We start from the raw sequence: 113,892 nt of genomic DNA on the forward strand, positions 1-113,892 counted from the left end.
GCAGCTCTCCTCCGAGCTCTACACCACCAACGGCGAGGCGGACGGCCACGCGGCCAACGTCAACGGCATGGCGATGTTCACCCCCGAGATGTCGACCTGCCAGACCGCGTCCGACGCCGACCCGGACGACGAGTGGAACGCCCGCGACTGCCGGTCGGGCTTCAACTTCCCCGACGACGAGAAGCTGATCCAGCAGGAGTTCGCCAAGAACATCCCGTTCGCGCTCTCCGTCGCCGAGTCCGCGGCCCACCCCGACCGGCCGTCCTCCTCGGTCGGCCTGGAGGCCGCCGACTTCACCCCGGACGGGTTCACCACGTCCTACGCGCGCGGCGGCCAGGAGGTCTCCGTCGTCGCCCGCAAGGCCGTGCGCGACAAGGAGCTCAAGTACCGCGTCAACGGCGGCCGCACGCACGGCGTGGACCTCAGGCGCTGGCGGGGCGGCGAGCGGTACGGCGGCGAGGACAACCTCCACTTCGACGAGTACCGGGCCACGGTGAGACACGGCAGGCCGGGCGACAAGGTCGAGGTGTGGTTCACCGGAGAGGCCCGCAGGGGCCGGAACGTCTCCAGCGAGCACTTCACCTACACCGTGGCCGAGCGGCCCCGCGCGGACGTCCTCGTCGTCTCCGAGGAGGGCGCGAAGGCCACGCAGACCCGGACGTACGTCGACGCGCTCAAGGCCAACGGCCGCCGCGCGGCGGTCTGGGACGTGGCCGAACAGGGCGCCCCGGACGCGCTCGGCGTGCTGAGCCACTTCCGCACCGTCGTGCACCACACCGGCGCCGCGACGCCGGGCATCGCCACCCAGCTCCAGCTGCGGGCCTTCCTCAACGAGGGCGGCCGGCTGATCGAGGCGGGCGAGCGGGCGGGCGGCAGCGTCGACCTCGGCGGAGGCACACCGTCCGACGACTTCAGCCAGTACTACCTGGGCGCCTACAGCCGCACCTCCGCCTCCGGAGCCACCGCGTTCGCCGGATCCGGCCGGCTGGACGGCTTCAGCGGCCCGCTCGGCGACGCGCCCGGCAACCCGCTGGACGGGGCCGGCACCTACGGCATCACCTCCGACGAACTGCCCGCGGCCGAGTACCCGCAGTTCGCGAGCGCCGGCGCCGGGCAGTTCCCCGGGACGTCCAACCCGTACGGGCCGTACGCCGGCTCCTCCATGGCGGCCGCCGTGCACACCGACGACGGCTACAAGCGCCTCACCCGCACCGTGGACCTCACCGGTGTCACCGCCGCCGAGCGGCCCACCCTGCGCGCCCAGCTGCTGTGGGACACCGAGCCGGGCTACGACAACGTCCTCGTCGAGGCGCACACCGCCGGCGCCGACGACTGGACGACCCTGCCCGAGGCCGGCGGGGCGACCCGCACCACCGTGCCGACCGAGTGCGCGGCCGGGTTCTACATGGCCGGGCACCCCTGGCTGGAGCACTACCTCACGCTCACCGACGACGGCTGCACCGCGACCGGGACCACCGGCGCCTGGAACAGCCTCACCGGGTCCTCCGGCGGCTGGCAGCAGGTCGAATTCGATCTGAGCGCCTACGCCGGGAAGACGGCCGAGGTCTCCCTCGCCTATGTCACCGACCCGGGCAGCGGCGGCCACGGCGTCCTCGCCGACGAGGCCTCCCTCGTCATCGGCGGCACGGCCGCCGAAACCGAGGGCTTCGAGACGTCCCTCGGCGCCTGGCGGGTGTCCGGACCCCCGGCGGGCAGCCCGGCCGTTCTGAAGGACTGGACCCGCTCCGGAGAGCTGTTCCGGACCCACGCCGCGGTCACCACGGACGACACCGTGCTGCTGGGCTTCGGGCTGGAGCACCTGACCTCCGCGGCCGACCGGGCCGCCCTGATGAGGAAGGCGCTGGCCGCCCTCAGGAGGTGACACCGAACGTCAACGCGGACCCACGATCCGTAACGAAATGAGGTGAGAGAGGTCCGGGAGGCGGGGCGGTCCGTACCCTACTGGCGGGTACGGACCGCCCTGCCGGGTATGGGGCAACTCGATGTCACGGCCGGGGCCCCGGAGAGGTAGGGTCGACAGTGGTCGGGGACATCCCAAATACAGCTCGCCGGCGTCACAGCCGGCGTACCAACGAGGAGATCGGTTCGTGACGATCCGCGTAGGCATCAACGGGTTTGGCCGCATCGGTCGCAACTACTTCCGCGCATTGCTGGAACAGGGCGCCGACATCGAGATCGTGGCCGTCAACGACCTGGGTGACACGGCGACCACGGCACACCTGCTGAAGTACGACACGATTCTGGGCCGCCTCAAGCAGGAGGTCTCGCACACCGAGGACACCATCACCGTCGGCGACAAGACGGTCAAGGTCCTCTCCGAGCGCAACCCCGCCGACATCCCGTGGGGCGAGCTGGGCGTCGACATCGTCATCGAGTCGACCGGCATCTTCACCAAGAAGGAAGACGCCGGGAAGCACATCGCCGGCGGCGCCAAGAAGGTCATCATCTCCGCCCCGGCGAAGAACGAGGACATCACCCTCGTCATGGGCGTGAACCACGACCAGTACGACCCGGCGAACCACCACGTCATCTCCAACGCCTCCTGCACCACCAACTGCGTGGCGCCGCTGGCGAAGGTCCTCGACGAGAACTTCGGCATCGTCAAGGGCCTGATGACGACGGTGCACGCGTACACGAACGACCAGCGCATCCTGGACTTCCCGCACAAGGACCTGCGCCGCGCCCGTGCCGCCGCCGAGAACATCATCCCGACCACCACCGGTGCCGCGAAGGCCACCGCCCTGGTGCTGCCGCAGCTCAAGGGCAAGCTGGACGGCATCGCGATGCGTGTCCCGGTCCCCACCGGCTCCGTCACCGACCTGGTGGTCGAGCTCTCCCGCGAGGTCACCAAGGAAGAGGTCAACGCCGCCTTCCAGAAGGCCGCCGAGGGCGAGCTGAAGGGCTACCTCGAGTACACCGAGGACCCGATCGTCTCCTCCGACATCGTCAACGCCCCGGCGTCCTGCACCTTCGACTCCTCCCTGACCATGGTCCAGGAGGGCAAGAACGTGAAGGTCATCGGCTGGTACGACAACGAGTGGGGCTACAGCAACCGCCTCGTCGACCTGACGGTCTTCGTGGGCAACCAGCTCTGAGCATGGAGCCGGCGGCCTGATATGAGTGCAGGGCTCGGCGGCGCGGCAACGCGCTGTCCGAGCCCTGACGCACGTATCGGAGCGCTCGCCCTCTTTCGATCACGAGCGATCACGAGCGAACACGAGCTGAGCTCTAGCAGGGAGCCCCTATGAAGACGATCGACGAACTCCTCTCCGAAGGTGTCGCGGGCAAGCGGGTCTTCGTCCGCGCCGACCTCAACGTGCCGCTGGACGGCACCATCATCACCGACGACGGCCGGATCCGCGCCGTGGTGCCCACCGTCAAGGCCCTCGCCGACGCGGGCGCCCGTGTGGTCGTCGCCTCGCATCTGGGCCGCCCCAAGGGCGCCCCGGACCCCGCCTTCTCGCTCGCCCCCGCCGGCGCGCGCCTCGGCGAACTCCTCGGTGCCGACGTCGCCTTCGCGACCGACACCGTCGGCGAGTCCGCCACCTCCACCGTCGCCGGCCTCACCGACGGACGCGTCGCGGTCGTCGAGAACCTGCGCTTCAACGCCGGCGAGACGTCCAAGGACGACGCCGAGCGCGGCGAGTTCGCCGGCCGGCTGGCCGCACTCGCCGACGTGTACGTGGGCGACGGCTTCGGCGCGGTGCACCGCAAGCACGCCTCGGTCTTCGACCTGCCGGCCCGCCTGCCGCACTACGCCGGCTACCTCATCGCCACCGAGGTCGGCGTGCTCAGGAAGCTCACCGACGAGGTCAAGCGGCCCTACGTGGTCGCCCTCGGCGGCGCCAAGGTCTCCGACAAGCTGGCCGTCATCGACCAGCTGCTCGGCAAGGCCGACCGCATCCTCATCGGCGGCGGCATGGCGTACACCTTCCTCAAGGCCAAGGGCTACGAAGTCGGCTCCTCCCTGTTGCAGGAGGACCAGATCCCCGCCGTGCGGGAGTACCTGGAGCGCGCCGGGAAGAGCGGCGTCGAGCTGGTGCTGCCGGTCGACACGCTGGTCGCCGCCGAGTTCCCCGACATGAAGGCCAAGGCGCCCACCCACCCCGCCACCGTCGCCGCGGACGCCATCCCGGCCGGCCACATGGGGCTGGACATCGGTCCCGAGACCCGCAAGCTGTACGCCTCGAAGCTCGCCGACGCCGCCACCGTCTTCTGGAACGGCCCCATGGGCGTCTTCGAGCACCCCGACTACGCCGAGGGCACCAAGGCCCTCGCCCAGGCCCTCATCGACTCCCCGGGCTTCACCGTGGTCGGCGGCGGCGATTCCGCCGCGGCCGTCCGTACCCTGGGCTTCGACGAGCAGGCATTCGGCCACATCTCGACCGGAGGCGGCGCCTCCCTCGAATACCTCGAGGGCAAGACGCTCCCCGGCCTCGCCGCACTGGAGGACTGACCCTCAATGACCACCCGTACGCCGCTGATGGCGGGCAACTGGAAGATGAACCTCAACCACCTCGAGGCCATCGCCCACGTCCAGAAGCTCGCCTTCGCCCTGGCCGACAAGGACTACGAGGCCGTCGAGGTCGCCGTCCTGCCGCCCTTCACGGACCTGCGCTCCGTGCAGACCCTCGTCGAGGGCGACAAGCTCAAGATCAAGTACGGCGCCCAGGACATCTCGGCGCACGACGGCGGTGCCTACACCGGCGAGATCTCCGGCCCGATGCTGGCCAAGCTGAAGTGCTCCTATGTGGCGGTCGGCCACTCCGAGCGCCGCCAGTACCACGCCGAGACCGACGAGATCGTCAACGCCAAGGTGAAGGCCGCCTTCAAGCACGGCATCACCCCCATCCTCTGCGTCGGCGAGGAGCTGGAGGTCCGCGAGGCGGGCAACCACGTCTCCCACACCCTCGCCCAGGTCGAGGGCGGTCTCAAGGACGTCCCGGCCGAGCAGGCCGAGACGATCGTGATCGCCTACGAGCCCGTGTGGGCCATCGGCACCGGCAAGGTCTGCGGCGCCGAGGACGCCCAGGAGGTCTGCGCCGCGATCCGCGGCAAGCTCGCCGAGCTGTACAGCCAGGACGTGGCCGACAGGATCCGCATCCAGTACGGCGGCTCGGTCAAGTCCGGCAACGTCGCCGAGATCATGGCGCAGGCCGACATCGACGGCGCCCTGGTCGGCGGCGCCTCGCTGGACGCCGACGAGTTCGTCAAGATCATTCGATTCCGCGATCAGTGAGTATGCGCTAACGGCGATTCGTCGTACCCTTGCGGGGTCCAGCAGTGCGCTGGGCCCCGCGTCGTCCATCCGAAATCCGAGGAAGTTGGTCCAGCCGTGGTTATGGGGTTCTCCATCGCCCTGATCGTCTTCAGCCTGCTGCTGATGCTGCTGGTGCTGATGCACAAGGGGAAGGGCGGCGGCCTCTCCGACATGTTCGGTGGTGGCATGCAGTCCTCCGTCGGCGGCTCCTCGGTCGCCGAACGCAACCTCGACCGGATCACCATCGTGGTCGGTCTGCTCTGGTTCGCGTGCATCGTCGTGCTCGGCATCATGATGAAGGTCAACAACTGAACTGACCGAGGGGCGGAAATCGCCCCGCACGAGCCACGCATTCCCCACGTAACGCCCCATGTTCGGTACGCGCAGCTGAGCGCGGCCTATCATGGGGCTTGCGTCTGGATGCGGGGACAGGTAACTCCTATCACTGGACGCGCGTTGGGTCTTACGTAGACTGAGGCGCTCGCAGCGGAGCGGAACGCCGACTCGCTTCGCGGCACCATTACGCAGGGAGTTACGACCGTGGCAAGTGGCAACGCGATCCGGGGAAGCCGGGTCGGGGCGGGGCCGATGGGTGAGGCCGAGCGCGGCGAGTCCGCGCCGCGGCTGCGCGTCTCCTTCTGGTGCTCCAACGGGCACGAGACACAGCCGAGCTTCGCAAGCGACGCGCAGGTGCCCGATACCTGGGACTGCCCCCGCTGCGGCTTTCCGGCGGGACAGGACCGCGACAACCCCCCGGACCCGCCGCGCACCGAACCGTACAAGACCCACCTCGCCTATGTGCGGGAGCGGCGCAGCGACGCGGACGGCGAGGCGATCCTCGCCGAGGCGCTGGCCAAACTGCGGGGCGAGATCTGACCGGTCCCAGGACCGGCCCGGACTCCGGACACCTTCCGTCCTCCTCACCGCTGATCAATTAGGTTGGGAACAGCCGGCACAGCGGGGACATCCAAGGAAGAAGGCTGAAGTCCGAGATGAACGCAGACGGCCGTACCAGGCTCAACCAGACGCCCGAGTGGACCGCACTGGCCAAGCACCGCGAGGAGCTCGGCGAGGTGCGGCTGCGCGAGCTGTTCGCCGCCGACCCCGGCCGCGGCACCGGATACACCCTCCGGGTCGGTGACCTGTACGTCGACTACTCCAAGCACCTGGTCACCGACGAGACCCTGCGGCTGCTGCGGGAGCTGGCCGCCGCGACCGACGTGTTCGGGCTGCGCGACGCCATGTTCCGCGGCGAGAAGATCAACACCACCGAGAACCGGGCGGTGCTGCACACCGCGCTGCGGGCCCCCCGGGACGCGGTGATCGAGGTCGACGGGGAGAACGTCGTCCCGGCCGTGCACGCCGTGCTGGACCGGATGGCCGACTTCGCCGCCCGCGTCCGCTCCGGCGAGTGGACCGGCCACACCGGCCGGCGCATCCGCACCGTCGTCAACGTCGGTATCGGCGGCTCCGACCTCGGTCCGGCGATGGCGTACGAGGCGCTGCGCGCCTTCACCGACCGCGACCTCACCGTCCGCTTCGTGTCCAACGTGGACGGCGCCGACCTGCACGAGGCCGTCCGGGACCTGGACCCGGCCGAGACGCTGTTCATCATCGCGTCCAAGACCTTCACCACCATCGAGACGGTCACCAACGCCACCTCCGCGCGTTCCTGGCTGCTCGGCGGCCTCGGCGGCGACGAGAAGGCGGTCGCGAAGCACTTCGTGGCGCTGTCGACCAACGCCGAGAAGGTCGCCGAGTTCGGCATCGACACGGCGAACATGTTCGAGTTCTGGGACTGGGTCGGCGGACGCTACTCCTACGACTCCGCCATCGGCCTGTCCCTGATGATCGCCATCGGCCCGGACCGCTTCCGGGAGATGCTCGACGGCTTCCGCCTCGTCGACGAGCACTTCCGCACCGCGCCCGCCGAGTCCAACGTGCCGCTGCTGCTGGGCCTGCTCGGCATCTGGTACGGGAACTTCCACGACGCGCAGTCGCACGCGGTGCTGCCGTACTCGCACTACCTGTCGAAGTTCACCGCCTACCTCCAGCAGCTGGACATGGAGTCCAACGGCAAGTACGTCGGCCGGGACGGCCGCGAGGTGGAGTGGCAGACCGGCCCCGTCGTCTGGGGCACGCCGGGCACCAACGGGCAGCACGCCTACTACCAGTTGATCCACCAGGGGACGAAGCTGATCCCGGCCGACTTCATCGGCTTCGCCGAGCCCGTCGCCGAGCTGAGCGACGAACTCAAGGCGCAGCACGACCTGTTGATGGCCAACTTCTTCGCCCAGACCCAGGCCCTGGCCTTCGGCAAGACCCCGGACGAGGTGCGCGGCGAAGGAGTGCCGGAGGAACTCGTCCCGCACAAGACGTTCAAGGGCGGCCACCCCACCACCACGATCCTCGCGCGCGAGCTCACCCCGTCCGTGCTCGGCCAGCTCGTCGCCTTGTACGAGCACAAGGTGTTCGTGCAGGGCGCGGTCTGGAACATCGACTCCTTCGACCAGTGGGGCGTCGAACTGGGCAAGGTCCTCGCCAAGCGCGTGGAGCCCGCCCTCACCGAGGGCGCCGAGGTACCGGGCCTGGACGCCTCCACCACGGCCCTCGTCGCCACCTACCGGGAGCTGCGCGGCCGGCGGTGACCCGGATACGGCCGAGCGGGCGGCGGTGCGCCGCCCGCTTGCCGTGGGCTCCCTGGCCCTTCGGGCCTCGTCCTCGAACGCCGGACGGGCTGGAGTGCCAGCCCTTCCGGCGTTTGAGGAGCGGAGGGCCGGAGGCAGCGCCCCGGGAGGGGTCAGGCCACCGCGCTCAGCGTGTCCGCGAGGCGGCGGCGGGTGGCTCGGGTGGCCGGGAGGGCGGCCAGGGCGGCGGCGCCCAGGACCGCGGCCGTGCCGAGCGCCAACAGCAGGACGGGGGAGGGCGCTTGTGCGATCCCGGCGCCGATGCCGCTCGTCCGGCCCTGGGCGTCGATCAGCCACTGGGCCAGCGGCAGCCCCAGGGCCGTGGCGAGGAGCACCGCCGCGAGGGCGGTACCGGCGGTCGCCGTGACCGTGATCCCCGTGATCTGCCGGGGGGAGAGACCCACGGCCTTGAGCGCCAGCAGATCGCGCTCGCCCTCGCGGACCGTGCCGCCGATCGCCGTCAGCAGCTCGATCAGCCCGATCAGCGCGAGGACCGCGATCAGACCGAGGACGACGGCGCGCAGCGGTGACAGCCCGTCGGCCGGATTGGCCACGGCGTGCACGTCCAGATGGCCGCGGCCCGCCGTGTCCAGGCGGGCGGCGACCGTGTCCGGGGCGGCGCCCGGGTCCAGCCGCAGCTGGTAGACGCTCGGCCGCAGGTCCGGGTCGTTGGCCCGGAGGGTGTCGAGCGAGGTGGAGATGACCCGGCCGGCGTTCTCCGGCTCGATGCTGCGGCCGACGATGTGCAGGATCTGCGGCTGGTCGCCGACCGTCATCCGCACCCAGTCGCCGACCTCGACGTGCAGCAGGTCGAGCAGCCCCTGCCCGGCCACCGCCTCGTCCGGCCCGCGCGCGGCGCGCCCCTCGGCCAGCGTGAACGGGTACGGCTCCCGCGCGGTGCCCAGCCCCCGCAGGGCGATGGTGGCGGTCTGGCCGGGGACCAGGGCGGCCACCTCCACCCCCGGATAGACGGCGGCGACCTGCGGATCGTCCTCCAGCAGGGCGCGGGTCTCCCGGTCGCCCAGCGAGGCGTCGGACCGCACCCCGAGCGCCGTGGGCATGCCCATCCGCTCGGGGCTGCTGTGGAACCGGTCGATGGTGGTCCACGCGCTCAGCGCCACCACGATCAGCAGCAGCGGCAGCGCCAGCCTGGCCACCGCGCCCAGCGAGCGCGGCCGCCGGGTGAACGTCTTGTGCCAGCCCAGGATCAGCGCCGGCGGCACCCGTGTGCCCAGCGCCCGCCGGGCCACCGCGGTCAGCCCGCCGGCCGGGGACCCCACGGAGCGCGGCACCGGCACCGGCGGGATCCGCCCCGCCCGCCAGGCGGCCAGCCCGGTGGTCGCGCCGATGAACAGCACCGCCCCGACCGGCACCACGAACAGCGCCGCGGTGTGTCCGGGCAGGCCCTGCCACACACCGACCGCGTCCCCGATCCGCCCCGGCACGGCGCTGCCCAGCGCCTCGGTGAGCGCGGCCGCCGCCACGGCACCGAGCAGGGCGTAGGCCAGGTGCTGGATCAGGAAGACGCGGACGACCTGGCCGGGCGTGAAGCCGATCGCCTTGAGGACGGAGATGTCCCGCAGGTGCCCCCGGATCCGGGTGGTGATCGCCCCGTGCACCGCGAAACCGGCCGCGACCAGCGCGCCCAGCCCGAACAGGCCAAGCACCTGGCCGAGCAGCCGGTTGTCGCCCTGCGCCTCGGCGCGCGCCTGCTGCCAGGTGGCGACCTCGCCGATCGCCCCCGCGCCCAGCTCGGTCACCGCCCGCTGCACGGCGTACCCGGTGTCGCCGGGGTCGGTCAGCCGCAGTCCCACCACCTGGCCGCCCGGGTCGCCCACGGCCGAGGGCAGTGCCCAGACGATGCCCGCCCGCTCACCCGGCCGGTAGCGCGGCTCGGCGCTGTCGGCGATGCCCACCACGGTCAGCTCCCGCGCCGTACCGGGCACGGTGAGGGTGTCACCGGGGGCCGTGAGCAGCGCCCGCGCGAGGCGGCTCTCCAGGACCACCCCGTCGGGGGTGGCCGTGTCCAGCCAGTGCCCGGACGTGATCAGGGGGCGGCCCACGTCGGGGCGGCCGGAGGTGCCGCGCAGCTCCACCGAGGCGCGGCCGCCCTGCGAGGCCAGGGTGACCGGGGCCGTCGGGTAGGGGCCGGCCATGGCGTCCACGCCGTCCAGGCTCGCCAGCCGGCCCGCGTCGGCGGCGGCGGTGGTGTGCAGCGTGACGTGCGCGCCGCGCGCCTGGGTGAACACACGCTGCCAGGGGTTGGTGGCGTACCCGAACAGGGCCGTGGCCAGCAGCAGGGACGCGACGATGCCCGCGGTGGCGAGGACCAGGAACAGGGCCTCGCCGCGGTGCGTCCGCAGATCGGAGTGCGCCCAGCGCAGCGTCGCTCGCACGGCCTCAGCCTCCGGCGGGTCGGTCGTGGACGCGCATGTCAGTCCTTGAGCTCCAGCACGCCCGATATCCCGGTCCGGCGCGGCGGGGTGCCGCCGTCGAGTGCGGCGTCGTCGGCGATCCGGCCGTCGAAGAAGCTGATCACCCGGTCCGCGGCGCTCGCCAGCCGTGCGTCGTGCGTGACCAGCAGGATGGTCTGCCCCCGCCCGTGGAAGCGGGACAGCAGCCGCATCACCTCGCGGGTGCCCCTGCTGTCCAGGCTGCCCGCGGGCTCGTCGGCCAGCAGCAGCGGCGGGTGGTTGACCAGCGCCCGGGCCAGGGCGACCCGCTGCTGCTCACCGCCGGACAGCTCGCCCGGCATGCTGTGCTCCTTGCCCTGGAGGCCGAGCTCGGCGAGGAGCTCCTCCCGCCCGGCGCGGGCCTTCTTCGGCGGCACCCCGGCGAGCAGGGCGGGCAGCTCCACGTTGTCGGCGACCGACAGGTCGGAGACCAGGTTGAAGAACTGGAAGACGATCCCGATCCGCTTGCGGCGCTCGACCGCCCAGCGGGCCTCGCTGTAGCCGTCGGTGCACTCGCCGTCCAGCCAGATGCTGCCCTCGTCGGGCCGCTGGAGCCCGCCGAGCAGATGCAGCAGCGTCGACTTCCCGGCCCCGGACGGGCCGGTGACCGCCACGAACTCGCCCGCCGTCACCTCCAGGTCGACGCCGCGCACGGCGTGCGCCGGGGCGCCTTCGCCGTGGTGCGTCTTGACCAGGCCCTCGGCGCGCAGCACGGGAGTGGTGGTCTCACTCACTCCAGCTCCTCCAGCTCTTCCTGGCACCGCTCCAGCCAGTCGAGGTCGGCCTGCAGATGCAGCATCGCGCCCTCGATCAGCAGTTGGGAGATGCGGTTGTCCCGGTCCTCCGCGGCGGCCAGCTTCGACAGCTGCCGCATGGTGTTCAGATACTGGCGCCGCTGCCGGTTGATCAGGGCGATCTGGTCGGCGAGGCCGGTCTGCGGGGCCAGGGCCAGTTTCATGAAGAACTCGTCCCGCACCCGCGGCTCGTCCGCCGTCTCCTCGAACCAGGCGCGCAGCGCCTCCCGCCCGGCGTCGGTGAGGTGGTAGACCTTCTTGTTGGGCCGGCTCGACTGCTCGACGTCCTCGCCCTCGATCAGTCCGTTCTTCTCGAGGCGGCCGAGGGTGACGTAGATCTGGCCGACGTTCGGCTGAGGGTACGCGGAGCCCAGCAGTTGCTCAAGGTCCAGCTTGAGCTCGTAGCCGTGGGCGGGGCCGCGGGCGAGCAGGGCCAGGAGGGGCAGCCGCACTCGTGCTCTCCTCCTCGCGCTTCCTGGGTAATGTGCCGCAGGACCTAGTATCGCCCATACCTAACGGGTATACATGGCTTCTGACCCCGGCAAGGGTGCCCGGGTGCCGGTGTACAGGGAGGAACCTATGCGGTGGATGCATGCCGCGGGTAGGGGCCTTCTTGTCCTCCTCGTCGTCCTGACCGGGCATGTCGCCTCCGGCGCGCGGGCCGACCAGGCCGACGGGAGCGGCCGCGGCCCCCTCACCCTGGCCACCGCCGGAGACCTCACCGGCTACCTCCAGTCCGTCCTCGACGGCTGGAACCGCACCCATCCCGGCGAGAAGGTGACCCTCGTCGAGCTGCCGGACTCCGCCGACGAGACGCGCGCGCAGATGATCACCGATCTGCGCGGCGGCGCGCGCGGCCGGTTCGACGTGCTCAACATCGACGTCAGCTGGACCTCGGAGTTCGCCGCCGCGGGCTGGATCCGTCCGCTGCCCCGCGACCGCTTCCCGCTCGGCACCTTCCTGCCCCCGGTCGTGCACACGGCGACCTACGGCGACCGGCTCTACGCCGTCCCCTACGTCACCAACGCCGGGCTGCTGCTGTACCGCAAGGACGTCCTCGCCGACGCGGGCGTCGCGCCGCCGCGCACCTGGGCCGAGCTGGAGCGGGCCGCGAAGACCCTGGCCCCCGAGCACGGTCTCGACGGGTACGCGGGCCAGTTCCTGCCCTACGAGGGCCTGACCGTGAACGCGGCCGAGGCCGTCTACTCGGCGGGCGGCACCATCCTCGGGGACGAGGGGCAGCGCGTCACCGTGAACTCCGGGGCGGCCCGGGAGGGCATCGGCTTCCTCGCCCGCGGGGTCCGCGAGGGCTGGATCCCCCAGGAGGCGCTGACGTACAAGGAGGAGGAGTCCAAGCGGGCCTTCCAGGAGGGCCGGCTGCTGTTCCTGCGCAACTGGCCCTACGCCTACGTCGCCGCCTCCGCCCCGGGCTCCGAGGTCGTCGGCAAGGTCGGCGCCGTACCGCTGCCGGGACCGGACGGTCCGGGCACCAGCGTCCTGGGCGGCTCCAACCTGGCCGTCAGCAGCCACGCCCGGCACCCCGACTCCGCCGCGCGTCTGATCGCGTACCTCACCAGCGAGCGCGTCCAGCGCCAGGTGCTCACGCGCGGCGCGCTGCCGCCCGTACGGGCCGGCCTGTACGACGATCCGGAACTCGTCCGGCGCTTCCCGTATCTGCCGACCCTGCGCGAGAGCGTGCTCGCCGCCGCTCCGCGCCCCAAGAGCCCGCACTACGACCAGGTGAGCCTGGTGGTGCAGGCGGTGGTGCACGACGCGATGACCGGGCGGCAGTCGCCCGAGGCCGCGGTGCGCCGGCTGGCGGGCGAGCTCGCCGCGGTCTCCTCCCGCTGAGCGTCCTCCCGGCTTTCCCTCCCTCTCTAGTTACATGTTAGGTAACGCGGACGTCTCGAATGCGTCCGTTATCACCTCTTAAGTTCGTATATGGACATCCCAACTGTGCGGTAGCTTGCGCCAGTTCATTGACACCCTCGCGACACGCTTACTTAACATGCATGCATAACGAACAGCGCTCCTCAACAGACAGGTCAATGGGGTGAACAGGCACCACTGGTGGCGTGACGCGGTGATCTACCAGGTGTACGTCCGCAGCTTTCTGGACAGCACCGGTGACGGCATCGGCGATCTCGCCGGGGTCAGGGCGGGACTGCCCTACCTGAAGAAGCTCGGCGTGGACGGGATCTGGCTGAGCCCCTTCTACCCCTCACCGCAGCACGACCACGGCTACGACGTGGCCGACTACCGCGACGTCGACCCGCTCTTCGGCGACCTCGCGGAGTTCGACCTGCTGGTGGCCGCCGCCCGCCGGCTCGGCATCAAGGTGCTGCTGGACATCGTCCCCAACCACTGCTCCCACGAGCACCCCTGGTTCCGCGCGGCCCTCGCCGCCGGACCGGGCAGCCCCGAACGCGCCCGCTTCCACTTCGCCGACGGCCGCGGACCGGACGGCGCGGAGCCGCCCAACAACTGGCACGCCATGTTCGGCGGCCCCGCCTGGACCCGCGTCACCGAACCGGACGGCCGGCCCGGCCAGTGGTACCTGCACATGTTCACGCCCGAACAGCCGGACTGGAACTGGCGCGAGCCCGAGGTCGCCGCCGAGTTCGAGCGCACCCTGCGCTTCTGGCTGGACCGCGGCGCCGACGGCTTCCGCATCGACGTGGCAGCCGGCCTGTTCAAGCACCCGGAGCTGCCCGACTCCCCGGACCCGGAGGCCGACGCCCGCACCCGCGACTCGGTCAACCCGCTCGCCTGGAACCAGCCCGAGGTGCACGACGTGTGGCGGCGCTGGCGCGCCGTGTGCGAGGAGTACACCGCCCGCGACGGCCAGGAGCGCCTCCTGGTCGGCGAGGTCTCCGTCCCCACCGCCCGTGAGCACGCCCGCTACGTCCGCCCCGACGAGCTCCACCAGGCCTTCTTCTTCGACCTGCTCGGCGCCGAGTGGGACGCCGACGCCTTCCGCAAGGTCATCTCCGAGGCCATGCAGGACATCGCGGGCACCGGCTCCACCGTCACCTGGGTGCTCAACAACCACGACCAGGTCCGCACCGTCACCCGCTACGGCGAACCCGCCGACGGCCGCGGCATCGGCGCCGCCCGCGCCCGCGCCGCCGCCCTGCTCATGCTCGCCCTCCCCGGCGCCGCGTACATCTACCAGGGCGAGGAGCTGGGGCTGCCCGAGGTCGTCGATCTGCCCGACGACGTGCTCACCGACCCGATATTCCGGCGCACCGGCAGCCGCGCCCGGATCAGGGACGGCTGCCGGGTGCCGCTGCCCTGGTCCGGGCAGGCCTCCCCGTTCGGCTTCACCTCCGGCGCCGAGAGCGCCAAGCCGTGGCTGCCGCAGCCCGAGTACTTCGCCGAGTACGCCACCCACCGCGCCCTCGCCGACACCCGCTCCTCCTGGCACCTGTACCGCGACGGCCTGCAACTGCGCTCCGCCCTGCACCAGCTGGGCGAGGGCACCCTGCGCTGGCTGGACACCCAGCCCGGGGTCCTCGCCTTCGTCCGCGGCGACGACCTGGTCTGCGCCGTCAACTTCGGCACCGCCCCCGTACCCGCTCCGGTCGCCGGCACCCCGCTGCTCGCCAGCGGTCCCTGCCCGCCCGGAGTGCTCCCCGGCTCGACCGCCGCCTGGTGGATCGATGGCTCCTGAGAAGCACCTCCGGTCAACTCCCGCACCCCCGAAGGGACATCGAAGATGATGCGACGACGTACCACCCTGCTCACCGGATGCACCGCCCTCGTCCTGGCGCTCGGCGCCACCGCCTGCGGCGGCGACGACCCCGTCTCGGCCGGCGGCGGCGACAAGTCGCTCGACGGGCAGACCGTCACCGTGGCCGGTGTCTGGTCCGGCAGCGAGCAGGAGAACTTCCAGAAGGTGCTCGACGCCTTCAGCGAGAAGACCGGCGCCAAGACCCAGTTCGTCTCCACCGGCGACAACGTCTCCACCGTCGTCGGCAGCAAGATCGAGGGCGGCAACGCCCCCGACGTCGTCATGGTCCCGCAGGTCGGTGTGCTCAAGCAGTTCGCCGAGAAGGGCTGGCTCAAGCCGCTGGACCAGAAGGTGCAGAGCGCCGTCGGCGCCAACTTCGCCGAGGTGTGGCAGAACTACGGCAGCGTCGACGACACCCTGTACGGCCTCTACTTCAAGGCCGCCCACAAGTCGACCGTCTGGTACAGCCCCGCCGCCCTCGAACAGGCCGGCGTCACCCCGCCCGAGACCTACGACGCCATGCTGGAGAACGGGCGGACCATCTCCGACTCCGGACTCGCCGCGTTCTCCGTCGCCGGACAGGACGGCTGGACCCTCACCGACTGGTTCGAGAACGTCTACCTCTCCCAGGCCGGGCCCGAGAAGTACGACGCCCTCGCCGCCCACGAGATCAAGTGGACCGACCCCACGGTGGTCGAGGCGCTCACCACCCTCGGCAAGCTCTTCAAGGACAAGCAGCTCATCGCCGGCGGCCAGAAGGAGGCCCTCAACACCGACTTCCCCGGCTCCGTCGAGAAGGTCTTCGGCCCGGAGGCCGAGGCCGCCATGGTCTACGAGGGCGACTTCGTCGCGGGCGTCGCCAAGGACCAGTTCGGCAAGAAGATCGGCACCGACGCGAACTTCTTCCCCTTCCCGCCGGTCGGCGACGGCAAGGCACCCGTGGTCAGCGGCGGCGACGCGGCCGTTGTCCTGAAGGACGGCAAGAACAGCGAGGCCGGCATGGCCCTGCTGGAGTACCTGGCGACCCCCGAGGCCGCCGCCGTCTGGGCCGAGGCGGGCGGCTTCCTCTCCCCGAACAAGAAGCTCGACCCCTCCTCCTACGGCGACGACGTCACCCGCGCCACCGCCGAGTCGCTGATCGCCGCCGGTGACTCCGTCCGCTTCGACATGTCCGACCAGGCACCCGCCGCCTTCGGCGGCACCAAGGGCGCCGGCGAGTGGAAGATCCTCCAGGACTTCCTGCGCGACCCCGCCGACCCCGCGAAGACCGCGGCCGCGCTCGAGGACGCCGCGGCCAAGGCCTACGGGAACTGACGGCCATGACCGCCACCATGGTGAAAGAGGCGAGCCCTCCGGCACCTGTGCCCTCCGGCGGCGCGCGCGGCCGACGCCTGCGCCGCCGGGGGCGGATCATCGCCCTGCTGTTCGTGTTCCCCGCGCTGCTCCTGCTGGGCGCGCTGGTGGTCTACCCGGTGCTGTTCTCCATCGGCCGCAGCTTCTTCGACGCCTCCGGCAACGAGTTCGTCGGCGGGGAGAACTACGTCGAGATGTTCCGGGACCCGACCAACCTCAAGGCCGTCCGGAACACGGCCATCTGGGTCGTCGTGGCACCCACCCTGCTGACCGGGCTCGGCCTGATCCTGGCCGTCCTGGTGGAGAAGGTCCGCTGGGCCACGGCCTTCAAGCTGCTGCTGTTCATGCCGATGGCGGTCTCCTTCCTCGCCGCCGGCATCATCTTCCGGCTCGCCTACGACCAGGACCCCGACAAGGGCGTGCTCAACGCCGCCGTCGTCTCCGTCCACGACGCCTTCACCGGCACCTCCTCGTACCCGACCGCCCGCGCCCGCGACGGCGAGGGCCTGACCAAGCAGGACGACGGCTCGTACGTCACCGGCGCGGACGTCTCACCCGGCAACGTGGCGTCGCTCGGGCTGGTCGGCGTCGCCCCCAAGGACCTGCCGGGCGACGCGAAACCCGCCGCTCCGGCGGCCGCGGACGAAGCCGGCTCCGACGAGGTGCGCGGAGTGGTGTACCTCGACTTCACCCCCGGCGGGGGAGGGGAGCCGGGCGTGGTCGACCGCGAGGAGAGCGGCCTGCCCGGGATGACGGTGGAGGCGGTGCGCGACGGGAAGACCGTCGCCGAGACGACCACCGCGGCGGACGGCTCCTTCAGCTTCACCGGACTGGAGGGCGGCTCCTACGCGCTGAAGCTGCCGTCCGGCAACTTCGCGGCCCCCTACGAGGGCATCTCCTGGCTCGGACCGGCGCTCGTCACACCGGCGATCATCGGCGCGTACCTGTGGATCTGGACCGGTTTCGCGATGGTGCTCATCGGGGCGGGACTCGCCACCCTGCCGCGTGACGCGCTGGAGGCGGCGCGCATGGACGGTGCCAACGAGTGGCAGATCTTCCGCCGCATCACCGTGCCGCTGCTCGCCCCCGTGCTCACCGTCGTCTTCGTGACCCTGGTCATCAACGTCATGAAGGTCTTCGACCTGGTGTACATCATCGCACCGGGACCGGTGCAGGAGGACGCGACGGTACTGGCGACGCAGATGTGGCTGGTGTCCTTCGGCGGCGGCAACAACCAGGGCCTCGGCAGCGCGCTCGGCGTGCTGCTGCTGCTCCTGGTCATCCCCGCCATGGTGTTCAACGTCCGTCGCTTCAAAAGGAGTCAGCGATGAACGTCATCCGGCGCGGCCTGGGCAACGCGGTGGTGCAGGCCTTCCTCGTGGTGATCGGGCTGGTGTGGCTGACCCCGCTGGCCGGTCTGTTCCTGTCCTCGCTGCGGTCCGCCGAGGACACGGCCAAGGGCGGGTGGTGGACCGTGTTCACCAGCCCGGGGCAGCTGTCCTTCGACAACTACTCGGCGCTGCTGGACAACTCGGGCATCACCCAGGCGTTCTGGAACACCGTGCTGATCTCCGTGCCGACGACCGTGCTGGTCGTGGTCGTCGCCGCGCTCGCCGGATACGCCTTCGCCTGGCTGGACTTCCCGGGGCGCGAGCCCGTCTTCCTGCTCGTCGTCGCGCTGCTGGTGGTGCCCGTGCAGATCGGTCTGCTGCCGGTGGCCAAACTCTTCGGCGAGCTGGGGCTGTTCGGCACGATTCCGGGTGTCGTGCTGTTCCACGTGGCCTACGGGCTGCCGTTCGCGGTGTTCCTGCTGCGGAACTACTTCGCCGAGATGCCGAAGGAGATGCTGGAAGCGGCGCGGATGGACGGCGGGAGCGAGTGGCGGATCTTCACCCGGCTGGTGCTGCCGGTGGGGCGTCCCGCGATCGCCAGCCTCGCCATCTTCCAGTTCCTGTGGGTGTGGAACGACATGCTGGTGGCGCTGTTGTTCGCGGACAGTTCCTCGCAGCCGCTGACGGTGCAGTTGCAGTCGCAGATCCGGCAGTTCGGGAGCAACATCGATGTGCTCGCGCCGGGGGCGTTCCTGTCGCTGGTGGTGCCGGTGGTCGTGTTCTTCGCGTTCCAGCGGCACTTCGTGCAGGGGGTCATGGCGGGGTCCGTGAAGTAGGAGGTGCGGGTGGGGGGCGGTGGGGGCTTTTTTCGCCCCCGCCGCCCCTTCCCGTCCCGTCCCCGGGGGGCAAGCCCCCGGACCCCCTCTTTTTCGGCCTGAACGGCCTCGTCCTCAAACTCCCCCAGAGGGGGCACCCCCAGACGGGCTGTCAGGGCGACGCCGGTGGGTAGAGGGACCTCGGGAGCTGGGACGCTGCCGGTCTGTCCAGGAGGCACAGGGTGCGGGTGCGGCCCCGGGCGCCGGCTGCGGGGGCCTGGATCTCGCCCGCGCCGGAGAGGGCGAGGGCCGCCGCCTCCGCCTTGTCCTCGCCCGCCGCCAGGAGCCAGACCTCCCGCGCCGACCGGATCGCCGGGAGAGTCAGGGTGACCCGCGTCGGCGGGGGCTTGGGGGCGCCGCGGACGCCCACCACCGTGCGTTCCGTCTCCCGGACCGCCGGGAGCTCCGGGAACAGGGAGGCCACGTGCGTGTCCGGGCCGACGCCCAGCAGCAGCACGTCGAAGGCCGGGACGGCGGCGTGGTTCTCCGGGGCCGCCGCCGCGGCCAGTTCCTCCGCGTAGGCGGCGGCCGCCGCCTCCACGTCCGTGCCGTGCGGGCCGTCGGAGGCGGGCATGGCGTGCACGCGCTTCGGGTCCAGCGGCACCGCGTCGAGCAGCGCCTCACGGGCCTGGGTGACATTGCGGTCCGGGTCGCCCTCGGGCAGGAACCGCTCGTCGCCCCACCACAGATCCAGCCGGGACCAGTCGATCGCGTCCCGGGCCGGGGCGGCGGCCAGCGCCGCCAGCAGGCCGTTGCCGTTGCGGCCGCCGGTCAGGACCACGGACGCCGACCCCCGGGAGGCCTGCGCGTCCACGATCCTGGTGATCAGCCGGGCCGCCGCGGCCTGCGCCATCAGCTCCTTGTCCCGGTGCACGACCAGCTGCGGTGCGGTGCTCACTTCGCCGCCGCCTCGTTCACCGGCGCCTGCGCCGTCGCCCGCTCCGCGGGAGCTTTCGCAGCCGTCTCGACGGGGGCCGGGACCGCTTCCCGTCCTCCTTTGGCCGGCGGGCCGCTCCCGTCCGACTTCAGCCGCTCCACGCCGTAGCGCAGGGCCGAGGCGTAGGTGTCGTCCGGGTCGAGGCGGCGCAGCTCCTCCGCGATCAGCTCCGCGGTCTCGCGGCGCTTGAGCGCCACCGCCCGCTTGGGCTGGCCCTGTATGGACAGTGTCGCCAGCGAGCCGTCCGCGCGGTCCAGCACGATCGGGCCGCAGTCGGTGTCCATGCGGACCGCGGTCAGTCCGGGGCCGGCGGAGTGCGAGCGCCTGACGGGGACGTCCAGCCGGTCCGCGAGCCACATCGCCAGCAGCTCGCAGCTCGGGTTGAACTCCTCGCCCTCCACCTCCACGCCCTGCACCTGGCAGGCGACCTGGTCCAGCGCCGCCGCCAGCATCGAACGCCAGGGCGTGATGCGGGTCCACGACAGGTCCGTGTCACCGGGGGTGTAGGCGTCGGCGCGGGCGGCGAGCTCCTTCACCGGCTGCTCGCAGGCGTAGGTGTCGGTCACCCGGCGCTGGGCCAGCGCGCCCAGCGGGTCGCTCGCCGGGTCCAGCGGGGCGTTGACCGGCCACCACACCACCACCGGGGCGTCCGGCAGCAGCAGCGGCAGCACCACCGACTGGGCGTGGTCGACGACCTCGCCGTAGAGCCGGAGCACCACCGTCTCGCCGGTCCCGGCGTCCGCGCCGACCCGGACCTCGGCGTCCAGACGCGACTGGGTGCGGTCCCGCGGGGAGCGGGAGACGCGCTTGATGACCACCAGCGTGCGCGAGGGGTGCTCGCGCGAGGCGTCGCTCGCCGCCTTCAGCGCGTCGTAGGCGTTCTCCTCGTCCGTCACGATGACCAGCGTGAGCACCATGCCGACGGCAGGGGTGCCGATGGCCCGGCGGCCCCTGACCAACGCCTTGTTGATCTTGCTGGCCGTGGTGTCCGTGAGGTCTGTTTTCATGGCCGGCGCCAGCTCCGTCCGTCTCGCTCGAGCATTTCGTCCGCCTCGACCGGTCCCCACGTGCCGGCCGGGTACTGGGCCGGCCTGCCGTTGGTGTCCCAGTACTCCTCGATCGGGTCGAGGATCTTCCAGGACAGCTCGACCTCCTCCGTGCGCGGGAAGAGGTTGGAGTCACCCAGGAGGACGTCAAGGATCAGCCGCTCGTACGCCTCCGGGCTGGACTCGGTGAACGACTCGCCGTACGCGAAGTCCATCGACACGTCCCGGATCTCCATCGAGGTGCCCGGCACCTTGGAGCCGAAGCGGACGGTGACGCCCTCGTCGGGCTGGACGCGGATGACGATCGCGTTGGAACCCAGTTCCTCGGTGGCCGTCGTGTCGAAGGGGGAGTGCGGTGCCCGCTGGAACACCACCGCGATCTCGGTGACCCGGCGGCCGAGCCGCTTGCCGGTGCGCAGATAGAAGGGGACACCCGCCCAGCGGCGGTTGTCGACGCCCAGCTTGATCGCCGCGTAGGTGTCGGTCTTCGAGGAGGGGTCGATGCCCTCCTCCTCCAGATAGCCGACCGCCTTCGCGCCGCCCTGCCAGCCGGCCGCGTACTGCCCGCGCACGGTGTCCCGGCCCAGGTCCTTCGGCAGCCGGACGGCACCGAGCACCTTGGTCTTCTCCGCCGCCAGCGCGTCCGCGTCGAAGGAAGCGGGCTCCTCCATCGCGGTCAGCGCCATCAGCTGCAGCAGATGGTTCTGGATCACGTCACGGGCGGCGCCGATGCCGTCGTAGTAGCCGGCCCGGCCGCCGATGCCGATGTCCTCGGCCATCGTGATCTGCACGTGGTCGACGAACGACCGGTTCCAGATCGGCTCGAACATCGTGTTGGCGAAGCGCAGCGCCAGGATGTTCTGGACGGTCTCCTTGCCCAGGTAGTGGTCGATCCGGAACACCTGGTCCGGCGCGAACACCTCATGGACGATCGCGTTCAGCTCCTCGGCCGACTTCAGGTCGTGGCCGAACGGCTTCTCGATGACCGCGCGCCGCCAGGAGCCGCCCGTCTGGTCGGCGAGGCCGTGCTTCTTCAGCTGCTGGATGACCACCGGGAACGAACGCGGCGGCACCGACAGGTAGAACGCGAAGTTGCCGCCCGTGCCCTGGGCCTTGTCCAGCTCCTCGATCGTGCCGCGCAGCCGCTCGAAGGACTCGTCGTCGTCGAAGGTGCCCTGCACGAAGCGCATGCCCTGGATGAGCTGCTGCCAGACCTCCTCACGGAAGGGGGTCCTGGCGTGCTCCTTGACCGCGTCGTGGACCTCCTGGGCGAAGTCCTCGTTGGCCCACTCCCGGCGGGCGAAGCCCACCAGGGAGAAGCCCGGCGGCAGCAGCCCCCGGTTGGCGAGGTCGTACACGGCCGGCATCAGCTTCTTGCGCGACAGGTCTCCCGTGACGCCGAAGATGACCAGGCCCGACGGCCCCGCGATACGCGGGAGCCGTCGGTCCGCGGGGTCACGCAGCGGGTTGCTGCTCGACAAGGTCTCAGCCCTCCGAGGGGGCGAGGCGCTGCAGCTCCGCCTCGGTCGACTTCAGCAGGTCGTTCCAGGAGGCCTCGAACTTGTCGACGCCCTCGTCCTCCAGAAGCTGCACCACCTCGTCGTACGAGATGCCGAGCGCCTCGACCGCGTCCAGGTCGGCGCGGGCCTGCTCGTAGGTGCCGGAGACGGCGTCGCCCCGGATGTCGCCCTGCTCCTCGGTGGCGAACAGCGTCGCCTCCGGCATGGTGTTCACCGTGTTCGGCGCCACCAGCTCGTCGACGTACATGGTCGCCTTGTACGCCTTGTCCTTCACACCGGTCGACGCCCACAGCGGACGCTGCTTGTTGGCGCCCTCGCGTTCCAGCGCGCTCCAGCGGTCGGTGGAGAAGACCTCCTCGTACGCCTGGTACGCCAGGCGCGCGTTGGCGATGGCGGCCTTGCCGCGCAGCGCCTTGGCCTCGTCGGTGCCCAGCGCGTCGATCCGCTTGTCGATCTCGGTGTCCACGCGGGACACGAAGAAGGACGCCACGGAGTGGATCTTCGACAGGTCCAGGCCGCGCTCCTTGGCCTTCTCCAGACCGGTCAGGAACGCGTCCATCACCTTGCGGTAGCGCTCCAGGGAGAAGATCAGCGTGACGTTGACGCTGATGCCCAGGCCGATGGTCTCGGCGATGGCCGGGATGCCCGCCTCGGTGGCCGGGATCTTGATGAGCGTGTTGGGCCGGTCCACCAGCCAGGCCAGCTGCTTGGCCTCGGCGACCGTGGCGCGCGTGTTGTGCGCCAGCCGCGGGTCGACCTCGATCGAGACGCGGCCGTCGCGGCCGTCGGTGGCGTCGAAGACCGGGCGCATGATGTCGGCGGCGTCGCGGACGTCCGCCGTGGTGATCATGCGGATGGCCTCTTCGACGGTGACCTTGCGGGCGGCGAGGTCGGTCAGCTGCGTGTCGTAGCCGTCGCCCTCGGAGATCGCCTTCTGGAAGATCGTCGGGTTGGTGGTGACGCCCACGACGTGCTGCTGGTCCATCAGCTCGGCGAGGTTGCCGGACGTGATCCGCTTGCGCGACAGGTCGTCCAGCCAGATCGCGACGCCTTCGTCGGAAAGGCGCTTGAGTGCGTCCGTCATGGAAATTACATCTCCTACGTGTCGTATATGAGCGTCAGCGCTGAGCCGCGGCGATCGATTCCCGCGCGACGGCGGCCACGTTCTCGGCGGTGAAGCCGTACTCCTTGAACAGCACCTTGCCGTCGGCGGAGGCGCCGAAGTGTTCCAGGGAGACGATGCGGCCGGTGTCCCCCACGTACTTGTGCCAGGTGAGGCCGATCCCCGCCTCGACGGCCACGCGCGCCTTGACCGAGGGCGGCAGGACGCTGTCCCGGTACCCCTGGTCCTGCTCCTCGAACCACTCCACGGACGGCATGGACACCACGCGCGTCGGCACGCCGTCGGCCTGCAGCCGCTCGCGCGCCTCGACGGCGACGTGCACCTCGGAGCCGGTGGCGATCAGGACGACCTCGGGCTCGCCGCCCTCGGCGTCGAACAGGACGTAGCCGCCCCTGGCCGCGTCCTCGTTCGGCTCGTACGTCGGCACGCCCTGACGGGTCAGCGCCAGGCCGTGCGGGGTGCCCTTGCCGAACTCCTTCGTCCACCGGGAGAGGATCTCCCGCCAGGCGATCGCGGTCTCGTTGGCGTCGGCGGGGCGGACGACGTTCAGGCCGGGGATGGCGCGCAGGGAGGCGAGGTGCTCGACCGGCTGGTGGGTGGGGCCGTCCTCGCCCAGGCCGATGGAGTCGTGCGTCCACACGTACGTCACCGGCAGGTGCATCAGCGCCGAGAGCCGCACCGCGTTGCGCATGTAGTCGGAGAACACCAGGAAGGTGCCGCCGTAGATCCGGGTGTTGCCGTGCAGCGCGATGCCGTTCATCTCCGCGGCCATGGCGTGCTCACGGATGCCGAAGTGGATCGTGCGGCCGTACGGGTCGGCCTCGGGCAGCGGGTTGTCCGCCGGGAGGAACGACGACGTCTTGTCGATCGTGGTGTTGTTGGACCCCGCGAGGTCGGCCGAGCCGCCCCACAGCTCCGGGATCACCGCGCCGAGCGCCTGGAGCACCTTGCCGGAGGCGGCACGCGTGGCGACGCCCTTGCCCGGTTCGAACACCGGGATCGAGTCCTGCCAGCCCTTGGGGAGTTCTCCGGCGGCGATCCGGTCGTACTCGGCGGCACGCCCGGGGTTGTTGTCCCGCCACTGCTGGAAGGACTTCTCCCACACCGCGCGGGCCGCCTGGCCCCGCTCCAGCGCCTTGCGGGTGTGACCGATGACCTCGTCGCTCACCTCGAAGGTCCGCTCCGGGTCGAAGCCCAGCACCCGCTTGGTGGCCGCGACCTCCTCCTCGCCGAGCGCCGAGCCGTGCGCGGCCTCGGTGTTCTGCGCGTGCGGCGCGGGCCAGGCGATGATCGACCGCATGGCGATGAAGGACGGCCTGTCCGTGACCTTCTTCGCCTCCTGGATCGCGTCGTAGATCGCGTTCGGGTCCAGGTCGCCGTCCGGCTTCGGCGCGACGCGCTGCACGTGCCAGCCGTACGCCTCGTACCGCTTGGTGACGTCCTCGGAGACGGCGGTCTCGGTGTCGCCCTCGATGGAGATGTGGTTGTCGTCCCACAACAGCACCAGGTTGCCCAGCTTCTGGTGCCCGGCCAGCGAGGACGCCTCCGAGGAGATGCCCTCCTGGAGGCAGCCGTCACCGGCGATGCAGTAGACGAAGTGGTCGAACGGGGACTCGCCCGCGGGAGCCTCCGGGTCGAACAGCCCGCGCTCGTAGCGGGCGGCCATCGCCATGCCCACCGCGTTGGCGACACCCTGGCCCAGCGGACCGGTGGTGGTCTCCACGCCCGTGGTGTGGCCGTACTCGGGGTGGCCCGGCGTCTTCGAACCCCAGGTGCGGAAGGACTTCAAGTCGTCCAGCTCCAGGCCGAAGCCGGCCAGGTACAGCTGGGTGTAGAGGGTCAGGGACGAGTGGCCGGCGGACAGCACGAAGCGGTCGCGCCCGACCCAGTCGGCGTCCGACGGGTCGTGCCGCATCACCTTCTGGAAGAGGGTGTAGGCGGCAGGCGCCAGGCTCATGGCCGTACCAGGATGGCCGTTACCGACCTTCTGTACGGCATCGGCGGCCAGGACGCGGGCGGTGTCCACGGCCCGCTGGTCCAGCTCGGTCCACTCGAGGTCTGTGGTGGTCGGCTTGGTGCTCACCCTGAGTCAGGGCTCCTCTCCACAATGAAATTCGGATGCCGGTGAATGCCCACCGGCGAGGTCGAGCCTACCTCCGTGGGACGGGCGTTCTTTCGAGTCGTTCCAGAGTGCGGGCACTCCTTTCGATCCGCCTCCTGACTGGGAAGTTTCCGCATTCGGCAGATGAATACGGAGCCGCTCATCCGGGTGCTCAATCGAGCCCTCGGGCGCACCTCGGAGGGCCTCTTCCAACACGAGCCGACCCCCGCGAATGTCCGGGTCTGGGCAACGTCTAGAGTGGCGTGGTACGCGCGAGCCTTTATCCCCGCCTCACCTGGGGTGGCTTGCTGGGATGTCTCTGTAGGGGTGTACGTGACGGCCGTTGAATCCCGTCCAGCCGGGGTGCTGGGGACCAGTCAGAGCCCTGCCCATCGGCCGTTCGGGGCCCGTGTGATGGCTTTCGTGGCCCTCACCAAGCCGCGGATCATCGAGCTGCTCCTCATCACTACCGTGCCGGTGATGTTCCTGGCGCAGCAGGGCGTGCCGGATCTGACGCTGGTGCTGCTGACCTGCGTCGGCGGCTATCTGTCCGCGGGCGGCGCCAACGCCCTGAACATGTACATCGACCGCGACATCGACGCGCTGATGGACCGCACCTCGCAGCGGCCCCTGGTCACGGGGATGGTCAGCCCGGCCGAGTGCCTCGTCTTCGGTGTCTCCCTGGCGGTCGTCTCGACGCTGCTGTTCGGCCTCACCGTCAACTGGCTGTCCGCCTGGCTCTCCCTCGGCGCGCTCCTCTTTTACGTCGTCGTCTACACGATGATCCTCAAGCGGCGCACGTCGCAGAACATCGTGTGGGGCGGCATCGCCGGCTGCATGCCGGTGCTGATCGGCTGGACCGCCGTCACCAACTCGATGGCGTGGGCGCCGGTCATCCTCTTCTTCGTCATCTTCTTCTGGACGCCGCCGCACTACTGGCCGCTGTCGATGAAGGTCAAGGACGACTACGCGCGCGTCGGCGTGCCGATGCTGCCGGTCATCGCCTCCAACAAGGTCGTCGCCAAGCAGATCGTGGCCTACAGCTGGGTCATGGTCGCGGTGTCGCTGCTGCTCACCCCGCTCGGCTACACCGGCTGGTTCTACACGGCCGTCGCCCTCGCGTCGGGCGGCTGCTGGCTGTGGGAGGCGCACGCGCTGCTGCACCGCGCCAACGCCGGGGTGACGGGCGGCAAGCTCAAGGAGATGCGGCTGTTCCACTGGTCCATCACCTATGTGTCGCTGCTCTTCGTGGCCGTCGCGGTGGACCCCTTCCTGCGCTAGGACGTCCCTCGGCGCTCCGCTCGGGCGGGGTCCGTGGTCAAGGCCACGGACCCCGCCCGTCGCCGTCCGGTCTACCCGTCGGTAGCATTCCGTTCATGGCAGACACGCAGCAACTGGACCCCAAGGCGGAGCGGACGGCGGCCCGGCTCGCCCGGCAGATCGGCGGCTTCGCCCAGGCGCACGGCGGCGCCGAGGGGCAGATCGCCTACCTCGGGCAGCGCGGCGCCCGGATCGTCCTCGTCGGTGAGGACGGCGACTGGGGCGACGTGTTCGCCCCGTCGATGGAGATCGCCGGAAAGGCCGTCGAGAAGGCGGGCATCACCGTCCACGAGAACTTCGACGGCGCGCTCGCGGCCAAGATGAGGACGGGCCCGTACGAGTGGAAGAGGATGGCCGGCATCCAGCTCGGCGGCTGAGCGGCACCCCCCGGGGTGCCGGGGTCACCCGACCTCCCGCACCCCGTGGACACTCCCGCGCCACCTCACCCCCGGTTCACCCGTTAGGACCTGTGAAGCAGACCCATACGGTCCCGTCACGGGGAGTCCCGGATGATCGACACGCCCTCACTCGTGGACCAGTACTGCCACGGAGTGCTCCGCACGGAACTGGGCCTCGGCACCTTCGAGGCCCAGCTCGCCCGCACCGAGGGACCGCCCGCCCCCGGCACCACGCTGTTCGACACCCAGACCGGGTTCGCCGTACGCCGCTGGTGCCCGCCCCTGCTCGGCCTCGAGCCGCACTGTCCGCCCGCCCGGTATCTCGCCCGGCGCCGTGAGCTGGGCATGACCGAGGCGGCGCGCAGGCTGCTGCGGGGCAGCGGCATCACCGCCTTCCTCGTCGACACCGGGCTGCCCGAGGACCTCACCGGGCCCACCGAGCTGGGCCGGGCGTCGGGCGCCGCCGCCCACGAGATCGTCCGCCTGGAACAGCTCGCCGAACAGGTCGCCGACACCTCCGGCACCGTCGAATCCTTCCTCGCCAACCTCGCCGAGTCCGTGCACGGCGCCGCCGCCCACGCCATCGCCTTCACCTCCGTCGCCGGGGCACGGCACGGGCTTTGCCTCGCCCCCGAGCCGCCCGGGCCCGGGGAAGTGCGCGGCGCGGCGGGGCGCTGGCTGGCCGGGCGCCGCGCGGGGGACGCGCTGAGCGACCCGGTGCTGCTGCGGCATCTGCTCTGGATCGCGGTCGCCTCCGGTCTGCCCCTCCAGCTCCACGCCGGCCTCGGCGCGCCGGGCGCCCGCATCGACCGCACCGACCCGGCGCTGCTGACCGACTTCGTCCGGGCCACCGCGGGGCTCGGCACCGACCTCGTCCTGCTGCACGGCTACCCGTACCACCGGCACGCCGCCCACCTCGCCGGCGTCTTCCCGCACGTCTACGCCGACTGCGGCGCCGCGCTGATCCGCACCGGCGCCCGCGCGGCGACCGTCCTCGCGGAGATCCTGGAGCTGGCCCCCTTCGGCAAGATCCTCTTCTCCAGCGGCGCCCGCGGCCTGCCCGAACTGCACGTCGTCGGCGCCCGCCTGTTCCGCGAGTCCCTCGGCCGGGTCCTCGGCACCTGGGTGACCGAGGGCGCCTGGTCCCGCCCCGACGCCCAGCGCGTGGCCGGCCTGCTCGCCGCGGGCAACGCGAGCCGGGTGTACGGACTCGCCTGACCCGGGGATCACTGGGCCCATGCCGACCGACGTCCTCCTCGCCCGCTTCCTCGACGCCCTGTCACCCCTGGCCCGGTGGCCGTCTGGGCGCACGGGTCACTGGCCGCCGGTGACTATGTGGAGGGCCGCAGCGACCTGGATCTGATCGCGGTCCTGGACGACCCGGTCGGCGTGCGGACGGCATGGCGCCTGGCCTCCCTGCACGCCCGGCTGCGCGGCACGCCCCTCGCCGACCGCCTCCACTGCACCTGCCTGACGCCGGGCGCCGCCGAGGGCGCCGGGCGCCGCCATCTCACCTGAACCCACGAGCGGCTGTTCACACGCCCCGTCACGCCGGTCACCCGGACCGAACTGCACACCGTCGGCCGCGTCCTGCACGGAGCGCCGCCCGCCGGGACACTGCCCGAGGTGCCGGCCGGTGAACTCGCCGCCTTCGTGCTGCGCGACCAGCGCGACTACTGGCGGCGTGAGGTGGACCGGGCCGCCAACTGGCCCCAGGACATCTGGGTCGACCTGGGCCTGCTGACCTTCGCCCGCTCCACCGTCACGCTGCGCGGGAGCCGGGGTGACCACGAGGCCGACGGCTCGTTGAAACAGGGGGCGTGCGCCGCCTGCGGGGATGGTCCGTACTGGACGTATCCGATCTCGCCTTGCGCGAGATTGTTCCCCGCCCCGTGTGGCGCACGCCCGTCAGCCGGCAGCGGTCTCGAGTCGTCCGGTTGAGCCGGTAGCCAAGGGGGACATCTCTTCGGTAGGGCGCTCGCGCAATGACAACAGCACCCGGACCACCCAGATCCACATCACGCACGAGCCGAACATATGAAGGCCGACCAGGATTTCGGGAAGATCGGTGAAGTACTGGATGTAACCCAGCGCTCCCTGTCCGAGCAGGATCAGGAACAGCTCGCGGGTGCGGGCCAGGGGGGCCTTCGGGGCGTCGACCGCCTTGAGGACGAACCACAGGGCGAACGTCAGCGTCACCACGATCCACGCCAGCACGGCGTGCAGCTTGCTGACCGCCTCCCAGTCGACCGGCATCCGCGCGACCTCGCTGGAGTCGCCCGCGTGCGGGCCGGCGCCGGTGACCACCGTGCCGACCGCGATCAGCAGCACGGCGGCGGCCACCAGGAACCACACCAGCTGCCGCACCGCCGTGCCGACCAGCGGCCGGGGCCCGGCGTCGCCCTCGCGGGTGCGCTGCCACATCACCGTCGCGACCGCGATCAGCGCCGTGGACAGCAGGAAGTGCGCCGCGACCGTGTACGGGTTCAGGCCGACGAGGACCACGATGCCGCCGAGGACCGCGTTGCCCATGACCACCCAGAACTGCGCCCAGCCCAGAAGGGTGAGCTCACGCCGGTACGGCTTCTGCGAGCGTGCGGCGATGATCGCCCAGCCGACCGCGGCGCACAGCACGTACGTCAGCAGGCGGTTGCCGAACTCGATGACCCCGTGCAGACCCATCTCCCGGGTCGAGGTGAACGAGTCGTCGGTGCACTTGGGCCAGGTCGGGCAGCCGAGGCCGGAGCCGGTCAGCCGTACCGCGCCGCCGGTGACCACGATGACCACCGCCATGACGAGCGCGGCGAGGGCCGCCCGCCGGACGGTCCGGGGATCCGGGGTCCAGCGTGCGGCGATGAAGGCGAGCGGGTTGCGCAGCGCCGCCTGGGCGTCGGCGCGGGTCACGTTTGGCACGCGTCCCATCGTATGCGTCCGCTTGTGCACACTTTCACGAGGGTCGGTTCCGCTCATGCCGCCTACTCCCAGCGGAAGAACTTCCCGGCCGCCGCGAGCCCGGCGACCGCCCACACGGCAAGGATCCCGAGGCCGCCCCAGGGCGTCCCGGCCCCGTGCTGGAGCACGTCGCGCAGCCCCTCCGAGAGCGCGGCGATCGGCAGCAGACCGAGCACGCCCTGCGCCGCGTCCGGGAACTTGTCCAGCGGCACGACCACCCCGCCGCCGACGAGCAGCAGCAGGAAGACCAGGTTGGCGGCGGCGAGCGTGGCCTCCGCCTTGAGCGTGCCCGCCATCAGCAGGCCGAGCCCGGAGAACGCGGCCGTGCCCAGGGCCAGCAGCAGGAACACCGCGACGGGGCTGCCCTGCGGGGACCAGCCCAGCGCGAGCGCGATCACCGCTACCAGGATCACCTGGAGAACCTCGGTGACCAGCACCGACAGCGTCTTCGCGGTCATCAGCCCCCAGCGCGGCAGCGGCGAGGCGGCCAGCCGCTTCAGCACGCCGTAGCGGCGCTCGAAGCCGGTGGCGATGGCCTGGCCGGTGAACGCCGTCGACATCACGGCCAGCGCGAGGATGCCGGGCGCGAGGAAGTCGACCGCCTCGCCGTCACCGGTGTCCACCACGTCCACCGTGCTGAACAGCACCAGCAGCAGCGTGGGGATGATCACCGTCAGCAGCAACTGCTCGCCGTTGCGCAGCAGCATCCGCGTCTCGAGCACGGCCTGCGCGGCGATCATGCGGGCCAGGGGCGCCGCACCCGGCTTGGGGGAATAGGTCCCGGCGGCGGTCACGCGCGCAACTCCTTGCCCGTCAGTTCCAAGAAGACGTCTTCGAGAGTGTGCCGCTCCACCGAGATCCGGTCCGGCATCACCCCGTGCTGGGCGCACCAGGAGGTCACCGTGGCGAGCAGCTGCGGGTCGACCTTGCCGGCGACCCGGTACGAGCCGGGCGCCACCTCGGCGGCCGAGGAGTCGTCGGGCAGCGCCTTGAGCAGCGAGGCCACGTCCAGTCCCGGGCGGCCGGAGAAGCGCAGGGTGTTCTCGGCGCCGCCCCTGCACAGCTCCTCGGGGGAGCCCTGGGCGATGACGCGGCCGGCGTCGATGATCGCCACGTCGTCGGCGAGCTGTTCGGCCTCGTCCATGTAGTGCGTGGTGAGGATGACGGAGACGCCGTCGGTGCGCAGGTCCCGCACCAGGTCCCAGGTGGCGCGGCGGGCCTGCGGGTCGAGGCCGGCCGTCGGCTCGTCCAGGAAGACCAGTTCGGGGCGGCCGACCACGGCCATCGCCAGGGCGAGCCGCTGCTGCTGGCCGCCGGAGAGCCGCCGGTAGGAGGTACGGCCGCAGGAGCCGAGCCCCAGCCGCTCCATCAGCGCGTTTACGTCCAGCGGATGGGCGTGGAGTTTCGCCACGTGTCGCAGCATCTCGTCGGCCCGCGCGCCCGAGTAGACGCCGCCGGACTGGAGCATCACCCCGAGCCGGGGCCGCAGCCGCGCCGACTGGGTCACCGGGTCGAGGCCCAGGACGCGCACCGTTCCGGAGTCCGGCCGCCGGTACCCCTCGCAGGTCTCGACCGTGGTCGTCTTGCCCGCTCCGTTGGGGCCGAGCACGGCGGTCACGCCCTGCCGGGCCACCAGGTCGAGGCCGTTCACCGCGGTCTTCGTGCCGTACCGCTTCACCAGGCCCTGCACCTGGACCACGGGCTCACTTCGCATGGGTCACGAGTCTAGGGAGACCCTGGCGGCCCCGGACCGCCGGGTCCGCGAGCGCTCCGCGTCCTGCGCGCGTCCGCGGCCGGTTCCGCGCGGCGCTGCGGCCGGAGTGGCGAAAGGGGCAAGAAGGCCGGTCGGAGGGGGTGCGGGCGGGGTTTCGGAGGGTCCGGAGACCGCCCGCGAAAACCCCCGGATCCGATTGATCAAAGATCGTTTCCGCAGGTCACGTTAGGTTTACCTAAGTGATGCAGCGCACCTTCGGGGCGTCCGGGCGCGGCTTGCCCGGCTCGGATGAATTACGCAACAATGGCGTTGTGAAAAACGTCGGCGAGGCTTCCCACGAGGAACTGGCAACCGGTGAGCGGTCCACCCGCAACCGCGTCGCCCGCTCCATCCTGGACCACGGCCCGTCGACCGTCGCCCAGCTGGCCGACCGCCTCGGACTCACCCAGGCGGCCGTACGCCGGCATCTCGACGCACTGTCCGCCGACAACGTGGTGGAAGCCCGTGACCGCCGGGTCTACGGAGCGCGCACGCGCGGCCGCCCGGCCAAGGTGTTCGCCCTGACGGACTGCGGACGCGACGCCTTCGACCAGTCCTACGACAAACTGGCCGTGGACGCCCTGCGCTGGATCGGCGAGAAGGAGGGCGGGAACGAGGCGATCGCCGCCTTCGCCCGCGCCCGGATCGCCGCCCAGGCGGGTGCCTACCGCAAGGCCGTCGCCGCCGCGGCGCCCGAGGATCGTGCGGAAGCGCTGGCCAAGGCCTTGAGCGCGGACGGGTACGCTGCCACTGCGCGCAGCGCACCGGTCGGCGAGCAGCTCTGCCAGCACCACTGCCCGGTCGCCCACGTCGCCGAGGAATTCCCCCAGCTGTGCGAGGCCGAGACGGAATTCTTCGCCGAGCTTCTCGGTACGCATGTGCAGCGACTGGCCACCATCGCGCACGGCGACGGCGTCTGCACGACGTTCATCCCCAAGATTTCCCACCACGCATCTGAAAGCACGTCCGGGAGGAACCCCGCATGACTCTCCCCACGGAGACTGCCCACCCCGAGCTGGAGGGTCTGGGCAACTACGAGTACGGCTGGGCCGACCGTGACGAGGCCGGTGCGTCGGCGCGCCGCGGCCTGAACGAGGACGTCGTCCGGGACATCTCCGCGAAGAAGGACGAGCCGGAGTGGATGACCAAGCTCCGCCTCAAGGGCCTGCGCCTGTTCGAGAAGAAGCCCATGCCGAACTGGGGCTCCGACCTCTCCGGCATCGACTTCGACAACATCAAGTACTTCGTGCGCTCCACGGAGAAGCAGGCGGAGTCCTGGGAGGACCTGCCCGAGGACATCAAGAACACCTACGACAAGCTGGGCATCCCGGAGGCCGAGAAGAAGCGCCTCGTCGCCGGTGTCGCCGCGCAGTACGAGTCGGAGGTCGTCTACCACCAGATCCGTGAGGACCTGGAGGAGCAGGGCGTCATCTTCCTCGACACCGACACGGCGCTGAAGGAGCACCCGGAGCTCTTCAAGGAGTACTTCGGCACCGTCATCCCGGTCGGCGACAACAAGTTCGCCTCGCTGAACTCCGCCGTCTGGTCCGGCGGCTCCTTCATCTACGTGCCGCCGGGCGTGCACGTGGAGATCCCGCTCCAGGCCTACTTCCGGATCAACACCGAGAACATGGGCCAGTTCGAGCGGACCCTGATCATCGTCGACGAGGGTGCCTACGTGCACTACGTCGAGGGCTGCACCGCCCCGATCTACAAGTCGGACTCGCTGCACTCCGCGGTCGTCGAGATCATTGTCAAGAAGAACGCCCGCTGCCGCTACACGACCATCCAGAACTGGTCGAACAACGTCTACAACCTGGTCACCAAGCGCGCCGTGGCCTACGAGGGCGCGACCATGGAGTGGGTCGACGGCAACATCGGCTCCAAGGTGACGATGAAGTACCCGGCCGTCTACCTGATGGGCGAGCACGCCAAGGGCGAGACGCTGTCCATCGCCTTCGCCGGCGAGGGCCAGCACCAGGACGCGGGCGCCAAGATGGTCCACATGGCCCCGAACACCTCGTCCAACATCGTCTCCAAGTCGGTGGCGCGCGGCGGCGGCCGCACCTCCTACCGCGGTCTGATCGAGATCGGCGAGGGCGCCCCGGGCGCCAAGTCCAACGTGCTGTGCGACGCGCTGCTCGTCGACACCATCTCCCGCTCGGACACCTACCCCTACGTGGACGTCCGCGAGGACGACGTGTCCATGGGCCACGAGGCGACCGTCTCCAAGGTCTCCGAGGACCAGCTCTTCTACCTGATGAGCCGCGGCATGTCGGAGGACGAGGCGATGGCGATGATCGTGCGCGGCTTCGTCGAGCCGATCGCCAAGGAACTGCCCATGGAGTACGCGCTCGAGCTCAACCGGCTGATCGAGCTGCAGATGGAAGGCGCGGTCGGCTAAAGCACCACGCCGTTCCGTCAAGCCCCTTACGTAAAGGAAAGCGAGCACTACGACAGCCATGGCTGAGGCTCAGAACTCCCCCACTTCCGGCTCCGCTCCAGCGGGGGGACCCGTACCCGTGGGTTCCACGACCTCGGGCTCGATCGCGGTGGCCGCGGAGTCGACGGTCGCCACCCGCATGAGCGCGCCCCCGTCCTACGACGTGGCGGACTTCGTCGTCCCCCACGGCCGCGAGGAGGAGTGGCGGTTCACCCCGCTGGAGCGGCTGCGCGGGCTGCACGACGGCACCGCCACCGCCACCGGCGAGGGCGTCAAGGTCGCCGTCGAGGCCCCCGAGGGCGTCACCGTCGAGACCGTCGGCCGCGACGACGCCCGGCTCGGCCGCGCGGGCACGCCGGTGGACCGCGTCGCCGCCCAGGCGTACTCCGCCTTCGATCAGGCCTCGGTCGTGACCGTGCCGAAGGAGACCGTGCTCACCGAGCCGGTCCGCATCGCGGTGCACGGCGAGGGCGGCACGGCCTACGGCCACCAGCTGATCGAGCTCGGCGCCTTCGCCGAGGCCCTCGTGGTCATCGACCACACCGGTGACGCGGTGCTCGCCGCCAACGTCGACTTCGTCCTCGGTGACGGCGCCAAGCTGACCGTCGTCTCCGTCCAGGACTGGGACGACAAGGCCGTCCACGTCGCCCAGCACAACGCCCTGGTCGGCCGTGACGCCTCCTTCAAGTCGGTCGTCGTCACCTTCGGCGGGGACGTCGTCCGCCTCCACCCGCGCGTGTCCTACGCCGGCCCCGGCGCCGAGGCGGAGCTGTTCGGCCTGTACTTCACCGACGCCGGCCAGCACCAGGAGCACCGCCTCCTGGTCGACCACAACGTCCCGCACTGCAAGTCCAACGTCGTCTACAAGGGCGCGCTCCAGGGCGACGACGCGCACGCCGTGTGGATCGGTGACGTGCTCATCGAGGCCAAGGCCGAGGGCACCGACACCTACGAGATGAACCGCAACCTGGTCCTCACCGACGGCGCCCGCGTCGACTCCGTGCCCAACCTGGAGATCGAGACCGGCGAGATCGTCGGCGCCGGCCACGCCTCCGCGACCGGCCGCTTCGACGACGAGCAGCTCTTCTACCTGATGGCCCGGGGCATCCCGGAGAAGGACGCCCGCCGCCTGGTGGTCCGCGGCTTCTTCGCCGAGCTCGTCCAGCAGATCGGCGTCCCGGACATCGAGGAGCGCCTGATCGCCAAGATCGAGGAGGAGCTGGAGGCAGCGGTCGCATGACCTTCGTACGCGCCTGCGGGCTGAGCGAGCTGGAGGAGGACACCCCCAAGCGGGTGGAACTCGACGGCACGCCGGTCTCCGTCGTGCTCACCGAGGGCGAGGTGTTCGCGATCAACGACATCTGCTCGCACGCGAACGTCTCGCTGTCGGAGGGCGAGGTCGACGACTGCCACATCGAGTGCTGGCTGCACGGCTCGCGTTTCGACCTCCGTTCCGGCAAGCCCGACGCCCTTCCGGCGACGCGCCCGGTCCCCGTATACCCCGTAAAGATCGAAGGGGACGACGTGCTCGTCTCCGTCACCCAGGAGTCCTGAGGCACCCATGGCAACGCTTGAAATCCGAGACCTGCACGTCACCGTCGAGGTCGAGAACGGCACGAAGGAAATCCTCAAGGGTGTCGACCTCACCGTGAAGCAGGGCGAGACGCACGCCATCATGGGCCCGAACGGCTCCGGCAAGTCGACCCTCGCCTACTCCCTCGCGGGTCACCCCAAGTACACGATCACCGGCGGCACCGTCACCCTCGACGGCGAGGACGTCCTGGAGATGTCCGTCGACGAGCGGGCCCGCGCCGGCCTCTTCCTCGCCATGCAGTACCCGGTCGAGGTCCCCGGCGTCTCCGTCTCCAACTTCCTGCGTACCTCCGCCACCGCCATCCGCGGCGAGGCCCCCAAGCTGCGCACCTGGGTGAAGGAGGTCAAGGAGGCCATGGAGCGCCTCAACATGGACCCCGCCTTCGCCGAGCGCAACGTCAACGAGGGCTTCTCCGGCGGCGAGAAGAAGCGCCACGAGATCCTCCAGCTCGAACTGCTCAAGCCGAAGGTCGCGATCCTCGACGAGACCGACTCCGGCCTGGACGTCGACGCCCTGCGCGTCGTCTCCGAGGGCGTCAACCGGGTCCGCGAGTCCGGTGAGGTCGGCACCCTGCTGATCACGCACTACACGCGCATCCTGCGCTACATCAAGCCCGACCACGTGCACGTGTTCGCGAACGGCCGCATCGCCGAGTCCGGTGGCGCGGAGCTCGCCGACCAGCTCGAGGCCGAGGGCTACGACAAGTACGTGAAGGGTGGCGCATCCGAGTGACACAGCTGCCGGGCCTCCTCGACACAGAGGCGATCCGCAAGGACTTCCCCGTCCTGGACCGGCAGGTCCACGACGGCCGGAAGCTCGTGTACCTGGACAACGCGGCGACCAGCCAGAAGCCGCGCCAGGTGCTGGACGCCCTCGGTGAGTACTACGAGCGCTACAACGCCAACGTCCACCGCGGTGTGCATGTGCTCGCCGAGGAGGCCACGGCGCTGTACGAGGGCGCGCGCGACAAGGTCGCGGAGTTCGTCAACGCCCCCTCGCGCGACGAGGTGATCTTCACCAAGAACGCCTCGGAGTCGCTCAACCTCGTGGCCAACATGCTCGGCTGGGCCGACGACCCCTACCGGGTGGACCACGAGACCGAGATCGTCATCACCGAGATGGAGCACCACTCCAACATCGTGCCGTGGCAGCTGCTGGCGCAGCGCACGGGCGCGAAGCTGAAGTGGTTCGGCCTCACCGACGACGGCCGGCTCGACCTGTCGAACATCGACGAGGTCATCACGGAGAAGACGAAGATCGTCTCCTTCGTGCTGGTGTCCAACATCCTGGGCACGGTCAACCCGGTCGAGGCGATAGTGCGCCGCGCCCAGGAGGTCGGCGCGCTCGTGTGCGTCGACGCCTCGCAGGCCGCGCCGCACATGCCGCTGGACGTCCAGGCCCTCCAGGCCGACTTCGTGGCCTTCACCGGCCACAAGATGTGCGGCCCGACCGGCATCGGCGTGCTCTGGGGCCGCCAGGAGCTGCTCGAGGACCTGCCCCCGTTCCTCGGCGGCGGCGAGATGATCGAGACCGTGTCGATGAACTCGTCGACCTACGCCCCCGCCCCGCACAAGTTCGAGGCGGGCACCCCGCCGATCGCCCAGGCGGTCGGTCTCGGCGCGGCGATCGACTACCTGTCGGCCCTCGGCATGGAGAAGATCCTCGCGCACGAGCACGCGCTCACCGAGTACGCGGTCAAGCGGCTGGCCGAGGTCCCGGACCTGCGCATCATCGGCCCCGCCACGGCCGAGGACCGCGGCGCCGCGATCTCGTTCACGCTGGGTGACATCCATCCGCACGACGTGGGGCAGGTCCTCGACGAGCAGGGCATCGCGGTACGCGTGGGCCATCACTGCGCGCGCCCGGTCTGCCTGCGGTACGGAATTCCTGCGACCACGCGAGCGTCGTTCTATCTGTACTCCACGCCGGCCGAGGTCGACGCCCTGGTCGAGGGCCTGGAGCACGTACGGAACTTCTTCGGATGAGGGGCTGAGGCGTGAAGCTGGACTCCATGTACCAGGACGTCATCCTGGACCACTACAAGAACCCGCACGGGCGTGGTCTGAGGGACGGCGACGCCGAGGTGCACCACGTCAACCCGACGTGCGGCGACGAGATCACACTGCGCGTGAAGTACGACGGCACGACGATCAGCGACGTCAGCTACGAGGGCCAGGGCTGCTCCATCAGCCAGGCCTCCGCCTCCGTGCTGAACGAGTTGCTGGTCGGCAAGGACCTCGCCGAGGCGCAGCGGATCCAGGGCACCTTCCTGGAACTGATGCAGTCCAAGGGGAAGATCGAGCCCGACGACGCGATGGAGGAGATCCTGGAGGACGCGATCGCGTTCGCCGGGGTGTCCAAGTACCCGGCCCGAGTGAAGTGCGCCCTCCTCAGCTGGATGGCGTGGAAGGACGCGACGGCCCAGGCGCTGGGCGCCGACGCCGAAAGGACTACGGCATGAGCGAGACCCTGGAGATGAAGCCCGCCTCGGAGGAGGAGCTCCGCGAGGCCCTGATGGACGTCGTCGACCCCGAGCTGGGCATCGACGTCGTCAACCTCGGCCTCATCTACGGCATCCACGTCGACGAGTCCAATGTGGCGACCGTCGACATGACCCTGACGTCCGCGGCCTGCCCGCTCACGGACGTCATCGAGGACCAGGCCAAGTCCGCCACGGACGGTCTGGTCAGCGAGCTGCGCATCAACTGGGTGTGGATGCCGCCGTGGGGCCCCGACAAGATCACGGACGACGGACGCGAGCAGCTCCGGGCGTTGGGCTTCAACGTCTGAGACACCTCGTTTCGACCCATGCTTACGGCGGCGCTTCGGCGCCGCCGTTCGCATGTCTCCGGTGTTTCCGGCCGCGTTGTGTACGCCCGTACAGATGTTGTGTACGCTCGTACGCATGGGATATCTCCTGCTGTCCGGGGCCATCGTCGCCGAGGTGTGCGCCACCACCGCCATGAAGTACAGCGACGGTTTCAGCAGGCTCTGGCCCTCGCTGCTGACCGTGGCCGGCTACCTGGTCTCCTTCGCGCTGCTCGCGCAGACCCTGCGCACCGTGGCCATCGGCACCGCGTACGCGATCTGGGCCGGCGTGGGCACCGCCGCCATCGCCACGATCGGCATCGTGTTCCTGGGGGAGGGGCTCACCGCCGCCAGGGCCGCGGGCATCGCCCTGATCATCATCGGAGTCGTGGTGCTGAACCTGGGCGGTGCGCACTGATGGCCCGGCGCCACGACCCCGAGCGGCGGCAGCGGATCATCGACGCGGCGATCCGGGTGGTGGGCCGCAGCGGTATCGCCGGGCTCAGCCACCGCACCGTCGCCGCCGAGGCCGATGTGCCGCTCGGCTCCACCACGTACCACTTCAAGACGCTCGACGAGCTGATGGTCGCCGCCCTGCGCCAGGCCAACGAGGGCTTCGCCAAGGTGGTCGCCTCGCGCGGCGGCCTCCTTGAGGACCCGGGTCTCGACCTGGCGGCCGAACTCGCCGCCCTGGTGGGCGAGTGGCTGGCCGGTGAGCGCACCGGCGTGGAGCTCGAGTACGAGCTCTATCTGGCCGCCCTGCGCCGCCCCGCCCTGCGTCCCGTCGCCGCCGAGTGGTGCGAGGGCGTCGCCGAGCACCTGTCCCGCCGCACGGACCCGGTCACGGCCCGGGCGCTGGTCGCGCTGATGGACGGCATCTGTCTCCAGGTGCTGCTGACCGGCACGCCCTACGACGAGGGGTACGCCCGGGAGGTGCTGGGGCGGGTGATCGCGGCGGGCGAAGGCACCCCGGCGGGGCCCGCCCAGGGCAGCCCGCCCGGCACGTGAGATGCCGGGGGACCGGTTCGCGTCCGTGGCCGACGGGCGGTTAGGTTGCCCTCATGACCGACACGACTGCTCAGAGCACCACCGGCGCAGTGGCCGCCGGCCTCGCCACCGTCGCCGCCGACGGCACCGTCCTCGACACCTGGTTCCCCGCCCCCGAACTCGTCGTGGACCCCGGCCCGTCCGGCACCGAGCGGCTCTCCGCCGAGCGGGCCGCCGAACTTCTCGGCGGCGGTGCCACGGCGGCGGCCGGACCGGACGCACGGCGCGGTGTCGAGGTCGTCGCGGTCCGCACGGTCATCTCCTCGCTGGACGAGAAGCCGGTCGACGCGCACGACGTCTATCTCCGCCTCCACCTGCTGTCCCACCGGCTGGTGAAGCCGCACGGCCAGAACCTCGACGGCATCTTCGCCCACCTGGCCAACGTCGCCTGGACCTCGCTCGGTCCGGTCGCCGTGGACGAGCTGGAGCAGGTCCGGCTCAACGCCCGCGCCGAGGGCCTGCACCTCTCCGTCACCTCCGTCGACAAGTTCCCGCGCATGACGGACTACGTCGCCCCCAAGGGCGTGCGGATCGCCGACGCGGACCGGGTGCGGCTCGGCGCCCACCTCGCCGAGGGCACCACCGTCATGCACGAGGGCTTCGTCAACTTCAACGCCGGCACGCTCGGCACGTCGATGGTCGAGGGCCGCATCTCCGCCGGTGTCGTGATCGGCGACGGCTCCGACATCGGCGGCGGCGCCTCCACCATGGGCACCCTGTCCGGCGGCGGCAACGTGCGCATCTCCGTCGGTGAGCGGTGCCTGATCGGTGCCGAGGCGGGCGTCGGCATCGCCCTCGGCGACGAGTGCGTGGTCGAGGCGGGGCTGTACGTCACCGCCGGTACCCGGGTCACCATGCCCGATGGCGAGGTGGTCAAGGCGCGCGAGCTGTCCGGCGCCTCCAACATCCTCTTCCGCCGCAACTCCGTCACCGGCACCGTCGAGGCGCGCCCCAACAACGCGGTCTGGGGCGGGCTGAACGAGGTCCTCCACAGCCACAACTGACCCGTCCGTCACGCCCGTATGGGTTACTCCCCGTGACTTATGGGTCGTTTTGGCAGATGAACGGGTGGACACAGGGTCCGATCAGACGCCGGGACGACAGACATACAGGAGTGGGGACGGGCGATGACCAACAAGTGGGTGTGGGGGGCGCTGCGCTGCGCCGTCGGTGTGATGGGTGTGGTGGCGGTGCTGATGCTGTGCGGCACCCTGGCGGGCACCGCACACGCCGACGAGACGTCCACGAACTCGGGCAACGGTCACCGTGTGGGACTGCTCAACACCGATGCGGGGCAGATCGACGATCCCGCGGAGGATGTGCTGGAGCACTTCCTGCTGTTCGGGGACGGGTACCTCTGGGACTGACGCGCGACCAGCCGACCGCACGGGCCGGATCCCCACCGGGGGTCCGGCCCGTGCGTCGTCGGAGTCGTCAGACGGCCGCCAGTTCGAGGGCGCGCCCGAGTTCCGCGGTCGTGCCGGGCGCGGCCGCCCGCAGCGGCGGGCGGACCGGGCCCGCGGGGAGGTCCAGCGCGGCGAGCAGGGCCTTGGCGGTGACCGTGCCGGGCAGACCGCTCGCCATCATCGCCTCGATGAGCGGTGTCAACCGCTGCTGGAGGCGGGCCGCCTCCGCCGTGTCGCCCGCGTCGAAGGCGTCCAGGACGGCGCGGACGCGGTCCGGGGCCACGTTGGCCACCGTACTGACACAGCCGGCACCGCCGACCGCGTACAGGGCGAGATTGAGCTCGTCGCAGCCCGCGTAGTAGCCGAGGCCGGTGCGGGGGATCAGCTTCTGCGCGGCCAGGAAGTCCTGCGAACAGTCCTTCACCGCCACGATCCGGGGATGCTCCGCGAGCCGCAGCAGTGACTCCGGCGCGATACGGACGCCCGTGCGGGAGGGGATGTCGTACAGGGCCAGGGGGAGGTCCGTGGCGTCCGCGACCCGTAGGAAGTGCGCCTCGACCGCGTCCCGCGGAGGCAGGCTGTAGTACGGGGCCGACACCAGGAGGCCGTCGGCGCCCGCCTTCTCGGCCTCGCGGGCCAGTTCGGCGGTGTGGGCCGTGTCGGCGGTGCCGACGCCCGCGACGATCGTCGCCCGGGCGCCGACGGCCTGGCGTACCGCCGTGATCAGGGCCGACTTCTCGGCGTCCGTGGTGGTGGGGGACTCGCCCGTGGTGCCGGACAGGACCAGGCCGTCGCAGCCGTGGGCGACCAGATGGCCGGCCAGCCGCTGGGCGCCGTCGAGATCGAGCGCGCCGGACGGGGTGAACGGGGTGATCATCGCGCACAGGACGCGGCCGAAAGGGGTCATGGGGGTAGTGTCGACCGCCCGGCCGTGAAGTTCCACTTATGTGTTGTTACCTGTACCGGTAAGTGCTGCTTCATGGATAGAGCGAGGTGGGCGGGGGTACTCGGCTCTCCCCGATCCGAGAGGAGGCGCATCGTGACCGGAACCATGGAGCGACGGCCGGTTCGCGACGAGCACAGCGTGGGCGAGCTCGTCGGGCAGGCCACCGAGCAGATCTCACGGCTCGCACGGCAGGAAGTGGCACTCGCCAAGGAAGAGTTGGCGGAGAAGGGCCGTCGTGCCGGGCGGGGCGGCGGGATGCTGGGGGCGGCGGGCGCGTTCGGCTACGCGGGGCTGCTCGCGCTGGCCGGTACGGGTGTCGCCGCACTGGACCTGGTGCTGCCTCTGTGGGCCGCGGCGCTGATCGTCACGGGCGTGCTGTTCCTCATCGCGGGTGTGCTGGCCCTCGCCGGCCGCGGTCAGCTGCGCCGGGCCACGCCGCCCAAGCCGGAGCGGACGCTGGGCAGCGTGAAGGCCGATGTGGACGAGATCAAGGGAAGGGCGCACCGATGACACACGACGTGAGGCGTGCGGGGGCCCGTGCGGGGGCCCATGTGGACGCCGAGGCGGAGGCCGCCGCGGCGGGCCGGGGCGCCAAGGGGCCCGACGAACTGCGCCGGCAGATCGAGCGGACCCGGCACGAACTCGGCGACACCGTCGAGGAGCTGGCCGGGAAGATGGATGTCAAGGGGCGGGCGAAGGCGCGGGCGGACGAGCTCCGGGACCGGGCCGGCGCGATGAAGGTGCAGATGCGCAGCGGCGCCGCGCACGCCGGGGAGGCCGGCATGCGGTACCGCAAGCCGGCGATGATCGCTGTCGCGGTGGCCGCGGCGGTGGCCGCTGCCGCGGTGGGGGCGGAGATGGTGCGGCGCCACCGCTGCTGAAGCCCGCCCGAGGCCGGGGGTGGGGCGGGTGCCCCACCCCCGCCCCCGTGCCCGCGGGCGGCCGGCCGACAGGCTCTACGGACGGAAGCGCAGGATCTGCGGGTCGTGGTCGCTGATCTGGTCGTGGAACTCCGCGTTGATGTGCACGCTGTCGTAGTCGAAGCGGCGGATGGACGGCGTGATCAGGATCTGGTCCAGGACCTGGCTGTTGCCCTGGTAGACGTACGAGTAACGCTCCGCGCGGGGCAGCGACTTGACCGCCGACCAGAGGGTGTTGTGGCCCTCGAGGATCTCGGTCGTCTCCGAGAACTCGAAGTCGTTGATGTCGCCGAGGACCACGACCTTGGCGTTCTTCTGCGTCTTGAGGATCTCCGCGGTGAAGTCGTGGACCGCCTCCGCCTGGAGGTGACGCTGGATTTCCGAGCCGCGGGCCGGCGGCTGGTACCGGGACGTCAGGCCCTGGTCGCCGCCCTTGGAGGAGAAGTGGTTGGCGATCACGATGACCGTGCGGCCCCGGAAGGTGAACTCGCCGGCCAGGGGCTTGCGGCTGTCCGCGAACGCCTCGGACATCGGGTCGATCCGGCCGGGCGAGCTCGTCAGGGCCGCCTTGCCGCGGATCCTGGTGACGCCGGTGGGGGTGGTGGCGTCCCCGCCGGGCCGGTCGGTGAAGGAGACCCGGTCCGGGTTGAACAGGAACGCCTGGCGGATGTTGCCGCCCGGCTGGCCGCCGTCCTGCTTGTCGGCCGGGTCGACGGCGCGCCACTCGTAGCGCGGGCCGCCCGCCTCCTCGATGGCCTCGATCAGCAGGGCCAGGGTCCGGTCGGCGGCGACCGTGCCGTCGTCGGTGGCGCCGCTGTTGTCCTGGATCTCCTCCAGGGACACGATGTCGGGCGAGCGGAGGTTGTCCACGATCGCGGCGGCATGGGCGTCGAAGGTGTCGTCCGAGGGGTCGAGGTTCTCGACGTTGTAGGTCGCGACCGCCAGTTCGGACCGGTGCTGGCGGCGCGTCGTCTCGCGCCGCAGCTCCCCGCCGCTCAGCGTGCCCAGCTCCTCGGCCACCAGCGTGTAGCCGCCGAACTGGTTGTAGTCCAGGGGACCCGTGGTCCTCCCGGCGAGGGTGTCGCCGACGTTCGCGTCGGGGAAGCCGGCCGCCGTGCCCAGCGACTGGATCTGGAGGCGGCCGGTGTTCTGCGAGCGGTACGAGCCGTAGACGGTGCCGCCCCGGGCGTTGCGGTGCTCCCAGGGCTTCACCGTGACCCACAGTTCCGTGTACGGGTCCGTGGCGCCCACCACCCGGGTGTCGGAGACCTGGACGTTCATGCCCTCCAGGGACTCGTAGAGGTCCAGGGCGTAGACGGAGGGGCGCAGGGGGAGGCCGTCGATCGAGCCGTGCGGTACCGGGGCGTAGGCCGCCGGGACGGAACGCGCGGTGATCCGCGTCGGGGCCGGCACCGCGTTCCCGCTGGAGACGACCGTGAAGGCCGGGCCGGTGATTTCGGTCAGGGACTGGTTGCCGGAGGACGTGCCGCCGGGGACGTACTCCGAGACCGTGCCGGACACCCTGACGGAGTCGCCGACCGCGACGCCCTGCGGCGTGGAGCCGGTGAAGACGAAGACGCCCTCGCTGGTGGCCGGGTCCGCGTCCGGGGCGGGGTCCTGGATCCAGAAGCCGCGGGAGGAGCCGTAGGTGCGGACGCCGGTGACGATTCCGGTCACATCGGTGACCTGCTCGCCGGCGTACGGCGATATGCGGGTGTCGCCCTGGATGTCGTGGATGCGCACGGAGTCGGCGTGCGCGGGCGAGGTGAGGACGACGGCGGACGCCGCGGTGCACACGGCGGCGACGGTGAGCGCGGCGAGGCGCGCGGACGGCTTGCTGGGCAACGGATTCCCTCCGGGAACGTGATCTACGCCGGGACGAGGGTGGAGCGCGGGTCACTGTCTACGCGCGTCAATCTCCAGCGTGGTCAGGCCACTTGTCAAGGTTTCAGCCACGTACGGGCGCCGGAGAGGAGAGGAAGTGGGCGGCATGGGTGGAAATCCGTCTAGGCTGAACCGCTGAGTCGTCACAGGCCCATACAGGTCCCTAGGAGAAGCACGCCCATGTCAGACAGCTCCATCCTGCCGCCGGTACGGCTGCGTCCCGAAGCGGAGCTGGCGCGCGACGCCCTGTCCGTCCCGGTGCTGTCCCGGGCCGCGCGGCTCGCCCGCTGGGCCGGGCCCGACACCCGTGTGGACGCCGGGGGCGGGCTCGTCGAGGAGCAGTTGCCGCAGGCCGCCGCGGAGCTGGGACTGACCGGGGACGACGCCGCCGCCTACGCCAGCGAGGCCTGGCGCGTCGCCGTCGACACCGGGCTCGTCGAGGTCGTCGACGAGGAGGAGGGAACGGTCACGGCGGGCGCCGAACTCGCGCTGCTCACCGGGGGCTCGCCGCAGGACGTGCTGGGGGTCTGGCTCGCCGCCCTGGAGACGGTGCTCGGCGACGCGAGCGTCCCGGACCTGGGCGGTCTCGTCGACGTCATCGCCGAGGGCGAGGGCTTTGGGGAACTCGACCTCGACGCCCTGGACTGGGACCCCGAGGCCGAGGCCGAGTTCCTGGACGGCGTGCTCGGCAACCTCTATGTGCTCACGGCCGGGGAGGAGGCCCCGGACGGGGCGCCCGTGCCGCTGCCCGCGCTGGCCGCCTCGGTGATCGTGCCCGACGACATGGCCGAGCCCACCGACGACGTCCTGGAGCAGGTGTCCGACGCGATGATGCGGCTGGACGACCAGTTCCGCGTGCTGGAGCCCGTGGGACTCGTGGAGTACCAGCCGGTCGACGAGGCACTCATGGCCGACGCCGACGAGGAACCCGCCGCCGTGGAGGACGACACCGACGTCTCCCGCTACGGCATGGTGCGGCTCACCCCCCTCGGGCTCTACGGGCTGCGCGCCCGGCTGCTGGAGGCCGGATTCGAGGCACCGGCGGTCGGCGACCTCGCGGACAAGGGCGCCGACGCGCTGCTCGACGGCACGGCCGCATTCCCGCCGGTGGCGGCCCACGCGGAGACCGAGCAGTGGCTCTCCCGGCGCGAACCCCTCACCTCCGCACGGGAGTTGCTGGCGGCGGCCCGCGGCGCCGACGAGGGCGCGCCGCTGCGGCGGCTGCGCTGCCAGCAGGCGCTGTCGCTGGTCGGCGCCACGGCCGAGCCCGCGCTGCGGGAGGTGCTGGACGACCCCGAGCTGGGCGGACTGGCCCGGGTGTGGCTGGCCGAGCACGGAGCCGCCGACGTGCCGCCGCCGTCCGAGGCCATGATCTTCTGGCTGACCATCGACACGGTGGCCGCCCAGCTCGCCGCGGAGGGCAACTCGGAGGAACTGCGCGCCCTGGTGGAGGGACTGGCGCAGCAGCACAGCGGCTTCTTCGACGCCGTCTGGCGGGTGGACCACCCGGCCACGGCGGACGTGCTGGAGGCCATGGGACGCCTGCACCCGGACAAGAAGGTCGCCAAGGAGGCGCGCAAGGCCGCCTTCAAGGCGCGCTCGCAGCACGGCGGCTGAGCTTCACGGGAGCGGGGAGCGGCGCGACCCCCGCCGTTCAACCGGCGTTCAGGCACGGGCGGGAACCTGACGGGCGCACCCTCCACGGCCCTGTCCACCGTCACCTGGAGCCAGCATGCCGCTCACCCGCAGGGACTTCGCCAGAACGTCCGCGATCACCGGCGCCGGGGTCGCCCTGGCGGGCGCGGCCGGCGCCCTCGCCTCCGCCCCCCACGCCCTCGCCACCACCGGCGTCACCACGGCCGCGGGCCGGGACGAGGGCGTGGGCTACGGGCCGCTGCGGCCGGACCCGCGAGGGATACTCGCCCTGCCCGCCGGGTTCACCTACCGCGTGCTCACCCACGCCGGGCGGACCCGCCTGGAATCCGGTGAGTTCACGCCCGCCGCGCACGACGGCACGGCCGCCTTCCCCGGCCCGCGCGGCACCACCCTGCTGGTCAACAACCACGAGATGGACGGCCCCCGCGACGAGGCGGACTTCCCCGTGCCGCTCACCGAGGGCCTGGTCTACGACCCCGCCGCACCCGGCGGCTGCACGATCGTCGAGGTGCGCCCCGACGGCCACGTCGCCGAATGGGTCGGCATCTCCGGGACGGCCGACAACTGCGCGGGCGGCAGCACCCCCTGGGGCACCTGGCTCACCTGCGAGGAGAACTCCGACCGGGCCGGTGAGAACGGCATGACCAAGGACCACGGCTACGTCTTCGAGGTCGACCCCGCCGACCGGCGGGCCAACCGCGGGCCCAGGCCGCTGAAGTTCTTCGGCCGCTACGACCACGAGGCCGTCGTCATCGACCCCCGGCGCGGCCACGCCTACCTCACCGAGGACGCCGACGGACCGAACGGCCTCTTCTACCGCTGGACCCCGCCGGAGGGCTTCCGGCACGGCCCCCGCCGGCTGCGCACGCTCGCCGACGACGCCGGTGTCCTCCAGGCGCCCAGGTGCTTCGACTCCGGCGGCCGCCTCGTCGACGACCTCTCCCGCGCCCGGCGGGCCGGCACGGTGTACGGCGTCGACTGGGTGGACGTGCCCGACCGGGACGCCCGCGAGGTGCCCGTCCGCGAGCAGTTCGGCCCCGGCGAGGTCACCCGGGGCCGCAAACTGGAGGGCATGTGGTGGGGCGACGGCGGGGCGTACCTCGTCTCCTCCTACGCCCGTGAGGAGAGCCCCGTCCAGCACGACGGCCAGGTCTGGTTCTACGACCCCCGGCGCCGCACCCTGACCCTGAAACTACTCCTCGGCGCCGACCGGGACCGGGCGGGGGGCGGCGCCTTCGACGGCCCCGACAACATCACCGTCTCGCCGTACGGCGGCCTCATCGTCGCCGAGGACGGAGACGGCGCGCAGCACCTGTTCGGGGCCACCGACAGCGGCCGCACCTACCCCATCGCCCGCAACGAACTGAACATCGGCACCGCACAGGAACCGGAATTCAGCGAATTCACCGGCGTCACCTTCTCACCCGACGGCCGGACCCTCTACGCCAACATCCAGGAACCGGGCCTCATGCTCGCCATCACGGGTCCGTGGAAGCGTCAGAAGCGCCGGTGATTAATTCGCTCGCCCGGACCGGGGCGGCTCTCCTACAGTGATGCACGTCCAGGTGCGAAGGCAGGACCTACTTCCACTGATAATGGGGCGGTCACGGGTTCGAGTCCCGTCACCGGCACGACGCGCCGGTGTAGCTCAGGGGTTGGAGCACCTTGTCGGTTCCGCCGACTTCGATCTCTGGACACCACAACTTCATGCACCTCCCGGTGCGCGGGCTGCGGCTCCTTCTCTCTAAAAGAAACCCGACGCCGCCGCCGACTTGATCTCGGGAGGCGCAGCATTTGGTGGGTGCCCGGTGCGCAGGCAGCGGCTACTTCTTGGGATCAGGTTCACTGCGGGTTCGAATCCCGTCATCGGCCCCCGGCCGATGTGGCGGAAAGGGAAGACGCGCCTGACTGTACCGCAGCCGACCCGTTTCTCGGGCACCTCCTTTGTCGCGCCTCCCTTTTCCGAAGACGGCAGAATTCTGGGGGGAATTCACCATGGCGCGATTCAACACCCGCAGCGCGGGGCCGCAGCCGGCGTCGCGCGTGACGTCCACCGGCCGTGTGCTGCGCACCTACGAGGGCGGCCGCGGACGCGAGCGTGACGCACGCTCGGAACTTTTTCTGCTCGCGGTCGCCAACTTCGTGACGCAGCAGACCTTCTACGAGAGCGGCGAGCGCCGTGACGACCGGTTCGCCACGCTCGTGCGCGAGCTCGCGGTGACCGACCCGGACTGGACGGCCGGACTGCTCGGCTGGCTGCGCGGCGACGGCAACCTGCGCACCGCCTCGATCGTGGGGGCCGCCGAGTACGTCAAGGCCCGCCTGGAGGCCGGCGCGACCGACGGGGCGTCGAACCGGCGGGTCGTGGACTCCGTGCTGCGGCGGCCCGACGAGCCGGGCGAGCTGCTCGCCTACTGGACGGCGACGTACGGCCGGAACATCCCCAAGCCCGTCAAGCGCGGTGTCGCCGACGCCGTGCGGCGGCTCTACGGGCCCAAGGCCCTGCTGAAGTACGACACCGCGTCCAAGGGCTATCGGTTCGGCGACATCCTGAACCTGGTGCACGCCGCTCCCGACCCGGACAAGCCGTGGCAGGGCGAGCTGTTCCGGTACGCGCTCGACCGCCGGCACCACCCGGACACCGCACGGCCGCCCGCCTCCGACCGCGTCCTCACCGCCCACCGCGAGCTGATGGCGCTCCCCGTCGAGGAGCGGCGCGCGGTCGTCACGTCGCCCGGCGGTGCCGAGCGGCTGGCCGCCGCCGGACTCACCTGGGAGGCGCTGGCGGGCTGGCTGCAGGGACCGATGGACAAGGCGGCCTGGGAGGCCGTCATCCCGTCCATGGGCCCGATGGCGCTCGTGCGCAACCTGCGCAACTTCGACGCGGCCGGGGTCTCGGACGAGGTCGCCGCCGAGGTCGCCGCGCGCATCGCCGACCCCGCCGAGGTCGCCCGGTCGCGGCAGTTCCCCTTCCGGTACCTCGCCGCGTACCGGCACGCGCCGTCGCTGCGCTGGTCGTACCCGCTGGAGCAGGCGCTCGGCCACTCGCTGGCCAACGTGCCCGCGCTGTCCGGCCGGACGCTGGTCCTCGTCGACCGCTCGGGTTCGATGTTCTACTCGCGGCTGTCGGACCGCTCCGAGCTCACCCGCGCGGACGCGGCGGCCGTCTTCGGCACGGCGCTCGCGCTGCGGGCGGCGAAGGCGGACCTGGTCGAGTTCGGCACGAACAGCAGGCCGGTGCGGTTCCGCCCGGACGAGTCGGTGCTGAAGATCCTCGGCCGCTTCGGGGACCTGGGCGGCACCGAGACGACCGAGGCCGTGCGCCGGCACTACCGGGGGCACGACCGGGTGCTGATCGTCACCGACGAGCAGTACGCCCACAGCCACCACGGCGACCCGACCGAGCAGATCCCGGCGCGGGTCCCGGTGTACACCTGGAACCTGGCCGGGTACCGGGCGGGCCACGGCCCGTCGGGCTCGGCGAACCGGCACACCTTCGGGGGCCTGTCGGACGCCGCCTTCCGGATGGTGCCGCTGCTCGAGGCCGGCCGGGACGCCGACTGGCCCTGGGCGGCATGACAACGGCGGGTGCCCCGCGCGGGGCACCCGCCGTCGTGTTGCGGTGGCCGGGTTACAGCGCCTGGGCGGCCGGCTTGACCATGCCGCGGACCGTGCGGGACTTCACGAAGTCGCCCATCGCGGTCATCTCCCACTCGCCGGAGAACTGGCGGATCAGCTTCGCCATCAACACGCCCGTCTGCGGTTCGGCGCCGGTGAGGTCGAAGCGGACCAGTTCCTCGCCGGTGGTGGCGTCCAGGAGCCGGCAGTACGCCTTGGCGACCTCCGTGAACTTCTGGCCGGAGAAGGAGTTGACGGTGAAGACCAGGCCGGTGACCTCCTGGGGGAGCCGGCCGAGGTCGACGGTGATCACCTCGTCGTCCCCGCTGCCCTCCCCGGTGAGGTTGTCACCGGAGTGCCGGATCGCGCCGTTCACGATCTGCAGTTTGCCGAAGTAGCAGCTGTCGATGTGGTTGCGCTGCGGGCCGTAGGCGATGACCGAGGCGTCCAGGTCGATGTCCTTGCCGCGGTAGGCCGGCTCCCAGCCGAGACCCATCCGGACCTGGGAGAGCAGCGGGCGGCCGCCCTTCATCAGGGAGACGGTCTGGTTCTTCTGAAGGCTGACCCGCCCCTTGTCCAGATTGATCTTCCCGGTGCCGGGCGCGGCGGCGGGCGGGGCCGGCGGCGCGGCGGGCGCGGGCGGCGCCTGCGGGGCGGACACCGGCGGGGCGGGCGGGGCCGCGGGCGGTGCCGGGGCGGCGGCCGGCTGGGCCGGGGCGGCCGGTTCCTCGACCGTGACGCCGAAGTCGGTGGCGATGCCGGCCAGGCCGTTGGCATAGCCCTGGCCGACGGCGCGGGCCTTCCAGGCGCCGTTGCGCAGGTAGAGCTCGACGATCACGAGCGCGGTCTCGGCACCCAGGCGCGGGGGCGTGAAGGTGGCGACGACCGAGCCGTCGTCCGCGTTGCGGATGGTCGCCGTCGGTTCGACGCCCTGGAACGTCTGGCCGGCCGCGTCGGGGCTCGCGGTGACGACGATCTTCTCGATGCCGGGGGGTACGGCCGCGGTGTCGACCGTGATGGCGTCGGGGGCCGTGCCGCCGCCGGAGCGGTAGGTCACGCCGGGTCCTGCGGGCTGGTTGTAGAAGATGAAGTCGTCGTCGGAGCGCACCTTGCCGTCGGCGGTGAGCAGCAGGCCCGATACGTCGAGCCGCACGGGCGCGGCGACGTCCACCGTCACGCGGGCGGTGGGGAGGGGGATGTTCGAGCCGGGGGTCATAGCTGTCATGACTGTCTGAACGAGCGAGGCCGTTTTACCGTTCCCTTACCCGTGGTCCGATCGGGGGGCGGGGCCGGGCGGGGGACACCCGGCCCCGCCCCGTCCGGGGGCCCCGGCGGGCTCAGGCCAGCCGGGGGTTGTCGTTGACGGGGCGGCGCGAGGCGCGTCGCCGGTCGACGACCTGGCGCCACTGGTCACCGTAGACGAGGCCGATCATGTCCTCACCGGCCATCACGTCGTGGGGGAACGCGAGCTCGGGGGCGCTGATCTCGTCGAGCCGGCGCAGTGTGTCCTCGTCGAGGGTGATGTCGGCCGCCCCGAGGTTGGCGGTCAGCTGCTGTTCACTGGTGGCACCGAGCAGGGGGACGACGGTGCCCGGACGCGAGCGCAGCCAGGCGAGGGCGACCTGCGCGGGGGCCCAGCCGCCCTCACCGGCGATGGCGACGACCTCGCGCACGACATGATCGCCGCGGTCGCCGCTGAAGTCCCACCCGCCGCGGGTGAGGCGGCCGTCGGTGCCGGTGAGGTACTTGCCGGTCAGGCGCCCTTCGGCGAGCGGACCCCAGGCGAGAACCGCCAGGTCGTGCGCCTCCGCCATCGGCATCAGTTCGGACTCCACCGAGCGGCCGAGCAGGTTGTACCGCAGCTGCACGCCGATGAACGGCGACCAGGACCGCAGCTCGGCGAGGGTGTTGGCCTGGGCGATCTCCCACGCGGGCCAGTCGGAGACGCCCACGTGCAGCACCTTGCCGGCGCGCACCTGGTCGTCCAGGGCACGCATCACCTCCGGCAGCGGGGTGAGCGTGTCGCGGGCGTGGACCCAGAGCACGTCGACGTGGTCGGTGTCCAGACGGCGCAGACTCGCCTCCAGTGACTGCACCAGGTTCTTCCGGTGGTTCCCGGCGCTGTTCAGGTCCCCGGCTCCGGTCTGCAACGTGTACTTCGTGCCGAGCACGAACCGGTCCCGGCGGCCCTTCAGCGCGCGGCCGACGATCGTCTCGGAGGAGCCGCCGGTGTACACGTTCGCGGTGTCGATGAAGTTCCCTCCGGCGTCGGCGTAGAGCTCGAGCATCCGGGTGCTGGTCTCGGGGCCGGCGCCCCAGCCCCAGTCCTCCCCGAAGGTCATGGTGCCGAGCGCGAACTCCGAGACACGGATGCCGGAGCGGCCCAGAAGCGTGTAACGCATGAGGTCCTCGTATCGGTGGGCAAGCGGAAGAGTGTGCGAAGGGCAGCGCTTGACCTGCCGTTCCGCCGTTCCAGGCTCGCCCGCCGTGGGCCCGGGTACCAGGCCGCGCTGTTCCTGGGTGCCGCGCACCCCGGGAAGCGGAACGGGCACACATACGACCGGACGCGGCCGAGGAGGCCGCGTCCGGTCGTATGTGTGCCCCGCGGGACGGCTACGGCACCACCACGATCTTCCGGCCGACGCCCGCCGCGAACTGGTCCAGCGCCTGGGGGTACTGGTCCAGGGGGACCCGGTCGCTGATGAAGACGTCCGGGTCCAGCACACCGCCCGCGAACAGCTCCGCCGCGCGCTCGTAGCTGTGCAGAACGGCCATCGACCCGGTGATGGTGATCTCCTGGTTGTAGATCCGGTACGGATCGATCTGCACCCGCGTCGCGTAGTCCGCGACCCCGAACTGCAGGAACGTACCTGCTTTGGAGACCCGCTCAAGCCCGTCCTGGATGGCCGCCGCGTTGCCCGTCGCGTCGATGACGAGGTCCCACCCCTGCGGCCGGTCCAGCTCGTCCGGGGTCGCCGCCGCCGCGGAGACCCCGAGCCGGCGCGCCGTCTCCAGCCGCGCCGCGTTGAGGTCGACCATGTCCACGCTCGCCGCGCCGGTCCGCTTGGCGAGCTCCAGCATCATCAGGCCCATGGTCCCGGACCCGTAGATCAGCACATGGGCGCCGAGCCGCGACTGGAGCACGTCGTAGCCGCGCACCGCGCAGGAGAGCGGCTCGATCAGGGCCGCGTCCTGGGTGCGGACGTGCTCGGGGAGCTTGACGCAGTTCGCCACGGGGGCCACGGCGTACTGGGCGGCGCCGCCCGCCGTGGTGACGCCGATCGCCGCCCAGCGTTCGCAGAGGTTGTTGTGGCCGGTTCGGCAGTAGCGGCACTCGTGGCAGTACAGGGAGGGGTCGACCGCCACCTGGTCGCCGAGGGACACCTCCGTGACCTGGGAGCCGACGCCGACCACCTCGCCGGCGAACTCGTGCCCCGGCACGATCGGGAGCTTGGGGGCGAACTCGCCCTGGAGGATGTGCAGATCCGTGCCGCACAGTCCACAGGCCGCGACCTCGACGACGACGTCGCGCGGCCCCGGCGTCGGGTCCGGAACCTCGGCGACGACGGCCTTGCCCACGGACTCTATGACGGCGGCCTTCATTTCACGGCTCCCAACGACAGGCCCTGGACGAGTTTGTCCTGGGCGGCGAACCCCGCGGCGAGCACCGGCAGGGAGATGACGAACGACGCGGCGCACACCTTGGCCAGGAACAGGCCCTGGCTGGTGATGAAGCCGGTCAGGAAGACGGGGGCGGTCTCGGCGACCACACCCGTCAGCACGCGGGCGAACAGCAGCTCGTTCCAGCTGAAGATGAAGCAGATCAGGGCTGTCGCCGCGATGCCGGGCAGGGCGATCGGCGCGACCACGCGCCCCAGGACCGTCGGGAGCCGCGCCCCGTCGATCTGGGCCGCCTCGATGATCGCCGCCGGTACCTCGGCGAGGAAGGACTGCATCATCCACACCGCGATCGGCAGGTTCATCGCCGTGTAGAGGATGACCAGCGCCCAGATGTTGTCGAGCAGGCCCGTGTTCTTCGCGAAGAGGTAGATGGGCAGCAGGCCGGCCACCAGCGGCAGCATCTTGGTGGAGAGGAAGAAGAAGAGGACGTCGGTCCACCGCTTCACCGGCCGGATGGACAGCGCGTACGCGGCCGGGATGGCGAGCAGCAGGGTCAGCAGGGTGGAGACCACCGAGGCGGTCATGGAGTTGAGCAGCGGGGGCCAGGGGCTGGCGCCGCCGTTGAGTCCGAAGAACTCGCGATAGCTGTCCAGGGTCAGCGGGGCGGTCAGCGAGGGCGGGTTGGTCGCCGCGTCGGTCTCGGAGTGGAAGGACGTGAGGACCATCCACAGCAGGGGCGCCACGAAGGCGAGACCGGCCAGCCAGGCGACGATGCCCAGGGCGCTCGACCGGAGCCGGGCGGCCGGCCGGGACGGCGGGGCCGCGGTGGTGGGAGCGGTGGTGGCGACGGTGGCCATCAGCGGGACACCTCCTCGCGGAACAGCGACGACACGACGCGCAGGGCGAAGGTCGCCAGGATGATCGAGCCGATCACGACGATGACGCCGGCCGCGGAGGCGAGACCGTTCTCGTGGGCCTGGTAGAACGTCTGGTAGATCGTGTACGGCAGGTTGGCGGTGCCCAGTCCGCCGGACGTGATGGTGAACACCGCGTCGAAGTTCTGCACGATGTAGATCGAGCCGAGCAGGACGCCCAGTTCGAGATAGCGGCGCAGATGCGGCAGCGTGATGTGGACGAACACCTTCCAGTCGCTCGCGCCGTCCATCCGGGCGGCCTCGATCAGCTGGGGGTCGCGGCTCTGCAGTCCGGCGAGCAGGATCAGCATCATGAAGGGCGTCCACTGCCAGATCAGCGAGGCCTCGACCGCCATCAGCGGCATCTCGGAGATCCAGTCCGGCTGCGCGGCGCCGTCCCCGCCGATCGCGTTCAGGATGCCGTTGAACAGGCCGTACTCCGGGTTGAACAGCACGTGCTTCCACAGCAGTGCGGCGGCGACCGGCACCAGCAGGAACGGGGCGATGAGCATGGTGCGCACCGCGGCCCGGCCGCGGAAGCGGCGGTCGAGGAGCAGGGCGAGGAGCAGCCCGAGGATCAGGCTGACCAGCACCACGGTGACGGTGAGCAGGATCGTCGTCCAGATCGACTTCCGCAGGGCGGCATCGCCCAGCACGTCACCGTAGTTGGAGAAGCCGGTGAAGCTGCGGTCGTCGGGGTAGAGCGCGTTCCAGTCGAAGAACGAGATCACCAGCGTGGCGACGAAGGGCAGCTGCGTCACGACGATCATGAAGACCAGCGCGGGCAGCAGCGGGGCGCGGGTGGCCCAGGCACGGATGCGGTTCGGCGGCGCCGCCGCCGCTCGGGGAGGAGCGGCGGCGGGGCGGGCCGTCTTCGTCAGGGTCATGATGCCTTGTACTTCTCGGCGACGGCCTCGGCGAGCTTCTGGGACTTGTCCAGGGCGCTCTCCACGGACTGGCGTCCGGCGATGGCCGAGCTGATCTCCTGGGAGACCTTGGTGCCGAGGTCGGTGAACTCGGGGATGCCGACGAACTGGATGCCGGGCGCGGGCCGGGGCTGCACGCCCGGGTTCTCGGGCTTGGCGCTCGCGATGGCGTCACGGGTCACATCGGCGAAGGCACCGGCCTGCTCGCGGTACTCCGGGATGTCGTAGGTCGAGGCGCGCTTGCCGCCCGGCACGTTCGACCAGCCGACCTTCTCGCCGACGAGCTTCTCGTACTCCTTGCCGGACGCCCACGAGATGAACTTCCAGGCGTCCTCGGCGTTGTCGGACGCCTTCTGGACGCCCCAGGCCCAGGTGTAGAGCCAGCCGGAGCTGTCCGTCTTCTCGACCGGCGCGGGGACGTAGCCGATCTTGCCCTTGACCGGGGAGCCCTCGGCCTCCAGGGAGCCGGCGCCGGCCGTGGCGTCGTACCACATGGCGGTCTTGCCCTGGGTCATGTTGTTCAGGCACTCGGCGTAGCCGGCCTGGGCCGCGCCGGCCTCGCCGTGCTCGCGCACCAGGTCGACGTAGAACTGCGTGGCCTCCTTGAACTCCTTGGAGTTCAGCCGGGGCGTCCAGTCCTCCTCGAACCAGGTGCCGCCGAAGGTGTTCACCACGGTGGTCAGCGGGGCCATGACCTCGCCCCAGCCGGGCAGGCCGCGCAGGCAGATGCCCTTCATCCCGGACTCGGCGCCGTCCACCTTCGCGGCGATGTCGGCGACCTCCTTCCAGGTGGGCTTCTCGGGCATGGTCAGCCCTTCCTTCTCGAGGATGTCCTTGCGGTACATCAGGAAGGAGGACTCGCCGTAGAACGGCTCGCCGTAGAGCTTGCCGTCCTCGGCCGTGAGGGCCTTGGTCATCGGCGGCAGGACGTCGTCCTGGTCGAAGGAGCTGTCGTCCTTGACGTAGGAGTCCAGTTCGTGGAGCCAGCCGTTCTTGGCGTAGATGGGGATCTCGTAGTTGCTGAGCGTGGCGACGTCGTACTGGCCGGCCTGGTTGGCGAAGTCCTGGCTGATCTTGTCTCTGACGTCGTTCTCCGGCAGCACCGTGAAGTTCACCTTGATGCCGGTGTCCTTGGTGAAGTTGTCGGCGGTGAGCTTCTGCAGATCGACCATCTGCGGGTTGTTCACCATCAGCACGTTGATGGACCGGCCGTCGGACGATGCGGACCCGCCGGCGCCCGAACAGGCGGCGAGCGGAGTGATCAGCGCCGCTGATGCGGCCACGGCACAGAGGCTGCGGGGTATGCGTCGGCTCTCGGTTCGCATTGCGGTACTCCTGGGTTGTATCTGGACAAAGCGGGAGCTGTGAGGTGGTGCGGGCCCGCGGTGGGCGGTCAAGCCGGTGGTGCGGGGACGGGGGTGCGGCGGGTTCGGCCGTCAGACGCGGATGACCTGTGGGCCGAGCAGGGAGTGGCGGTGGGCCTCGGAGGCGGGGAGCAGGGTGCTGGTGACGATCGCTTCCAGTGCGCCGATGTCGGCGAAGCGGCAGAAGCTGACCGCGCCGAACTTGGTGTGCACGCCCGCGAAGACGGTGCGCCGCGCCGACCGGATGGCCTGCGCTTTGACCTCGCTGACCGCCGGGTCGGGCGTGGTCAGCCCGTGTTCGCGGGAGACGCCGTTGGCGCCGATGAACGCCAGGTCGATGACGAATCCGGCCAGCATCTTCGTGGTCCAGTGGTCGACGGTGGCCAGCGTGCCGGAGCGGACCCGGCCGCCGAGCAGGAGGACGGAGAAGTTCTCCGCCTCGGCCAGGGCGCCGGCGGTCGGCAGGCTCGCGGTCACCACGGTCAGTGACCGGTCGCGCGGCAGGGCCTCGGCGATGAGCTGCGGGGTGAAGCCCTCGTCGATGAAGACCGTCTCGGCGTCGCCGAGCAGTTCGGCCGCGGCGGCCGCGATCCTGCGCTTCTCGGGGACGTGACTGGTGGCGCGGAAGGCGAGCGTCGTCTCGAAGCCGGCGCTCTCCACGGGGCAGGCACCGCCATGGGTGCGGCGGAGCAGTCCGTGGTCCTCCAGGACCCGCAGGTCGCGGCGGACGGTTTCCCGGGCCACGCCCAGATCGGTGGCGAGCGCGGTGACCTCGACGGAGCCGGTGGCCCGCGCCACGCGGACGATCTCCCGCTGGCGTTCCTCGGCGGTCTTCGCCGCTCTGGCCGTCGTCATCGCCGACCCTCGCTTCCGTACGTGCTTCCCTGCCCGACCGCCACCGAACGGTCAAACGGAATCGCCCGTTCGGGCCCGGTGGCGTCCATGGGGCAAGTTGTACAGCGGTGTCCACGATCTGAACAGGCCTGTTACATATCCGATGCTGCCCGCTTGTGCCCGTTTGGCGCGATGGCTGCCCGTCTTCGACCTGCATGCCCGCAGCGGGTCACGTGAGTTCGGGCAGCGCTGATGCCCGCATGCGGGAGCGGACGGGCCCGTTCTGTGCCCGTCCGCTCCTGTGCGGGGTGTGAATACGCCGCTGTGTGTCAGTACGGCCAGATCGGCGGGTCGGTGACGAAGGAGCCGCCGAGGAGGGTGTGCGCCGGGTCGTCGGTGTCCGGTTCGCCCTGCTCGGCGATCAGCTTCCCGGCGTACGGCTCGGAGTCGTCCCGGGGCTCGTAGCCGAGGGCCCGCGCGGAGGCGAGGTCCCACCACAGGCGGGTGTTGGCGGAGGAGCCGTAGACGACGGTGTGGCCGACGTTCTCGGCGGTGAGGGCCGCGTGGAAGAGGCGGGCGCCGTCGGCGGGGCTCAGCCAGATCGAGAGCATGCGCACGGTGGTCGGCTCCGGGAAGCAGGAGCCGATGCGCACGGAGACGGTCTCCAGGCCGTGCTTGTCCCAGTAGAGCTGGGCGAGGTCCTCGCCGAAGCACTTGGACAGGCCGTAGAAGGTGTCCGGGCGGCGCGGGGTGCCGACCGGGATGAGGGGGTCGTCGCCCCGCGGGCGGGGGGTGTAACCGACGGCGTGGTTGGAGGAGGCGAAGACGATGCGCCCCACGCCCTCCTCGCGGGCCGCCTCGTACAGGTTGTAGGTGCCCTCGATGTTGGCCTTGAGGATCTTGTCGAACGACGCCTCGAGGGAGATTCCCGCGAGGTGGACGATCGCGTCGACGCCGCGGACCGCCTCGCGCACGGCGTCCCGGTCGGCCAGGTCCGCGACGATCGCGTCCGGCTCGCCGTCGATGGGGCGCATGTCGAACAGGCGCAGCGTGTGGCCGTGTTCCGGGAGCAGTCCCCGCATCAGGGTGCCGAGTCCGCCGGCGGCGCCGGTGAGCAGAACGGTGCGGGGAGCGGGCATCCTCGGATTCTCCTTGCGGCGGCCGCGGCATCCGTACACAACAGCGCACGGCATTCATATCCGTGGACACGCTAAGAGGCGGGGGGCGGCTCGTCAAGTATCCCGCAAGCTTCCGTGCGGGGGCATGGAACTCGCGGATTCGCCGCTGTCTCGGCGAGACGGGGTGCTTGACCGGCGTCCCCGGGGGGCCGTAGCGTAAGGCGCGTTCAGGGATGTGGACGCAAATCAAGAATATGGACCAGGGAGAGCTTGTGACGTCAGCCCCTCTCGCCGCTCGACTCACCGTCCCCAGCGGGCCGTTGTTCTTCCCGGTCACCGCGTACGGGACCGACGGCACCGTCGATCTCGACACCTACCGCCTCCATGTGCGGCGCGGGGTGGAGGCCGGTGCCGCGGCGGTGTTCGCCTGCTGCGGCACCGGTGAGTTCCACGCGCTGACCCCCGAGGAGTTCGAGAACTGCGTCCGGGTCGCGGTGGAGGCGGCCGAGGGGCGCGTGCCCGTCGTCGCCGGCGCCGGGTACGGCACCGCGCTGGCGGTCCGCTACGCCCGGCTGGCGGAGGCCGCCGGGGCCGACGGGCTGCTCGCCATGCCGCCGTACCTCATCAAGGCGGGGCAGGAAGGGCTGCTGCGGCACTACCGGGAGGTGGCCGCGGCCACCTCGCTCCCCGTGATCGTCTACCAGCGCGACAACGCCGTGTTCACGCCGCCCACCGTCGTCGCACTGGCCCGCACCGACGGGATCGTCGGTCTCAAGGACGGCCTCGGCGACCTCGACCTGATGCAGCGGATCGTCAGCGCGGTGCGCGCGGACCGGGCCGGGGACTTCCTCTACTTCAACGGGCTGCCCACCGCCGAACTCACCCAGCTCGCCTACCGGGGCCTCGGCGTCACCCTGTACTCGTCCGCCGTGTTCTGCTTCGCGCCCGAGATCGCGCTCGCCTGCCACACCGCCTTCCGCACCGGTGACTCGGCCACCGCGCACCGGCTGATCGACGGCTTCTACCGGCCGTTCGTCGAACTGCGCGCCAAGGGCCGTGGTTACGCCGTCTCCCTCGTCAAGGCGGGCGTGCGGATGCGGGGCCTGGACGTGGGGGAGGTGCGGCCGCCGCTGCACGAACCCACGGAGGATCATGTCAAGCAGCTCGCCCTGCTGATCGAGCGGGGACAGGCGCTGCTCGAGGAGGGTCCGTGAAGGCATCGGCATTCGTCTACCCCTGGGACGTCAACGGGGACCCGGAGGCGCCCGCGCGGATCGCCGCGCTCGGCACCGAGCAGGTGACGCTCGCCTCGGCCTACCACTCCACCCGCGCGCTGACCCCCCGGCACCCGCGCCACCGCATCGTCACCGCCGAGCACGCGGCCGTGCTCTACCCGCCGGGGGAGCGCTGGTCCGGCCGCGCCCTGCGCCCGTACCCGGCCGGGGACTGGGCGCCCGGCGACGCCTTCGGCGAGGCGGCGGAGGCGCTCGCCGGGGCGGGTCTCGAGGTGCACACCTGGGTGGTGCTCGCGCACAACTCCCGCCTCGGCGCCGACCATCCGGACACCTCCGTGGTCAACGCCTACGGCGACCGCTACCCCTGGGCGCCGTGTGTCGCCCAGCCCGCCACGCGCGCGTACCTCGTCGACCTGGCCGCCGAGGCGGCGGTACGCCCCGGGGCGCGCGGTACCGAACTGGAGTCCCTCGGCTGGTACGGGCTGGCCCATCTGCACGCCCATGACAAGATCGCCGGGGTGGCGCTCGGGGACGCCGGGCAGTACCTGATGTCCCTGTGCTTCTGCCCGGCCTGCCGCACCGGCTACCAGGGCCGCGGTCTTGACGCGGACGAGCTCGCCGCCGCGGTACGGGCCGCGCTGGAGCCGGTGTGGCGCGGGGCGCCCTCCGACGGCGGGTGGGCGGGCGTGGAGAAACTCCTCGGCGGGACGCGGGCCGACGCGACCCGCGCGTGGCGCGACGACACGGCCCGCACGCTCCAGGAGGAGGCGGTCCGGGCCGTACGGGACGCCGCGCCCGCGGGCTTCCAGGTGCTGCTGCACGCGGACCCCGAGTCCTACCACTGCGGTGCCAACGCGGGCGTGGACCCGGCCCACATCCTCTCCGTCGCCGACGGCGTCGTCGTGCCCTGCACCGGCGGCCCCGGCCTGCTGCCCCCGTTCGCCCGGGAGGCCCCCGAGGGCGCCGTCCTCGCCGCCAACTTCACGGTGGTCTCCGGCATGGGCGGCACCCCGGCCGCCCTCGCCTCCGACGCGGCCCGTGCCCGTGACCTGGGCGCCACGGAACTCCGCCTGTACCACGCGGGCCTGGCCTCGGACACGGACCTGCACGCCACCCGCACGGCCCTGACCACCCTCTGACCACCCGACCCGGGTGGGCCGACGCCGACGCGGACCGGTCGCGGGCGCCGATCACGGGGCGGCGCCCGGCTGCGGCGGTGGCCCGGGGGACGGGGACCCGGGCCACCGCTTCGGCACCGGTTGCCCTCTATCGGGGGGCGGGGCCCTCCGGCCGGGGGCTTGCCGCTGCCCGCCGCGGTGTGCCCGGTGTTTCTCCGCGCGGTGCGGCCGGGCCGGCCGCGCCGCTCCGGCGGGTGCCTGCCGTGCTGCCCGCAGCGGCGGGCCCGTGTCGGGGTGGGCGGTGGACGTGGTGCGTTCGGTGTGTGTCCGCGGGGTGTCTGCGCAGCCCGGCGTTTGCGGGGTGCCTCCCCCACTCTCGGCTTCTCCGCCACTCTCGGCTTCTCCCCCACTCTCGGCTTCGCTCGAGCGGGAGGTGCCCCCATGAGCGGGAGGTGCCCCCATGAGCGGGGGGACCCCCATCGCCCTGGGGGTACCTCCCAGGCCCTTGAGGCACTGGGAGGCACGACTGCCCGGGGATCGCGGCGGCAGCCGCGGTTGGCGGCAGGTAGGCCGCCCGGCTGCGGCGCTGAGGGCGGCAGTCGGCCGCGGATCGCGGTGGCAGGCGCGGTGGGGGCGGGACCCGGTCGGAAGCGAGGGGCGGGGCTGTGCGCCGGTCCGGGGGGTTGGGGGACGAGGGTCCTCCCGGCGGGTCACCTGGGCGCCGGGGCGGGGGAGCGGAGGAGGCAGGACGTGGTTGCCAGGGCGGCGGCCAGGGTGATCAGCAGGGTGCGGTGGTTGAGGAGTTCTACCAGGGCCGCGCCCGTGGCCAGGCCGAGGACGTTCGGGGTGAACACCAGCGTGTTGGCCGTGGCGGTGACCCGGCCCAGCAGCGGGGCCGGGGTCTCGTGCTGCACGGCGGTCAGCGTGGCGATCAGCACGGCCGGCAGGCCCACCCCGATCGCCGCGCTGCACGCCCACGCCAGCGGGTCGTTCGGCACCGCGCGCAGCGCCACCGCGACCGCCGACACCGCGATGCCGTACGCCGCGAAGTTCCGGGCACCGAAGCGGCGCAGGGCCGGGCCCGACAGCAGGCCGACCGCCAGCGACCCCGCGCCCTGGACGGCGTACAGCACACCGGCGTAGGCGGGCGAGTGGCCGAGGTCCTCGACCACGGCGTGGACCAGCGCCCCGCTGACCCCCGCGCACAGCATCGTGGCGCCGCCCGCCGTCACGAGCGGGCGCAGCACCGGGTGCGACCACAGATGGCGCACCCCCTCGGCCGTCTGCTCCCGCCGCCCGGCCGCAGGCGGCTCCGGCCGGGTCTCCCGTACCCGCAGGAACGCGTACACCACCGTGGCCAGCAGGAACGTGACCGCGTCCAGGACGGCGACGCCCGCCCCGCCGTACGCCGCGTACAGACCCGCGCCGGCCAGCGGGGCCACCAGCTTCATGCCCTCGTTGGCAGTCATCCGCAGCCCGTTGAAGTCGCCGAGCAGGGAGCGGTCCACGGCGGTGGCGATCAGCGCCGACTCCGCCGCGTCATGGACGGCGCCGGCCGCGCCGTACACGAACAGGACCGCGTAGAGCAGCCACAGCCCGCGCGGTGAGTCGACGGTGACCAGGGTGAGCAGCAGCCCCGCCATGAGCAGGCTGGTGGCGATCAGCAGCGGCCGGCGGCGCATCCGGTCGGCGAGCGTCCCCAGCAGCGGCCCTGCCAGGGCCGGCGCCCACATCGCCAGCATGCACAGGGCCGCGAGCCCGTCCGAGCCGGTGAGGTCCTTGACCCACACCGTCGAGGCCAGCCACAGCGCGGAGGTGCCGAACCCGGAGATCACCACCCCGGTCAGGTAGAGCCCGGCATTGCGGTCCCGCACCACGCGGACCGCCGTCCATGTCGTCGTCATGCCTGGTCATCGTGGCTCTAAGGCGGGGTGACGGGCATCGGGCACATGCCTCGGAAGGCGGACCGGTGCGGCGGCCGGCGGGCCGCGGGCGATAAGGCACCGGACCATGGAGACCTGAGGCACAATCACGCGGACGCGCACGCGGACGAGGACGGGAAGGCGAGGGGCTTGCGATGGAATGGACGCTCGAGGTGATCGTGGTGCCGGTCTCCGACGTGGAGCGGGCCAAGGAGTTCTACGTCGAGCGGTGCGGCTTCCGCTGCGACGTCGACGTCACGCCAGCCGAGGGCGTCCGCTTCGTCCAGCTCACCCCGCCCGGCTCGCGGTGTTCCATCGCCCTGCAGCAGGGCCTGCCGCCGGGGCCCGGCCAACGGGCGATGGCGCCCGGTTCGCTCCAGGGCCTGCAGATGTGCGTCACGGACATCGAGGCGGCCAGGGCCGAGCTCGCGGACCGCGGGCTCGACGCCGGCCCGGTGCGGCACGTGGGGGCGAACGGCTGGGAGGAGGGCAAGGGCACCGAGACCTGGAACTCCTTCCTCTTCTTCCAGGACCCGGACGGCAACGGCTGGGTGGTCCAGGAGGCCCCCGCCCCGCTCGCCGAACGCTGACGCGCACCGCGGCCGCCGATGAGTTCCGGGGCCGCCGTCGGTCATCCCTTCGTACGCCACCGTCACACGGGAGCAACCGATGACCGACACCCTGCTCGACCTCGGACCGCAGACGCGGATCGTGGCACGCCTCGCCGAGGGCGTCTCCGACGCGCGGCTGGCGGACCCGACGCCCTGCCCGCAGTACCCCGTGGGCACCCTGCTGGGCCACCTCCTCGGACTGGCCGTCGCCTTCCGTGACGCCGGGCGCAAGGACCTCGGCGCCACCACCGACACCGACCCCGGCACCGCCCTGCCGGAGCTCGCGCCCGGCTGGCGCGAGGAGCTGCCCAAGGTGCTCGACGAGCTGGCCGAGGTCTGGCGGGACCCGCGGGCCTGGACCGGTATGACCCGCGCCGGGGGCGTGGACCTGCCGGGCGACGTCGCCGGCGCCGTCGTCCTCGACGAACTGGTGATCCACGCCTGGGACCTGGCCCGTGCCACCGGGCAGCCGTACGCGCCCGACCCCGCCGCGCTGGAGACCGCACACGCCTTCCTCCGCGCCGCCGCCGAGGAGAACGACCGGGGCGACGGCCTCTTCGGCCCCGTCGTCCCCGTCCCGCCGGAGGCGCCCCTCCTCGACCGGACGGTCGGTCTGAGCGGCCGCGACCCGGGCTGGACGCGCCCGGCCTGACGGCACTTCTTGTGTCGGAGGCATTGACGAAAGCTCGGGCCACTCCTACGGTCACCCTCGTCGTACTTCGTACGTCATATATGAGACGCGATACGCGAGATACGCGAGACCCGAGAGGCGCGCATGACCTCTGTGCCCACGCCGATCCCCTCCCGCACGCAGTACGTGCTGGAGGAGATCAAACGCCGCATCCTCACCGGCCGGTTCACACCGGGCCAGGCCCTGGTCGAGACCGACCTCGCCGCACAGTTCGGGGTGTCCAAGACCCCGGTGCGCGAGGCGCTCAAGACCCTGGCCGGCACGGGTCTGGTGGTGATGAGCCAGTACAAGGGCGTCACGGTGCGCATGGTCGACGCGGACATGGCGCGCGAGGTCTACGACGTGCGCCTGCTCCTCGAACCCGAGGCGCTCCAGCGCGCCGTGCGCCGTGGCGCCTCCCTGGACGCCGCACGCGACGCGCTGACCCGCGCCGACGACGCCACCGACACGGCCGAACGGTCGCTGGCCAACCGCGAGTTCCACCGTGCCCTCTACGTGCCGTGCGGCAACCCGCTGCTCGGCCGGATGCTCGACGAGGTCCGTGACCAGGCCGCCCTCGTCTCGGCCGTCGCCTGGGCCGCCGACCCCTCCTGGGAGCGGGAGGCCGACGAGCACCGGGAGATCCTGCGCCTCGCCCTCGACGGCGACGCGGACGGCGCGGCGCGCGCCCTGCACTCGCACATCGCGTCGTTCGTGCGACGGGCCTTCCCCGAAGCGGACCTCGAGGCGGCCCCGGAAGCCCAGAAACCGGAAGCCCGGAAAGAGGACGGTCAGGCATGACGACGACGTTCGAGACGCAGCGGGCGGCCCTGGCCGACGTGGTGGCGATCCCGGTGACCCCGTTCGCCGAGGACGGCTCCGTCGACCCGGGCACCTACCGGGCCCTGCTGCGTCGTCTCCTCGACCGTGGCATCACGACCCTCACCCCCAACGGCAACACCGGCGAGTTCTACGCCCTGACCCCCGAAGAGCGCCGCCTGGTCACGGAGCTGACCGTCGAGGAGGCCGGCGGCCGCTCGGTGATCCTGGCCGGCGTGGGCCACGACGTGCCCACCGCCATCGACTCCGCACGCCACGCCCGTGAACTCGGTGCGCAGATGGTGATGGTGCACCAGCCCGTCCACCCCTACGTCTCCCCGAGCGGCTGGGTCGAGTACCACCGCGCCATCGCCGAGGCCGTCCCCGAACTCGGCGTCGTCCCCTACATCCGCAACGACCGGCTCACCGGCGCCCGGCTCGCCGAACTCGCCGACACCTGCCCCAACGTCATCGGCGTCAAGTACGCGTTGCCGGACGCGGCGAGGTTCGCCGCCTTCGCCCGGGACGCGGGTCTGGAGCGGTTCGTGTGGGTGGCGGGACTCGCCGAGCCGTACGCCCCCTCCTACTTCTCGGCCGGCGCCACCGGCTTCACCTCCGGGCTGGTCAACGTCGCCCCGTCCGTCTCGCTGAACATGATCGAGGCGCTGCGTTCCGGCGACTACCCGACCGCCATGAAGGTGTGGGAGCAGATCCGCCGCTTCGAGGAACTGCGCGCCGCCAACGGCTCCGCCGACAACGTCACCGTCGTCAAGGAGGCCCTCGCCTCCCTCGGCCTGTGCCGCCGCGAGGTCCGCCCGCCGAGCAGACCGCTGCCGGAGAGCGAGCGCGCCGAGGTCGCCGCCATCGCCGCCGGGTGGTCCCTGTGAAGGCGCCCGAACAGCTCCGCAGCCACCAGTGGTACGGCACGGACGGACTGCGCTCCTTCAGCCACCGCGCCCGCACCCGCCAGCTCGGCTATCTGCCCGAGGAGCACCTGGGCAAGCCCGTCGTGGCGATCCTCAACACCTGGTCGGACATCAATCCCTGTCACGTCCACCTGCGTGACCGCGCGCAGGCCGTGAAGCGGGGGGTGTGGCAGGCGGGCGGCTTCCCGCTGGAGTTCCCGGTCTCCACCCTCAGCGAGACCTTCCAGAAGCCGACCCCCATGCTCTACCGCAACCTCCTCGCCATGGAGACCGAGGAACTGCTGCGGTCGTACCCGGTCGACGGGGCCGTGCTGATGGGCGGCTGCGACAAGTCCACGCCCGCCCTGCTGATGGGTGCCGCCAGCGCCGACCTGCCCACCGTCTTCGTGCCCGCGGGGCCCATGCTGCCCGGACACTGGCGCGGCGAGACCCTCGGGTCCGGTACCGACATGTGGAAGTACTGGGACGACAAGCGGGCCGGTGTCATCGGCGACTGCGAGGTGCAGGAACTGGAGAGCGGCCTGGCCCGCTCGCCCGGTCACTGCATGACGATGGGTACGGCGTCCACACTGACGGCCGCCGCCGAGGCCCTCGGCGTCACCGTGCCGGGCGCCTCGAGCATCCCGGCCGTCGACTCCGGGCACGACCGGATGGCCGCGAAGGCGGGCATGACGATCGTCGAACTGGTCCACAAGGACCGCAGGCTGAGCGACATCCTCACCGCGGACGCCTTCGAGGACGCGGTCACGACCGTCCTCGGACTCGGCGGCTCCACCAACGCCGTCATCCATCTGATCGCCATGGCCGGGCGCGCCGGCGTCAAGCTCACCCTCGACGACTTCGACCGCATCGCCCGCACCGTCCCGGTGCTGGCCAACGTGCGGCCCGGTGGACAGACGTACCTGATGGAGGACTTCCACTTCGCGGGCGGACTGCCCGGATTCCTCTCCCGGATACCCGACCTGCTCCACCTCGAGAGGCCCACCGTCTGCCACGACACCCTGCGCGAGCAGATCGCCGGCGCGCAGGTGCACGACGACGACGTCATCCGCGCCCGCGACAACCCGGTGGCCGGCGAGGGCGGGGTCGCCGTGCTCCGCGGCAACCTCTGCCCGGACGGCGCCGTCATCAAGCACATCGCCGCCGAGCCCCACCTGCTGCGGCACACCGGTCCCGCCGTCGTCTTCGACGACTACAAGGAGATGCAGCGGACCATCAACGACCCGGCGCTGAACATCACCGCCGACAGCGTGCTGGTGCTGCGCAACGCCGGTCCCAAGGGCGGCCCGGGCATGCCCGAGTACGGGATGCTGCCGCTGCCCGAGCACCTGCTCAAGCAGGGCGTGCGGGACATGGTGCGGATCTCCGACGCCCGCATGAGCGGCACGAGTTACGGCACCTGCGTGCTGCACATCGCCCCGGAGTCGTACGTCGGCGGGCCGCTGGCCCTGGTGCGCACCGGCGACCCGATCACCCTGGACGTCGAGAACCGCACGCTCCGGCTCGACGTGGACGACGAGGAGCTTCAGCGCCGCAGGGCGCGGTGGACGCCGCCGCCCGCGCGTTACGAGCGCGGTTACGGCGCGCTCTACAACGACCAGATCACCCAGGCCGACACCGGCTGTGACTTCGAATTCCTCGCCCGCCCGGGCACCGTCCAGGACCCCTACGCCGGCTGACCCGCCGACCGCGGGGCCGAACCTCGCACACCTACGAAGAAAGCGCTTCCCCCGCACGGCACCACACAGCACGACGTACCGAGAAACGGAGAACAGTCATGGCCCGAGCCGCAGCCGTGGCGAAACCGCCCGCGCCACCCCGGCGGCGCCGTGTCTCCGCCACGCCCCGCAGGCTCCCGTACCTGCTGATCGCGCCGGCCGCCCTGCTCATGCTGGGGTTCATCGCGTACCCGGTGCTCAGCGTCTTCTACTACAGCCTGCAGGACTACAACCCCACCAAGCCGTGGCGCAACGGCTTCGCGGGCTTCGACAACTTCACCCGCATCTTCACCGAGGACCCGCTGTTCTGGGACTCCCTCGTCTTCAGCGCCAAGTGGGTCTTCGTCGAGGTCGGACTGCAGCTGCTGTTCGGACTGGCCCTCGCCCTCATCGTCAACCAGACCTTCGTCGGCCGCGGACTGGGCCGCGCCCTCGTGTTCTCCCCGTGGGCCGTCTCCGGCGTGCTGACCTCCGCGATCTGGGTGCTCCTCTACAACTCCCAGACCGGCATCACCCGTTACCTCGCGGACATGGGGATCGGCGACTACGGCGTCAGCTGGCTGTCGGACACCTCCACCGTCTTCCCGGCCGCGGTCGTCGCCGACCTGTGGCGCGGCGTCCCCTTCTTCGCGATCCTCATCCTCGCCGACCTCCAGTCCGTCTCGAAGGACCTCTACGAGGCCGCCGAGGTCGACGGCGCAAGCCGCTTCAAGCAGTTCTGGCACATCACGCTGCCGCATCTGAAGGACGCCATCATCCTGTCCACGCTGCTGCGCATGGTGTGGGAGTTCAACAACGTCGACCTGCTCTACACGCTGACCGGCGGCGGCCCGGCGGGCGTGACCACGACGCTGCCGCTGTACATCGCCAACACCTCGGTCGACGCCCATGACTTCGGCTACGCGTCGGCCCTGACCACGGTGGCGTTCGTGATCCTGCTCTTCTGCTCGATGGTCTACCTGCGCCTGAGCAAGTTCGGAGGCGAGAAGTGATCACCAAGGAGGCCACCGCGGCCGCCCCCGCCCCCGCGCCCGCCGCCCTCGAGCCGCCGCGGCCGGCGAAGCCGCGCCGGGCCTGGGACGAGGCACCCCGCTGGCAGATCTACCTGCCCCTGGGGATCTACCTCGTGTTCACCCTCATTCCCTTCTACTGGATCCTGCTCTTCGCGCTGCGCCCGGCCGGGTCGACCTCGCTCGTGCCCTGGCCGATGACCACCGTCCACTTCGAGAAGGTCTGGACGGACCGCAGCTTCGGCACCTTCTTCCAGAACAGCGTGCTGGTCGGCGTCGCCACCCTGATCATGACGACCCTGGTGGCCCTGGCCGGCGGATACGCGCTCGCCCGGTTCGACTTCAAGGTCAAGCGGGCGTTCATGCTGGCCCTGCTCTGCTCCCAGTTCGTGCCCGGCGCTCTGCTCCTGGTCCCGCTGTTCGAGATCTTCGCCGAACTGCAGATGATCAACTCCCTCGGCAGCGTCATCATCGCCGAGACGGTCTTCCAGCTTCCGCTGTCGATGATCCTGATCAGCAACTTCATCAAGAACGTGCCGTACTCGCTGGAGGAGGCCGCCTGGGTCGACGGCTGCAACCGGATGCGGGCCTTCCGTGTGGTCGTCCTGCCGCTGCTGCGGCCCGGTCTGATCGCCGTCGGCTCCTTCGCCTTCGTCCACTCCTGGAACCACTTCCTGTTCGCCCTGATGTTCCTCAACAACCAGGAGAAGCAGACCATCCCGGTCGGCCTCAACACCCTGATGAGCGCGGACAGCGTCGACCTCGGCGCACTCGCGGCGGGCGGTATCATCGCGGCCGTCCCGGTGGTGATCGTGTTCGCCTTCATCCAGAAGTGGCTGATCACCGGCTTCAGCGCGGGGGCGGTGAAGGGATGACGTCCCGTTCGCCCGTTCCCGTCGTCCTCGCCGGTGCCCGCGGTCACGGCCGCTGGCATGTGGAAAACATCCGCCGGCTCCAGAAACAGGGAGTCGTACGGCTGGCCGGCGTCTGCGAGCTCACCCCGCTCACCGAGGACGAGTTCGGCGGGGAACTCCCCGAGCAGTCCTCCGACTTCGGCGCACTGCTCGACTCCACCGGCGCCCGGGCCGCGGTGATCTGCACCCCGATCCCCACCCACACCGACCTCGCCCTCGCGGCGGCCTCGCGGGGTGTGCACGTCCTGCTGGAGAAGCCGCCGGCACCGTCGTACGCCGAGTTCCGCCGCATGGCCGACGGGGTCGCCGCGGCCGGGACCGCCTGCCAGATCGGCTTCCAGTCGCTGGGCTCGCACGCCGTGCCCGCGATCCGCGCCCTGGTCGCCGAGGGCGCCGTCGGCCGGGTGGTGGGCATCGGCGGGGCCGGTGCCTGGGTGCGGCCCGAGGCCTACTTCCGGCGGGCGCCCTGGGCCGGCCGGCGCCGGCTGAACGGCGCCGACGTGGTCGACGGGGCGCTCACCAACCCGCTGGCCCACGCCGTCGCCACCGCCCTCGCGCTCGCCGGCGGCACCCGCGCCGAGGACGTCGCCGGCATCGAGACCGAGCTGCTGCGCGCCCACGACATCGAGTCCGACGACACCTCCTGCGTCCGCGTCACCACCGCACAGGGCGGTTCGGTCACCGTCGCCGCGACGCTGTGCGCCGAGCGGGCGGACGAGCCGTACGTCATGGTGCACGGCACCGCCGGCCGGATCACCCTCTGGTACAAGCAGGACCGCGTCCTGCTCCAGCGCGCGGGCCACGGCCCCGAGGAGCTGCGGTTCGACCGCACCGACCTGCTGGAGAACCTCGTCGCCCATCTCACGGACCGCACCCCGCTGCTGGTCACCCCGGACGACACCGGCGCCTTCATGCGGGTCGTCGAGGCGATCCGCACGGCTCCCGACCCGGCCCCGCTGCCCGCCGGCGCCTGGCACCGCGTCCCGGGCGAGGACCGCCGGGTCGTGCCCGGCGTCGACGGTCTCGTCGCGGCCGCCGCCGACAGCCTGTCCCTCTACTCCGAGCTGGGCGCCCCCTGGGCGCTGCCCGATCACCATCTGCCGAAAGAGGTGAGCACCCGATGACCGGCAACGACTCCGTGGTGCTGCGCGTCGCGGGCCGGCCCGTCGGCCGGTACGTCACCCGGCCCGAACTGCCCGCCCGGCTCTCCCCGCGGCCCTACCTGCACCCCGTCACCACCCTGGCCGGCACGGCCGTCACCGAACTGAGCCCCGCCGACCACACCCACCACCTCGGCGTCGGTGTCGCCGTTCCCGACGTCGAGGGGTTCAACTTCTGGGGCGGACGCACCTACGTCCGCGACCGGGGCCCGACCGAGCTGGACAACCACGGCTCCCAGCGGCACGCCGCCTACCAGCTGCGCGACCCCGACGGGTTCGTCGAGGAGCTGCGCTGGATGGCCCCGCCCGGCGAGCTGCTGCGCGAGCGCCGCACGGTCGCCGCCACCCCGCTCACCGACACCGCCTGGGCGCTGGACATCACCTTCTCCCTCACCAACGTCACCGCAGGACCGCTGTCCCTCGGCAGCCCCGCGACCAACGGCCGCCCCGGCGCCGCCTACGGCGGCTTCTTCTGGCGGGCCCGCAAGGAGGGGACGGCACCGGACGTCTTCACCGCCGGCGCCGAGGGGGAGCGCGAGGTCCACGGCAGGCCGGCCGACTGGCTCGCGCTCGCCGGGTCCACCTGGACCCTGGTCTTCGCCGGGGCGACCGGGCCGGCCCGGCGCGACCCCTGGTTCGTCCGCACCGCCGAGTACCCGGGCGTCGGCTCGTCCCTCGCCCACGACGCCCGGCTGCCGGTCCCGCCCGGCGAGACCGTCGTCCGCCGGATCGTCTCGGTGGTCGCCGACGGCCGCCTCGGCAGGGACGAGGCCGCCGCCCTGGTCCGCAAGGCGGTGAGCCCATGAGCGCCGGGCGCACGGAGTCCACCTACCGCAACCCGGTCCTGAACGCCGACTGGTCCGATCCGGACGTGATCCGGGTCGGCGACGACTTCTACCTGACCGCCTCCAGCTTCGGACGCGTCCCCGGTCTGCCCCTGCTCCACTCCCGCGACCTGGTCGACTGGACCCTCGTCGGCCACGCCCTGGACCGGCTCGAGCCCGAGGCCGAGTTCGCGGTGCCCCGGCACGACTGCGGGGTCTGGGCCCCCGCCCTGCGCCACCACGACGACCGCTTCTGGATCTTCTGGGGCGACCCCGACCAGGGCATCTTCCAGGTCAACGCCCCCCGGATCCGCGGCCCCTGGAGCCGGCCGCACCTGGTGAAGGCCGGCAAGGGACTGATCGACCCCTGCCCGCTGTGGGACGACGAGACCGGCGAGGCCTACCTCGTGCACGCCTGGGCCAAGTCCCGCTCCGGCATCAAGAACCGCCTCACCGGCCACCGGATGCACCCGCACGGCACCGAACTCCTCGACGAGGGCAAGGTGATCGTCGACGGCGACCGCATCCCCGGCTGGTTCACCCTGGAGGGGCCCAAGCTCTACCGGCACGACGGCTGGTTCTGGATCCTCGCCCCCGCCGGGGGAGTGGAGACCGGGTGGCAGGGCGCCTTCCGCTCCCGCGCGTTCTTCGGGCCGTACGAGGAGAAGACGGTCCTGGAACAGCGGGACACCGACGTCAACGGCCCGCACCAGGGCGGATGGGTGCGCACCCCCTCGGGGGAGGACTGGTTCCTGCACTTCCAGCAGCGCGGGGCGTACGGCCGTGTCGTGCACCTCCAGCCGATGCGCTGGGACCCGGAAGGCTGGCCGGTGCTCGGGGACGACGGCGCCCCCGTCACGGAGCACCGCCGTCCGGACCTGCCCGCGCAGCCGCCCGCCATGCCCGCCACCGACGACGACTTCCCCGGCGGCCGTCACGGCCGGCAGTGGCAGTGGACCGCCAACCCCCGGGACGGCTGGGCCACCCAGCACTCCGCGGACGGGCTGCGGCTGACCTGCGTACGGTCCGCCGACGCACACGACCTGCGCAGACTGCCCAACGTCCTCACCCAGCGGCTGCCCGGCACACCGTGCACCGTCGAGGTGGAGTTGCGGCTCGACAGCGAGGAGCCCGGGGCACGCGCCGGACTCGCGGTCCTCGGCGACGCCTACCGCTGGATCGGGCTCCAGCGGGGCGCCGACGGCCCGGTGCACCTGGTGCACCGGTTCGCCGAGACGGTCGCGGAGAGGGAACGGGACGCCGCTCACGCGCAGCCGGCCCCCGGCGGCCGGGCCCGGCTGCGCATCGACGTCGACGCCGGTGCGCGCTGCCGCTTCTCGTACGACACCGGGGACGGCCTGCGCCCCTCCGGCCAGGTCTTCGCCGCCACGCCCTGGCGCTGGGTCGGTGCCCTGCTCGGCCTGGTCGCCCTGGCGCCCTCCGGCCAGGGGCACGCCGGCACCGCCACGTTCACGCAGTTCAGGATCCGTATCCGGAAGAAGAGAGCCGACCAATGAAGATCAGCATTCTCGGAAACAGCACCGGCAGAGGCCGTCGCACATCGGCCGCCGTCGCCCTGGGGGCCGTGCTCGCGCTGACCGCCACCGCCTGCGGCGACGACGGCAGCGGCGCGGGCGACGGTGCCGAGGGCAGCGGCACGGGCGAGATCGTCTTCTGGGACAACAACGGCGGTGTGCGCACCGAGATCTGGAAGCAGATCATCGCCGACTTCGAGAAGGCGAACCCGGACATCGACGTCCAGTACGTCGGCATCGCCTCCACCGAGTACCAGTCCAAGGTCGACACCGCCATCCAGGGCGGGGGCCTGCCGGACGTCGGCGGCATCAGCGCCTCGATGCTCGCGGGCTTCGCCGCCCAGGGCGCCCTCGACCCGTTGGACGACCGGCTCGGCGAGTCGTCCCTCAGCGGCAAGCTCAACAAGGACATGATCGAGTCGCTGCGGGCGGCCGGCGGCGGCGACGGCAAGCTGTACTCGGTCCCCACCTCGGCCAACAACGGTGTCCTCTACTACCGCACCGACCTCTTCGAGAAGGCGGGCCTGGAGGAGCCGACCACCTGGGACCGGTTCTACGAGGCCGCGGAGGAGCTCACCGACAAGGGCGCCAACAAGTTCGGCTACACCATCCGCGGCGGTGCCGGCTCCATCGCCCAGGCCCTGGACGCGATGTACGGCCAGTCCGGCATCACCTCCTTCTGGGACTCCACCGGCAAGAAGACCACGGTCAACGACCCGAAGAACGTCCAGGCCCTGGAGAAGTACGCGGGTCTGTTCAAGAAGGTCACCCCCGCCGCCGACCTCAACAACGACTTCACCAAGATGGTCGCGCAGTGGGACTCCGGCGAGATCGGCATGCTGAACCACAACCTCGGTTCCTACCAGGACCATGTGAAGGCCCTCGGTGCCGACAGGTTCCGGGGCATTCCGCAGCCGACCGGGCCCGGTGGCAAGCGCGTCCAGGTCTCCAACCCGGTCGACGGCATCGGCATGTTCAAGACCTCCAAGAACAAGGAGGCCGCCTGGAAGTTCATCGAGTTCGCCACGTCGGCGCGGTCCAACTCGAAGTTCAACGAGTCGGCGGGGCAGGTGCCGGCGCACCTGGACGCCGCGAAGGACGAGTGGATCGGCAAGGCCGAGCCCACGAAGCTGGCGGCGGACGCGTTGAGCGACGGGTCCACGAGCATCGTGCAACTGCCGTACTACCTGCCGGACTGGAACACGATCTCCAAGGCGGAGAACGAGCCGAACTTCCAGAAGGTGCTGCTGGGGGACATGAGCGCGAAGGAGTTCCTGGACGGGCTGGCCGAGCAGCTGAACGAGGCGCAGGCGGAATGGGACGAGCAGATGGGCTGACCGCGGCCGTCGGCCGACACCCCTGGACCATGGAGAAGGAGAGCCGCGACATGCACACATCTGGATGGCATGGGCATGCCACGTTGAGAGCCGCCTCGGTGGCCGGCTGCGCCGCCCTCGTGCTGGCCCTGACCGGCACCGGCGCCCAGGCCCACTCCCCGTCGCACCACCACCGTGACGCCGCCCGGCAGACACTGGGCGCGGGCGACGGCTGGGCCTCCTACGGCACCGGCACCACCGGAGGCGCCCACGCCGACCGCGAGCACGTCCACACCGTGCGCACCTGGGCCGAGTTCAAGGCGGCCCTGGCGGACGGCGGAGACACCCCGAAGATCGTCAAGGTGAAGGGGACCATCGACGCGGTCTCTGAGGGCTGCGAGGCGTTCGCCGCGCCCGGCTACGACTTCGACGCCTACCTGGAGGCGTACGCGCCGGAGACCTGGGGCCTGGAGCGGGACCTGAGCGCCGAGCCCGACGACAGCCCGGAGGGGCTGCGCAGGGCGTCCGCCGCCCGGCAGGACGTGGCCCTCAAGGCGGACATCCCGTCCAACACCACGATCATCGGAGTCGGCAGGAACGCCGCCATCAAGGGTGCCAGTCTGCAGATCAAGGGCGTGGACAACGTCATCGTCCGCAACCTCACCCTCGAGAGCCCGGTCGACTGCTTCCCGCAGTGGGACCCGACCGACGGCAGCCGGGGCAACTGGAACTCCGAGTACGACACCGCCGTCGTGTACGGCTCCACCCACGTCTGGCTGGACCACAACACCTTCACCGACGGCGACCACCCCGACAGCGAGGCACCGACCCACTTCGGCATGCTCTACCAGCAGCACGACGGCGAGCTGGACATCGTCCGGGGCGCCGACTACGTCACCGCCTCCTGGAACGTCTTCACCGAGCACGACAAGACGATCCTCATCGGCAACAGCGACAGCGAGTCCACCGCCGTCGGCGACCGGGGCAGGCTCAAGACGACCTTCCACCACAACCTGTTCTCGAACCTGGTCGAGCGCGCACCGCGCGTCCGCTTCGGACAGGTCGACGTGTACAACAACCACTTCGTGGCGGAGGACGGCTACTCCTACAGCTTCGGCATCGGCAAGGAGTCCCAACTCGTCGCCGAGCACAACGCCTTCACCCTGGCGAAGGGCATCAGCCCGGCGAAGATCCTCAAGAAGTGGAGCGAGGCGCCGGTCACCGCCGCCCACAACGTGGTCAACGGCAGGCGCACGGACCTGATCGCCGTGCACAACGCGGAGATCCCGGCCGAGACCCTGCGGCCCGGCGCCGGCTGGACGCCCACCCTGCGCACCGCGGTCCACCCCGCCTGGGCGGTCCCGGTGCTGGTCGAGCTCGGCGCGGGCGCCGGCCGCATCCGCTGACCCGCCCGGCCGGCTGCCGCTGCGGTCCGCCCCACCGCGGACCGCAGCGGCCCGCCGGCTCCACCCAAGGAGCACTCGCATGTCCACACCGCTGTCCAGAAGGACCTTTCTGCTCACCGGCGCCACGGCCGGGTCCGCGCTCGCCCTGTCCGCCGCCCCGGCGCAGGCCGGCCGCCGGCCGCACGGCCCGTTCGGCCGCTACGGATCACCGTCCGCCCGCCTCACCCCGAGGACCCTGTACGTCCACCCGCGCGGCGCCGGTGACTTCACCACCGTCCAGGCCGCCGTGACCGCCGCCACCGGCACCGGACGCACCCTGGTCATCGCGCCCGGCGTCCACCGCGGGACGGTCTCGGCCGACGCCGACCGCACCGGCATGACCTGGCTCGGCGCCTCCGACGACCCCCGCGACGTGGTGATCGTCTTCAACAACGCGGCCGGCACCCCCAGACCGGACGGCTCCGGCACCTACGGCACCTCCGGCTCGGCCACCACCCTGCGCCCCGACGGCTTCACCGCCCTGCGGATCACCTTCGCCAACGACTGGCCGCGCACCGACCTCCCCTGCACCAGCGGCACCCAGGCCGTCGCCCTCAAGGTGCAGGGCGACCGCAGCGCCTTCCTCCACTGCCGCTTCCTCGGGCACCAGGACACCCTGTACGCCGGCACCCGCTCCCCGGACACCTTCGCCCGCCAGTACTTCGCCCACTGCTACGCCGAGGGTGACGTCGACTCCGTCTTCGGCCGGGCCACCGCCGGCTTCGAGCGCTGCCACTTCCGCACCCTGGTCCGCCCCGACCTCTCGGCCGCCCCCTACGGCTTCGTCTTCGCGCCCTCCACCGCGGGTGCCAACCCCTGCGGCTACCTGGTCACCCGCGGCAGGATCAGCAGCGAGGCGCCCGACGGCCACTACAAGCCGGCCCGCCCCTGGGGGCCCAGCTCCGACACCACCGCCCGTCCCATGCTCACCGTGCGCGAGATCCACCTCGCCGCGGGCATCGACGCTGTCGCGCCCTACGCCGACATGCGGGACGCCCACCCCTGGCAGGAGCAGCGGTTCCGGGAGTACCGCAACACCGGGCCGGGCGCCGCCATCACCGTGCCGGAGAACCGGCCCCAGCCCACCCGCGCCGAGGCCGCCGCGCACACCGGGGAGACGTATCTCGGCGACTGGCGGCCCCGCCGATGACCGCCGTACCCGGCCCGCCCGCACTGTTCCGGGCGCTCAGGGACGACCTGGAGTTCCCGCTGGCCTGGGGCACCTCGCCGCTCCGCGACTTCGGACAGTGGCGCCGGGCGGCCCGGGCCACGGTCGGGGAACTGCTCGTCGTGCCCGAGCCGGAGGCGGTCCCGTACGCGCCCGAGTACACGTCCGGACCCGAAGCGGACGGCTACCGGCGGCAGTTGGTGACCCTCTCGCTCACCCGCCACACCCGGGCCCGCGGCGCCCTGCTCACCCCGCACGGCACCGGTCCCTTCCCGGCCGTCCTGCTGCTGCACGACCACGGCTCCCGGTTCGACATCGGCAAGGAGAAGTGCGTCCGGCCCTGGTACGACGACACCCGGCTGGCCTCCGCCGAGGAGTGGGCCGGGCGGTACTTCGGCGGACGCTTCACGGGCGACGAACTCGCCCGGCGCGGCCATGTGGTGCTCTGCCTCGACGCGCTCGGCTGGGGTGAACGGGGGCCCCTCGCCTACGAGCAGCAGCAGGCGCTGGCGAGCAACCTCTACCACCTGGGCTCCTCCCTCGCCGGACTCCACGCCCGCGAGGACCAGCGGGCCGCCGCCTTCCTGGCGGGACTGGAGGGCGTGGACGCCCGCCGGGTCGCCGCCGTCGGATTCTCCATGGGCGGCTACCGCGCCTGGCAGGCCGCCGCGCTCGGCGACCACGTCGCGGCGGCGGCGAGCGTGTCCTGGATGACGGGGCTCAAGGAGATGATGGTGCCCGGGAACAACACCCTGCGCGGACAGTCGGCGTTCCACATGCTGCACCCCGGGCTCGCCCGGCACCTCGACATCCCCGATGTGGCCAGCATGGCCGCGCCGAAGCCGATGCTGTTCCTCGGCGGTGAGCAGGACCACCTGTTCACCGCCGAGGGCGTACGGACCGCCTACGGGAAACTGCGTGCCGTGTGGCGCGGTCTGGGCGCGGACGACCGGCTCCGCACGGAGACCTGGCCGGGCATCGGGCACTCCTTCCCGCCGCGCATGCAGGACGAGGTGTTCGCGTGGCTGGAGTCGGCCACCGCCGCACCGTCCCGGCAGTGATCCCGCGCGCACATGTGCGGAAGTTCTGACGGCACCCGACCCGGCGACATGCGAATCCGTAACACGACCCACACCTGAACGAGGTTCGACGCGGGCACAATCAGCCGGCATCCACCCATCGATCTTCCCGTCGGCGAGGAGCAGTCGTATGTCCGAGGCGCAGCAGAAGACCGGCCGGCCGGCCGCCGGACCACCCGCCGTACACGGCCTCGACCGGTATTTCCGGATATCCGAGCGCGGGTCCACGTTCGCCCGGGAGATACGCGGCGGCTTCGCCACGTTCTTCACCATGGCCTACATCCTGGTGCTCAACCCCCTCATCCTGGGCAGCGCCGAGGACAAGTTCGGCGAGCAGCTCGACGCCGTGCAGCTCACCACCGCCACCGCCCTGGTGGCCGCCGTGATGACCGTCATCATGGGGGTCGGGGGCAATCTGCCGCTCGCGCTCGCCGCCGGACTGGGCCTGAACGCCGTCGTCGCCTTCCAGATCGCCCCCCTGATGAGCTGGGACGACGCGATGGGCCTGATCGTGCTGGAGGGCCTGCTCATCTGCCTCCTGGTGGTGACCGGGCTGCGCGAGGCCGTCATGCACGCCATCCCGCAACCGCTGAAACAGGCGATCAGTGTCGGGATCGGCCTGTTCATCGCCCTCATCGGCTTCGTCGACGCCGGCTTCGTCAGCCGCGTCCCGGACGCCGCGGGCACCACCGTGCCGGTCCAGCTGGGCGGCACCGGCACCCTCACCGGCTGGCCCATGCTCGTGTTCTGCCTCGGTGTGCTGCTCACCGTCGCCCTGCTCGCCCGCAAGGTGCGCGGCGCCATCCTCATCAGCATCGTCACCATGACGCTGGTGGCGATCGTCATCAACACGCTCGCCGACGTCCGCACCTGGGGACTGACCACCCCCGAGTGGCCCGACCGGATCGTCGACGCCCCCGACTTCGGCCTCATCGGTGAGTTCAGCCTGTTCGGCGCGTTCGGACAGGCCGGGGCCGTCACCGTCGTCCTGCTGGTGTTCACGCTGATCCTGTCCGACTTCTTCGACACCATGGGCACCGTCGTCGGCGTCAGCGCCGAGGCCGGGCTGCTCGACGAGCAGGGCAGGGTCCCGGGCCTCGGCCGGGTGCTGCTCATCGACGGTGCCGCGGCCGTCGCGGGCGGTGCCTCCTCCGCCTCCTCGGCGACCTCGTACATCGAGTCGGCGGCCGGTGTCGGCGAGGGGGCCCGCACCGGCTTCGCCAACCTGGTCACCGGCTCACTGTTCGGCCTGGCGCTGTTCCTGACCCCGCTGCTGACCATCGTCCCGCTCCAGGCGGCGGCCCCCGCGCTGGTCGCCGTCGGCTTCCTGATGATGACCCAGGTCAAACACATCGAGTGGGACCGCTACGAGATCGCCATTCCGGCGTTCCTCACCATCGCGGTGATGCCGTTCACCTACTCCATCACCAACGGCATCGGCGCCGGCTTCGTCGCCTACGTCGTCGTCAAGACGGTGCTGGGCCGGGCGAAGGAGGTCCACTGGCTGCTGTGGGGCGCCTCCGCGCTGTTCCTGGTGTACTTCGCGATCGACCCGGTCGAGCAGTTCCTCGGCGTGAGCTGACACAGGATGACGGGCCGCCCCCGGGGGGAGAGGGCGGCCCGTCCGTAGAGACGGTCTGACGGTCCGAAAGGTTCACTCCCGCAGCGCGGCTTCCATCATCGCCTTGGCGATGGGCGCCGCCAGACCGTTGCCGCTGACCTCCGAGCGGGCCGCGTCCGACTGCTCCACCACGACTGCCACGGCGACCTCCCGGTCCGAGGCGTCCGACGTGGCGTACGAGGTGAACCACGCGTAGGGGACCTGGCTGTTGTTCTCGCCGTGCTGCGCGGTGCCGGTCTTGCCGCCGACGGTGGCGCCCTGGATCCGCGCGTTGGATCCCGTGCCCTCCTCGACGACCGTCTCCATCGCCGACCGGAGCTGCTCGGCGGTGGCGGCGCTGACGATCCGCCGGGTGCCGGCCTCCTCGTCGTAGTCCTTCAGCACATCGCCGCCGTGGTCGGTGACCCGGCTGACCATATGGGGCGACACCATCTCCCCGCCGTTCGCCAGCGCCGCCGACACCATCGCGATCTGCAGCGGGGTGGCGGTCACGTCGAACTGGCCGATTCCGGTGAGCGCGGTCTGCGACGGCTCCATGTCCGTGGGGTACACGCTGGTCCAGGCGCGCACCGGCACGTCCTGCGTCTCGTCGTTGAAGCCGAACTTCTCGGCCATCGCCCGCACCTTGTCCTGGCCCAGGGTGACGGCCGTCTTCGCGAAGACGTTGTTGCAGGAGTACTGGAGCGCGACGCGGAGCGAGGCGTTCTCGCAGGGCGCGTCGGGGTTCTCGTTGGTGAGGTCGGTGACGGTGCCCGGCAGCCGGTACGGGTCGGGGCTGTCGGTCTTCTCATCCACCGACGCGTACAGCCCGTCCTCCAGCGCGGCGGCCGCGACGACCAGCTTGAACGTCGAACCCGGCGGCAGCGGTTGGCGCAGCGCCCGGTTGGTGAGCGGCTTGTCCGGGTCCGCGGTGAGCTTCTTCCAGGCCTCACCCGCGGTGTTGGCGTCGGTCAGCGACTCCGGGTCGTACGACGGCGTCGACACCACCGCGAGGATCCGGCCCGTCCTCGGGTCGATGGCGACGGCCGCGCCCTTCGTGTCGCCCAGCGCCTCGTACGCCGCCTTCTGCACCGCGGGGTCGATGGTCGTCACCACGTTGCCCGGATCGGCCCGCCGGTCGGTGACGGTGTCCATCACCGTCTTCAGCCGCGGGTCCGTGCCGTTGAGCAGATCCGCGTAGATGCCCTCCAACTGCGTGGGGGCGTAGGCCTGCGAGGCGTGGCCCGTCACGGCCGCGTACAGCGGGCCGTTCTCGTACGTGCGCCTGTACGCGAGATCGCCTCCCTCCGTGCGCGCCGAGCCGGTGACCGACTCCCCGGCCACGATGATGTCGCCCAGCGGCTCGGCGTACGTCTCGATCGCGTTGCGCCGGTTGTCGTTGTCGTCCGCCAGTGCCCGGCCGTCGTAGAACTGCACCCAGGTCGCCCTGATCAGCAGGGCGAACACCAGCAGCAGTGTGAAGACCGAGGCACGTCTGATCGTCTTGTTCATCGCGTCCGGACAGACGAACGAAAGGGGGCGCATCGTTCCCTTGCGCCCGGTTTCTCATCGCGCGTTCATGAAGCGGACCAACGGGCCGGGCCCCCGGCGGCTCCGGCGTGGCGTCGCCACCGCCGTCGCCGCCGGGTGCCGTCGGGGCTACTGGACCGATCCGACCACGGAGTCGAGGGTGTCCGCGGTGATGTGGTCGGGTATCTGGACGCCGGAGGGCAGCTTGTAGGCCTGCCCGCGGACCGCTCCGCCGGGGAACTCGTCGGTGTGGAGGTTGAAGTACCAGTTCTGCGGGTTGGTCTTGATGCCCTCCAGCAGATCGTGGTCCTTGACGGTGACCGTGCCGTGGGCGAACGTGCTGCCGTCCGCCAGCCGCTCGGTGAAGAACGGGATCTTCACATCGCCGTTCACGCCCTTCGTGCCCTGGTGGAGGTGGCCGAGGGTGGGCGTCTCGGTGCCGGTGAAGGTGAAGGCGTAGGAGACCTGGTCGCCCTGGATGCGCATGAGGGCGAGCCCCTGCCCGTCCTTGTCGCCCACGGCCTTGCCCTCGACCGGGACCTCGTTGGCACCGTTGAGGACCGAGCCGAAGAAGGCGGCGTCCTTCTTGTTGCCCGCCCACTCCCCGGCGCCCCCGGCGCCGGCTCCGCCGCCCTCGTGGCCCGAGCCGTCGGGGGAGTGGGTGCCCGAGCCACCGGAGCCGGTGTTGTCGCTCGCGGTGTCCTCGCCCTGGCAGGCCGTCAGCAGCAGGGCGCTGGTCACGGCGGACGCGGCGATAAGGGCAAGTCGCTTGTTCAGCATGGCAGTTGGGACCTCTCGCTAGGGACGGTCCCGCCCGGTGCGGGGCCCGTCACCCATGGAGAACGGAGGCATCCGGGGCACGTATCAGCCGATGACACGCCTGTGACGTTCTCCGGACGATTCAGGAGCAGTCCGGACACGCCGGTGATGGTCGAAACAATCCACGGAGACGCCCCGTGCCGCTCCCGCCGCGAGGAGGAGGCCCGGTCAGGTGTCCAGGGTGAGGACCAGTTCGGCGATCTCGGCTCCGCGGGCGGGTGCGTAGCCCGAGGCGTGGGCGGAGACCTCGAAACCGCAGTGCTCCAGCACGCGCCGCGACCCCGTGTTGTCCGCGGCCACGCGTGCGTACAGCGGGCGTTCGGTCACCTCGGTCAGCAGGGCGCGCAGGGCGGTCGTGGCGATGCCCTTGCCCCAGTGGGCACGGTCGACCCAGTACGTCACCTCGCGCTCGCCCGGCTCGCCGTAGACCGACACGTGCCCCACCACGTCACCGTCGGCCAGCACCGTGCGCACCGCGATCTCCGGCGAGCTGCGGATGTGCGCCCAGTGCGCGTCGAAGCGGTCCTGGTCGGCCGGGTCCTCGGGGGTGAAGGCCGCCATGCGCAGCGCCTCGGGGTCGTTCAGCTGCCGGTAGAAGACGGGCAGATCGCTGTCGTGCACCGGGCGCAGGGCGATGTCCACGGGTCACAGCCTCCGGGTGGCCAGGGTCAGCCGGTCGCGGGCGTCGAACAGGGCGTCCTTGACCATCTGCTCGTGTGCCGGGGTGAGCCGGGCCACCGGCACCGAGCAGCTGATCGCGTCCCGCGCGGGCGTGCGGTACGGGATCGCCACACCGAAGCAGCGCAGCCCCAGGGTGTTCTCCTCGCGGTCCACGGCGAAGCCCTGCTCCCGCACCAGGTGCAGCTCCTCGATGAGCTTCTCCCGGTCGGTGATGGTGTGCTCGGTCAGGGCGGGCAGCGTCTCCGGCAGCATCTTGCGCACCTGCTCGTCGGAGTACGTGCTCAGCAGCGCCTTGCCGAGCGAGGTCGAGTGGGCGGGCAGCCGGCGGCCGACCCGGGTGAACGGGCGCAGGTAGTGCTGCGACTGGCGGGTGGCCAGATAGACCACGTTGGTGCCGTCGAGCCGGGCGAGGTGGATGGTCTCGGTGGTGTCGTCCGACAGCCGGTCCAGCGTGGGCCGGGCCGCCGCGACGACCTCGTCGCCGTCGATGTACGACGTGCCCACCAGCAGCGCCCGGACGCCGATGCCGTACCGCGTGCCCGTCGCGTCCGTCTCCACCCAGCCGAGCTCCACGAGCGTGCGCAGCAGCATGTACAGGCTCGACTTGGGATAGCCGACGGCCTCCTGGACCGCCGCCAGGGAATGCATACCGGGGCGCCCGGCGAAGTATTCGAGCAGTTCAACGGTCCGCACCGCGGACTTGACCTGCGCCCCGCCGCCTGTCTCGCCAGCCGACATCGCCCTTGACCCCTTCGTTCGCCGGGAAATAGTCTCCACTGCAGGTTCATCCATGGAGACGGTGTTCAGTATATCGAACACCTTGATGGATGACGTACATACTGCGGCATTGCATGCGGCAATCAAGTGGAGGGACCCGCGGTGGCAGCAGCACCAGTCTGGAGTGTCGACCCCCGAACCGGGAAGCAGCGTGAACAGGTTGCGGTGGAGGCCACAGCCCAGGAGGTCGATGCCGCCGTCCGCGCCGCGCACGACGCGCGCGGCGCGCTGACGGACCGCACCGTCCGGGCAGCCTTCCTGCGCAGCGCCGCCGACGAGCTCGAGGCGGCCCGGGACCAGCTCGTCGAGGCCGCCGACGCGGAGACCGCGCTCGGCCCGGCCCGGCTCACCGGCGAGCTCGCCCGCACCTGCTACCAGCTGCGGGCCTTCGCCGGCATCGTCGACGAGGGCGCCTTCCTCGACGTCGTCATCAACCACCCCGACGACACCGCGACCCCGCCCATTCCGGACCTGCGCCGCTACAAGATCCCGCTGGGCGTCGTCGCCGTCTACTCCGCGTCCAACTTCCCCTTCGCCTTCTCCGTGGCCGGCGGCGACACCGCGAGCGCGCTCGCGGCCGGCTGCCCGGTCGTCGTCAAGGCCCACCCCGACCACCCCGCCCTGTCCGAGCTGGTCGCCAAGGTGCTGCGCCGGGCCGCCGCCCGGCACGGCATCCCCGACGGCGTGCTCGGCCTCGTGCACGGCTTCGACGCCGGCCTGGAGCTGATCCGTCACCCGCTGGTCGCGGCGGCCGGTTTCACCGGCTCGGTCCGCGGGGGCCGCGCCCTCTTCGACGCGGCCGCCGCCCGGCCCGTCCCGATCCCCTTCCACGGTGAGCTGGGCTCCCTGAACCCGGTCGTCGTCACCGAGGCCGCCGCCGCCGAGCGCGGCGAGGCGATCGGTGCCGGTCTCGCCGGCTCGATGACGCTGGGCGTCGGCCAGTTCTGCGTCAAGCCCGGCCTCGTCCTCGCCCCCGCGGGCCCGGCCGGTGACGCGCTGCTGAAGTCCCTGACCGACGCCGTCAGCGACACCGACGCGGGCGTCCTGCTCGACCACCGCATGCGCGACAACTTCGTCGCCGGCGTCGCCGAGCGCGCCCAGTTGCCCGACGTCGACTCCCCGGTGACCCCGGGCGCCGGCGGCGAGCACACCGTCAGTGCGGGCTTCCTCACCGTCCCGGCGAGCCGGCTGGCCCGGGAGGGCGAGCACGACCTGCTCCTGGAGGAGTGCTTCGGGCCGGTCACCGTGGTGGCCCGCTACGAGGACGACGGCGAAGTGCGGGAGGTGCTGTCGCGGCTGCCGGGCAACCTCACGGCGACCGTGCAGCTCTCCGCCGAGGAGGCGGCGGGGCAGGGCCGCGGGGCGGAACTGGTGCGGGAGCTGACCCCGTTGGCCGGGCGGGTCCTGGTCAACGGCTGGCCCACGGGCGTCGCGGTCGCCCCGGCCCAGCACCACGGCGGCCCCTACCCGGCGACCACCTCCACCTCCACGTCGGTGGGCGGCACCGCCATCGAGCGGTGGCTGCGGCCGGTCGTCTACCAGGGAACGCCCGAGGCCCTGCTGCCCGAGGAACTGCGCGACGACAACCCGCTGGGCCTGCCCCGCCGGTTCAACGGCCGGCTGGAGCGCTGAGCCCGCTCAGCCCGCGCTCGGCTCCAGGCCCGCGTCCCGGGCCAGGAGCGCCGCCTGCACCCTGTTCTCGCAGTCGAGCTTGGTCAGGATCCGGCTGACGTACGTCTTCACCGTGGCCTCGCTCATGTGCAGGCGGGCACCGGCGTCCGCGTTGGACAGACCCTCGCCGAGCAGGGCCAGCACCTCGCGTTCGCGTGCCGTCAGGCCCGCCAGTCGGCGGCGGGCCTCCTCGGCGCGCACGGTGGCGGCGGGGGAGGCGAGCGTGTCCACCACATGCCGGGTGGCGGCCGGGGACAGATAGGCGTTGCCGGCCGCCGCCGCGCGCACCGCGTGGATGAGCTCCTGCGGTGCGGAGTCCTTCAGCAGGAAGCCCGCGCTGCCGTGGCCGAGCGCCCGCAGCACGTTGTCGCGCTCCCCGAACGTCGTCAGGATCAGCACGCGCACCCCCGGAGCGGCGCGGCCCATCTCGGCCAGCGCGGTCAGCCCGTCCATCACCGGCATCTGGATGTCCAGCAGCGCCACGTCGACCGCCGTGCCGCGCACGGTCTCCACCGCCTCCCGGCCGTTGCGTGCCTCGGCGACGACCTCGATGTCCTCCGCCGAGGTGAGGATCATCCTGATGCCGGCCCTGATGAGCGGCTCGTCGTCGGCGACGAGGACCCGGATCACGCGGCCTCCTGCGCGGTGTCGGTATGACAAACGGAGCCCGCTCATCATGCCCGATGCCGTCAGGCGTGCGGCGTCCTACCGGCCGGTCATATCTTGTGCGGGTAGGACTCCTTGGAGGACAGCTTCCCGTCGCGGAAGCAGAAGCGGTAGACGATGTCCTCCTCGTCGTCCACGAAGTGCTCGCAGTCGGCGTTCTCGGGCAGCGGCGGGCCGTCCTTCTCCACGCCCTCGGTGAGCAGCGAGCCCCCTGACGGGAACTTCTTCCGCAGGTCCGCCTCGGCGTCGCCCACCTCGGCCGACTCGTACACGCTCGCCGGTATGACGCCCTTCTCCACCTCGTCCACCAGTTTCGACCCCGCCCACACCAGCAGGGCGCCCACGCCCACGACGAGGACCACGGCGGTGAGGGCGCACCCGAGGGCGACGTTCTTCTTGCTGCTCATGATGGCGGCGAACTCCTTCTGCGGATCGGAGCGGTGCTCGATGACCCCTCCACCGTGGCCCGCAGGGACCTCGCCGCTCTGCCTCCGGAAGTCGTCACCCGCGACGACGGAAGTCGCCGCGCCGGGGCGGGCCACCGTCTCGCCGCTGCCGTAGGGCAGGACACCCGCGAGCCGGAACCCGCCGTCCGGCGTCGGACCGCGGTGCACCATGCCGCCGACCAGCCGGGCCCTCTCCTCGAGCCCCGCCAGGCCCTGGCCGCCGCTGATCGCGGGCGGACCCGCGGGCGCCCCGGCCGGCACCGGACCGTTGGCCACCTCCACCACCAGGCTGTCCGGTTCGTAGCACAGCGCCACCGTGATCGGGGCGCCCGGCGCGTGCTTGTGCGCGTTGGTCAGACCCTCCTGGGCGATGCGGTACACCGTGTGGTCGGCGGCGGGCGCGAGCGGCCGCTCGGTGCCGGAACGGCGCAGCTCCACCCTGGCCCCCGCCGCCCTGGACGCCTCCACCAGCCGGTCGACGGAGGCCGCCACGCGGGCCGACGAGGGCTCGGTGTCCTCGCGGTCCGGCTCGGGTGCCCCCGCGTCGTCCCGCAGGATGCCCACGGCCTCGCGCAGCTCCCGCATCGCCGTCCTGGACGCCTCCCGCAGGATGCCCACGCCCTCGCGCTGGCGGTCGCTCAGATCCGGATCAACCTCCAGGGCGCCCGCGTGCACGGTGATCAGGGCGAGCTGGTGGCCGAGGCTGTCGTGCATGTCCTGGGCGATGCGGTGCCGTTCCAGCAGCCGGGCCTGCCGCGCCACCATCGCCTGCTCGCGCACCAGTTGGGCGTTGTGCCGCTGGAGGGCGTCGAGCAGGGCGTGGCGCTGGGCGCGGTACCGGGAGGCGAGCCCGGGCACGACCGCCAGCACCAGGAAGGGGGTCACGCTCAGGACGGCCGTCAGCAGCAGCGACAGCCCGAGCTCCTCCTCGCCCGCGGTCAGGACGGTGAGGGCGAAGTAGAGGGCGAGCCCGGCCGCGTACGCGCCCAGCGCGTGCGCCGGGCGCTTGATCCGGCTGCCCGCCGACCAGCTCGCGCAGATCAGCAGCGCGAACACGCCGACGATCGCCCCGGCCAGGGCCGAGGAGATCAGCAGCACCGTCGCCGGCAGCGCGCGCCGGGCGAGCGACAGCACGACGGTGCCCAGCATCAGGGCGATGATCGCCACCGCGGACCCGCCGCTCGTCGTGTGGAGGAGGCCCGCCGTCCCGGAGAGCACCAGGGCGAGCACGGCCTCCCCGACGATCCGTTGACGCGGCCAGGGGGAAGCGGCGGCGAGCCGGGAGCGGAGCGACAGGCCGGTACGGGGTGTCTCGCTTACGTCCACGCGCAGACCATAGACGGCAGCCCCCGGGCGGTCGCGTCCCCCCTTCGGTGCGGTGCCGGACGACGAAAGAGAACACGCGGCCGCCGGGGGTTCCTCATCTTTGGTCGTCGCGGGCAGCGACTTACGGAGACTGCGCGGGCCGGGGCGCGGGGGCACGATGACTGCGTCGGCGCCATGACCGGCGCCGGCCGGTATCGACGACCCGCGGGAGCGCATCAGTGGACAGCACAGCAGGGGCAACCGGCGGCCGGTTCACCGTCCGGCAGAAGATGACCCTCATGGTCAACCGCTATGTGGTGACCGAGACGCTGCCGGACGGCTCCGACGGCAGGGTCCTCGCCTTCGCCGAGCAGAAGCGGATGACGCTCAAGGAGCGGATGGAGTTCTACACCGACGAGTCCCGCAAGCAGCTCCTGTGCACCGCCACCGCCCGTCAGGTCGTCGACCTGGGCGCCGTCTACGACGTGCGGGACGACCAGGAGCGTCTCCTCGGCACCTACCGCAAGAAGTTCGGCGCCTCCCTGCTGCGCTCCACCTGGGAGCTGGAGCAGCCGGGCTCGGTCGACGCCGTCGGGCGGGAGCGCAACCGGTTCGTGGCCGTGGCGCGCAGGATCTGGGACTTCCTGCCGTTCGACCTGGTGCCGTTCGTCTGGCCGTACCACTTCGACTTCACCTCGGACGGCGGACCGGTGATGAAGGTCGACAAGAAGATCGGCCTGCGCGACCGCTACGTCGTCGACGTGGCCTCGCCCGCCCTGGACCTGCGCCTGGCCATCGCCCAGGCCGTCGCCCTGGACGCGCTCCAGTCCCGCTGACCGGGACCGCGGCGCCCGGCGGACCGGGCCCCGGCCCCCCGGAGCCGCCCGCCGCCTGGAAGAATCCCGCCATGGACCTGGACATCCCCGAGCTTCCCTTCCCGCTGCGCACCTACGGCCCCGACGGCTCCTGGTCCTACGAGGACGGCGTCCTCACCGGATGGGCGGGGCCCCGGCAGGACCGTTTCGTGCCGCCCACGGGGGAGGCCCTGGACCCCGCGGCCGACGCCCCGCGCCTCCTCGGCGCGCCCGAAGGCGACTTCCAGCTGATCGCCCGGGTCACGGTCGGCTTCGCCGCCACCTTCGACGCCGGCGTGCTCTACGTCCATGTCGGAGAGCGGGCCTGGGCCAAGCTCTGCCTGGAGTACTCGCCGGACGTGCCCACCCTGTGCACCGTGGTCACCCGGGGGCACTCCGACGACGCCAACTCCTTCACTGTGGACGGCAGTTCGATCTGGCTCCGGGTGAGCCGCACCGGCCGCGCCTTCGCCTTCCACGCCTCGCGCGACGGCGAGCGCTGGACCTTCGTCCGGCTCTTCACCCTCGGTGACGAGAAGGAGACCGGAGCCGCGCTGACCGGCTTCATGACGCAGTCCCCGATGGGGGAGGGCTGCGTGGTGACCTTCGACCACATCGAGTACCGGCCGCACTGGCCGCACGACCTGCGGGACGGCAGCTGAGGGAATGAAAACAGGTGCTTGAAGGTTCACCCAGTCGCGGAGGGAGTCTCCGCAGCCGTACGACCCTGGAGAGAGCCGAGCCCATGCGCGTCGAGATCTGGAGCGACATCGCCTGCCCCTGGTGCTACGTGGGAAAGGCCCGTTTCGAGAAGGCACTGGCCTCCTTCCCGCACCGTGAGCAGGTCGAGGTGGTGCACCGGTCCTTCGAGCTGGACCCGGGCCGGGCCAAGGACGACGTCCAGCTGGTGGTCCCCATGCTCGCCGAGAAGTACGGGATGAGCGAGGCACAGGCCGAGGCCGCCCAGGACAACCTGATCGCCCAGGCCACCGCCGAGGGCCTGCCCTTCGCCACCCGGGGCCGGGACAGCGGCAACACCTTCGACATGCACCGGCTGCTGCACTTCGCCCGCGAGCAGGGCCGCCAGACGGAGCTGCTCGACGTGCTGTACCGGGCCAACTTCGGCGAGGAGCGCTCCGTCTTCAACGACGACGAGCGGCTCGTCGAGCTGGCCACCGAGGCCGGCCTCGACCAGGACGCCGTGCGCAAGCTCCTCGACGACCCGCAGGCGTACGCCGACGAGGTCCGCGCGGACGAGCGCGAGGCCGCCGAGCTCGGCGCGCGAGGCGTGCCGTTCTTCGTGCTCGACCGCAAGTACGGCGTCTCCGGCGCCCAGCCCGCCGAGGTCTTCGCCCAGGCCCTGAACCAGGCCTGGGGCGACCGCCCGCCGCTGCGGATGACCGGCGGCGACGCCGACGCCGAGGCCTGTGGCCCGGACGGATGCGCGGTGCCGCAGAAGTAGGCAGGGCCCCGGCGGTAGAAAAACGCAGGTCGGCGCGGATGCATAAGGGTTCCTTTGCGGTACCGCGCAGAATGCGGCAATGGACGGGGAGGTGGCGGGGCCGCAGAGTGGTTCCATGGAGACCTTCGAGAGCCTCGTGCGTACCGAGTTCACCCCGAAGCACACCTACCTGAACACCGCGAGCAACGCCCTCCTGCCCGCCCGTACGGTGGCCGCGCTCCAGGACGCCGCGCGCCTGCGCGCCGAGGGCGCCTCGCTGAACCCGCTCTTCGCCGACGTCGAGGCCTGCCGTGCCGCCTACGCACGGCTGGCCGGCGTCCCGGTGGAGCGGGTGGCGGTCGGGGCGACGGTCGCCCTGTACACCTCCCTGGTCGCGGCCTCGCTGCCGGCGGGCGCCGAAGTCCTCACGGCGGAGGGCGACTTCTCCTCCGTACTGAACCCCTTCCACACCCGGGGCGACCTCAAGGTGCGGGCCGTGCCGCTGGAGCGGCTCGCCGACTCCGTGCGGCCGGGCACCGCGCTGGCCGCGGTCAGCGCCGTGCAGTCCGCCGACGGCCGGATCGCCGATCTGGCCGCGCTGCGCGAGGCGGCCCGCGCCCACGGGGCCCGCACCTACGTCGACTTCTCCCAGGCGGCCGGCTGGCTCCCGGTGACGGCCGACCTGTGCGACTACAGCGTCACCATCGCCTACAAGTGGCTGCTCGGCACGCACGGGGCGGCCTTCCTCGTGGTCCCCGAGGACTTCGGCGATCTGACGCCGGTGCAGGCGGGCTGGGCCTCCGGGGAGAACCCCTGGGACAGCTGCTACGGCCCCGTCACCGAACTCGCCCACTCCGCGCGGCGGTTCGACACCAGCCACGCCCTGCTCGACTACGCGGCACTGCGGGCCTCCCTCGGGCTGGTCGAGGAGCTCGGCGTGGACGCCGTCCGGGCCCACGACCTGGCCCTCGCCGACCGGTTCCGCGACGGCCTCGCGGCCCTGGGCCACCGGCCCGTGCCCGCGCCCGGCTCACCGATCGTCTCCGTGCCGGGCCTCGGCCGGCTCCAGCCGGAGCTGGCCGAGGCGGGGATCCAGGTGTCGGACCGCGCGGGCAACCTGCGGGCGTCCTTCCACCTGTACAACACGGCGGACGACGTGGACCGGCTGCTGGACGCGCTGCGCGGCTGACCCGCCGCCGGGCACGGCAGCGGGCCGGTGCCTCCTTGTCCCACACGAGGAGGCCCGGCCCGCGGTCTGTGTCACACGGTCACTTCACCGGGGTGAAGTCCCGCGCCCCAATGCTGTGTCCGTCCGGGGAGCGACCCCCGGGCCCCCGGCCGGGGCGGGTTCAGCGGACCGGGGTGAAGTCCCGCGCCCCAATGAACTCCGGGCGCCGGATCGGCGCCGCGAAGGGCTCGACCGCCGCGTTCTCGACGCTGTTGAAGACGATGAACACGTTGCTGCGCGGGTACGGCGTGATGTTGTCGCCGGAGCCGTGCATGGCGTTGCAGTCGAACCAGGTCGCCGAGCCCGCCTTGCCGGTGAACAGCTTGATGCCGTACTCCGAGGCCATCTTCGTCAGCGCCTCGTCCGACGGCGTCCCCGCGTCCTGCATCTGCAGGGACTTCTTGTAGTTGTCCTTCGGCGTGGCGCCCGCGCACCCGAGGAACGTCTTGTGCGACCCCGGCATGATCATGAGACCGCCGTTGGTGTCGTAGTTCTCGGTGAGCGCGATCGAGACCGAGATGGTGCGCATGTTCGGCAGGCCGTCCTCGGCGTGCCAGGTCTCGAAGTCGGAGTGCCAGTAGAAGCCGCTGGCACCGAAGCCCGGCTTGACGTTGATCCGCGACTGGTGCACGTAGACGTCCGAGCCGAGGATCTGCCGGGCCCGGCCGACGACCCGCTCGTCGCGCACCAGCTTGGCGAAGACCTCGCTGATCTTGTGCACTTCGAAGACGGACCGGATCTCCTTGGACTTCGGCTCCACGATGGAGCGCTCGTCCGCACGGATGTCCGGGTCGGTGACCAGCCGCTCGAGCTCGCGCTGGTACTCGCCCACCTCGTCCGGCCCGATGAGCTGGTCGATGGCGAGGAAGCCGTCGCGGTCCAGGGCCTGCAGGTCAGCGGCCGAGACGGGGCCGGGGGTGTCCGGGGAGCCCCAGACGACCGGGTCCTGCCGGGGAGTGGCCACCTCGGTGGCGCCGCGGGTGGGGTAGAGATCGGTGACGTTCGTGTGCGTGGTCACGGTGACTCACACCTCCTCGGTGAGCAGCGGGTAGACGCCGTTCTCGTCGTGGTCCTCCCGTCCGGTGACGGGGGGGTTGAAGACACAGATGCAGTGGAAGTCCTCCTTGACCTTGAGCGTGTGGCGCTCGTGGCCGTCGAGGAGGTACATGGTGCCGGGCGTGATGGTGTACGTCTTCCCGGTCTCGCGGTCGGTCAGTTCGGCCTCGCCCTTGGTGCAGACGACGGCCTCGATGTGGTTCGCGTACCACATCGACGTCTCCGTACCCGCGTACAGGATCGTCTCGTGCAGGGAGAAGCCGACCTTCTCCTTGGCGAGCACGATGCGCTTGCTCTCCCACGTGCCGGACGCGGATTTCACGTGCCGGTCGGTGCCTTCTATCTCCTTGAACGAACGGACGATCACGGTGTTGCGATGCCTCCTCGGCTCGGACGGTGTGTTTCAGGCTGTCTCGCGGACGGCACGGGCGAGGGTCCGCAGGCCCTCGTCCAGCTCGTCCGGGGTGATGGTCAGTGCGGGGAGCAGCTTGACGACCTCGCTCTCCGGGCCGGACGTCTCGATCAGCAGGCCGAGCTCGAAGGCGCGCCGGGCGATGCGGCCCGCCCGCTCCTTGTCGTGGAACTCCATGCCCCACACCAGGCCGCGGCCGCGGTACTCCTTGACGGCGGCGGGGTTCTCCTCGGCGATGGCGGCCATGGCCTGCTCGACCTGCTCGCCGCGCGAACGGGTCTGCTTCTCCATCGCGGACCCGTCGGCCCAGTACGCCTCCAGGGTCGCGGTGGCCGTGACGAAGGCGGGGTTGTTGCCGCGGAAGGTGCCGTTGTGCTCGCCCGGCTCCCACAGGTCCAGCTCGGGCTTGAACAGCGTCAGCGCCATCGGCAGGCCGTAGCCGCTGATCGACTTGGACACGGTGACGATGTCGGGCGTGATGCCGGCCTCCTCGAAGGAGAAGAAGGCACCGGTGCGGCCGCAGCCCATCTGGATGTCGTCGACGATGAGCAGCATGTCCTGGCGCTCGCACAGCTCGGCCAGGGCGCGCAGCCACTCGGGCCGGGCGACGTTGATGCCGCCCTCGCCCTGCACGGTCTCCACGATCACGGCGGCGGGCTTGTTGAGGCCGGAGCCCTGGTCCTCCAGGAGCCGCTCGAACCACAGGAAGTCCGGCACCTGGCCGTCGAAGTAGTTGTCGAACGGCATGGGGGTGCCGTGCACCAGCGGGATGCCGGCGCCGGCCCGCTTGAACGCGTTTCCGGTCACCGCGAGCGAGCCCAGTGACATGCCGTGGAAGGCATTGGTGAACGACACGATCGCCTCGCGCCCCTTCACCTTGCGCGCCAGCTTCAGCGCGGCCTCCACGGCGTTGGTGCCCGTCGGGCCCGGGAACATGACCTTGTACGGCAGGTCGCGCGGGCGCAGGATCCAGTTCTGGAAGGACTCCAGGAAGGCGCGCTTGGCGGTCGTCGACATGTCGAGGCCGTGGGTGACGCCGTCGCGTTCCAGGTAGTCGATGAGCGCGCGTTTCAGCACGGGGTTGTTGTGCCCGTAGTTGAGTGAGCCGGCTCCGGCGAAGAAGTCGAGGTACTCGTGGCCGTCCTCGTCGTACATGCGGCTGCCGTGCGCACGGTCGAAGACGGCGGGCCAGCCGCGGCAGTAGCTTCGCACCTCGGACTCGAGGGTCTCGAAGACGCTGAGGTCGGGCTGGGTGATGGTCACGACGAATCGCTCCTCGGTGGCGTGGGAGGTCAGAGGAAGTCGGAAGATCAGGGGGTGCGGGCGGGGCGGGCCGGCGGTCAGAGCGCGAACGGTCCGATGCGGTACAGGACCTCGGGGTCGTGCGGCCCGTCGGGGAACTGTCCGGCGTCGAACAGCACCTCGCGCTCCAGCAGGGCGCCGTGGCGCTCCGCGAACGCGGTGAACAGGCGCTCGGACGCGGTGTTGCCCGGCGTGATGGTGGTCTCCACGGTGTCCACTCCGTGCTCCGCGGCGGTCCGGGCGGCCAGACCGTCGAGCAGGGCGGCGGCGAGGCCGCGGCCGCGGTACGACGCGTCGACCGCGACCTGCCAGACGAGCAGGGTGCGCGGGCTGTCCGGCCGCAGATATCCGCTGACGAAGCCGATCGGCTCGCCGTGCTCGTCACGCACGACGGCCGAGGTGGCGGCGAAGTCGCGGCACCACAGCAGATAGCTGTACGACGAGTTCAGGTCGAGAACCTTCGAGTCCCTGGCTATCCGCCACAGCACGGCTCCGTCCGCCACGGTCGGGCGGTCGATTTGCAGGTCTGCTTGTGCGGCAGTCATGCGAATTGAACTTACCGAGGTAAATTCAAAATTGCATCGTCTGCTGGGGTTACGTACGAGCGTGATCTGTGTTATCGCGCGGGCGGGCGGGTCCGCGCGAAAGCTCGGTGAAATGCCCCGATTCGCCTGGTGCATACAGTGCAAAACGGACTCGATGTGGAACCGGTCACAACTGTGTAACTCCCGTGATGCACCGCTTCCGCCTTCTCGAAATCGTGGCGTTTAGGACCGGAGAAAGCGGGCAGAAGAAGACGGGAAGCTGCTCCGCAAGGTAATCAAGAATTAAGCGGAAGAATGACGCTGGAGAATGCGTGCGTAGGATTCCGATAATCTCACGGAATTCCAGGACCGTCGATCAGCCCCAGGCCGCTTCCGCGGCCCGCAGGGCACCCTCCGTGTCCACGCCGGCGCCGGACTCGCCGAGCGCGGCGGCCAGCGCCGTCAGGCTCGACCGCACCACGTCGAGCGTCGCCTCGGAGCCGTAGTGGTTGACGCGGATCATCTCCTTGGCGAGCGCGCCCCCGCCCGCGGCCAGCGGGACCGCGGGGCCGGCGGCCAGTGCGCGGGCCACCAGGTCCGCGGCCACCGTGCCGGCCGGTGCCCGCAGCGTCGTGGCCACGGGCGCCGCCTCCGCCGCGTCGTGGACATACGGCTCAAGGCCCCCGCCCAGCGCCAGGGCGCCCGCCCGCGTCGCCGCCGCGGCCGACGCGTGCCGCGCCATCACGACGTCCGGGCCCACCGCCTCGACGCGCTCCACGCACGCCTCCAGGGCCAGCATCTCCAGCTGCGCCGGCGCGTGCGGCAGCGCCTCGCGGCCGCCGTCGATCCAGCGCTCCTTCCAGTCCAGCAGGGAGAGATAGGAGCGGCGCGGCGCCCTCGGGTTCGCCGCCATCCGCGCCCAGGCGCGCTCGCTCACCGACACCGCCGACACCCCGGCCGGGCCGCCCATCGCCTTCTGTGCCCCGATCACGCACAGGTCCACGCCCCACGCGTCCGGCAGCACCGGCTCCGCGCCGATGGAGGCCACCGCGTCCAGGTAGAACAGCGCCCCGTGCTCCCGCACCACCTCGCCGACCGCGGCGACCGGGTTGGTGTTCCCGGTCGCCGCCTCCGCGTGCACCAGGGAGACGAAGTCGATCTCCGGGTGCTCCGCGAACGCGGCCTCGACCTGCCCGGCCGTCACGGCCGTGTGGAAGGGCACCGCCAGATCGATCACGGTGGCACCGCAGTCCCGCAGCCAGTCGCCGAAGGTCTGCCCGTAGGGGCCGGTGATGACGTTCAGCGCGGTCGTGCCGGGGCCGGCGGCCGCGCGGATCGCGCCCTCCAGCGGCAGCAGCGCCTCGCCCTGCATGACGACGACGTCCTGCCGGGTGCCGAGCAGCCGTGCCACCCGGTCCTCGATCGAGGCGAAGCGCGCGGCACTCAGCGGGGGCAGACCGAGGAGAAGGTGGGTCACGGCGGGGCTCTCTCTGCTTCGCGACTGCGCGGACACGACGCGATCGAGGGTAAACCGTCGATCGCGGGGCCCCGGACCGCAGGGTTCTTAGGCCGGAGCACCCGTATGCCCTGGGATTGGTTTGGGCACCTCAAACCTTTCCTTATAATCGGAACGCATCGTTCTCTGACAGGAGGCCCCCGTGAAGACGCTCCCCGGCCGCCGGACCCGCATACTGGCCGCCACCACCGCGACGGCCGGGCTGGTGCTCCTGACCGCCTGTACCTCCAGCGACGACGGAGGCAGCGGCTCCACCACCGCCGGCGGGGTCGAGCTCGTCAAGGCGGGCCAGCTCACCACCTGCACCCACCTGCCGTACCCGCCCTTCCAGTCGGAGATCGACGGCAAGGTCCAGGGCTTCGACGTGGCCCTGATCGACCTGGTCGCCGACGACCTCGGCGTGCGGCAGCAGATCCTCGACACGCCCTTCGAGAACTTCAAGACCGGCGCCTTCCTCAATTCCGGGGAGTGCGACCTGGCCGCGGCCGGCATGACCATCACCGAGGAGCGCAAGAAGAACGTCGACTTCTCCGACCCGTACTTCGACGCCACCCAGGCCGTCCTCGTCGACAAGGGCAGCGGCGTCACCTCCCTCGCCGACGTCAAGGAGAAGAACGTCAAGCTGGGCGCCCAGGCGCAGACCACCGGCGAGGACCACGTCAAGGGCGAGGGCTTCGACCCGGTCTCCTTCGAGTCCTCCGACGCCGTCCTCAACGGCCTGCGCACCGGCCAGGTCAAGGCCGTCGTCATCGACTACCCGGTCGTCCAGGGCTGGCTCAAGGACGAGGCCAACGCCGACGCCTTCGAGGTCGCCGAGCAGCTCGACACCGGCGAGCAGTACGGCTTCACGGTCAAGAAGGGCAACACCGCGCTGCGCGAGGCCGTCGACAAGGCGCTCGCCGACGCCAAGGCCGACGGCACGTACAAGAAGCTGTACGAGCAGTGGATCGGCCCGTACGACGAGTCCGCCGCGTCCCCGGCCGCCTGATGGCCGCCCCGGCGAACCCGGAGAAGCAGTCGCTCCAGCCGAAGAAGAAGGGCTTGACCCGGCGCCAGAAGCGCAGCCTGTCGCGCGGCATCCAGTACGCCGTGTTCGTCGCCGCCGTGATCGCCTTCGCGGTCGCGGCCGACTGGGACCGGCTGCAGAACCAGTTCGCACAGGCGGACATCGCCGAGCGGATGTTCCCCGACGTCATCACGCTCGCGCTGAAGAACACCGTCCTGTACACGGTCACCGGCTTCGCCGTCGGACTCGCCCTCGGCATGCTGATCGCGCTGATGCGGCTGTCCTCCGTCGGGCCCTACCGCTGGCTGGCCGGGATCTACATCGAGATCTTCCGCGGCCTGCCCGCCCTGCTGATCTTCATCTTCATCGGCGTCGCCGTACCGCTCGCCTTCCCCGGCACGGAGATCGTCGGCGGCACCTACGGCAAGGTCGCCCTCGCGCTCGGCCTGGTGGCCGCCGCGTACATGGCAGAGACCATCCGGGCCGGCATCCAGGCGGTGCCCAAGGGACAGATGGAGGCAGCACGGTCACTGGGCTTCTCGCCCGCCCGGGCCATGATCTCCGTCATCATCCCGCAGGCCTTCCGGATCATCCTGCCGCCGCTCACCAACGAACTCGTCCTGCTCTTCAAGGACTCCTCGCTGGTGCTGTTCCTCGGCGTCACCCTGGAGGAACGCGAACTGTCCAAGTACGGCCGCGACCTGGCCAGCCAGACCGCCAACTCCACCCCGATCCTGGTGGCCGGCCTGTGCTACCTGCTGATCACCATCCCGCTCGGCTTCGTCGTGCGGCGCATGGAGGCCAAGGCCCAGGAGGCCGTGAAATGAGCCGACCGGAGATCCGCGTCAGCACGCTGCACAAGTCCTTCGGCACCAACGAGGTGCTGCGCGGCATCGACCTGGAGATCGACAGGGGCGAGGTCGTCTGCGTCATCGGCCCGTCCGGTTCGGGCAAGTCGACCCTGCTGCGGTGCGTGAACCTCCTGGAGGAACCGACCCGGGGCCAGGTCTTCGTCGGCGGCACGGAACTCACCGACCCGGACGTCGACATCGATGCCGTACGCCGCCGGATCGGCATGGTCTTCCAGCAGTTCAACCTGTTCCCGCACCTCACGGTGACCGAGAACCTGACGCTGCCGCAGCGCCGGGTGCTGCGCCGGGACAAGGCGCAGGCCGCGAGGGTCGCCGCCGAGAACCTGAGGCGGGTGGGCCTCGCCGAGAAGGCGGACGCCTATCCGTCCTCCCTCTCCGGCGGCCAGCAGCAGCGCGTCGCCATCGCCCGCGCGCTGGCCATGGGCCCCGAGGTGATGCTGTTCGACGAGCCGACCTCCGCGCTCGACCCCGAACTGGTCGGCGACGTCCTCGCGGTGATGCGGATGCTGGCGGACGAGGGCATGACGATGATGGTCGTCACCCACGAGATGACCTTCGCCCGCGAGGTCGCCGACCGGGTCGTCTTCATGGACGGCGGGGTGATCGTCGAGGACGGCACCCCCGACCAGGTCATCGGCGCCCCGCGGCACGAACGCACCCGCCACTTCCTGTCGCGGCTCCTCGACCCGGCCATGGCCGGCGTCCAGGAGGCCGACAGCGGGACGTTCGAGGGGGAGCGGGTCCGCACGTCCGGCGTGCACAAGGCCGACGACGAGAAGGAGGGCGGCGCCCGCTAGCGCCGCCCTCCCGGGGTAACACCGCGCGGTGCCCGCGCGGCCGTCCTCAGCCGGCGTTCCAGACGACCGGCTCGTCCTGAGCAGGACCGCCAGGATCAGCCGCCCCTTCGGCGTCCCGAGCCCCAGCGGCACCCCGGCCCGCCACACGGTCAGCCGCCCCAGTACCCCGAACCGCACAGACTTTCCTGCCGGCCACTGTAGCGGCAGGGAGCGGGAGCGCCCGTTCAGGGCCGCGGCCGGACGAACTATCGTGCGGGCATGAGCGAACGCGCGGTGCTGCACGTGAAGGGGCGGATCCTCGTCGGCCCGGACGAGGTCCGCGACGAGCTGTGGGTCGTCGACGGCCGGATCTCCTACGACCGCCCGGCCGGCGCCCGCGAGGTGGACACCGTCGACGGCTGGGTGCTTCCCGGACTGGTCGACGCCCACTGCCACGTGGGCCTCGACCGGCACGGCGCGGTCCCCGAGGACGTCGCCGAGAAGCAGGCCCTCACCGACCGCGACGCCGGCGCCCTCCTGCTGCGCGACGCGGGCTCCCCCTCCGACACCCGGTGGACCGACGACCGCGACGACCTCCCGAAGATCATCCGTGCCGGCCGGCACATCGCCCGCACCCGCCGCTACATCCGCAACTACGCCTGGGAGGTGGAGCCCGACGACCTCGCGGCGTACGTCGCCCAGGAGGCCCGGCGCGGCGACGGCTGGGTGAAACTGGTCGGCGACTGGATCGACCGCGATCTGGGCGACCTGTCCGCGTGCTGGCCGCGCGGCGCCGTCGAGGCGGCGATCGCCGAGGCGCACCGGCTGGGCGCCCGCGTCACCGCGCACTGCTTCGCCGAGGACTCCCTGCGGGACCTGGTCGAGGCCGGCATCGACTGCGTCGAGCACGCCACCGGCCTGACCGACGACACCATCCCGCTCTTCGCCGAACGGGGCGTGGCGATCGTCCCCACCCTCGTCAACATCGCCACCTTCCCCGCGCTCGCCGACGGCGGCGAGGCGAAGTTCCCGCGCTGGTCGGCCCATATGCGCCGGCTCCACGAACGGCGCTACGACACCGTGCGCTCCGCCTACGACGCCGGCATCCCCGTCTTCGTCGGCACGGACGCCGGCGGGTCGCTCCCGCACGGGCTCGCCGCCGAGGAGGTCGCGGAGCTGGCCAAGGCCGGCATTCCGCCCGTCGAGGCCCTGGCCGCCGGAACCTGGGCGGCCCGCACGTGGCTCGGCCGCCCCGGCCTGGAGGAGGGTGCCCCGGCGGACCTGGTGGTCTACGACGCCGACCCGCGCGCTGATCTCCGGGTGCTGGCGGATCCGCGCCGGGTGGTGCTGAACGGGCGCGTGGTCGGATAGAAGCGCTCGCCCGTCGGGGCCACGCGGGCCACACACGAGGGTGACGGCGGGGAACAGCCGTGCTTCGTGATTCGAACGCATCCGCCAACCCGCCCCGAAGGGGTGAAGAGTCGGCGGATCGCTGACGGCCTGTCGTGCGCGCGGACATTCTTTCCGGGTCCCAGTCATGTCTCATGGGGGTCCCACTACCTTGAACATCATCAACGCCCGCCTGTCCGCACGCCGTTGGGCCGTCGTCGCCGCGGCCACGGCCCTCGCCGCGGGACCCGCCGCCCTGGCCGGCGCGGGCTCCGCGCACGCCACCGAGGACCAGGGCAGCGCGAGCGCCGCCGTGCTGCGCACCGGGCTCGACGTCTCCCTGCTCAACAAGACCGTCCACGCCCCGCTCGCCGTCTCCCTCAACGAGGTGCGGGCACCGGGGGGCGCGGGCACCGCGAACCGGACCGCCCTCACCGCCGGCCTGGACGGCGTCGACGGCGGCAAGCCCTTCAGCGTGCTCAGAGCGGAGGTGGCCGACGCCGGCGCGACGGTGGACGGCGACCGTGCCGAGGCGTCGACCACCCTCGCCAAGGCGCGGCTCCACGTCCCCGGACTGCCGCTGCTGTCGGTCGTCGAACTGGAGACGGTCGCCTCCAAGGCCGTCTGCGAGGCGGGGAGGACTCCGCACGCCTCCGTGACACTGCCCGCCTCGGCGACGGTCCTCGGCAAGCGGGTCTCGCTGACCTCCGGTGGGCCCACGGAGGTGAAGGTGCCGGGGGTCGGGTCGGTCCGGCTGGACCTGTCGAAGACCTCGACGACGTCGACGACGGCCGCGGCGACGGCGCTGCGGGTCGACGTGGCCGTCGATCCGTTGAAGCTGAATGTGGCGGAGGTGGAGGGCACGCTGACGCTGGCGGAGGCGAAGTGTTCTGTCCCGGCCGCGGCTGCCGCTGCGGCTGCGGCTGAGGGCGTGGAGGATTCCGCCGGCGTCCGGCCGCAGGCGGCTCGGGCTGCCGAGGAGACGAACCTGGCGGAGACGGGTGGGGACGCGATGACGCCGTACATCGCGGGCGGTGCGGTCGCCCTGCTGGCGGCGGGCGGGGCAGCGGTCGCCCTGACCCGCCGGACGCGCGGCAACTAGTGCCGCGGCAGGCAACGTTTGGCGTCGCGACGGGGCGAACGTTGCCTGTCGGGGCACTAGGGGTTTCCTCGCCCCCGCCGCCCCTTCCCGTCCCTGGGGGCTGCGCCCCAGACCCCCATCGGCCCTCCGGGCCTCGTCCTCAAACTCCCCCGGAGGGGCTGAGATTCAGCCCCTCCGGCGTTTGAGGAGCGGGGGTCCGGGGGCAGCGCCCCCGGGGGGACGGGAACGGGAAGGGGCGGCGGGGGCGATTCAACCCCGGTCCAGCGACCGGCCCAGGGCCGCCAGGAACCCGTCCGTCGTCCCCCGGTCCCGCACCGCCACGCGCAGCCAGTTCCCGTCGAGGCCCGGGAACGTGTCGCCCCGGCGCGTCGCGTAGCCGAGGGCGCGCAACCGCCGCCGCACGCCCGCCGCGGCCGGGACGCGTACCAGGACGAAGGGAGCCTCCGCCGGTCCCATCACCCGTAGACCGTGGGACGCGAACTCCCGCAGGCCCGCGACCAGGTGGGCGCGGTGCGTCGCGACGACGCGGGCCGCCTCCTCCGCCTCCGCGAGCGCCGCAGGCGACACGCACGCCTCCGCCGCCGCCAGCGCCGGAGTGGACACCGGCCACAGCGGCTGGGCGCACTCCAGCGCCGCGACCACCTCCGCAGCCGCGAGAACGTAGCCGATCCGCAGCCCCGCCAGCCCCCACGTCTTGGTCAGGCTGCGCAGCACGACCAGACCGGGCACGTCCGTACGGCCGGCCAGCGCCTCGCGCTCACCCGGCACCGCGTCCATGAACGCCTCGTCCACCACCAGCGTCCGCCCCGGACGGGCCAGCCGGGCGACGGCGGCGGCCGGGTGGAGCACGGACGTCGGGTTCGTCGGGTTGCCGACCACCACCAGGTCCGCGTCCTTCGGCACTGCCGCCGGGTCCAGGCGGAAACCGTCCGCCTCCCGCAGCAGCACCCGGTCCACCGTGTGCCCGGCGTCCCGCAGCGCCGCCTCCGGCTCGGTGAACTGCGGATGCACCACCACCGGCCGGCGCACCTCAAGCGCCCTCGCCAGCAGCACGAACGCCTCCGCCGCGCCCGCCGTCAGCAGCACCCGCTCCACGGGCAGCCCGTGCCGCTCCGCCACCGCCGCCCGCGCGGCCCGCCCGTCCGGGTAGGCGGCCAGCCCCGCCAGCGACCCGGCGATGTGCTCCCGCAGCCACGCCGGGGGAGTGTCCGCGCGGACGTTGACCGCGAGGTCGACCAGCGCGCCGCCGTCGTCGTCGCGGACCTCGGCGTCGCCGTGATGGCGCAGGTCGTGACCGGACGCCGGTTCAGTGGGCATGGCTGTGGGAGTGCGTGTGACCGTGCCCGTGTCCGTGCGGGCCGTGGTGATGGTGCCCGTCGTCGTCCGGATGGAAGTGCGGCTGCTGCGGCAGCCCCACCTTGTCCTCGAAGCCCGGCAGCGCGATCCGGTACACGCACGAGTCGCAGTTCATCCGGAGGTCCCCCTTCACCGCCTCCTCGTACCGCTCCATCACCAGGTCCAGCAGCTCCGGCTCCGGACCGATCACGTCCGCCGACCGCACCTCCGTCTCCGGGTGCGCCGCCGCCCACTCCTGCGTCTGCCGCCGCACCCGGTCCGGCAGGATCCCGGTGAACAGGAAGTACGGCAGGACCACGACCCGGCGCGCCCCCAGCCGGGCACAGCGGTCCAGCCCCGCCGGCACGTCCGGCGCCGCCAGCGACACGAACGCCGTCTCCACGCCCGCGTAGCCGCGGCCCTCCCACAGCAGCCGTGCCGCCTTGCACACCTCGGCGTTGGCGTCCGGGTCCGTCGACCCGCGCCCCACCAGCAGCACGGTCACCCCGGCCGGATCCCAGGACGGGTCGACCGCCTCCGCCAGCCGCCGCTCCAGCACGCGCAGCAGCGCCGGGTGCGGGCCCAGCGGACGGCCGTAGGTGTACGAGATCCCCGGGTGGCGTTCCTTCTCCCGGGCCAGCGCCGCCGGGATGTCCCCCTTGGCGTGCCCGGCGGACACCAGCATCAGCGGGACGGCGGCGAACCGCCGCACCCCCCGTCCGGCCAGCTCGCCGACGGCCTCGCCGAGCGGCGGCGGGGAGAGCTCGATGAAGCCGCCCGCGACGGGCAGTTCGGGGTGGCGGCGCCCCAGTTCCCGCACGAAGGCGCGGAACGCCTCCGCTCCGGCGTCGTCCCGGGTGCCGTGTCCGGCGATGAGCAGGGCGGGCGGGGTGGTCACAGGGTCTCCTCGGCTGGGATCGGGTGGTACAGCAGGGCGTTGAGCGCGGCCGCGGCGACCGCGGACCCGCCCTTCTCGGACACGTTGCTCACGGCGGGCAGTCCGCTCTCCCGCAGTGCGGCCTTGGACTCGGCGGCGCCGACGAATCCGACGGGCAGACCGATGACGAGGGCGGGGGAGGCGTCCAGGGCCAGCAGTTCCTCCAGGGCGGTCGGCGCGCAGCCGATCACCCACAGCGCCCCCGGACCGACCTCCTCGTACGCGAGCCGCACGGCGTGCGCCGAACGCGTCAGCCCCGGACCGGCGACGGCGTCCTTCAGCCGGCACACGGTCTCCCGGCGGGTGATCCCCGCCGCGACCATCTCCACGTCCACCACGACCGGCGCCCCGGCGTGCAGCGCCGCGTGGGCCGCCGCCAGGTCCGCCTCGTCCATGACGAGGTCGGAGGCGTACTCCAGGTCGGCGGCGGAGTGGATCACCCGTTCCACCACCGCCCGGGTCAGCGGCGGGAAGCGCGAGGTGTCCAGCCGGGCGCGCAGCCGCCGGAAGGACTCCTGCTCGATGGGGTGCACCACGCGGTTCACCGGGCCTCCTCCTGCCAGCGGTAGCCGCGCGGGGTGACCATGCGGCCCGCGATCTCCCGGGTCGCCGTGTTGCCCACGGTCACCACGGTCATCATGTCGACCGTCGCGGGATCGACGGCGGCCAGTGTGGTCAGCCGGCTCGACTCGTCCGCGCGGGACGCTTTGCGCACGACCCCGACCGGCGTCGCCGGCGCCCGGTGCTCGGCGAGGATGCCGAGGGCCTTCGGCAACTGCCAGTCACGGCCCCGGCTGCGCGGGTTGTAGAACGTCACCACCAGGTCCGCCTCGGCCGCCGCCCGCACCCGCCGCTCGATGACCTCCCACGGCGTGTGCAGATCGGACAGGCTGATCGACACGTGGTCGTGGCCGAGCGGCGCCCCCAGCACCGCCCCGGCCGCCAGCGCCGCCGTCACCCCGGGCACCCCGACCACGTCGATGTCGTCCGACGCCTCCGCGAGCGCCGGGGACGCCATGGCGTACACGCCCGCGTCCCCGCTGCCGATCAGCGCGACCGCCCGCCCGCGCCGGGCCTGCGCCACGGCTGTGCGGGCCCGCTCCTCCTCCGCGCCGAGCCCCGACTCCAGCACCCGGGTGCCGGGCCGCAGCAGATCGCGGATCTGGTCGACGTACTGGTCGAGGCCGACCAGGACGGAGGCACGGCGCAGTTCGTCCCGCGCCCGCGGGGTGAGCAGGTCCCGGGCACCGGGCCCCAGACCCACCACCGCCAGCCGCCCCCGCCCCGGACGCCGTACGACCGCACAGGTCGCCATCGCCGGGCGGGCCGCCGACTTCCGCTTGGGCACGAGGAGTTCGCCCCCGCCCGCCAGCGCGGCGGCCTCCGCGACCGACGGGGTGCCGACGGCGGCCAGCGGGGCGTCGGAGGGGTTGGGCACGTCGATCCGCGCCAGCTCCTCGGCGCCGTACGTCACCAGGGGGACCCCGAGCCGCCGGGCCGCCGCCACGATGCCCTCCTCCCCGGCCTTGGCGTCCACGGTGGCCAGTTCGGCGACCGACGCCGCCGACAGCCCGGCCTCGCGCAGCGCGTCCTCGACCAGGCCGAGCACCTCCGCGACGGGGGCGCCCTTCGAGGCGCCGACGCCGACGACGAGGGTCGGCGGCCGCAGCACGGCCTCCCGCTCGCCCGGCTCGACCAGCCGGTCCGTCACCCGGACCGTGTACGCCCCCGCGTCCGCGACCGGCAGCGGCGGCAGCGGCCAGGCCACCTCCGAGCGCAGCGCCACCGCCTCGCCGTCCAGCAGCGCCCGCGACACGGCGGCGACGTTCCCCTCCACCGGCAGGCCCAGGGTGTCCAGACCCGGCAGCCCGGCCGCGTCGGTCGCGGTCGTCACCACCGGCTCGGCGCCCAGCACCTCGCCGACCGCGCGGGCGAGTCCGTTCGCCCCGCCGCCGTGCCCGCCCAGCAGCGACACCGCGAACCGTCCGCCCTCGTCGACACAGACCACGCCCGGATCGCTCGCCTTGCCGGCCAGCAGCGGTGCCACCAGCCGCACCACGGCACCCGTGGCGAGGAAGCACACGAGCTGCTCGCACTCGGCGAACGCGGCCCGTACGGCGTCCGGCACGGGACCCTCGTACACGCGCGTACGGTCCGGCCACGCGGCGGCCAGCCGGTCCCGCGCCGCTGCTCCCGCCGCGGTGGCGGAGATGAGGCCGATCACTGTCCGACTCCTTCGCTACGGCCGTGCGGCCTGACGCCCCACAGCAGGAAAACGGGATTGGCCGCCGCCAGCCGGGTCACGTCCCCGGGCAGTGGCGCCAGCCGCGACGACTGCAACAGCACCCCGTCGCAGTCGAACCCGGCGCCGGTCAGCGCCCCGCGCACGCCCGGCACGCGGTCCAGGGCGGCCAGCGCGACCACCACCGTCCGCCGGGCCCGCCGCGCGCACGCCGTGACGACGGCGGGCAGCTCCCGCCCGCCCCCGCCGACGAACACCGCGTCGGGATCGGCCTCCAGGCCGGCCAGCGCCGCGGGCGCCGTCCCGTGCACGACCCGCACGTCGACGCCGTGCGCGGCGGCGTTGGCGCGGACCCGTGCCACCCCGTCCGGGGTCTTCTCCACGGCGGTCACGGCCGCCCCGAGCCGGGCACACTCCACGGCGACGGACCCCGACCCCGCGCCGACGTCCCACACCAGCTCACCGGGGCGCGGCCCGAGCCGGGCCAGCGCCAGCGCCCGCACCTCGAACTTGGTGATCATGGAGTCGCGGTGGGTGAACGCGGCCTCCTCCAGCGCCCATCCGGCGGGCCCCTCCGGCAGCCCCGCGACCGTACGCACCGGCCCGAGCGCCCGCGCCTCGTCCAGGCACAGCACGACGTTCACCGCCGTGCCCCAGTCCCGGTCCGCGGCCTCGGCGGGCGTCACCCGCTCCACCCGCTCCCGCGCGCTGCCGAGCGCCGAGGCCACCACCAGCACCCGCGCATGGTCCCGCAGCGCCGCCCCCAGCTCCGCCGGACCGGCCCCCGGCCCGGTCAGCACCGCCACCTTCGGCCGGGCCCGGCACAGGTGCACCGCCGTCCGCGGGTCCCGGCCGTGCGCGCTGACCACCACGGCGTCGTCCCACGGCAGCCCGATCCGTGCGAACGCGGCGGCCACCGACGGGACACCGGGCCGCACATCCAGCCGCTCGGGACCGAACCGCTCGGCCAGCGCCCGCACGATCCCGAAGAACCCGGGGTCCCCCGACGCCAGCACCACCACCGGCCGCTCCTCGGCCACGTACTTCGCCACGGCGTCCAGCGCGGGCGCCAGCGGCCCGAGCACCACCCGCTCGGCCCCCTCGGGCAGCCGCACCGCCTCCAGATGCCGCCGCCCGCCGACCACCAGTTCCGCCCCGGCCGCCACGTCGGCAGCGGCCGGCGCGCCGGCCCCCACACCGACGACGGTGATCACGTGCTCGCCCCCCGTTCCCGCAGCGCCCGGCGGGCCCGCGGATCGGCCTTGCGGAAACCGTGGAAGTGACCCGGGTGGTACAGGTGCGAGCGGGTGCCGTGCGCGTCGAGCGCCGGGCCGACCAGGAACAGCGTGTGCTTCCACAGCTTGTGCTCCTTGACCGTCTCCTCCAGCGTGCCGATCGTGCACTTCACGATCAGCTCCTCCGGCCAGGTCGCCTGGTACGCGACGACGACCGGCGTGCCCGTCGGATAGCCGCCCTCCAGCAGCTCCCGCACCAGCTGACCGCTGCGGGCGGCCGACAGGAAGACCGCCATGGTGGTGCCGTGCCGCGCGAACTCGCGGACCTCCTCACCGGGCGGCATCGGCGTCTTGCCGCCGCCGAGCCGGGTCAGCACGACGGACTGCGCCACCTCCGGAATGGTCAGCTCTCGCCCGGCGAGCGCCGCGACGGCCGAGAAGGACGACACCCCGGGCACGATCTCGGTCGCGATGCCGAGCTCCGCGCACCGGTCGATCTGCTCCTGCGTCCCGCCCCACAGCGCGGGGTCCCCGGAGTGGATGCGGGCGACCTTCAGCCCCTCCTCCCGGGCCCTGCGGTAGACGGCCACCACGTCCTCCAGGGACATCGCCGCCGAGTCGAGGATCTCCGCGCCCTCCCGCGCGTGCTCGAGGACCTCCTCCTGCACCAGGCTGGCGGCCCAGATGACCACATCGGCGTCGGCGATGGCGCGGGCGGCCCGGAACGTCAGCAGATCGGCGGCGCCGGGGCCGGCCCCGACGAAGGTCACCTTGCCGGTGGGGGCGTCGGCCATGGAAACGGTTCCTCTCCTGCGAGCGGTCGAAGTCGGTGGGCGGTGAGCGGCTGTCACGCGTGCGCGACCGGCCGGGGATCGGATACGAAGAGCACATGGCGGTCCTCGTCGCGCTCGGCGCGTTCCTGATGACGCTGGCCGGCGGCTGGTCGGCACACCGCGTGACCGACCGCCGCCATCTGGTGCTGGGCCTGGCCGGCGGGCTGATGCTGGGCGTCGTGGGCCTGGAACTCCTCCCGGAGTCCCTGGAAGCGGCGGGCACCGAGGTGCACGGCGTCCCCGCGGCCCTGCTGCTGTTCGTCGCGGGCTTCCTCCTCGCCCACCTGGTGGAACGCCTGCTGGCGCACCGGCAGGCCGCCCACGGGGCCGGGGAGAACAACGGCCGCACGCCCCAGGTGGGCCTCACGGCCGCCGCCGCGATGGTCGGCCACAGCGCCATGGACGGCGTGGCCATCGGCGCCGCCTTCCAGGTCGACGGGGGCATGGGCGCCGCCGTGGCGGTCGCCGTGATCGCACACGACTTCGCCGACGGCTTCAACACGTACACGCTCACCCACGCCTACGGCAACGCCCGCCGCCGCGCCCTGATGATGCTGTGCGCGGACGCGGCGGCACCGGTCGTCGGAGCAGCCTCCACGCTGTTCTTCACCCTTCCCGAGCCCCTGCTCGGCGGCTATCTCGCCCTCTTCGGCGGCGCGCTGCTCTACCTCGCGGCCGCCGAGATCCTGCCCGAGGCCCACCACGAACACCCGGCCCGCACCACCGTGCTGTGCACGGTCGCGGGCGCGCTGTTCATCTGGCTGGTGGTGGGCGCCGCGCACTGAGCGCGCCCCGGCCCGCCTCACAGCTTGCCGCCCCGGCCGCCGTCACGCCGGGGCGGCGCGATGAGCGTCGACAGATACGGCAGCGGCGCCCCGTCCAGCTCGGCGGCCGGCCGCACCGACTCCTCCGGCAGCCCCAGCGCCGACCCCCACACCGCGTCCCCGAGCCGCCCGGTCTCCCGCAGCGCCTCGGCGACCGCACCGGCCTGCCGCCCGAACTTGTACGCGACGACGGTCCCGGGCCCGGCCAGGGCATCCTTCAGCACCGCGGCACCGGCGGTCACCGGCACCAGCGTGAGCGGCTCGGTCCCCTCGGTCAGCACGGCCCCGGAACGCGCCGCGAGATCCTGCATGGCGGTGATCCCCGGCACCGTCTCCACGACCGCGTCCGGCACCGACTCCACCACCGTCTGCGCGAGATAGGTGAACGTCGAGTACACATTGGGATCCCCGATGGTCGCGAACGCCACGGCGCCGTACTCCCGCAACAACCCGGCGACGCGCTCACCGGCGGCATCCCAGGCCGCCTCGCGCCGCGCCCGGTCGGTCCGCTCGTTCAGCGCGAACACCACCCGGACCACCTTCCCGGCGGGCACGTAGTGCAGCACGGTCGCCTCGGCCCGCCCGCGTTCGCCCGTGTCCATCACGGGGACGACCACGACATCGGCGGCCCGCAGCGCGTTGACCCCCTTGACGGTCACCAGCTCCGGATCCCCGGGCCCCACACCGACCCCGATCAGCCTGCTGCTCATGACGTCCGGCACCTCTCCACGAACCGACGGGCGACACCGGGCTCGGACGCCCAGTGCGTGTGCAGATAACTCGCGTGCACACCGCGCTGTACGAATCCCTCGACACGCCGCTCGGGCGTCCGCATCCCCCACGCGGGAGCCGCCCCGGCGCCCGGCTCCACGACGGTCCGGTGGAACTCGTGCCCCCGCATCCGCGTCCCCGCGTCGGCCAGCGCACTGTCGCTCACCGCCACGGCGTCCCGGTACCCGAGCGTCAGCCGCTCCGACATCCGCGCGGAGGCGTCCAGCACCCCGCACATCGGCAGCCCGTCCAACTCCCGGCACAGATACAGCAGTCCCGCACACTCGGCCGCGACGGGAGCCCCGCTCGACGCCAGCCCGGCAACGGCCTTGCGCAACGACACGTTGGCGGCCAGCTCGGAGGCGTACACCTCGGGAAACCCGCCCCCGATGACGACCCCGGCCGTCCCCTCGGGCAGTTCCTCGTCCCGCAGAGGATCGAAGACAACGACCTCCGCCCCGGCAGCGGACAGCAACTCGGCATGCTCGGCGTACGAGAACGTGAAGGCGTTCCCACCCGCGACGGCAACCCTTACGGCCCGCCCGGCACAATCCAGCCCGTCCGGGGGTACCCCCTCTGGGGGAGTTTGAGGACGAGGCCCGAAGGGCCGACGGGGGTCCGGGGGCGAAGCCCCCGGGGTTGGGACGGGAAGGGGCGGCGGGGGCGAAGAAACCAGAGCCTCCCCCGCATCCCACGCCGCCCCCACCAACGGCCCCGCCCCCCGCGCCAACGCCACCAACGCCGACAGATCACACCCCTCGCCCACCCGCGCCCCCATCGCCGCAACAGCCTCGACCGCCACGGCACCCCGCTCAGCCACCGGTACCAGCCCCAAATGCCGAGCCGGCGTCTCCACCTGCGCGGCCCGCCGCAGCACCCCCATCACCGGCACCCCGACGGAGTCCAACGCCTCCCGCAACAACCCCTCGTGCCGGTCCGAGGCAACCTTGTTCAGGATCACGCCCCCGACCCGCACCTCCGGATCCCAGCTCACGAACCCGTGCACCAGCGCCGCCACCGACCGCGCCTGCGACGACGCGTCCACGACCAGCACCACCGGCGCCCGCAGCAGCTTCGCCACCTGCGCGGTGGACGCCAGCTCGCCTTCCCCCGCCGCCCCGTCGAACAGCCCCATCACGCCCTCGACCACGGCGATGTCACACCCGTCCGCCCCGTGCGCGAACAGCGGAGCCATCAGCTCAGGGCCGCACAGATACGCGTCGAGGTTCCGCCCCACCCGCCCGGTGGCCAGCGAGTGGTACCCGGGATCGATGTAGTCGGGCCCCACCTTGTGCGGAGACACGGCCAACCCCCGCGCGGACAGCGCGGCCATCAACCCCGTGGCGACGGTGGTCTTGCCGCTCCCCGACGCGGGCGCGGCGATCACCAACCGCGGGACGGAGCTCACCACTCGATGCCCCTCTGACCCTTCTGCCCGACGTCCATGGGGTGCTTCACCTTGGACATGTCGGTGACGAGATCGGCGAACCCGACGAGCTTCTCCGGCGCGTTGCGCCCCGTGATCACGACATGCTGCGTCCCCGGCCGCTCCCGCAGCACGGACACGACCTCGTCGGTGTCCACCCACCCCCAGTGCATCGGATAGGCGAACTCGTCGAGCACGTACAGCCGGTACGTCTCGGCGGCGAGGTCCCGCTTGACCTGCTCCCAGCCCTCGCGGGCCTTCTCCTCGTTGTCCATCTGGGCGTCCCGCTGCACCCACGACCAGCCCTCACCCATCTTGTGCCAGTCGACGGTCCCGCCCTCGCCGGAGGCACCGAGCACCCGCAGCGCGTTCTCCTCGCCGACCTTCCACTTGGCCGACTTGACGAACTGGAACACCCCGATCGGCCACCCCTGGTTCCAGGCCCGCAGGGCGAGCCCGAACGCGGCGGTCGACTTCCCCTTGCCGATCCCCGTGTGCACGACCACCAGCGGACGGTTACGCCGCTGCCGGGTCGTCAGCCCGTCGTCCGGTACGACACTCGGCTGTCCCTTCGGCACTACGCGGCCCTCCTCTGTACGTCCTTCACCAGCCCGGCGATGCTGTCCGCCCGCAGCTCGTCCAGCGTCACGGCACTGCCGCCCAGCTCACCGGCCAGCCGCCCGGCGAGCCCCAGCCGCACCGGCCCCGACTCGCAGTCCACGACCACGGAGGCGACCCCCTCGGCGGCGATCAGCCGCGCCGCACGCGAGGCCATCGCCACCGGCTCCGGACCCCCGGTGGCCCGCCCGTCCGTCACCACGACGACGAGCGCCCGCCGCGCGGGATCGCGCAGCCGCTCCACCCGGAGCACGTCGTGCGCCCTGAGCAGCCCCGCCGCCAGCGGGGTCCGCCCCCCGGTCGGCAGCGACTCCAGACGCACCGCCGCGGCGTCCACCGACGACGTGGGCGGCAGCGCCACCTCGGCCGACGACCCCCGGAAGGTCACCAGGCCCACCTTGTCCCGCCGCTGATAGGCGTCGAGCAGCAGGGACAGCACGGCACCCTTCACGGCACTCATCCGCTGCCGCGCGGCCATGGACCCGGAGGCGTCGACGACGAACAGCACGAGGTTCGCCTCGCGCCCCTCGCGCGTGGCCTGCCGCAGATCGTCCCGCCGCACCACCAGCCCCGGCCCGGAGCGTCCCCGCGCCCGCTGGTGCGGAGCCGCCGCACGCACGGTGGCGGACAGATGCAGCTTGGTCAGCGTGCCGTCGGGCCGCCGCGCCCCCGTGGTCCGCCCGTGCTCGGTCCGCGCCCGCGACCGCCGCCCGGCGGCACCCTCGCCGATACCGGGCACGCTCAGCACCTTGGCACGGAACGGCTCGGCGGCACCCACGGGCGACCGCTCACCCGAACCGGCCCCGGCGGGCTGCGGCTCCCCGGACTCCTCGGCCTGGGCCGGCGCCCCCGCGTCACCACCGCTCTCCGGACCCTCCGCGGGCGGCTGCCCGCCACCCCCGTCGGGCCCGCCCGGGTCCGGGTCGGGGTCGTCGTCGCCCCCGTACTCCTCCAGCGTCTCGTCGAGCTTGTCCTCGTCGAGTCCCGGCGCGTCGAAAGGCGAACGCCGCCTGCGATGCGGTAGAGCGAGCAGCGCCGCCTGCCGTACGTCCTCGGCGAGCACGTCGCTCCTCCCCGCCCAGGCGGCCAGCACCGTCGCAGTACGCGCCATCACGATGTCGGCCCGCATGCCGTCCACCTCGAAAGCGGCGCACGTCGCCGCGATCTGCCGCAGCGCCCCGTCCCCGAGCCGCACCGACGGCAACAGTTTCCGCGCCGCCACGATCCGCACCCGTACGGCGGCCTCCTCCTCGGCCCACCGCGCTGCGAACTCCTCGGGTTTGTCCTCATAGGACAGACGTCGCTTGACGACCTCGACGCGCTGCTCGGGAGCGCGGGAGGCTGCGACCTCGACCGTGAGGCCGAAGCGGTCCAACAATTGGGGACGCAATTCGCCTTCCTCAGGGTTCATGGTCCCGACGAGCAGGAACCGTGCGGCGTGCCGCACGGAGACGCCCTCACGCTCGACGTACGAGGCGCCCATGGCGGCGGCGTCCAACAGAACGTCAATGAGGTGGTCATGAAGCAGGTTGACTTCATCGACGTAGAGGATGCCCCGGTTCGCGGCGGCCAGGAGGCCGGGTTCGAATGCTTTGACGCCTTCGGAAAGGGCTCGCTCGATGTCCAGCGCCCCGATGAGCCGGTCCTCGGAGGCGCCGACGGGCAGTTCGACCATGCGGGCGGGCCGCGACGTGGCAGCGCCCGGCTCGTGCGGGGCGTCGGGACAGGTCGGGTCGGGGGCGACCGGGTCGCAGGAGAACCGGCACCCGGATACGACACCCACCTCCGGCAGCAGCGCCGCAAGAGCGCGCACGGCAGTGCTCTTCGCGGTCCCCTTCTCACCACGCACGAGGACGCCACCGACGGCTGGGCTCACAGCATTGAGAAGCAGCGCCAGACGCAGGTCGTCCTGGCCGACGACGGCTGTGAACGGATAGGGGGTGCTCACGCGGTGATCACTCCTTCGGATGATGTGTAGGCGAATGGGAGGGACGCCGGGAGCCGGTGAGTCATGCTCATCCCCTGCTCCCCGCCTTCGCGGGGATGGTCCGCCGTTCGACGCCCCGGGGCTCGACGAGGACAAGTGCTCCCCGCATCCGCGGGGATTTCAGGTGAGATCACGCGTCTCCCTCCAGATCTCCCTCAAGTTCGAGGTAGGTCGCCCGGAGCCGGTCCAGGGTCTCCTGGTCCGGCTCCGCCCAGAGGCCACGGTCCGCCGCCTCGAGCAGGCGTTCCGTGATGCCCCGCAGCGCCCAGGGGTTGGACTTCCGCATGAACTCCTGGTTCTCCGGCGAGAACACGTACTCGGACGCCAATTTTTCGTACATCCAGTCGTCAACCACGCCCGCGGTGGCGTCGTAGCCGAAGAGGTAGTCAACGGTGGCCGCCATCTCGAAGGCGCCCTTGTAGCCGTGCCGCCGCATCGCGCTCATCCAGCGCGGGTTGACCACCCGGGCCCGGAAGACCCGGTGC

At 71.8% G+C, this 113,892-nt stretch carries 104 protein-coding genes, 1 tRNA gene and 1 pseudogene (2 of these 106 only partly in view); 62 read left to right on the forward strand and 44 right to left on the reverse strand.

All coding sequences use genetic code 11. The annotated features are described in order from the left end of the window. The 7 genes from AC5L3C_RS29070 to pgi form a co-directional block, all read left to right on the forward strand. Window positions 1-1,882 carry the 3' portion of a M14 family metallopeptidase gene (locus AC5L3C_RS29070; protein ID WP_493651885.1) on the forward strand. It extends 1,070 nt beyond the left edge of the window, so only the last 1,882 of its 2,952 coding nucleotides appear in the window; its start codon lies off the left edge, out of view; it ends in the stop codon at window positions 1,880-1,882. 226 nt (window positions 1,883-2,108) lie between these two features. Further along, window positions 2,109-3,116 (forward strand): type I glyceraldehyde-3-phosphate dehydrogenase, encoded by a 1,008-nt coding sequence (gap, locus tag AC5L3C_RS29075; protein ID WP_125507365.1) that lies wholly within the window; start codon window positions 2,109-2,111, stop codon window positions 3,114-3,116. Window positions 3,117-3,265: 149 nt separating this feature from the next. Continuing rightward, window positions 3,266-4,477: a phosphoglycerate kinase gene (locus AC5L3C_RS29080; RefSeq protein ID WP_493651887.1), complete on the forward strand. Its 1,212-nt coding sequence runs from the start codon at window positions 3,266-3,268 to the stop codon at window positions 4,475-4,477. Window positions 4,478-4,483: 6 nt separating this feature from the next. Beyond that, window positions 4,484-5,260: a triose-phosphate isomerase gene (gene tpiA / locus AC5L3C_RS29085; protein WP_493651888.1), complete on the forward strand. Its 777-nt coding sequence runs from the start codon at window positions 4,484-4,486 to the stop codon at window positions 5,258-5,260. Window positions 5,261-5,362: 102 nt separating this feature from the next. Then, window positions 5,363-5,593, forward strand: a complete 231-nt coding sequence (gene secG / locus AC5L3C_RS29090) for a preprotein translocase subunit SecG (RefSeq protein WP_125510439.1) — start codon at window positions 5,363-5,365, stop codon at window positions 5,591-5,593. Between the two features lie 228 nt (window positions 5,594-5,821). Continuing rightward, window positions 5,822-6,157, forward strand: coding sequence for an RNA polymerase-binding protein RbpA (locus AC5L3C_RS29095; RefSeq protein ID WP_078066843.1), 336 nt, complete (start codon window positions 5,822-5,824; stop codon window positions 6,155-6,157). A 116-nt stretch (window positions 6,158-6,273) separates the two neighbouring features. Continuing rightward, window positions 6,274-7,929, forward strand: coding sequence for a glucose-6-phosphate isomerase (gene pgi, locus AC5L3C_RS29100; protein WP_493651890.1), 1,656 nt, complete (start codon window positions 6,274-6,276; stop codon window positions 7,927-7,929). A gap of 152 nt (window positions 7,930-8,081) precedes the next feature. Here the strand turns inward: pgi and AC5L3C_RS29105 are convergent, their stop codons facing one another. Genes AC5L3C_RS29105 through AC5L3C_RS29115 form a run of 3 tightly spaced genes read right to left on the reverse strand, consistent with a single transcriptional unit; the run spans window position 8,082 to window position 11,667 of the window. Beyond that, window positions 8,082-10,364 (reverse strand): ABC transporter permease, encoded by a 2,283-nt coding sequence (locus AC5L3C_RS29105; protein ID WP_493651892.1) that lies wholly within the window; start codon window positions 10,362-10,364, stop codon window positions 8,082-8,084. Window positions 10,365-10,402: 38 nt separating this feature from the next. Further along, window positions 10,403-11,155 carry an ABC transporter ATP-binding protein gene (locus AC5L3C_RS29110; RefSeq protein ID WP_125507375.1) on the reverse strand — a complete coding sequence of 251 codons (753 nt, stop codon included), beginning with the start codon at window positions 11,153-11,155 and terminating at the stop codon, window positions 10,403-10,405. Then, a complete protein-coding gene (locus AC5L3C_RS29115; RefSeq protein ID WP_125507377.1) occupies window positions 11,152-11,667 on the reverse strand; it encodes a PadR family transcriptional regulator in 516 nt (171 codons plus the stop codon). The genes AC5L3C_RS29110 and AC5L3C_RS29115 overlap by 4 nt, the downstream gene beginning before the upstream one ends. A 127-nt stretch (window positions 11,668-11,794) precedes the next feature. On the opposite strand from AC5L3C_RS29115, the gene AC5L3C_RS29120 reads away from it, so the two are divergent. From AC5L3C_RS29120 to AC5L3C_RS29140, 5 genes are all read left to right on the forward strand, one after another. After that, window positions 11,795-13,066: an ABC transporter substrate-binding protein gene (locus AC5L3C_RS29120; RefSeq protein WP_493651894.1), complete on the forward strand. Its 1,272-nt coding sequence runs from the start codon at window positions 11,795-11,797 to the stop codon at window positions 13,064-13,066. 202 nt (window positions 13,067-13,268) lie between these two features. After that, on the forward strand, window positions 13,269-14,888 hold the full coding sequence (locus AC5L3C_RS29125; protein ID WP_493651895.1) for a glycoside hydrolase family 13 protein: 1,620 nt from the start codon (window positions 13,269-13,271) through the stop codon (window positions 14,886-14,888). Between the two features lie 45 nt (window positions 14,889-14,933). Continuing rightward, window positions 14,934-16,262 (forward strand): ABC transporter substrate-binding protein, encoded by a 1,329-nt coding sequence (locus AC5L3C_RS29130; RefSeq protein WP_493651897.1) that lies wholly within the window; start codon window positions 14,934-14,936, stop codon window positions 16,260-16,262. Between the two features lie 5 nt (window positions 16,263-16,267). Continuing rightward, on the forward strand, window positions 16,268-17,632 hold the full coding sequence (locus AC5L3C_RS29135; RefSeq protein WP_493651898.1) for an ABC transporter permease: 1,365 nt from the start codon (window positions 16,268-16,270) through the stop codon (window positions 17,630-17,632). After that, window positions 17,629-18,468 carry a carbohydrate ABC transporter permease gene (locus tag AC5L3C_RS29140; RefSeq protein WP_493651899.1) on the forward strand — a complete coding sequence of 280 codons (840 nt, stop codon included), beginning with the start codon at window positions 17,629-17,631 and terminating at the stop codon, window positions 18,466-18,468. The genes AC5L3C_RS29135 and AC5L3C_RS29140 overlap by 4 nt, the downstream gene beginning before the upstream one ends. A gap of 151 nt (window positions 18,469-18,619) precedes the next feature. On the opposite strand, the gene pgl is transcribed toward AC5L3C_RS29140, so the two are convergent. Genes pgl through tkt form a run of 5 tightly spaced genes read right to left on the reverse strand, consistent with a single transcriptional unit; the run spans window position 18,620 to window position 25,216 of the window. Then, window positions 18,620-19,405 (reverse strand): 6-phosphogluconolactonase, encoded by a 786-nt coding sequence (gene pgl / locus AC5L3C_RS29145; RefSeq protein ID WP_493651901.1) that lies wholly within the window; start codon window positions 19,403-19,405, stop codon window positions 18,620-18,622. Then, window positions 19,402-20,451 carry a glucose-6-phosphate dehydrogenase assembly protein OpcA gene (gene opcA, locus AC5L3C_RS29150; RefSeq protein ID WP_493651902.1) on the reverse strand — a complete coding sequence of 350 codons (1,050 nt, stop codon included), beginning with the start codon at window positions 20,449-20,451 and terminating at the stop codon, window positions 19,402-19,404. Before opcA ends, pgl begins: the two co-directional genes overlap by 4 nt. Continuing rightward, complete coding sequence (gene zwf / locus AC5L3C_RS29155; protein ID WP_493651904.1) at window positions 20,448-21,971, reverse strand: glucose-6-phosphate dehydrogenase; 1,524 nt, start codon at window positions 21,969-21,971, stop codon at window positions 20,448-20,450. The genes opcA and zwf overlap by 4 nt, the downstream gene beginning before the upstream one ends. Before the next feature lie 4 nt (window positions 21,972-21,975). Continuing rightward, window positions 21,976-23,094 carry a transaldolase gene (tal, locus tag AC5L3C_RS29160; protein WP_493651905.1) on the reverse strand — a complete coding sequence of 373 codons (1,119 nt, stop codon included), beginning with the start codon at window positions 23,092-23,094 and terminating at the stop codon, window positions 21,976-21,978. Between the two features lie 34 nt (window positions 23,095-23,128). Then, window positions 23,129-25,216 (reverse strand): transketolase, encoded by a 2,088-nt coding sequence (gene tkt, locus AC5L3C_RS29165; protein WP_493651906.1) that lies wholly within the window; start codon window positions 25,214-25,216, stop codon window positions 23,129-23,131. 345 nt (window positions 25,217-25,561) lie between these two features. Here tkt and AC5L3C_RS29170 point away from each other — a divergent pair, with 345 nt between their 5' ends. From AC5L3C_RS29170 to AC5L3C_RS29185, 4 genes and pseudogenes are all read left to right on the forward strand, one after another. After that, window positions 25,562-26,515: a heme o synthase gene (locus AC5L3C_RS29170; RefSeq protein ID WP_164555745.1), complete on the forward strand. Its 954-nt coding sequence runs from the start codon at window positions 25,562-25,564 to the stop codon at window positions 26,513-26,515. Window positions 26,516-26,610: 95 nt separating this feature from the next. Further along, window positions 26,611-26,931, forward strand: a complete 321-nt coding sequence (locus tag AC5L3C_RS29175) for a hypothetical protein (RefSeq protein ID WP_493651908.1) — start codon at window positions 26,611-26,613, stop codon at window positions 26,929-26,931. Between the two features lie 132 nt (window positions 26,932-27,063). After that, entirely contained in the window at window positions 27,064-28,170 is a 1,107-nt protein-coding gene (locus AC5L3C_RS29180) for an amidohydrolase family protein (RefSeq protein WP_493651909.1), read from the forward strand. Window positions 28,171-28,189: 19 nt separating this feature from the next. Next, window positions 28,190-28,734 (forward strand): annotated as a pseudogene (locus tag AC5L3C_RS29185) (nucleotidyltransferase domain-containing protein); the annotation flags it as partial. Window positions 28,735-28,860: 126 nt separating this feature from the next. Here the strand turns inward: AC5L3C_RS29185 and AC5L3C_RS29190 are convergent. The 3 genes from AC5L3C_RS29190 to AC5L3C_RS29200 are packed head-to-tail and all read right to left on the reverse strand — an operon-like array spanning window position 28,861 to window position 31,618. Beyond that, window positions 28,861-29,874, reverse strand: coding sequence for a COX15/CtaA family protein (locus tag AC5L3C_RS29190; protein ID WP_493651911.1), 1,014 nt, complete (start codon window positions 29,872-29,874; stop codon window positions 28,861-28,863). A gap of 53 nt (window positions 29,875-29,927) precedes the next feature. Next, a complete protein-coding gene (locus AC5L3C_RS29195; protein ID WP_164555855.1) occupies window positions 29,928-30,644 on the reverse strand; it encodes an ABC transporter permease in 717 nt (238 codons plus the stop codon). A 50-nt stretch (window positions 30,645-30,694) separates the two neighbouring features. Beyond that, complete coding sequence (locus tag AC5L3C_RS29200; RefSeq protein ID WP_493651912.1) at window positions 30,695-31,618, reverse strand: ABC transporter ATP-binding protein; 924 nt, start codon at window positions 31,616-31,618, stop codon at window positions 30,695-30,697. A 311-nt stretch (window positions 31,619-31,929) separates the two neighbouring features. Between AC5L3C_RS29200 and AC5L3C_RS29205 the strand changes: the two genes are divergently transcribed. The 12 genes from AC5L3C_RS29205 to AC5L3C_RS29260 all read left to right on the forward strand — a co-directional run bounded on the left by AC5L3C_RS29205 (window position 31,930) and on the right by AC5L3C_RS29260 (window position 40,916). Then, window positions 31,930-32,643, forward strand: coding sequence for a helix-turn-helix transcriptional regulator (locus AC5L3C_RS29205; RefSeq protein ID WP_493651913.1), 714 nt, complete (start codon window positions 31,930-31,932; stop codon window positions 32,641-32,643). Next, complete coding sequence (sufB, locus tag AC5L3C_RS29210) at window positions 32,640-34,061, forward strand: Fe-S cluster assembly protein SufB (RefSeq protein WP_125507413.1); 1,422 nt, start codon at window positions 32,640-32,642, stop codon at window positions 34,059-34,061. The genes AC5L3C_RS29205 and sufB overlap by 4 nt, the downstream gene beginning before the upstream one ends. 58 nt (window positions 34,062-34,119) lie before the next feature. Continuing rightward, window positions 34,120-35,340 (forward strand): Fe-S cluster assembly protein SufD, encoded by a 1,221-nt coding sequence (gene sufD, locus AC5L3C_RS29215; protein ID WP_493651915.1) that lies wholly within the window; start codon window positions 34,120-34,122, stop codon window positions 35,338-35,340. Continuing rightward, entirely contained in the window at window positions 35,337-35,654 is a 318-nt protein-coding gene (locus AC5L3C_RS29220) for a non-heme iron oxygenase ferredoxin subunit (protein WP_125507417.1), read from the forward strand. Before sufD ends, AC5L3C_RS29220 begins: the two co-directional genes overlap by 4 nt. A 7-nt stretch (window positions 35,655-35,661) precedes the next feature. Next, the gene (sufC, locus tag AC5L3C_RS29225) at window positions 35,662-36,426 is read left to right on the forward strand and encodes a Fe-S cluster assembly ATPase SufC (RefSeq protein WP_125507418.1); all 765 of its coding nucleotides are present in this window, start codon (window positions 35,662-35,664) and stop codon (window positions 36,424-36,426) included. Beyond that, complete coding sequence (locus AC5L3C_RS29230; RefSeq protein WP_493651917.1) at window positions 36,423-37,679, forward strand: cysteine desulfurase; 1,257 nt, start codon at window positions 36,423-36,425, stop codon at window positions 37,677-37,679. Before sufC ends, AC5L3C_RS29230 begins: the two co-directional genes overlap by 4 nt. 11 nt (window positions 37,680-37,690) lie before the next feature. Next, entirely contained in the window at window positions 37,691-38,155 is a 465-nt protein-coding gene (gene sufU, locus AC5L3C_RS29235; protein ID WP_125507423.1) for a Fe-S cluster assembly sulfur transfer protein SufU, read from the forward strand. Beyond that, on the forward strand, window positions 38,152-38,484 hold the full coding sequence (locus tag AC5L3C_RS29240; protein ID WP_125507424.1) for a metal-sulfur cluster assembly factor: 333 nt from the start codon (window positions 38,152-38,154) through the stop codon (window positions 38,482-38,484). The genes sufU and AC5L3C_RS29240 overlap by 4 nt, the downstream gene beginning before the upstream one ends. Before the next feature lie 115 nt (window positions 38,485-38,599). Beyond that, on the forward strand, window positions 38,600-38,920 hold the full coding sequence (locus AC5L3C_RS29245) for a DMT family transporter (protein ID WP_125507426.1): 321 nt from the start codon (window positions 38,600-38,602) through the stop codon (window positions 38,918-38,920). After that, on the forward strand, window positions 38,920-39,510 hold the full coding sequence (locus AC5L3C_RS29250) for a TetR/AcrR family transcriptional regulator (protein WP_493651918.1): 591 nt from the start codon (window positions 38,920-38,922) through the stop codon (window positions 39,508-39,510). The genes AC5L3C_RS29245 and AC5L3C_RS29250 overlap by 1 nt, the downstream gene beginning before the upstream one ends. Before the next feature lie 53 nt (window positions 39,511-39,563). Further along, complete coding sequence (gene dapD / locus AC5L3C_RS29255) at window positions 39,564-40,553, forward strand: 2,3,4,5-tetrahydropyridine-2,6-dicarboxylate N-succinyltransferase (protein ID WP_125507430.1); 990 nt, start codon at window positions 39,564-39,566, stop codon at window positions 40,551-40,553. Between the two features lie 123 nt (window positions 40,554-40,676). Beyond that, window positions 40,677-40,916 (forward strand): hypothetical protein, encoded by a 240-nt coding sequence (locus AC5L3C_RS29260; protein ID WP_125507432.1) that lies wholly within the window; start codon window positions 40,677-40,679, stop codon window positions 40,914-40,916. 67 nt (window positions 40,917-40,983) lie between these two features. On the opposite strand, the gene dapA is transcribed toward AC5L3C_RS29260, so the two are convergent. Next, the gene (dapA, locus tag AC5L3C_RS29265; RefSeq protein WP_493651921.1) at window positions 40,984-41,862 is read right to left on the reverse strand and encodes a 4-hydroxy-tetrahydrodipicolinate synthase; all 879 of its coding nucleotides are present in this window, start codon (window positions 41,860-41,862) and stop codon (window positions 40,984-40,986) included. Window positions 41,863-41,994: 132 nt separating this feature from the next. Between dapA and AC5L3C_RS29270 the strand changes: the two genes are divergently transcribed. Both AC5L3C_RS29270 and AC5L3C_RS29275 read left to right on the forward strand, forming a co-directional pair. After that, window positions 41,995-42,411: a phage holin family protein gene (locus AC5L3C_RS29270; RefSeq protein WP_125507436.1), complete on the forward strand. Its 417-nt coding sequence runs from the start codon at window positions 41,995-41,997 to the stop codon at window positions 42,409-42,411. After that, entirely contained in the window at window positions 42,408-42,782 is a 375-nt protein-coding gene (locus AC5L3C_RS29275; RefSeq protein ID WP_493651922.1) for a DUF3618 domain-containing protein, read from the forward strand. Before AC5L3C_RS29270 ends, AC5L3C_RS29275 begins: the two co-directional genes overlap by 4 nt. Window positions 42,783-42,857: 75 nt before the next feature. Here the strand turns inward: AC5L3C_RS29275 and AC5L3C_RS29280 are convergent, their stop codons facing one another. After that, window positions 42,858-44,666 (reverse strand): DUF8508 domain-containing protein, encoded by a 1,809-nt coding sequence (locus tag AC5L3C_RS29280; RefSeq protein WP_493651923.1) that lies wholly within the window; start codon window positions 44,664-44,666, stop codon window positions 42,858-42,860. Between the two features lie 219 nt (window positions 44,667-44,885). On the opposite strand from AC5L3C_RS29280, the gene AC5L3C_RS29285 reads away from it, so the two are divergent. The 4 genes from AC5L3C_RS29285 to AC5L3C_RS29300 all read left to right on the forward strand — a co-directional run bounded on the left by AC5L3C_RS29285 (window position 44,886) and on the right by AC5L3C_RS29300 (window position 49,940). Next, window positions 44,886-46,322, forward strand: coding sequence for a hypothetical protein (locus AC5L3C_RS29285; RefSeq protein ID WP_493651925.1), 1,437 nt, complete (start codon window positions 44,886-44,888; stop codon window positions 46,320-46,322). 115 nt (window positions 46,323-46,437) lie between these two features. After that, complete coding sequence (locus AC5L3C_RS29290; RefSeq protein ID WP_493651926.1) at window positions 46,438-47,874, forward strand: alkaline phosphatase PhoX; 1,437 nt, start codon at window positions 46,438-46,440, stop codon at window positions 47,872-47,874. Continuing rightward, window positions 47,867-47,992: transfer RNA gene (locus AC5L3C_RS29295), tRNA-Ile, on the forward strand. The genes AC5L3C_RS29290 and AC5L3C_RS29295 overlap by 8 nt, the downstream gene beginning before the upstream one ends. Window positions 47,993-48,356: 364 nt before the next feature. After that, on the forward strand, window positions 48,357-49,940 hold the full coding sequence (locus AC5L3C_RS29300) for a TROVE domain-containing protein (protein WP_493651927.1): 1,584 nt from the start codon (window positions 48,357-48,359) through the stop codon (window positions 49,938-49,940). A gap of 52 nt (window positions 49,941-49,992) precedes the next feature. On the opposite strand, the gene AC5L3C_RS29305 is transcribed toward AC5L3C_RS29300, so the two are convergent. From AC5L3C_RS29305 to AC5L3C_RS29340, 8 genes are all read right to left on the reverse strand, one after another. Then, window positions 49,993-51,195, reverse strand: coding sequence for a TerD family protein (locus tag AC5L3C_RS29305; RefSeq protein ID WP_493654075.1), 1,203 nt, complete (start codon window positions 51,193-51,195; stop codon window positions 49,993-49,995). A 121-nt stretch (window positions 51,196-51,316) separates the two neighbouring features. Next, entirely contained in the window at window positions 51,317-52,381 is a 1,065-nt protein-coding gene (locus tag AC5L3C_RS29310; RefSeq protein ID WP_493651930.1) for an aldo/keto reductase, read from the reverse strand. A 211-nt stretch (window positions 52,382-52,592) separates the two neighbouring features. Then, complete coding sequence (locus AC5L3C_RS29315) at window positions 52,593-53,582, reverse strand: zinc-dependent alcohol dehydrogenase family protein (protein ID WP_493651932.1); 990 nt, start codon at window positions 53,580-53,582, stop codon at window positions 52,593-52,595. Continuing rightward, window positions 53,579-54,457 carry a carbohydrate ABC transporter permease gene (locus tag AC5L3C_RS29320; protein WP_493651933.1) on the reverse strand — a complete coding sequence of 293 codons (879 nt, stop codon included), beginning with the start codon at window positions 54,455-54,457 and terminating at the stop codon, window positions 53,579-53,581. Before AC5L3C_RS29320 ends, AC5L3C_RS29315 begins: the two co-directional genes overlap by 4 nt. Beyond that, the gene (locus AC5L3C_RS29325) at window positions 54,457-55,401 is read right to left on the reverse strand and encodes a carbohydrate ABC transporter permease (protein WP_493651935.1); all 945 of its coding nucleotides are present in this window, start codon (window positions 55,399-55,401) and stop codon (window positions 54,457-54,459) included. Before AC5L3C_RS29325 ends, AC5L3C_RS29320 begins: the two co-directional genes overlap by 1 nt. After that, window positions 55,398-56,765: an ABC transporter substrate-binding protein gene (locus tag AC5L3C_RS29330; RefSeq protein ID WP_493651937.1), complete on the reverse strand. Its 1,368-nt coding sequence runs from the start codon at window positions 56,763-56,765 to the stop codon at window positions 55,398-55,400. The genes AC5L3C_RS29325 and AC5L3C_RS29330 overlap by 4 nt, the downstream gene beginning before the upstream one ends. A gap of 111 nt (window positions 56,766-56,876) precedes the next feature. Beyond that, a complete protein-coding gene (locus tag AC5L3C_RS29335) occupies window positions 56,877-57,659 on the reverse strand; it encodes a DeoR/GlpR family DNA-binding transcription regulator (protein ID WP_125507456.1) in 783 nt (260 codons plus the stop codon). A 308-nt stretch (window positions 57,660-57,967) separates the two neighbouring features. Further along, entirely contained in the window at window positions 57,968-58,777 is an 810-nt protein-coding gene (locus AC5L3C_RS29340) for an NAD-dependent epimerase/dehydratase family protein (protein ID WP_493651939.1), read from the reverse strand. 251 nt (window positions 58,778-59,028) lie between these two features. Between AC5L3C_RS29340 and AC5L3C_RS29345 the strand changes: the two genes are divergently transcribed. Together AC5L3C_RS29345 and AC5L3C_RS29350 are read left to right on the forward strand one after the other, a co-directional pair. Next, window positions 59,029-59,970, forward strand: coding sequence for a 5-dehydro-4-deoxyglucarate dehydratase (locus AC5L3C_RS29345; protein ID WP_493651941.1), 942 nt, complete (start codon window positions 59,029-59,031; stop codon window positions 59,968-59,970). After that, the gene (locus tag AC5L3C_RS29350) at window positions 59,967-61,130 is read left to right on the forward strand and encodes a hypothetical protein (RefSeq protein ID WP_493651942.1); all 1,164 of its coding nucleotides are present in this window, start codon (window positions 59,967-59,969) and stop codon (window positions 61,128-61,130) included. Before AC5L3C_RS29345 ends, AC5L3C_RS29350 begins: the two co-directional genes overlap by 4 nt. A 689-nt stretch (window positions 61,131-61,819) precedes the next feature. Here AC5L3C_RS29350 and AC5L3C_RS29355 read toward each other — a convergent pair. After that, the gene (locus AC5L3C_RS29355) at window positions 61,820-63,013 is read right to left on the reverse strand and encodes an MFS transporter (protein WP_493651944.1); all 1,194 of its coding nucleotides are present in this window, start codon (window positions 63,011-63,013) and stop codon (window positions 61,820-61,822) included. A gap of 173 nt (window positions 63,014-63,186) precedes the next feature. Between AC5L3C_RS29355 and AC5L3C_RS29360 the strand changes: the two genes are divergently transcribed. The 15 genes from AC5L3C_RS29360 (at window position 63,187) to AC5L3C_RS29430 (ending at window position 79,808) form a co-directional block, all read left to right on the forward strand. After that, window positions 63,187-63,621, forward strand: coding sequence for a VOC family protein (locus tag AC5L3C_RS29360; RefSeq protein WP_493651945.1), 435 nt, complete (start codon window positions 63,187-63,189; stop codon window positions 63,619-63,621). A gap of 79 nt (window positions 63,622-63,700) precedes the next feature. After that, window positions 63,701-64,294 carry a TIGR03086 family metal-binding protein gene (locus AC5L3C_RS29365; RefSeq protein ID WP_493651946.1) on the forward strand — a complete coding sequence of 198 codons (594 nt, stop codon included), beginning with the start codon at window positions 63,701-63,703 and terminating at the stop codon, window positions 64,292-64,294. A gap of 123 nt (window positions 64,295-64,417) precedes the next feature. Further along, window positions 64,418-65,113, forward strand: coding sequence for a GntR family transcriptional regulator (locus AC5L3C_RS29370; RefSeq protein ID WP_493651948.1), 696 nt, complete (start codon window positions 64,418-64,420; stop codon window positions 65,111-65,113). Beyond that, window positions 65,110-66,018, forward strand: coding sequence for a dihydrodipicolinate synthase family protein (locus tag AC5L3C_RS29375; RefSeq protein ID WP_493651949.1), 909 nt, complete (start codon window positions 65,110-65,112; stop codon window positions 66,016-66,018). Before AC5L3C_RS29370 ends, AC5L3C_RS29375 begins: the two co-directional genes overlap by 4 nt. Further along, window positions 66,006-67,736 (forward strand): L-arabinonate dehydratase, encoded by a 1,731-nt coding sequence (gene araD, locus AC5L3C_RS29380; RefSeq protein WP_493651951.1) that lies wholly within the window; start codon window positions 66,006-66,008, stop codon window positions 67,734-67,736. The genes AC5L3C_RS29375 and araD overlap by 13 nt, the downstream gene beginning before the upstream one ends. A gap of 98 nt (window positions 67,737-67,834) precedes the next feature. Next, window positions 67,835-68,767: a carbohydrate ABC transporter permease gene (locus AC5L3C_RS29385; protein WP_493651953.1), complete on the forward strand. Its 933-nt coding sequence runs from the start codon at window positions 67,835-67,837 to the stop codon at window positions 68,765-68,767. Next, on the forward strand, window positions 68,764-69,660 hold the full coding sequence (locus tag AC5L3C_RS29390; RefSeq protein ID WP_493651954.1) for a carbohydrate ABC transporter permease: 897 nt from the start codon (window positions 68,764-68,766) through the stop codon (window positions 69,658-69,660). Before AC5L3C_RS29385 ends, AC5L3C_RS29390 begins: the two co-directional genes overlap by 4 nt. Then, window positions 69,657-70,823, forward strand: coding sequence for a Gfo/Idh/MocA family protein (locus AC5L3C_RS29395; protein ID WP_493651956.1), 1,167 nt, complete (start codon window positions 69,657-69,659; stop codon window positions 70,821-70,823). The genes AC5L3C_RS29390 and AC5L3C_RS29395 overlap by 4 nt, the downstream gene beginning before the upstream one ends. After that, a complete protein-coding gene (locus tag AC5L3C_RS29400) occupies window positions 70,820-71,665 on the forward strand; it encodes a DUF6807 domain-containing protein (protein ID WP_493651958.1) in 846 nt (281 codons plus the stop codon). The genes AC5L3C_RS29395 and AC5L3C_RS29400 overlap by 4 nt, the downstream gene beginning before the upstream one ends. Then, window positions 71,662-73,200, forward strand: coding sequence for a glycoside hydrolase family 43 protein (locus AC5L3C_RS29405; RefSeq protein WP_493651959.1), 1,539 nt, complete (start codon window positions 71,662-71,664; stop codon window positions 73,198-73,200). The genes AC5L3C_RS29400 and AC5L3C_RS29405 overlap by 4 nt, the downstream gene beginning before the upstream one ends. Continuing rightward, complete coding sequence (locus tag AC5L3C_RS29410) at window positions 73,197-74,555, forward strand: ABC transporter substrate-binding protein (RefSeq protein WP_493651960.1); 1,359 nt, start codon at window positions 73,197-73,199, stop codon at window positions 74,553-74,555. The genes AC5L3C_RS29405 and AC5L3C_RS29410 overlap by 4 nt, the downstream gene beginning before the upstream one ends. A 50-nt stretch (window positions 74,556-74,605) precedes the next feature. Next, window positions 74,606-75,940 (forward strand): pectate lyase family protein, encoded by a 1,335-nt coding sequence (locus AC5L3C_RS29415; RefSeq protein WP_493651962.1) that lies wholly within the window; start codon window positions 74,606-74,608, stop codon window positions 75,938-75,940. Window positions 75,941-76,019: 79 nt separating this feature from the next. Beyond that, the gene (locus AC5L3C_RS29420) at window positions 76,020-77,129 is read left to right on the forward strand and encodes a pectinesterase family protein (RefSeq protein ID WP_493651963.1); all 1,110 of its coding nucleotides are present in this window, start codon (window positions 76,020-76,022) and stop codon (window positions 77,127-77,129) included. After that, on the forward strand, window positions 77,126-78,208 hold the full coding sequence (locus AC5L3C_RS29425) for a dienelactone hydrolase family protein (RefSeq protein WP_493651964.1): 1,083 nt from the start codon (window positions 77,126-77,128) through the stop codon (window positions 78,206-78,208). Before AC5L3C_RS29420 ends, AC5L3C_RS29425 begins: the two co-directional genes overlap by 4 nt. A gap of 148 nt (window positions 78,209-78,356) precedes the next feature. Continuing rightward, on the forward strand, window positions 78,357-79,808 hold the full coding sequence (locus tag AC5L3C_RS29430; protein WP_493651965.1) for an NCS2 family permease: 1,452 nt from the start codon (window positions 78,357-78,359) through the stop codon (window positions 79,806-79,808). A 72-nt stretch (window positions 79,809-79,880) separates the two neighbouring features. Here the strand turns inward: AC5L3C_RS29430 and AC5L3C_RS29435 are convergent, their stop codons facing one another. From AC5L3C_RS29435 to AC5L3C_RS29450, 4 genes are all read right to left on the reverse strand, one after another. Continuing rightward, on the reverse strand, window positions 79,881-81,338 hold the full coding sequence (locus AC5L3C_RS29435) for a peptidoglycan D,D-transpeptidase FtsI family protein (protein ID WP_493654077.1): 1,458 nt from the start codon (window positions 81,336-81,338) through the stop codon (window positions 79,881-79,883). A 147-nt stretch (window positions 81,339-81,485) separates the two neighbouring features. After that, window positions 81,486-82,136 (reverse strand): CHRD domain-containing protein, encoded by a 651-nt coding sequence (locus AC5L3C_RS29440; protein WP_493651967.1) that lies wholly within the window; start codon window positions 82,134-82,136, stop codon window positions 81,486-81,488. A gap of 207 nt (window positions 82,137-82,343) precedes the next feature. Then, a complete protein-coding gene (locus AC5L3C_RS29445) occupies window positions 82,344-82,817 on the reverse strand; it encodes a GNAT family N-acetyltransferase (RefSeq protein WP_493651968.1) in 474 nt (157 codons plus the stop codon). A gap of 3 nt (window positions 82,818-82,820) precedes the next feature. Then, window positions 82,821-83,594, reverse strand: coding sequence for an IclR family transcriptional regulator (locus AC5L3C_RS29450; protein ID WP_125507478.1), 774 nt, complete (start codon window positions 83,592-83,594; stop codon window positions 82,821-82,823). A 141-nt stretch (window positions 83,595-83,735) separates the two neighbouring features. Between AC5L3C_RS29450 and AC5L3C_RS29455 the strand changes: the two genes are divergently transcribed. Beyond that, window positions 83,736-85,265 (forward strand): aldehyde dehydrogenase (NADP(+)), encoded by a 1,530-nt coding sequence (locus tag AC5L3C_RS29455; RefSeq protein ID WP_493651970.1) that lies wholly within the window; start codon window positions 83,736-83,738, stop codon window positions 85,263-85,265. Between the two features lie 6 nt (window positions 85,266-85,271). On the opposite strand, the gene AC5L3C_RS29460 is transcribed toward AC5L3C_RS29455, so the two are convergent. Next, complete coding sequence (locus tag AC5L3C_RS29460) at window positions 85,272-85,934, reverse strand: response regulator transcription factor (RefSeq protein ID WP_493651972.1); 663 nt, start codon at window positions 85,932-85,934, stop codon at window positions 85,272-85,274. An 86-nt stretch (window positions 85,935-86,020) separates the two neighbouring features. Continuing rightward, complete coding sequence (locus tag AC5L3C_RS29465; protein ID WP_493651974.1) at window positions 86,021-87,742, reverse strand: sensor histidine kinase; 1,722 nt, start codon at window positions 87,740-87,742, stop codon at window positions 86,021-86,023. 218 nt (window positions 87,743-87,960) lie between these two features. Here AC5L3C_RS29465 and AC5L3C_RS29470 point away from each other — a divergent pair, with 218 nt between their 5' ends. From AC5L3C_RS29470 to AC5L3C_RS29485, 4 genes are all read left to right on the forward strand, one after another. Further along, window positions 87,961-88,557: an LURP-one-related family protein gene (locus AC5L3C_RS29470; protein ID WP_493651975.1), complete on the forward strand. Its 597-nt coding sequence runs from the start codon at window positions 87,961-87,963 to the stop codon at window positions 88,555-88,557. Between the two features lie 71 nt (window positions 88,558-88,628). After that, the gene (locus AC5L3C_RS29475) at window positions 88,629-89,237 is read left to right on the forward strand and encodes a DUF1349 domain-containing protein (protein ID WP_493651977.1); all 609 of its coding nucleotides are present in this window, start codon (window positions 88,629-88,631) and stop codon (window positions 89,235-89,237) included. Window positions 89,238-89,320: 83 nt separating this feature from the next. Continuing rightward, a complete protein-coding gene (locus AC5L3C_RS29480) occupies window positions 89,321-90,037 on the forward strand; it encodes a DsbA family oxidoreductase (RefSeq protein WP_493651978.1) in 717 nt (238 codons plus the stop codon). Window positions 90,038-90,152: 115 nt separating this feature from the next. Continuing rightward, window positions 90,153-91,205, forward strand: a complete 1,053-nt coding sequence (locus tag AC5L3C_RS29485) for an aminotransferase class V-fold PLP-dependent enzyme (protein ID WP_185930915.1) — start codon at window positions 90,153-90,155, stop codon at window positions 91,203-91,205. A 160-nt stretch (window positions 91,206-91,365) separates the two neighbouring features. Here AC5L3C_RS29485 and thpD read toward each other — a convergent pair whose 3' ends face one another. The 5 genes from thpD to AC5L3C_RS29510 form a co-directional block, all read right to left on the reverse strand. Next, entirely contained in the window at window positions 91,366-92,262 is an 897-nt protein-coding gene (gene thpD, locus AC5L3C_RS29490; RefSeq protein ID WP_164555747.1) for an ectoine hydroxylase, read from the reverse strand. Window positions 92,263-92,268: 6 nt separating this feature from the next. After that, entirely contained in the window at window positions 92,269-92,667 is a 399-nt protein-coding gene (locus AC5L3C_RS29495; RefSeq protein ID WP_125507491.1) for an ectoine synthase, read from the reverse strand. Window positions 92,668-92,703: 36 nt separating this feature from the next. After that, window positions 92,704-93,975 (reverse strand): diaminobutyrate--2-oxoglutarate transaminase, encoded by a 1,272-nt coding sequence (ectB, locus tag AC5L3C_RS29500; protein ID WP_125507493.1) that lies wholly within the window; start codon window positions 93,973-93,975, stop codon window positions 92,704-92,706. Between the two features lie 77 nt (window positions 93,976-94,052). After that, window positions 94,053-94,559: a diaminobutyrate acetyltransferase gene (gene ectA / locus AC5L3C_RS29505; RefSeq protein ID WP_125507496.1), complete on the reverse strand. Its 507-nt coding sequence runs from the start codon at window positions 94,557-94,559 to the stop codon at window positions 94,053-94,055. A gap of 355 nt (window positions 94,560-94,914) precedes the next feature. Continuing rightward, complete coding sequence (locus AC5L3C_RS29510) at window positions 94,915-96,015, reverse strand: pyridoxal-phosphate-dependent aminotransferase family protein (protein ID WP_493651979.1); 1,101 nt, start codon at window positions 96,013-96,015, stop codon at window positions 94,915-94,917. Window positions 96,016-96,196: 181 nt separating this feature from the next. On the opposite strand from AC5L3C_RS29510, the gene AC5L3C_RS29515 reads away from it, so the two are divergent. The 5 genes from AC5L3C_RS29515 to AC5L3C_RS29535 all read left to right on the forward strand — a co-directional run bounded on the left by AC5L3C_RS29515 (window position 96,197) and on the right by AC5L3C_RS29535 (window position 101,199). Then, window positions 96,197-97,042 (forward strand): ABC transporter substrate-binding protein, encoded by an 846-nt coding sequence (locus AC5L3C_RS29515; protein ID WP_493651981.1) that lies wholly within the window; start codon window positions 96,197-96,199, stop codon window positions 97,040-97,042. Further along, window positions 97,042-97,887: an amino acid ABC transporter permease gene (locus tag AC5L3C_RS29520; protein WP_493654078.1), complete on the forward strand. Its 846-nt coding sequence runs from the start codon at window positions 97,042-97,044 to the stop codon at window positions 97,885-97,887. Before AC5L3C_RS29515 ends, AC5L3C_RS29520 begins: the two co-directional genes overlap by 1 nt. Further along, on the forward strand, window positions 97,884-98,729 hold the full coding sequence (locus tag AC5L3C_RS29525; RefSeq protein ID WP_493651982.1) for an amino acid ABC transporter ATP-binding protein: 846 nt from the start codon (window positions 97,884-97,886) through the stop codon (window positions 98,727-98,729). Before AC5L3C_RS29520 ends, AC5L3C_RS29525 begins: the two co-directional genes overlap by 4 nt. Before the next feature lie 258 nt (window positions 98,730-98,987). Beyond that, window positions 98,988-100,079: an amidohydrolase family protein gene (locus AC5L3C_RS29530; protein WP_493651983.1), complete on the forward strand. Its 1,092-nt coding sequence runs from the start codon at window positions 98,988-98,990 to the stop codon at window positions 100,077-100,079. 190 nt (window positions 100,080-100,269) lie between these two features. Then, window positions 100,270-101,199: an SCO1860 family LAETG-anchored protein gene (locus tag AC5L3C_RS29535; RefSeq protein WP_493651985.1), complete on the forward strand. Its 930-nt coding sequence runs from the start codon at window positions 100,270-100,272 to the stop codon at window positions 101,197-101,199. A 249-nt stretch (window positions 101,200-101,448) separates the two neighbouring features. Here the strand turns inward: AC5L3C_RS29535 and cobC are convergent, their stop codons facing one another. From cobC to cobM, 6 genes are read right to left on the reverse strand one after another with little or no spacing between them, the layout of a single operon-like run. Then, a complete protein-coding gene (gene cobC / locus AC5L3C_RS29540; RefSeq protein ID WP_493651987.1) occupies window positions 101,449-102,516 on the reverse strand; it encodes an Rv2231c family histidinol phosphate aminotransferase CobC in 1,068 nt (355 codons plus the stop codon). Next, window positions 102,506-103,432 carry a sirohydrochlorin chelatase gene (locus AC5L3C_RS29545; protein ID WP_493651988.1) on the reverse strand — a complete coding sequence of 309 codons (927 nt, stop codon included), beginning with the start codon at window positions 103,430-103,432 and terminating at the stop codon, window positions 102,506-102,508. Before AC5L3C_RS29545 ends, cobC begins: the two co-directional genes overlap by 11 nt. Next, window positions 103,429-104,016 carry a precorrin-8X methylmutase gene (locus AC5L3C_RS29550; RefSeq protein ID WP_493651990.1) on the reverse strand — a complete coding sequence of 196 codons (588 nt, stop codon included), beginning with the start codon at window positions 104,014-104,016 and terminating at the stop codon, window positions 103,429-103,431. Before AC5L3C_RS29550 ends, AC5L3C_RS29545 begins: the two co-directional genes overlap by 4 nt. Further along, a complete protein-coding gene (gene cobJ / locus AC5L3C_RS29555) occupies window positions 104,013-105,695 on the reverse strand; it encodes a precorrin-3B C(17)-methyltransferase (protein WP_493651992.1) in 1,683 nt (560 codons plus the stop codon). Before cobJ ends, AC5L3C_RS29550 begins: the two co-directional genes overlap by 4 nt. After that, a complete protein-coding gene (gene cbiE / locus AC5L3C_RS29560; RefSeq protein ID WP_493651994.1) occupies window positions 105,692-106,927 on the reverse strand; it encodes a precorrin-6y C5,15-methyltransferase (decarboxylating) subunit CbiE in 1,236 nt (411 codons plus the stop codon). Before cbiE ends, cobJ begins: the two co-directional genes overlap by 4 nt. Continuing rightward, on the reverse strand, window positions 106,924-107,742 hold the full coding sequence (gene cobM, locus AC5L3C_RS29565; protein ID WP_125507521.1) for a precorrin-4 C(11)-methyltransferase: 819 nt from the start codon (window positions 107,740-107,742) through the stop codon (window positions 106,924-106,926). The genes cbiE and cobM overlap by 4 nt, the downstream gene beginning before the upstream one ends. 95 nt (window positions 107,743-107,837) lie before the next feature. Between cobM and AC5L3C_RS29570 the strand changes: the two genes are divergently transcribed. Next, on the forward strand, window positions 107,838-108,566 hold the full coding sequence (locus AC5L3C_RS29570; RefSeq protein WP_125507523.1) for a ZIP family metal transporter: 729 nt from the start codon (window positions 107,838-107,840) through the stop codon (window positions 108,564-108,566). A 17-nt stretch (window positions 108,567-108,583) separates the two neighbouring features. Here the strand turns inward: AC5L3C_RS29570 and cobI are convergent, their stop codons facing one another. From cobI to cobN, 5 genes are all read right to left on the reverse strand, one after another. Continuing rightward, window positions 108,584-109,315 (reverse strand): precorrin-2 C(20)-methyltransferase, encoded by a 732-nt coding sequence (cobI, locus tag AC5L3C_RS29575; protein WP_493651997.1) that lies wholly within the window; start codon window positions 109,313-109,315, stop codon window positions 108,584-108,586. Further along, window positions 109,312-110,787 carry a cobyrinic acid a,c-diamide synthase CobB gene (locus tag AC5L3C_RS29580; RefSeq protein ID WP_493651998.1) on the reverse strand — a complete coding sequence of 492 codons (1,476 nt, stop codon included), beginning with the start codon at window positions 110,785-110,787 and terminating at the stop codon, window positions 109,312-109,314. Before AC5L3C_RS29580 ends, cobI begins: the two co-directional genes overlap by 4 nt. Continuing rightward, a complete protein-coding gene (cobO, locus tag AC5L3C_RS29585) occupies window positions 110,781-111,380 on the reverse strand; it encodes a cob(I)yrinic acid a,c-diamide adenosyltransferase (RefSeq protein ID WP_493652000.1) in 600 nt (199 codons plus the stop codon). Before cobO ends, AC5L3C_RS29580 begins: the two co-directional genes overlap by 7 nt. Further along, window positions 111,380-113,368, reverse strand: coding sequence for a putative cobaltochelatase (locus AC5L3C_RS29590; protein ID WP_493652002.1), 1,989 nt, complete (start codon window positions 113,366-113,368; stop codon window positions 111,380-111,382). Before AC5L3C_RS29590 ends, cobO begins: the two co-directional genes overlap by 1 nt. Before the next feature lie 169 nt (window positions 113,369-113,537). After that, window positions 113,538-113,892: the end of a cobaltochelatase subunit CobN gene (gene cobN, locus AC5L3C_RS29595; RefSeq protein ID WP_493652003.1), read on the reverse strand. Its footprint extends 3,296 nt past the window's final position; 355 of the gene's 3,651 nt are visible here — the last part of the coding sequence; its start codon lies off the right edge, out of view — the gene reads right to left on this strand; its stop codon occupies window positions 113,538-113,540.

Source organism: Streptomyces speibonae (assembly GCF_984686075.1).

What these genes read in the sequence shown, in the direction of transcription:
- AC5L3C_RS29080 (WP_493651887.1), top strand. Translation starts at nt 3,266, where the DNA reads ATGAAGACGATCGACGAACTCCTCTCCGAAGGTGTCGCGGGCAAGCGG.
- tpiA (WP_493651888.1), top strand. Translation starts at nt 4,484, where the DNA reads ATGACCACCCGTACGCCGCTGATGGCGGGCAACTGGAAGATGAACCTC.
- secG (WP_125510439.1), top strand. Translation starts at nt 5,363, where the DNA reads ATGGGGTTCTCCATCGCCCTGATCGTCTTCAGCCTGCTGCTGATGCTG.
- pgi (WP_493651890.1), top strand. Translation starts at nt 6,274, where the DNA reads ATGAACGCAGACGGCCGTACCAGGCTCAACCAGACGCCCGAGTGGACC.
- AC5L3C_RS29120 (WP_493651894.1), top strand. Translation starts at nt 11,795, where the DNA reads ATGCGGTGGATGCATGCCGCGGGTAGGGGCCTTCTTGTCCTCCTCGTC.
- AC5L3C_RS29130 (WP_493651897.1), top strand. Translation starts at nt 14,934, where the DNA reads ATGATGCGACGACGTACCACCCTGCTCACCGGATGCACCGCCCTCGTC.
- AC5L3C_RS29135 (WP_493651898.1), top strand. Translation starts at nt 16,268, where the DNA reads ATGACCGCCACCATGGTGAAAGAGGCGAGCCCTCCGGCACCTGTGCCC.
- AC5L3C_RS29140 (WP_493651899.1), top strand. Translation starts at nt 17,629, where the DNA reads ATGAACGTCATCCGGCGCGGCCTGGGCAACGCGGTGGTGCAGGCCTTC.
- opcA (WP_493651902.1), bottom strand. Translation starts at nt 20,451, where the DNA reads ATGAAAACAGACCTCACGGACACCACGGCCAGCAAGATCAACAAGGCG.
- tal (WP_493651905.1), bottom strand. Translation starts at nt 23,094, where the DNA reads ATGACGGACGCACTCAAGCGCCTTTCCGACGAAGGCGTCGCGATCTGG.
- AC5L3C_RS29175 (WP_493651908.1), top strand. Translation starts at nt 26,611, where the DNA reads ATGGCAGACACGCAGCAACTGGACCCCAAGGCGGAGCGGACGGCGGCC.
- AC5L3C_RS29180 (WP_493651909.1), top strand. Translation starts at nt 27,064, where the DNA reads ATGATCGACACGCCCTCACTCGTGGACCAGTACTGCCACGGAGTGCTC.
- AC5L3C_RS29190 (WP_493651911.1), bottom strand. Translation starts at nt 29,874, where the DNA reads ATGGGACGCGTGCCAAACGTGACCCGCGCCGACGCCCAGGCGGCGCTG.
- AC5L3C_RS29195 (WP_164555855.1), bottom strand. Translation starts at nt 30,644, where the DNA reads ATGATCGCCGCGCAGGCCGTGCTCGAGACGCGGATGCTGCTGCGCAAC.
- AC5L3C_RS29200 (WP_493651912.1), bottom strand. Translation starts at nt 31,618, where the DNA reads ATGCGAAGTGAGCCCGTGGTCCAGGTGCAGGGCCTGGTGAAGCGGTAC.
- sufB (WP_125507413.1), top strand. Translation starts at nt 32,640, where the DNA reads ATGACTCTCCCCACGGAGACTGCCCACCCCGAGCTGGAGGGTCTGGGC.
- sufD (WP_493651915.1), top strand. Translation starts at nt 34,120, where the DNA reads ATGGCTGAGGCTCAGAACTCCCCCACTTCCGGCTCCGCTCCAGCGGGG.
- AC5L3C_RS29220 (WP_125507417.1), top strand. Translation starts at nt 35,337, where the DNA reads ATGACCTTCGTACGCGCCTGCGGGCTGAGCGAGCTGGAGGAGGACACC.
- sufC (WP_125507418.1), top strand. Translation starts at nt 35,662, where the DNA reads ATGGCAACGCTTGAAATCCGAGACCTGCACGTCACCGTCGAGGTCGAG.
- AC5L3C_RS29240 (WP_125507424.1), top strand. Translation starts at nt 38,152, where the DNA reads ATGAGCGAGACCCTGGAGATGAAGCCCGCCTCGGAGGAGGAGCTCCGC.
- AC5L3C_RS29245 (WP_125507426.1), top strand. Translation starts at nt 38,600, where the DNA reads ATGGGATATCTCCTGCTGTCCGGGGCCATCGTCGCCGAGGTGTGCGCC.
- AC5L3C_RS29250 (WP_493651918.1), top strand. Translation starts at nt 38,920, where the DNA reads ATGGCCCGGCGCCACGACCCCGAGCGGCGGCAGCGGATCATCGACGCG.
- dapD (WP_125507430.1), top strand. Translation starts at nt 39,564, where the DNA reads ATGACCGACACGACTGCTCAGAGCACCACCGGCGCAGTGGCCGCCGGC.
- AC5L3C_RS29260 (WP_125507432.1), top strand. Translation starts at nt 40,677, where the DNA reads ATGACCAACAAGTGGGTGTGGGGGGCGCTGCGCTGCGCCGTCGGTGTG.
- dapA (WP_493651921.1), bottom strand. Translation starts at nt 41,862, where the DNA reads ATGACCCCTTTCGGCCGCGTCCTGTGCGCGATGATCACCCCGTTCACC.
- AC5L3C_RS29275 (WP_493651922.1), top strand. Translation starts at nt 42,408, where the DNA reads ATGACACACGACGTGAGGCGTGCGGGGGCCCGTGCGGGGGCCCATGTG.
- AC5L3C_RS29285 (WP_493651925.1), top strand. Translation starts at nt 44,886, where the DNA reads ATGTCAGACAGCTCCATCCTGCCGCCGGTACGGCTGCGTCCCGAAGCG.
- AC5L3C_RS29290 (WP_493651926.1), top strand. Translation starts at nt 46,438, where the DNA reads ATGCCGCTCACCCGCAGGGACTTCGCCAGAACGTCCGCGATCACCGGC.
- AC5L3C_RS29300 (WP_493651927.1), top strand. Translation starts at nt 48,357, where the DNA reads ATGGCGCGATTCAACACCCGCAGCGCGGGGCCGCAGCCGGCGTCGCGC.
- AC5L3C_RS29305 (WP_493654075.1), bottom strand. Translation starts at nt 51,195, where the DNA reads ATGACCCCCGGCTCGAACATCCCCCTCCCCACCGCCCGCGTGACGGTG.
- AC5L3C_RS29310 (WP_493651930.1), bottom strand. Translation starts at nt 52,381, where the DNA reads ATGCGTTACACGCTTCTGGGCCGCTCCGGCATCCGTGTCTCGGAGTTC.
- AC5L3C_RS29315 (WP_493651932.1), bottom strand. Translation starts at nt 53,582, where the DNA reads ATGAAGGCCGCCGTCATAGAGTCCGTGGGCAAGGCCGTCGTCGCCGAG.
- AC5L3C_RS29320 (WP_493651933.1), bottom strand. Translation starts at nt 54,457, where the DNA reads ATGGCCACCGTCGCCACCACCGCTCCCACCACCGCGGCCCCGCCGTCC.
- AC5L3C_RS29325 (WP_493651935.1), bottom strand. Translation starts at nt 55,401, where the DNA reads ATGACCCTGACGAAGACGGCCCGCCCCGCCGCCGCTCCTCCCCGAGCG.
- AC5L3C_RS29330 (WP_493651937.1), bottom strand. Translation starts at nt 56,765, where the DNA reads ATGCGAACCGAGAGCCGACGCATACCCCGCAGCCTCTGTGCCGTGGCC.
- AC5L3C_RS29335 (WP_125507456.1), bottom strand. Translation starts at nt 57,659, where the DNA reads ATGACGACGGCCAGAGCGGCGAAGACCGCCGAGGAACGCCAGCGGGAG.
- AC5L3C_RS29340 (WP_493651939.1), bottom strand. Translation starts at nt 58,777, where the DNA reads ATGCCCGCTCCCCGCACCGTTCTGCTCACCGGCGCCGCCGGCGGACTC.
- AC5L3C_RS29355 (WP_493651944.1), bottom strand. Translation starts at nt 63,013, where the DNA reads ATGACGACGACATGGACGGCGGTCCGCGTGGTGCGGGACCGCAATGCC.
- AC5L3C_RS29360 (WP_493651945.1), top strand. Translation starts at nt 63,187, where the DNA reads ATGGAATGGACGCTCGAGGTGATCGTGGTGCCGGTCTCCGACGTGGAG.
- AC5L3C_RS29365 (WP_493651946.1), top strand. Translation starts at nt 63,701, where the DNA reads ATGACCGACACCCTGCTCGACCTCGGACCGCAGACGCGGATCGTGGCA.
- AC5L3C_RS29370 (WP_493651948.1), top strand. Translation starts at nt 64,418, where the DNA reads ATGACCTCTGTGCCCACGCCGATCCCCTCCCGCACGCAGTACGTGCTG.
- AC5L3C_RS29375 (WP_493651949.1), top strand. Translation starts at nt 65,110, where the DNA reads ATGACGACGACGTTCGAGACGCAGCGGGCGGCCCTGGCCGACGTGGTG.
- AC5L3C_RS29385 (WP_493651953.1), top strand. Translation starts at nt 67,835, where the DNA reads ATGGCCCGAGCCGCAGCCGTGGCGAAACCGCCCGCGCCACCCCGGCGG.
- AC5L3C_RS29395 (WP_493651956.1), top strand. Translation starts at nt 69,657, where the DNA reads ATGACGTCCCGTTCGCCCGTTCCCGTCGTCCTCGCCGGTGCCCGCGGT.
- AC5L3C_RS29400 (WP_493651958.1), top strand. Translation starts at nt 70,820, where the DNA reads ATGACCGGCAACGACTCCGTGGTGCTGCGCGTCGCGGGCCGGCCCGTC.
- AC5L3C_RS29405 (WP_493651959.1), top strand. Translation starts at nt 71,662, where the DNA reads ATGAGCGCCGGGCGCACGGAGTCCACCTACCGCAACCCGGTCCTGAAC.
- AC5L3C_RS29410 (WP_493651960.1), top strand. Translation starts at nt 73,197, where the DNA reads ATGAAGATCAGCATTCTCGGAAACAGCACCGGCAGAGGCCGTCGCACA.
- AC5L3C_RS29415 (WP_493651962.1), top strand. Translation starts at nt 74,606, where the DNA reads ATGCACACATCTGGATGGCATGGGCATGCCACGTTGAGAGCCGCCTCG.
- AC5L3C_RS29420 (WP_493651963.1), top strand. Translation starts at nt 76,020, where the DNA reads ATGTCCACACCGCTGTCCAGAAGGACCTTTCTGCTCACCGGCGCCACG.
- AC5L3C_RS29425 (WP_493651964.1), top strand. Translation starts at nt 77,126, where the DNA reads ATGACCGCCGTACCCGGCCCGCCCGCACTGTTCCGGGCGCTCAGGGAC.
- AC5L3C_RS29430 (WP_493651965.1), top strand. Translation starts at nt 78,357, where the DNA reads ATGTCCGAGGCGCAGCAGAAGACCGGCCGGCCGGCCGCCGGACCACCC.
- AC5L3C_RS29435 (WP_493654077.1), bottom strand. Translation starts at nt 81,338, where the DNA reads ATGAACAAGACGATCAGACGTGCCTCGGTCTTCACACTGCTGCTGGTG.
- AC5L3C_RS29440 (WP_493651967.1), bottom strand. Translation starts at nt 82,136, where the DNA reads ATGCTGAACAAGCGACTTGCCCTTATCGCCGCGTCCGCCGTGACCAGC.
- AC5L3C_RS29450 (WP_125507478.1), bottom strand. Translation starts at nt 83,594, where the DNA reads ATGTCGGCTGGCGAGACAGGCGGCGGGGCGCAGGTCAAGTCCGCGGTG.
- AC5L3C_RS29475 (WP_493651977.1), top strand. Translation starts at nt 88,629, where the DNA reads ATGGACCTGGACATCCCCGAGCTTCCCTTCCCGCTGCGCACCTACGGC.
- AC5L3C_RS29480 (WP_493651978.1), top strand. Translation starts at nt 89,321, where the DNA reads ATGCGCGTCGAGATCTGGAGCGACATCGCCTGCCCCTGGTGCTACGTG.
- AC5L3C_RS29485 (WP_185930915.1), top strand. Translation starts at nt 90,153, where the DNA reads ATGGAGACCTTCGAGAGCCTCGTGCGTACCGAGTTCACCCCGAAGCAC.
- ectA (WP_125507496.1), bottom strand. Translation starts at nt 94,559, where the DNA reads ATGACTGCCGCACAAGCAGACCTGCAAATCGACCGCCCGACCGTGGCG.
- AC5L3C_RS29520 (WP_493654078.1), top strand. Translation starts at nt 97,042, where the DNA reads ATGGCCGCCCCGGCGAACCCGGAGAAGCAGTCGCTCCAGCCGAAGAAG.
- AC5L3C_RS29525 (WP_493651982.1), top strand. Translation starts at nt 97,884, where the DNA reads ATGAGCCGACCGGAGATCCGCGTCAGCACGCTGCACAAGTCCTTCGGC.
- AC5L3C_RS29530 (WP_493651983.1), top strand. Translation starts at nt 98,988, where the DNA reads ATGAGCGAACGCGCGGTGCTGCACGTGAAGGGGCGGATCCTCGTCGGC.
- cobC (WP_493651987.1), bottom strand. Translation starts at nt 102,516, where the DNA reads ATGCCCACTGAACCGGCGTCCGGTCACGACCTGCGCCATCACGGCGAC.
- cobM (WP_125507521.1), bottom strand. Translation starts at nt 107,742, where the DNA reads ATGGCCGACGCCCCCACCGGCAAGGTGACCTTCGTCGGGGCCGGCCCC.
- AC5L3C_RS29570 (WP_125507523.1), top strand. Translation starts at nt 107,838, where the DNA reads ATGGCGGTCCTCGTCGCGCTCGGCGCGTTCCTGATGACGCTGGCCGGC.
- cobI (WP_493651997.1), bottom strand. Translation starts at nt 109,315, where the DNA reads ATGAGCAGCAGGCTGATCGGGGTCGGTGTGGGGCCCGGGGATCCGGAG.